Source organism: Lysinibacillus fusiformis (assembly GCF_016925635.1).
GTDB lineage: Bacteria > Bacillota > Bacilli > Bacillales_A > Planococcaceae > Lysinibacillus > Lysinibacillus fusiformis_F.
On sequence record NZ_CP070490.1, the window covers coordinates 4,324,401 to 4,439,743 of the forward strand.

Sequence of the window (115,343 nt, forward strand, 5' to 3'; positions counted from 1 at the left end):
ACGAATTATTGATAAAGAAGGGCCTCTTCTTAATCCAGCTGATCGCGATCACTGCCTTCAGTATATTACAGCTATCGGACTTATCTTTGGTGATATTATTGCAGATCACTATGAAGATGATGTGGCAGCAGATCCTCGTATCGATGAGTTAAGAAATAAAATGGTGGTTGTGGAAAACGCTCAATATACAATCGATTACCTAGATCCTGAAAAACGTTCGATTGCCAATGCTGTTCAAGTTTATTACAACGACGGCACATCATCTGAGCTTATTGAGTGTGAATATCCTTTAGGACACCGTTTCCGTCGTGAGGAAGCATTCCCTCAAATCATTGATAAATTCCAGCAAAACATCAGTACCCATTATTCACAAAAACAATTACGTAAAATTAATGAGATTTGTGCTAAACAAGAGCTTCTTGAAAATAGTGCCGTCCATGAATTTGTTAATTTATTTGTTTAACTTTCTAGGCGATTCTGGACGTACTTATGGCGAGGCATCATTGATTATTAGGGGGTTTTTATAGATGGCGTGGATTGTAAATGAAGCGATAACACAAAAACAACTGGCTGAGCAATTTCAAGCGCTCATTAATCGTTCAACGATTTTGCAAATACCAGGCGCTCATGATGCAATGGCAGGTTTAATGGCTAAAAAAGTTGGCTTTGAGGCATTGTATCTTTCTGGAGCTGCCTACACGGCCAGCAGAGGCTTACCTGATTTAGGAATGATTTATTCCAATGAAGTGGCGCAGCGAGCGAACGATATTATTCGTGCTACGAATTTACCAATGCTCGTGGATATCGATACTGGCTTCGGCGGTGTACTAAACGTTGCCCGTACAGCGCGTGAAATGGTAGAGGCAGGGGTTGCTGCTGTACAGCTAGAAGATCAAAATCTACCAAAAAAATGTGGTCACTTGAATGGAAAAACGCTTGTTTCCCAGGAGGAAATGATACAAAAAATAAAGATGATTAAGCAAATAGCCCCTACTTTAGTGATTGTTGCCCGCACAGATGCGAGGTCTGTAGAGGGCTTAGAACAGGCGATCTTAAGAGCTAAAGCCTATGTAGCAGCTGGGGCAGATGCTATTTTTCCGGAGGCGTTACAAACAGAAAAAGAGTTTAAACAATTTGCCCGTGAGCTGGATGCTCCCTTATTAGCTAATATGACTGAATTTGGACAAACGCCTTATTATACCGCTAAGGAGTTTGAAAAAATGGGCTATTCGATGGTGATTTATCCCGTTACATCCATGAGAGTTGCAGCCAAAGCCTATGAGCAAGTGTTTACCTTAATAAAAAACACAGGAACTCAGAAAGATGCTATTGAGGATATGCAAACGAGAAGTGAATTATATGAAACCATTTCCTATTACAAATTTGAAGATTTAGATAGTGAGTTGGCGAAAACCATCTTACCGAAAGAGGAAATAAAGTAGGAGAAAAGTTGTTTTTCTCCTTTTCTTTCAAGGAGGGCTAGTATGGATAAACTAGAGGACAAAATGACCATCTTTACACCAGAGGACTTTCAAGATGAGGAAGAGCTCATCGCAAAAACCGCAGAGCTCTTCATTAAACAGGATGTCTCACCTAATACTACAGCTATTGAAAAGCATCAATATGAAGTTACTCGTCAGTTATTTCAAAAAGCAGGTGACCTTGGTTTACTAGCCATTGAGATACCCGAAGACTATGGGGGGCTGGCACTCAATAAAAAAATTTCAGGGCTCGTTGCAGAAAAAATGGGCTATGGCGGCTCATTTAGTGTCTCTTACAATATTCATGCAGGAGTCGGCACATTGCCCTATGTCTATTTTGGAGATGCGTCACAAAAGCACAGATACTTACCAAAGTTGGCCTCAGGTGAATGGATTGGAGCCTACGCACTGACTGAGCCAGACGCAGGTTCAGATGCATTACATCCCAAAACAAATGCGATTTTAAATGGAGATGGCTCTGCATGGATCTTAAACGGTGAAAAGCAATGGATTACCAATGCGCAGCTAGCAGATATCTTTGTTGTTTTTGCCAAAACAAGTGAAGGCATGACTGCTTTCATTGTAGAGCGTACCTTTACAGGGGTATCTGTGGGACAGGAAGAAGAGAAGATGGGTATTAAGGGATCTTCGACGGCTACCCTTATATTAGAGGATGTTAGCGTACCGAGGGATAATGTACTTGGCGAGGTTGGAAAAGGTCATAAAGTGGCGATGAATATATTGAATATGGCACGTCTAAAGCTAGCTTTCTCCAACATCGGCACTGCCAAACAGGCTCTACAATTAGCTGTGAATTACGGGAAGGAACGGAAGCAATTTCACAAGCCAATTGTTGATTTTACTATGATACAGGAAAAGCTTGCGGACATGTCCATTTCGATATATGGGGCAGAAAGTGCTGCCTATCGGACAGCTGGAGAAATGGATGATGCGATTGAGTTAGCTAGTAAAGAGTCGATGGTTCATAAAATAGCCGATTTCGCTTTGGAATGCGCCCTTAATAAAGTCAATTGCTCAGAAGCCCTTGGCAAAATTGTAGATGAAGCTGTACAAATACATGGTGGCTATGGCTATATGCAAGATTATGAGGTAGAACGATTGTATCGTGATGCGAGGATTAGCCGTATTTTTGAAGGGACAAACGAAATCAATCGTTTAACCATTGCGAAAATGTTATATAAAGAATATACACTCGCACCTTCTACGTATAATGCGCCTGAAGCCTATAAGACAGCTGAAATAAATCAGCAATACATCCAGCTTTCCAACTATTTAAGGCAAATAGCTCTTACTGTCATTACAGGCGCACAGATCCATTTGGACCAAGAGCAGGAATACATGCGTCTGTTGGCTGATATAGCGAAGGATCTTTATGTTATGGAAGCTTCTTTACTGAGAACTGAAAAAAACGTAAATGAAAAAACGAAGCACTTGATGACTGATATTATCTGTCAGGAGGGCTACCGTAAAATAGAAAAAAGTACAATTGATATTATTTGTGCTGCTGAAACAAATGAACAAAAGCGAAAAATATGGCTAGATGCTATTCAACAACTAAACATCCCGCTTCATCAAAATCTCTTTATGAAAAAGCGAGAGATTGCTAGAAGTATTATTAACAATCCAAAATCGATAAGTTAATTGTTATTAAATAGGAGGGAAACGATAATGGTCGATACTTTTGCCAATGTAAGCAAGGAAGGTGCCATCACGATCATTCATTTAGATCATCCACCAGCAAATACTTTATCATCCGCATCGATTGAAAATCTTCGACTCATTCTCAAAGAGTTAGCTGTGGACGAACAAACGAATGCTATCATTATGACAGGCTCTGGACGATTTTTTGCCGCTGGTGCAGATATTAAGGAATTTGTTTCTGCCTTTGGGCAACAAGAAAAAGCATTGCAGATGGCTGAGAGAGGTCAAGCGCTATGTGATGAAATTGAAGCCATGAAAAAGCCTGTTATTGCTGCTATTAATGGTCCAGCTCTTGGAGGAGGATTAGAGTTAGCATTAGGCTGTCATTTCAGAATTGCATCAAGTAATGCCATTGTTGGTTTACCAGAATTAAAGCTTGGCTTATTGCCGACATTCGGGGGAACTCAACGATTGAGCAGAATCACGGGGCAAGCAAAGGCACTACAATTGATTTTAACAAGTAAACAACTAAGTGCCGACGAAGCACTACAATTAGGCATTATTCAACTGGTGACAGAACAAGAGGAGCTTCTGCCAACTGCAAAAGCGATTGCGCAGTCCTTTGTTGAGGGTAAAAGTATGACAAGTGTGTCCCGTACAATTGAATGTGTCATACAGGGCGGCAAAGATCATCTCCAAAATGGGCTAGAACTTGAACGAACACGTTTTGCAGAGTTGTTTTTAACAGAGGATGCTAAAGAAGGGGTTCAGGCATTTATTGAAAAAAGACAGCCAGACTTTAAACATTCTTAAAGGAGGGAATCGATATGACGAACGAAGTACTATTTTCTGTCAGTGATGGCGGCGCAGCAACCATTACACTAAATCGTCCTAAAGCCTTAAATTCACTTTCTACTGAAATGCTAAAGCCCATCGGAGAGAAACTGAAGGAATGGCAAGCAAATGACCAAATTCAGCTAATCATCCTAAAAGGAGCTGGTGAGAAGGGATTTTGCGCAGGTGGTGACATTAAAACACTTTATAAAGCTCGCTCCAGTCAGGAAGCTTTCAAAAATGCTGAAATCTTTTTTGAAGAAGAATATCAAGTAGATATGGCGATCTACCACTACCCTAAACCCATTATTGCCTGCCTTGATGGCATTGTCATGGGAGGTGGGGTCGGGTTAACCTATGGGGCAAGCCACCGAATCGTTACTGAACGAACGAAATGGGCTATGCCAGAAATGAATATTGGCTTCTTTCCGGATGTTGGAGCTGGTTATTTCTTAAATCAAGCACCAGGCTATGTAGGATACTACTTAGCCTTAACCGCATCGGTCATCCAAGCTGCGGATGTTCTCTTTACCAATGGCGCAGATTGCTACATGACAAGCGATCAGTTAGACACTTTCCTAGCGCGCATTGAACAATTAGACTGGCATACATTGGAGACCAGCACAGCTCTAGGCCAATTAATGGAGGACTATTCAAGTACACCTTTAACAAACAGTGACCTTGCCAACCTCCAACATAAGATCGATCAGCATTTCTCAAAAAATACCGTGGAAGAGATAGTTGAATCCTTAGACAATGACGCAAGTAAATTTGCGCAAGAAACAAAGCAGTTCCTTCTATCTAAATCTCCATCATCGTTAAAGATTACGTTAAAGCAACTGATAGATGCTCGAGATAAGACATTAGAGGAATGCTTTGCGACAGATTTAATCTTGGCTAAAAACTTTTTAAGACATGAGGATTTCTTTGAAGGTGTACGCTCTGTCGTCATTGATAAAGACCGAAATCCACAGTATATCTATCAAACATTCAATGAATTTACAGATAAAGACCTAGAAAATTTCTTTCAAGATCGTAATGCGACAGTAAAAAAGTAAAAACAAGTGGATTTTCTATTGATAAACGTTGAAACCATCTACTATTTAAAAGGTAGATGGTTTCTTGTTTGTAGTGATATGCGAAGTAAGTTAGCAAAGAGATTGATATGTTATACTATAAAAAACGGAATAACAGGATAAAGGTACAAATTCATAATGAGTTTGTTTAAAAGGGAAGTTCGGTGAAAATCCGGCGCTGTCCCGCAACTGTAATTAGGAGTACATTTTCAAAGCCACTGTTCTGTCATGTAATGGGAAGGGAAAATGTGTGATGATCATAAGCCAGGAGACCTGCCTTTGTCTAGTACAGCCAAAAAACCTACGAGGATAGGGGGTGTTGAGTGTGACGAATTACCTTCATCATACTCATAGTGCGACAACCAAGAAAAGGGTCTCTATTCAGTATAGACGACTTATTTTATATTGGTTGAAGAACTATGTAGTATTTAAGTCATAGCTAGCATCTTACCTAAGGGGAAAGATGTTTTTTTTATGAACGAATAGGAGTGAACAAAATGACATCTCATTCAATTTTATTTTATGAAAATCAGTTAAAGCAGCAAATAATGAACAACCTTTCTAGTGAGCACATGATTTCCCTACAAGTTTATATCAAAATATTAATACAAGAAAATCCTGATGATTACAAAAATATTAATTATGCCTATTTAAATATAAAACGTGAGTTAGTCGGGGCAATAGAATGCTGATAGATGAAAAAATTTTAGAGGATAGCATTGATATTGATCAAGATACTCTATTTAATAATTTGGATCATTTTGAGATTGAGAGATGCTTTGTATTAGAATATTTAGAAATGCTGTTAAAGTGGAATAAACAAACAAACGCTATTTCTGAAGAGAAACTTCAAAAGCTTTGGATGAAACTGATAAGAAAATATAAATTTTCTCTTGATGAATGGGAAAGAAATGCTGGAAATACGAATATTCACTCGTATCTTGTGAAAGAACAAGGGCATGGTCTACAAAAATTAATTCGTTTTTACAGGGACCGTCATGGAGTGAAATGGTTAGAAAATGCCTTTGATTATGGCATGACATTGCTAATGAAAGGTGGGGAAATGCCAGCATTAGAAATGTTTTTCCTCACAAATTTAATATGTTACAAGTGGCAACTAGACTACTTAGAGGATAAAGAAGTGCAATATTACTTTTCTCATTCAGTAAATGGGAAAGTGAAAGAGGTCTATGATCGTTTTAGGGCTTACGATAGAGAACAGAATCTATTAACTGCAACTAAATTATATAAGCTTTTATCCAAATATAATCCTCAATTTCATACAAATTCTGCTGCAACGCCGGAATTTTATAAGGAATTGGCCCTGTTTATTGTAAAGCACTAATAGATGTTCGTAGTGTCAAACAGTCTATTTTTCTTCAGAATATAGACTGTTTCCATAGCTATTCAAGATTATTTTAGGCATTCTATAAATGAATAGTTTTACTGTAGATAGAATTTAATAGAAAATCTCGTACATCGTTTAAAATATCTATTTTGTTTAGGTATAAGTAATTAGTGATAATCTATTTCGAACTACATAATCAAAAATACTGAATAATCCAAAAATAAAGAAGTTTAGAATCTAGATTTACTTTTCATTTGAAGGATGGTAAACTTAAAACTATTGAACAACAACAATATATTGTGTTCGTTTTACTAAGGTACTACTATATGTAGTTTAAAAGGGAAGTTCGGTACAATTCCGACGCTGTCCCCGCAACTGTTAAGCTGACGATGATAGCATCCACTGTGCATGCGCATGGGAAGGAAATCAGAGAATGAAGCAAAGCCAGGAGACCTGCCTTTATAAAACAAATTAATCATTTCTTCGGGGATTAAGAGATGGGAACGTCGGTATTTTTAGTATGTTAACGTTTCCATTTTAGCTATCTCTCTTAAAGAGATAGCCTTTTTATTTTATGAAAAGAGGGATTTCTATGAAACTTTATACGAAAACAATTTGTCCAAAATGCCTGTGGGTAAAATCTGAATTACAACGTGCAGGACTTGAAGCAGAAATTGTTAACATTGATCACGATGAACAAGCTAAGCAAACCATTATAGATGCAGGTTTTTTAAGTGTGCCTGTTTTAGAAATGAATGAAACCTTTATAGGAGATGTTCAGGAAATTGTTTCTCAAATTGAGTTGATTACCCTATGATCGTTTATGCAAGTCGTACAGGCAATGTCCGAAATGTTGTATCCAAATTAAAGGCAGAAGCTATCGAGCTCTCTGAAGAATTGCGACTGAATAAGCCGTATCTTTTAATTACCTACACAGATGGTTTAGGTGACATTCCAGCGAAGGTGCAACGCTTTTTAGAAAAAAACAGAGATTTTTGTAAAGGAGTAGTTGCCAGTGGCAATAGTAACTTTGGCCATCATGTATTTGGCGCTGCTGGTGAGAAAATTGCTACTACCTATCATGTACCCTTAGTAAGGAAATTAGATTTACGAGGCAATCAAACAGATTATGAAGCAATACAAACGTTTTATGAAACGAGGGTAATGAGATGAAAACCTATTTAAAGCTTAATAATGACGTACTGAATCGTTATAGTACAACTGGATTACTTGAGTTAGAAAAAGATCGTGAAGCTACGCGCCGCTACTTTTTAGAGTATGTCAACGTACGTTTGCGTTATTTTATAGATATTGAGGAAAAAATCCGCTATTTAGTTGATGAGGGCTACTATGAGAAAGCATTTATCGACATGTACGAAATGGAATTTATTAAGAAGTTGTATAAAAAAGCCTATGATTATAATTTCCGTTTCCCATCCTTTATGAGCGCCAGCAAGTTTTATGATAGCTATGCTATGAAAAGTCGTGACGGCGAAGAGATTTTAGAAAAATATGAGGATCGTATTGTTATTATTGCTTTGTATTTAGCTCAAGGCAACACAGCTTTAGCAGAACGTTCTGTCGAAGCGATGATGGAAGCCTATCAACCTGCCACACCAACTGCATTGAATAGTGGCAAGAAAGCACGTGGTGAATTAGTAAGCTGCTTTAAATTATCAATGGATGACTCCATGAATAGTATTGCCGAAAACATTGGCTATTGTTTAGAGCTATCACGCCTTGGTGGTGGGGTTGGGGTCAACTTAACAGATTTACGCCCTTTAGGGGATCCAATTAAAGAGATACTGAATCGTGCAAGTGGTGTCATCCCAGTTGCGAAACTGTTAGAAAATTCTTTCAGTTATTCGAATCAGCTAGGGCAACGAAATGGCTCTGGTGTTGTTTATTTAAATATTTTTCATGCAGATATAGAAAATTTTATTTCATCCAAAAAACCGAATGCCGATGATAAAATTCGCCTCGCAACCCTTTCAACAGGAATTATTATACCTAGTATTTTCTTCGAACTGATGAAACGCGATAAAGATATTGTTTTGTTTAGCCCATATGATATATATAAAGAATATGGCAAACGTATGTCTGAGATCTCCATCTCAGAAATGTATTACGAGCTACTTGATAACCCTAAAATTCGTAAAATCAAACGTTTGAATGCACGTAAGCTTTACACAGAGGTGAAAAAAGCACAATTTGAATCGGGCTATCCGTTTGAAATCTTTGATGATAATGTCAATAAGGTACATCCTTTAAAAAACATTGGTCGCGTAAAAATGTCCAATCTATGTACCGAAATTCTGCAAGTGCAAGAGACAAGTATCATTACGGACCAAGATCAACCAAATGACTATGGACTCGATGTATCGTGTAACTTAGGGTCTATTGATATCCATGCAGCAAGTAAAGTCAATGATTTCGGCGCATTAGTCGATACAGCCATGCACTTATTAACGAATGTATCGCAAATGACACATATCAAGAATGTACCGTCAGTTGCAAAAGCCAATCAATTAATGCATTCTGTAGGGCTTGGCTGTATGAACCTTCATGGGCATCTCGTGACGGAGGGCATCTTGTACGGCTCAAAAGATTCGATTGATTTCATGGATCACTTTATGGAAGCGATGAACTATTACTCACTGAAATCTTCGATGGAAATGGCGAAAGAAAAAGCTGCAACCTTCTACCGATTTGAGGACAGTGATTATGCATCAGGTAGCTATTTTGACCAATATATAACTAAGACTGAAGAAGAGCTATCACCTGTTGTGTTGAAAGCACTTGGCAATATTCCAATCATTACGAACAAGATGTGGGAAACGTTAAAGCAGGATGTAATGCAATACGGTCTATTCCATTCCTATCGTTTGGCTATTGCTCCAACTGGCAGTATCTCATATATTCGTAGCTGTACGGCTTCAATCGCACCATGTACAGAGCGCGTAGAGGTTCGTGATTATGCTGATAGTAGAACGATTTATCCAATGCCTCATTTAACAAATGACAACAGCCATTTATATGTGGAGGCATATGATGTAAATCCGTATGATTTAATTGATTTATATGCAGCTTCTCAAAAACACGTTGACCAAGGTATTTCCATGACGCTTTATGTGACGGACAATTGGACAACCGAACAATTGGCTAAAGTATACATTTATGCATGGGTAAAGGGCATTAAATCCGTTTACTATGTTCGTCAACGATTACAAAGCTTAGAGGAGTGTGTAGCATGTCAAATATAATCTATGAGGCCGTCAATTGGAATAAAGCAACAAGTGAGCTTGCCCAAATATTTTGGGATCAGCAATGGAAGCAAATTTGGTTTCCTGAAGAAATTGCGGTCAGTAAAGATATTAAGCAATGGAAAAGCTTTGAACATCAAGACACATATAAAAAAGTATTTGCAGGATTAACCTTACTAGATACTGTACAAACAAATATAGGAATGAATCGTGTTGCCGCTTATACAGACGATTTACAGGAGAAGGCTGTCCTAACTGTTTTTGATGCATTTGAGGCCATCCATGCCAAATCTTACTCTTATATTTTCACAACGCTTTGTACAAATGAAGAAATAGACGAGCTATTTGAGTGGGTCAAGAAAAATGAATTCCTACAGTATAAGGCAAATAAAATTGCAGATATTTATAATAGTATTGAAGAAGGCAATCCAGAGAGTTTATGGAAAGCAATGTTCTCATCCGTCATGCTCGAATCCTTCCTTTTCTATTCTGGCTTTTTCTATCCATTGTACTTAGGAGGACAAGGCTTCCTACGAAACAGTGCTGAAATTATTTCACTTATTTTGCGTGACGAATCTATCCATGGTGTAGCAGTTGGATTTTTTGCTCAAAATCTATTCAAGCAATTTTCAAAGGAAAAGCAAGAAGAGCTACATTTATGGGGCTATGAGTTATTATTAGATTTATATCAAAATGAAATGAAATATACCGATGATATTTATGCGGAAACAGGATTATCGCCTGAAGTGAGAGCGTATGTACGTTATAATGCTAATAAAGCACTAATGAATGTCGGCTTTGAAGCCATGTTCCCAGAAGAGGAAGTCAATCCGATTGTGATGAATGGTATTCGTAATGAAGGCTCCACATATGATTTCTTTTCACAAAAGGGTGCTACCTATGCCAAGGCAAAAGTTGCGCCGATCACAGATGACACATTCAATTTTAATCGTTAAGGATGAAGCACAATGAATCTAGAAGTAAAAATCAAAAAAATTCACAATGATGCCATGCTACCAATGCAAGCCAACCCTGGTGATGCGGGCATGGATCTCTATTCCATCGAAGCCATAGAGATCCCAGCAGGCGTAGCCAAACTCGTTAAAACAGGTATTCAGATTGAATTACCTAAGGGAACGGAAGCACAAATTCGACCTAGAAGTGGACTAGCATTAAAGCATAGTGTAACTGTACTCAATAGCCCAGGCACAATAGATGAAGGCTATAGAGGCGAAATCGGCGTTATTTTAATCAACCATGGTCAAGAACCATTTATCGTAGAAAAATCCATGCGTATTGCCCAAATGGTTATTCAATTTGTTCCATCCATTCAATTAGTGGAAGTAGACGAATTATCTCAAACGGTCCGTGGGGCATCTGGATTTGGAGCAAGTGGTACGAAATAGCTTGGCTATATACAAATAGAAACCTCATAAAGTTTACTTAAAAATCCTGCGAAGATGCAGGATTTTTTTGTTGTCATTTATAATAGCAGAAGGAAATGATAGGGTTCTTATGGAAGAAATGCACCATACTTTTATAAAAAACAAAGGGAATAAGGTCGAACAGCCGGCAAACTTCACATGGTCTGTCCACAGCACCGTGATTGGAGGTTATTATAAAATGGGCCAATATGATTTCCTCAATCAAGAAGGCAGCAGCATAGCTCATTTTGATCTCTATTCATTGGTGCAATCCTCAGACAAACCTTTGACTGGAAAGCCAGACGTTTTGATTTATGATGCAACGGTTGATCAATGGTATGTGTTTAACAAAACAGCTAGTGATGCCATTTTTTCGTAAATGGGAACTGCTGCGAGAAATGGCTTTGTGACAGTTATTAGTAATACCGTTCCATGATTTTGTAAATCCATTAAAAACGCTTTAATGAATGAATAGAAGAGCACATATATTAGTACGAATGATATGTGCTCTTCTTTATTTTGTTATTTAAGGAGAAGAGTTTATTCTATTAAGATAGTGAGGATAAAAAATGAATAGGAAGATTGAAAAATACTATTTAACAGAAGATGAGCTGGAGGTATTTGAAACCTCTTTTCAGTATGGGAATTTAAAGAATGCTAATTATGTTTTTGTTGGGATGGAGGAAGGATTAGGGCGTTTTGGTTATCAAGAAAACCTAGAGGGCAGACTAAATTTTTTAACGAAGCACAATCATTATGTGCATTACATCGATGCTGAACAGGATTATAGAAACGGATGGTATGTAACAGATATTGAAGATTCACCTGCGCTCCTGACAGCCATCAATAGTAGTTTAGAAAATAGAGGAATCCCTATAAGCTGGGAAGTTGATAGAAAAATTTACCCAACCATGAGAATGCAAATTCGTTTAGCTAAGCTACTGGAAACAAATATGGACTTCTCTACTCTGGATTTATTTCAAAGTAATACAGACTATTCTTCGTATCCCTTACATACTAAAGACGGAGCAACCGCAATGTTTGATTGGTACCCTCTACCAAAAAGAAGTAAAAATGATTTTCCCTATATAGTTTCTGGAAAGTTTGACGATTTGAAATCCTATTATCATTATTATGATACTCAAGACACAACTCGAATAAATATTATTAAAAATATGTATGATACGTTGCCATTAAATATTAGTTTCGTTTATGTAGGCATACAAAGGGGAAAATTTAAATTACAAAAGCATTTTGAAGATGTGTTAGGGTTCCAGTTTGCTCCTTATAATACAGGCTTAGTGCCTGCTAGCTTTTCTACACGAATGGACCCTAGCCAGAAGCCTAAGCCTTTTAGTATAGGTCAAAGAATACGAGATGATGGTCACAGACAATTAGCCGTCATGACACCTTTTTGGGGAATGGGTCAATTTGGATTCGACGATATAAATGCAATGGCAGCTTGGGTTTATGAGAAACAAAGCCAATTCAATCTTGCTTAAACAGTTGAATTTGTAAGTTATGGAGAAGAAGAGATTACATTAAAATTGGATTCGGTCTGTCTATAGAGACCTAAATGCAGGAAGAAAGATAGTAGTAAGCTTAAAAACAAGTTAACCTTTGTTAAAGGCTAACTTGTTTTATTTTGAGAAGGGCTAATCATTTTTATTTAGAAAAGTACTAGGCATTACGACAAGAACTACTGTACCGCGAGCACAAAGCGTATCCTGAGCGTAAACTTCGGTTTCAACCTTCCATTTTTTCGGATGAATTTCTTCAACAGTCCCAATTGCTTTTAATGGAACATGTTGTGGTGTTGGCTTGAGGAAATCTACATTAAGGTTAGCCGTTACAAATCGAGGTGGCTCCGCTCCATCACCAATTTCATGTCCATTTTTACGATGCAATGCAAGCGCAGCTGACCCTGTTCCATGGCAATCAATTAATGAAGCAATTAAACCACCGTAAATAAATCCTGGAATACCCATATATTTTGATTCAGGTGTATAGATGGTGATCGTCTTTTCTCCTTGCCAACCCGTGCGCAGATGATGACCATCATCATTCAGTCGGCCACACCCATAACACCAAGCGATGTCATCTGGATAAATATCTTGTATTGCTCTTTCTACGCTTAATTCTTCCATTTTGCTCTCCCCAATACTCTAGTATTATCTGTTTCTAAACGAGCGTTAATCATTTAAGTATAATTAATTATTTCCATTCCATCAACAAAAATCTAAATATTCTATCTATTTTAAATTATTTAAACTAGAAGCATAACTATGAAGAAAACTCGGTTTGGCACTCCCATAAAGTTGGACAAATTTTATTAGTGACAGGTGGGGAGGGCTGGTATCAAGAAGAAGGGAAGTCGGCACAGCTTTTAAAAACGGGAGATGTCGTGAATATTCCACCGAATGTAAAACGCTGGCATGGTGCGACAAAAGAAAGCTGGTTTGTTCATTTAGCCATGACACTTGGTGAAACAGAATGGCTAGAACCAGCATTGGATGAATGGTATACTAAACTATAAAAAGAAAAACGTAACGGATTACTACTTAATTCGTTACGTTTTTCTTTTACCGCGCTGAAGTAGTAATAGAAGGAGACAAAAGGTATGTCATTAGGAAATATAATCGATTGTATTTGTAAGGAAGCAACAAATAGAGACAGTAAAAAATTAGAGCAATTACTAGAACAACTGTATGATGATGAGAGTCCCAAAATACTTGATATTTTCCCTTATCAGATAAAAAGTAATGAAAAATATAGTCAAGTAGAAATATTCTTCGATAAATTAGAGATGATCGATTTCCAACAAAAAACGCAGAATTATCATGCATATCAAAAAAGCCTAGAAAAATTTGAGAGATTTTTTGAATTAATCTGGTTAAGATCATCTGAATTTTATGCATTTTATTATTTACCAGAACCTTTATATAAGGATCAATTGTATTATAAAATCTACGAGAATGAGTGGAATCAAATTATACCTAAAGATCTTACAGAAGGAATTTTATTTAACATTGATGAGTACTCTATGTTAATTTCGCTCATTAAATTAGCTGTTTCGGACCATCTCTATATACATTTCATTATACCTGAGGAGAATATTGTCTTTAGTGGGAACGGATTAGCCTTTTTGATCTATAGCCAACATAATCTTGATTTATTGGAAAAGATAGCTAATACTGAAGGGCTCTATATCCGTTGATCCCATCCGATACGCCAAGAAACAATTAATTTGTAGCTAGTTGACGGTATTTTGCCGTTGACTAGCTTGAAATTTTTGTATTTGTATCGTCTGAATGACTTTACTAATTTTTTTGAAATGGATAAAAGTGTTGTAATTCAGAACATAAAATCATAATATAAGAATATAGTTATATAGTGATTAATTTACCTTTTATCTAGGTGATTTTATTATAAACAAAATATAAGAAAATAATTATATAAGGAGTGGAGATAAATGGAAAACACACTAATTGAAAAACAATTAAAAGCAGCAGCTGATTTAAATCGCATTAAATTGCTTGCATGTATGAAAAATGGGGAGGTATGTGTATGTGATTTTGTGGATGTGCTAGGCATATCACAACCAGCAGTTAGTCAACATCTACGAAAATTAAAGGAGGCTGGCATTATTACGGAACGAAAAGTAGGGACTTGGAAACATTACCGTTTAGTAGAGGAGCAAACGCCATTAATGAAGGGCATTTTAGCACAAATTCAACCTTTAAACGAGTGTAGCTGTGGTACAGATTGTTGCGATATAAGGGGAACTGATCATGAGTAATGATTCTTTAACCAAGCAGCTTTCTTTTCTAGATCGTTACCTCACCCTTTGGATATTTGTTGCGATGGGAATAGGCGTTTTATTAAGTATCACACTACCCAATATTGGTGAAGCATTAGAATCCATGTCTGTTGGTACAACTTCTATACCAATTGCAATCGGATTAATTGTCATGATGTATCCACCATTAGCGAAAGTAAAGTATGAGGAAATGTGGCGCGTGTTTAAGGATTGGAAAGTGCTTTTGCTATCCCTTTTTCAAAACTGGTTACTCGGTCCGTTCTTAATGTTCTTTTTAGCCATCATCTTCCTGCACGATTATCCAGAATATATGGTTGGACTTATTATGATTGGTTTAGCTCGCTGTATTGCAATGGTCATTGTATGGAATGATTTAGCACGTGGAGACCGTGAATATGTAGCTGGTTTAGTTGCGTTTAACTCCATCTTTCAAATCGTAACGTATTCAATTTTTGCTTACTTTTTCTTAAATATATTACCTGGATGGTTTGGTTTAGAGAATTTCGAAGTATCTATTTCCATGTGGGAAAATTACAAAGAGCGTACTAATTTACTTAGGCATACCATTTGCTGCAGGGTTCCTCACACGTTGGATAGGGATTAAAGCCAAAGGGAAACAGTGGTATGAGGAAAAGTTCTTGCCGAAGATTTCACCACTGACTTTAATTGCACTGTTATTTACGATTGTGATGATGTTTGCCTTAAAAGGTAAGCAAATAGTTGAACTACCACTCGATGTAGCCCGAGTAGCTATTCCTTTATTTATTTACTTTGTAGTGATGTTTGCTGTTTCATTCTTCTCTTCACGTAAAGCAGGTGCATCTTATCCTGTCACAGCAGCTCTTTCTTTTACAGCTGCAAGTAACAACTTTGAGCTAGCCATTGCGGTGGCAGTTGGTGTGTTTGGTCTGCATAGTGGCGTGGCATTTGCCGCTGTTATTGGTCCACTTGTAGAAGTACCTGTTCTTATAGGACTTGTATGGGTTGCGTTACGTTGGCAGAAAAAATACTTTAATTCTATTAAATAGGGAGCAATATTATGACAAATACACTTTATTTTTTGTGTACAGGGAACTCATGCCGTAGTCAGATGGCTGAAGGCTGGGCTAAAAAATTACTACCTATTGATTGGATAGTTAAAAGTGCAGGAATAGAAGCACATGGCGTCAATCCGAATGCCATTCAAGCAATGGTAGAGTTAGGGATCGATATTTCGAACCACACATCAGATTTAATTGATGTTGAGCTATTAAACAACGCAACACTCGTTGTCACGCTATGCGGTGATGCAGCTGATAAATGCCCAACGACACCACCTCACGTTCGTCATGAACATTGGGGTGTTGTTAAAAATTAGCGCTTATTACGTAGCCTAAGGCTCTTAAAAAAAAACAATCTGTACGAAAAACAGATTGTTGTTTTTTAGGAAGAAGATTTAATAGAAATCATTTATTTTGTTCTTGATAATTTAAATTCATCGGTAGCTAGGATAGTGTAAAACATATTCTACTGTTTACATTTGCTATTGTCGCAGTGACTGTATTGTCTATCCATAAATAGTATTCATCATCATTGAGTTTAATCTTATACTGCGGAGCAATTTCGTTATCGACTTCACCAAATTCTCTAGCTTTTTTAAATGGTTTCTCTATAATTTTCATATCCTTCACATCAGAGATTTGTTGTAAGGTATCGGGTTGTACGTCATCGAAATTCATTAATTCTTGAATCTCAATAACCTTTGATGCTTCTTTCTGATCGTTACAAGCAACTACCCCTAAAGAACAAATCATTAACAACTAAATTGTTTTTATCTTCACCCCTTTTTATTTAATCAAGCATATTCCCTTATGAACACTTCTTCAAACAGCAAAACCAACCTGTTAAAAGCCATTAATTTATTGGAATATAAAAAGAAGTAATAATTCAATTAAAATAATAGCTAGAGTACCTAAACCAACAAAAAGCATCTTTTTTTGAATTTCATTTTCATGTGACCTTATTTTACAAACCGAACAGCTTAAGGCTACGCGTGATGGATTGACCATAGTCATCAAAGAAGAACTTACATTTTGAGCACACGCTACTAGGATAGGTGACATACCTATATGAAGGGCTGTTTCTGTTTGTAATCTAATAAACATTGTATTGGAAGCCGTGTTACTTCCAGTTAAAAAGCCACCAATTGCACCGACTAATGGAGAAATAAATACATAAAATTGCCCAAAGGATTGTGCAGCTAGTAAAGATAGTAACTGAATCATTTTTGCCTCAGACATGATTTCTGAAACAACTACATACAAAAAGGTTGTCAGTATAACCGGATAACATTTTTTAAAAGTTGAAATACTACTTTCTCTTATTTCGAATGCTTGTAGTCGATAAAAGAAGATCGTGAAAATACAAACGATAAATAGAAAAAAACCAGGCGAATATAAAATTGATAATTCGAAATTATATTTTTCAATAGTTAATGTCCATGTATTAGATAAATACTCTTTAAGAGGTATGACAATTCTTGATATAAATAATAGTACTATTAAAAGCAGATACGGCATTATATTTTTAATGCTATTCGATTCTTTTTCTAATTTAGACGTGCTAGACGTTTTTTTATTTTGCTGTTTAATCATTAAAAATAGAACGGAAATGACTGCTAAAGATCCAAACAATCCAGCAAGCTCCACACTAACAAATCGATTACATAACCAAACTGAAGCCCCTAACAGAAAACCCACAAATAGGATTGTGAATAGTCTTTTTTTCAAAGCACTTAGCCCTACACCTATGTAAACCACTACTAATGCATAATAAATATAAATGGGAATACACATCAAGGCACTTCCCATTCCCATCTTTTCAAGCTCTACATTACCTAAGGTTGCGCCAATTATTGTTCCCATGGCAAGCGTTCCCCAGGGAATAATACATAAACTAACTAACGCAATAAGGGAAGACTGAATAGGACTAAACCCTAAAGCAATTAGTAAAGGAGCTATGACAATGACTGCTAAACCAAAGCCACTAACAGATTCAATTAAAGGCGATAATCCCAATGCTAAAATGAGAATTTGATAAATTTTATCATTAGTCGCTTTTGTAATAGAAGAAGCTATGCCTTTGATTGCACCTGCTTTATCCATTAAATGAAATAAAAAAATACCGAAAAATAAAATATAAGCAATAATTGACGTAGTAAGAAAGCTTTTTATAATAGGTTCGGTTAAATTCATTATGTTACTATTAAAAATAGGGGATAGAGCAATTGCTGCCGTTAACATACAGGCAACGATTCCAGTGAAGATGGAAGATTTTTTTAAAACGAAAATCATAAACATAATACTGATTAAAGGTAGCAAAGCAAGTAACACTTTCAACAATTAAATCACTCCTACTGAATAACAAATTTTACACTATAGTGTAAATAATTATTCTATAGTGTATTATTTTACGTTAAAATCCTTAAAAGGGAAGTGTTTTTTGAATTTTTTTATAATTCCTAATAGAAGAATGGAGAAATACAAATGGAATTTGGAAAACAAGTAAATTTAATAAGAAAAGAAAAAGGCCTGAGTTTGCAGGAGCTTTCTGCGTTGAGTAACGTAAGTACGTCCATGCTATCTCAAATAGAACGTGGTGAAAAAAACCCAACTATTTCAGTAGCTTGTCAGATTGCAGAAGCTTTAAATACTACTTTATCAGCCCTATTAGATCAGCAAGAGAAGAGAGAAACCATTGTTATAAGAAAAGAAAATAGACCTGTGTACCATGATGAAAACTCTGGTTTTCAAAGACATTTATTGTCACCTTCTTTTCCGTCAAGAGGAATTGAATTTGTGAAAAACGTGATGCCACCTCTTTCAGAATCAGGCATTTTTCCGGCACATCAATCAGGCGTGAAAGAGTACATATATGTAGAAAAAGGGACTTTAAAGGTTGAACTAGGCAAAGGTCTTTATAACGAAGAATTATATGAGGGGGATTCTTTCTTTTTTGAAGCCGATACAGAACATCGATTTATTAATGTTTTAAATGAGGAATGCCATTATTTTTTAGTTATTGATTCAAGCCAAAGTAAGAAGTAAGAGAACTATTCGTTGCTGTTTTTCAACATCCAATCATTGTTTCTAAATGACTGGATTTTTGTATTTAGATAAAAATAGCCCAAAATCATGTCTATTCATCTGAGAGCTTTCCCCTTGACTGGAATTTATAGTATGCTGATTAAAAGAGAGGAGAGGGATTTTATGGTTAAACAATTAATGATTGGGGACACAACACAAGAATGGGCTTCTACGCGTCGCATGCTGGAACGCTTGCCTGACGAGCATATGACATGGAGACCACATGAGAAATCGATGACACTCGGAGGTCTGGCCACACACCTAATCAATCTGCTCAACTGGCAAATTGCGATTTTACAATACCAGGAGTTTGATCTTTCGACTGTGCCGTTGCGACGGGAGCCATTAGAAAAATGCGCTGATATTCTGGGAGAGTTTGAAGCAAATGTCGGCAAGTTGGAAAAGATACTTGCCGAATGTGATGAAAAAATGCTAGGCGAAGAATGGACGCTACGTCATGGTGACCATATCATTCGCCGTGAGCCCCGAGCAATTGCGTTCCGCACCTTCGGATTAAGCCACATGATCCATCATCGAGCGCAGCTTGGGGTATACTTGCGACTTCTCGATATCCCAGTTCCAGGCATCTACGGGCCCTCTGCAGACGAGGAAGCCTAGTAACCTACATCCACGAATCGATAGAAACAAGGGTGAAAACAATTGTTTATCATTTGGAAATAAAGTATTGATATGTGAGGTGTTCGATTGAATAAGATAATGACGAAGACAGAACGATTAATTATTCGATTAATGGAGGTGGAAGATTATTCTTCTTGGCTTACGGAATATGAAAACCGTTTACCTTCTCAGCATAAATACGATGAGGGTAAATTAGATATGAGCATCTGTACGAAAGAATGGTTTTGTGATTTAGTTACGAAACATCATCAGATGGCTGAGGATGACAAGGTATATGTATTTGGCGTATTCAGAAAAACAGATAATACACACATTGGTTTCGTGGACTTTTCAACAATTATGAGGGAAGAATTTCAATGGGCTAGGTTCGGGTATACAATTCATAACCATTTTTGGAGAAAAGGTTATGGTAAAGAGGCTGTAAAAGCAGCGATTGATCTAGCATTTGAAAAATTAAATTATCATCGAATAGAAGCTCATATAAACCTCGACAATACGGCATCTATAAAATTGGCAGAAAGTGTTGGAATGCTTTATGAATGTACGAGGAAAGCATTCATATACGAGGACGACAAGTGGACTGACCAATTAGTTTATTTTATAAACGCAGAAGACAAGCCATTCTAATGAATTAAAAAAGCGTCAAAAATTTTTCCCATTTAAAAGGGAGGAGCTGTATGTACGAAATGGAGAACTCTTTAGAAGTGCAAAAGAAAGAGGATATAAAAATTTCAATTGTCATACCAGCCCATAATGAAGAAAAATACATTGAAAAATGCTTAGAGTCTATTTTAAAGGCTTCCAAATCCTTTGAAAATCAAGTGGAGATTATTGTTGTTTTAAATCGATGTACAGACAGAACGGAGGAAATTGCAAAATCGTATAATTGTATCCTTTTAAAGAATAGCGATAAGAACCTTTCTAAGATTAGGAACGCTGGTGTTGACATAGCAAGAGGGGAAATCATCGTTACAATCGATGCAGATACGCAGATGAACGAGCATGTGCTGTCAAAGGCAAAGGAGAACTTAATCACAGGAAAATATATTGGCGGTGGCGTTACAGGGAAGTTTGAAAGAATGTCCTTAGGAATTTTTGTTTCAGCTTTATTATTGATTGGGCCACTCTTCTTTAAATATGGCGCAATTTCTGTGGGAATCTTTTGGTGCTACAAAAAGGATTTTCAAGCGATTAAGGGATTTAATGAAAATATGCTGATGGCAGAAGATGCCGATTTCGCTAGACGACTAAAAGATTTTGGAAAAAAGAACGGGAAAAAATACGGAACAATTCAAAATGGAATGATCACTTCAAGCAGAAAATTTGATAAGCATGGCGACTGGGTTTTACTTAAACGCCCTAAAATGATCCTAGCTTATCTTAAAGGTACAGATCAGAAATATGCGGATGAAGCCTATTATGAAAATCAAGATAGATAAAAAGAAACTGTGACGTTATTCGAACAAGGATTAACGTTTTTTTATTACGATGCAATCACACTAGCTAGATTAAAGAAAAGAATTGAATAATTTTTTATAATAAATTATTCTTTATTCATCAATATTGATCAATCATTTTAGCGAAAGGAATGGATTGATATAGTTGATGTCAATGTGTCAATCCCAAACAGTCAGAATGATGAATAGCTTTGAAGATTTAATAAAAAAAGAGTATTCCAATATAGCAGGCATTGCTATTAGAAAAGATAATCATCTAATTTACGAAAAATATTTTGATGGGTACACCCAAGATGATGCTTTGCATATAGCATCTGTCACTAAAAGTATCATAGCCATTCTTATTGGTATGGCAATCGATAAAGGATATATGAAAAATATAGAACAGCATGTATTAGATTTTTTTCCGAATTACACAGTGAAGCGTGGCGAAAAAACCATTCAAAATATCACTATAGCCAATTTATTGTCAATGACTGCACCTTATAAATACAAATCAGAGCCATATACGAAAGTATATACAAGTGATGACTGGGTAAAAGCTGCATTGGATTTGTTAGGGGGCAAAGGTAGTATTGGGGAATTTAACTATTCTACCGTTGGCACACATATTTTATCAGGTGTTCTTACAAATGCCACTGGTCAATCTGTTCTTGATTTCGCTACAGAGAGTCTGTTTAAACCTCTTGCAATCAAAGCTCCCACTAATACAACTATACAAAATAAAGAAGACTATTTCGCTTTTCTGAAGGATAAATATGTCACTGGCTGGATAGTAGATCCTAAGGAAGTAAATACCGCTGGTTGGGGACTTACGTTAACGACCCGGGATATGGCCAAAATAGGTCAGCTCTATTTAAATGGGGGTGTATGGAACGGTCGCCAAATTCTTTCTTCTCAATGGATAGAGAACAGCACAAAAGTACAAAGTCGATCAGGAGAGCTGTCCTATGGTTATTTGTGGTGGATACTTGATGATTGCTATGCAGCTTTGGGAGATGGTGGAAATGTAACTTTCATAAATCCTCAAAAGAAGATGGTCATTTCGATTGCTTCGCGCTTTATGCCACGTGCCAAGAATCGTGTTGAATTGATTAGAAAACATATGATGCCATTGTTTGAATAATAGCTAGGGATAATAAAAACTCCATTTTGATCAGCATCAATCAAAATGGAGTTTTTATATTGAATGAAGGGTATTAATGAATCAATTTTGCAAATCATCTTTAATGGGCATAAAAGCATCTCCTTTATTGACTACAAAAATAACACAAGTGAAAAATTACAAGCCATCCAAAACAGTTTTGGGGTTCTGTTCAACTTTGTTCAAAATGAGATTAATTTTTAGCAGTATAACCAATTAAGGTATAGCTTTTTTGATCAATTTTTTATTAAACTAACAATAATACTTGCAACACCCATTTTAGTACTGTATAGTACTAATTATGACAAAAGTAAAATTAATGAATCAAAAACGTGTGATTGAAGTAGCTGCAACATTATTTTTAGAAAAAGGGTTTGCTTATACAAGTATGGATGAATTAGTTCGTGTAAGCAAAGTTTCAAAGTCTAATGTGTATTATCACTTCTCTAATAAGGAAGAATTGTTGGAAGGGGTCGTTGATTATTGGATTGAAATGTATCAATCTGCAATAGAGGACTTACTATCTCAAAACCAATTATTAGTTGAAGATCGTATCCAATTGTTTTTAAAGCAAATATCACAAGGAGTTCAGACCAGAGAATATAAGGGGAGCTGTCCATTTATTACGCTTTATATTCAAAGTCCTACAAATGCCACAAAAGTAAAAGAAAAAATAGGTCTTTTTTTTAAAGGCTTACAAACGAAAGTTTCTCTATTCCTTAAACAAGGGGTAGAGAATGGTGAATTTAGAAAGACAATAAATATTGACGAGGTTGCATCTCTTTTTATTACAAATCTTGAAGGAGCGCTATTTATTTCAGAAACACTGGAGGATGCAACTGTAATCATGAAAACAGCAGATCATTTGTTTAACTTGCTTCGATAAAAGAAGCATTTTTTTTACATCAAATTAGTACTACATAGTACTACTAGGAGGATTTTTATGAGAACAGTATTTTTAACGGGTGGAACAGGTTTTATTGGAAAGCAATTAGTGAATGAATTAGTCAAAGAGGATGTGAACATTCTTCTTTTAGTGAGGTCGAAAAGTAAAGCAACACACATTTTTCAGGAAAGAGGCATCTTAAAAGAGGAAAATATGCACTTTATTGAAGGTGATTTAACGAAAATAGACTTAGGTCTAAGTGCTGAAGATAAGGAGTTGGTATTGAAAACGGATGTGATGATTCACGCAGGAGGCTCCATGGATATTCAAGCGACAAACAAAGAGGCAACTTCTGTATTTTTGAATGGCGCCAAACATATTAGTGAATTCGCTAAAAGTATTCATCAATTGAAGGGCTTGCAGCAATTTATTCATGTTGTAGGTTATATGAGTCCATTTGATGATAATAATAGCAAGGTTGCGATAGATGTATTTAAAGAAGGAAACAAATTTTTAAAAATAAAAAATCCATATGAGAAAACAAAATTTTTAGCTGATCTTTATATCCGTCAACAGGCATCAGCAGTAGGTTATCCGCTGTCTGTCATTAATCCGCCAACTGTGGTTGGGAGTAGTAAAACAGGGAGTACAGAGCAGATAGCAGGATTAGGTTTGCTTGTGACAAGTATGCGAAGAGGGCTCATGCCAGTGATTCCTGGAGGTAAGGGATATAGGTTGCCACTGATTTCAAACGATGAGTTTGCGAAGTTTATTGTGCAGGTTTTCAAATTGGAGCAGCCGGCTATTCAAACATATACACTTGTTGATGACAAAGAGAACGATCCGAACATTGCTGAATTACTAAGTGTTATGTCGGAAAGTATGAATATGAGGGCACCAAAAATCTCTGTTCCAATGCCGCTTATGAAAACAATAATGAAAAGTGGAGTAAGTAAAATAACAAACATTCCTTCTGATGGACTGAATTTTATCACAAAACGAACATTTTCAAATGGTTCGGTGAAAAACATGAGGGGGGGAGATTGGTTTAAGAAGAGGAGTGTCATGAACTTTTTCCCTGCCGTAGTAGCTGATCTGGATTATCGATTGATGTATCAAAATGGAAAGCATCATCATTTATTTGAGCGAACATTATGCGATAACAATACCCTTTACCAATTACAAGGAGAGGGGAAACCGTTTATATTATTACATGGTTTATTGAGTGATGGAGAGGATTTATTTCCTTTAGGAAAAGAGCTTCATGAAAAAACAGGCCGTCCTGTATGGATCATGGATCTTCCTGGTTTGGGACGTTCTCCTTTTAAACGAGAGAAAAATCTTTTAAATATCTATTTGAATGTAGTAAAAAAGTTATTGGAGAAAGCTACTAACGGTGCCCATCTAATTGGTCATTCATTTGGTGCGTATATTCTTTTGGAAGCATTAGTACAAAAGTACATAGATAAGAAGTATACAATTACTTTACTTCAGCCACCTGTTGCCAAAAAAAATGCCAAATCAATAAATGTTCCTCAATTTATAAACAAATGGACATTGAAATTCGCAACTACTAATTTGATAGAGCGTTATTTATTAAGTAATGGTTTATTTGAAAATATGGAGAGCATCCCTGAACATTATATTCAAAAAATAAGTAAAAGTTTTACTTCTCCTAGAATTTTAAACACTACCGTTCAGCTTAACAGTTTACTATCGAAAAACGTTCAAGGTGATTTCAATGAAGTAACAAAGTATAATCTTCACATTATTTGGGGGGATTCTGATAGAGGCTACTCTGCTCCTAAGCATCTGGGTAAGGTTGATCTTGTTCCATATGGTCATCATTTTCCTCTTAACCATCCGAGTGAAACGGCTAATTTGGTCATAAAAAAAAGTAATGAATTTGCAAAAGAAGCTGAGATCTTGCTTCGGTAAAACTACTATTTAGTGTCCTTTCTACAGGTAGCAGTGAAAATTACTGATATATTACAGCCGAAAAAGTATACACCTAACCAGTTGTCGAAATTTATTTGACGACTGGTTATTTAGTATTGTTCTTCAGAAGAAATTATAATGAACTTCCATGTTGTTTATTATAAGTAGTTGAAGTTATAGGTAAACTCAAATGTAATCAAAATTATGCTGTTAATTAAATTTTTCAAGTAAGTTGAAAGAGTTGGTGTTACTGCGTTGGAAATTTATATCAAAGATATGCTTAAAATCTTACCTAGATCCAAAGTTTTTCATCTAGTTCAAGAGCTGTTACTAGAAGATGAATTGCTTTACATTGAGAGAACGCTTGAAAAGCGCTTTGGTAGACCTCAAGTGAAAATAAAATATGCACAAACGACGAAATGAATATGAAATTGAAGGGAATTTTAGGAACTGCATAAATTTTTATGCAGTTTTTTCTTTACTTTCAAATAATTATTTTGTAAGATAAAGCCAACTTCAAAAGTGGCCAGACCACTTTTGAATTCATTCAGTAAGAGACGCCATCATCTGAAGGTGGTGGATTTTGTTTCTTTATAGTAGGTATCCAAACACCTATTGAATGAAGATAAAGCCTTTGGATGCATTGTTTATCTGCGCGAAAGGAAAGCGACAGCGATCATTATGCCAAGGCGAATAGATTGACCAAGGAGTTGATCGTATGGATAAAAAAACCGAACAAAAGAAAGTGTTTTTAGATATCTTCCAACAATTACGACAACTTATTAAAATAGAAAAAATACAGGCTGGTGAAAAGTTACCCTCCGAAAGAGTCCTTTCAGAACGTCTAGGTGTCGGGCGATCCTCTGAGAGAGGCATTGCGAAGTTTAGAATTGTTAGGTCTTATTGACAAGAGACATGGAGGAGGTACATTCCTAGCTTCAACACAAAAGCATCAGCTCGTAGAAATGGTTGTTTATATTAGAAGATGAAAAATCAAAAAAGGATGTCGAATTAACGCGACAAATTCATGAAAAGGAAGCCATTCGCATTATAAGTTGTACAGATACTATGCGAGCACTACCAGTGTAGGACAGTGTTTTTGTAAAGCTAGAGATAGAAAGTACGATTAATTGTCGGGATGTTTTACGAGAAATAATCATTACGTCAGGAAATCGTCTTTCACTAAAGGTCTGGTTTCAGTTAGCAGTTTATGACGGTGATAGTTTAAATCGAAACTCAACAAAAGTAGCAAAAATTAATTATTCAAACGATGTTGAAATCGATGCAACTTGGCTATGAAAAAGAAGTATTAAAAGCTTACGAACAGTGGATGAATGCTGAACAATTCATTTAGACAACATAGGGGGAGTCAAACATGGCAATACGTAACCTATTTAGTAAAAAGAAAGAGGACGGACAGGAAAAGGGATTTCCAGAAGGACTTATGACAAAATGTCCAGAGTGCCGTCACATTCAGTTAACAAAGGAATTAGAAAAAAATCATAAAGTGTGTACAAATTGCGACCATCATTTCAAAATGACTGCACAGGAGCGCGTAGCTTATTTCTTAGATGAAGGTTCATTTGTTTCAATGGACGATCATTTACAAACAAGTAATCCACTCAATTTCCCTGATTATGTAGAAAAAATTTCAGTGGCTAAACAACAAACAGGATTAAGCGAAGCTGTACTGACTGGGGTAGGTACTCTTGATGGAGAAGAAATTGTTGTAGCCATTATGGATTCTCATTTCCGTATGGGCTCAATGGGCTCCGTTGTAGGAGAAAAAATCACACGTGCCGTTGAAAAAGCTATTGAATTACGTGTACCAGTTATTATCTTTACTGCTAGTGGTGGAGCGCGCATGCAAGAAGGTATTCTATCATTAATGCAAATGGTAAAAACGAGTGTGGCATTAAAACGTCATAGTGAAGAAGGACTATTATTTATTTCGATCATGACGCACCCTACATACGGTGGCGTTTCAGCAAGCTTTGCTTCTGTTGGAGATATTAATATTGCAGAACCGCAAGCATTGATTGGCTTTGCTGGTCGCCGTGTAATCGAAGAAACATTAAGAGAAAAATTACCAAATGATTTCCAAAAGTCAGAGTTTTTACTAGCGCATGGTCAGCTTGATGCAATTTTCCATCGGAAAGATTTACGAAACCAAGTAGCAATGCTTGTAAAAATGCATACAAAAGGCGGTGTGCAACATGTCTAAAAATTTAGCTTTTGAAGAACCAGTAGTACAATTACGAGAAAAAATTGATGAATTAAAAACGATTGCTACAAAGGCAGATGTTGACATGACAGGCGAAATCGAAAAGCTTGAAACACGTCTAACACAGCTAGAACAATCTATTTATGCCAATATGAAGCCCTGGGATCGTGTACAGATTGCTAGACATCCAGAACGACCAACAACTATACAATATATAGAAGCGATGTGTGAAAACTTTATTGAGTTACATGGAGATCGTACATTTGGTGATGATGCAGCTATTCTTGGAGGAATTGCTCTCTTTGAAGGTCAGCCCGTAACAATTGTTGGACATCAGCGCGGAAAATCAACTAAAGAAAATATTCGACGAAATTTTGGTATGCCACACCCTGAAGGATATCGTAAAGCATTACGCTTAATGAAGCAGGCTGAGAAATTTAAGCGCCCAATTATTTGTTTTATTGATACAAAAGGAGCCTATCCAGGTAAGGCAGCCGAGGAACGCGGCCAAAGTGAAGCCATTGCTAGAACTCTCTCTGAAATGGCGATTCTAACAGTACCAGTTATTAGTATTGTTATTGGGGAAGGCGGAAGTGGCGGTGCAATTGCATTAGGCGTAGCTAATCGAGTCTTTATGTTAGAGAACTCAACGTATTCGGTTATCTCGCCTGAAGGGGCTGCATCGATCTTATGGCGAGATGGTAGCCTAGGGAAGCAAGCTGCAGAAGCAATGCGTATAACAGCACCTGACTTAAAAGAGCTCGACGTTATTGATGGAATCATCCCTGAAATAACTGGTGGAGCACACCGCAATGTTGCGAAGCAAGCATTTAATATAAAAAAGTGTATAAGCGTCACACTAAAAGCATTGAATTCTTTAAATGGCGAACAATTAATTGACGATCGCTATGAGAAATTTAGAAAGATGGGACAATATACAGAAGCTTAAATTTATTTTTAGGTTTTTGGACATGTAAATTTGTTCGTAAAGAGATAAAAAATCAACGTTTGCAACAAACTTTTAATCAAACTTTATTCCAAACCAACATGAGCTAATATCGATTCTATTTAGAAAATCGTGAATTAAAGACTAAAATATACAAAAGTTAATTATAATAATTCGATATTAAAATAATCGTTTTTTATCAATCATGTTTTCATGGGTTATTTTTATTTTTATAGTTAAAACATTTGAGTGTCTATGTAAATCCATTTCGTCTCACTATTATTAGTATACTTTTCAATGAAACACAACTTCCTATAATTTATATTATGTAAACTAAAATTATTTGGCGAGGAGGAGGGCTTAGATACGTCAACTACCCATAATATCTGTACTTTTCGACTTGTCATTCTGAAGTTCCTTATAATTATCATGTGAACGATAACTCTCCTTTTTTACGATAATGGGATGATTTTGTACGGATAATAATTATTGTTTAATATGATATCTGGAGGTTTTATACTTGCAACTACATGCTGCCATTGATGAATTTGTTTTGTATATCGAGATTGAAAAAAATTACTCAGTTAATACGGTTACGAGTTATGAATACGATTTACAGCTCTTCTTAAGCTTTTTAAAGGATCATGGCTGTTCAACCAGTTTAAATGAGATTACCAAGACCCAAGTACGTCGCTTTATCCAATATTTATGATAATCACTAGAACAAAAATCTCGTTCGGTCAAACGTAAAATTTCATCCTTAAAATCGTTTACCCAATATTGCTTAAACAATACCTTTCTAAGATTTTACGCGAGGGATTGAATCGCCAAAGACCGCTGAAAAACTTCCTGTCTATTTGACCTTAACAGATTTAAGCAGCTATTTGACTATTTAGAGCGCGCCCAATCACACTTTTCGATGCAGAAATGAGCTAATTGTTTAAGTTATTAAAAACTGGTCTAAGTCGTTCTGAACTTGTTTCATTGACATGGCAACAAGTTTATTTGATCGATGAAACGGTTCGAATTGATAAAAAAAGAAAAAAAGAGGGGATATTAACCCTCCATCCACACTTAATCTCCCTTCTGGCACCCTATAAAGCGTCTAAAGTCAGCGCTCCCACCTACCCGCTTCACGCTGCATCATTGCGGCACATTTGCGACACTGATGTGGACAAAATTAAGAAAACGTTGACTTACGAACACTTCAAGAACTTCTTGGTCATGAAAGTATTACATCAACTCAAGTCTATACCCATGTTGAGTTTGAACAGAAAAAGAAAGCCATCGATTCTTTTCGTATTTTTTTATTGCTCTACATTTAGATAGAAAGAAATTAACCGTAATTATTTTAAATACATATGAAGTTGTTAATAGGTAACCAAAAATTTTATTAATTCATCATACATTCTTTCCGAATCATGCCCGAGCCAAATTAAATGACCCCAATTTTGAAGAATACAAAGTTTCGAATTTGTGATGTTATGTTGTGCATGATATGCATGTTCAACAGGTGCAGCACTATCATTTATACTATGTAAAATTAATGTAGGACACTTAATTGAGCGTAAATCAGCTACAGAAATTGTTCCAGTTTGTGATAAGTCAATCATAAAACCATATCCAGAGCGTTGTCTATTGTTCATTTTACGAAACATCTCAATATCAACATCAGTAATTTGAGCGACTACTTCAATATAAGGCAGTTTACTAAAAGAAGGGACCATTTGTTTAAACATAAATTCGGAAAATCGGTTACTTAAGTGACTAATTATTCTCCAAGTATATTTTTCTATAGTAGGACGAAATAAAATTTTGGCTGCTTTATATTCCATATCTTTAGATGCAAGCCATTGTTTCGTTACGGCCGATTGTAGAGTAAGACTTCTTACACGTTCTGGATAATTAGAAGCAAAAAAGATTCCACTTGGTCCTCCAGCAGAAATGGCAATTACATGTACCTTTTCGATATTCAAATGATTGAGTATAGTTAAATAAGCATGGCAGGCTGTTTGAAGATCTTTCCCGAGAAGTGGATCTGTATTACCATATCCAGCTCTAGAAGGAGTTATTATTGAATAACCTTGTTGCAATAATTCAGCGTAGCCAAACTCTTCTTTACAATTAGAATGGCCACCATGAAACACAAGTATTGGTGTACCTTTTCCGATAATTGAATATTCCATTTTTCTTCCAATATCGTCAATGAAATGATCGATAACTCTTTCCTGATAAAGCTCCGTTTCCCCCATTGAAGTCTGCACAACTTACACCCCTTTTTTTTAAAAAAACTTAGAATATTGATACATATATAGGATCTAATATCGTTTTATTCTTTTATTAACTTCTTGTACATTTAGTTCTACAAAAAAATGTGTAACCCTGCCTTTTTAGATGAGAAAAGAATTGCACGATCATTATATTGGATCTTTAATGAAAACGAGCGCTATTTCTTCTTACAGTATCACACTCAATTGTTGAATATCACATGGGAGTTTTTTCAACATTATAAACGGTTCAGTCCTTAAAACTTCTTTTTCATTTTCTGAGACAATCATAATACGGACTTCTTTTGCATTTGAAATGATTCTTAATATACGAATAAGAAATGTCCAGACTTGTATCTGAACAAGAATCTACAGACCCTTCGTTCATGATATTGGTTCAAACTCTACAACAGTTGTTGGGCTCTCCATAGATTTTTATCAGCTATGATTTTGTCAATTAGTTCGATACCATCTTGTTTCTTCATTTCCATGTTTACATCCCTCCAAACTCTTATATGCTGCTTTGCTTCCAGCTTATCCCTCTATAAGTAGCCATCTATTCGGTCTATATCCCGATGTTTTCTGTGCTTCGGCGGGATGTCTCCACCTCCTCCTTGTTTCTTTCAAGATTTGAGTTTGTTCTGTCCTTCACCATAGTTGACTTGGCTCATCTGACTATCACTAGTCAAATTGTTAATTAAAATAACCCTCAAGAGACCTCCCCGGGTAAGCACAGCCACTTTCCTCTCATATAACCCCAAATTTACTGTATGGGATTCGAACAGTATTAGACTTCGCTTTGTTATGCAAGCTTATCCATCCTAAGCCAGCCTTCTATCTGATTTCTGTTCAACAGTTTGAGAGTTTGCGTCCGATTACCTCCAGATTCCACGTCGCCATGGACACCCCTGTCTTTTGCTAACAGGTCCTACTGCCAAGCCTGTATGGACTTTTACCATCGAGTTGTTGTACATGCCGGGCACACATAAAAAGCGTTAATCCATTTGGATCAACGCTTCATTTATTCATCTTGTTTAAAAATTAATCTCTTTGCTTAACTAATACGAAACAATAAGCTATAAAAACAGTGGTCAATAGTAACGCAAGTAATGTCCATCCATTAAAGAAGATATTATTTGAATATGTGTTAAGTAATGGAATTTGAGTTATTTTAGTAACTGAATCATTATTTTCAAAGACTAATAATCTAAATTCTCTTGCTTCTTTAAAAGTAAAGAAATATATAATACTCGAAAGAAGGAATGAAAATATAATTATTATTTTATATTGCATTGTCTTGAAAGTTCTTTTAGCAAAAGAATATGCCATTTTAAATGTACCAATAATCGAAACTATCAAGAACGGGATTAAAAATACTAAAGGAAAGAGTCCTGGATTACCATTACTAATATTATTCTCTGAACTACCTATCAAAACTGGTTCAGTTAAAAAATTAATCAAGTAAAAGGCGATAGAAGTTACAATAATGTTTAAAGAATAAAAAAACAGTGATAATTTATTCACTTTTCCCCCTCACAATCTTTAAATTATCTACTCATGTAAACTGTATTGATTTTATCAGATATACTTGTCCAACTTACATAATTAGTAGATGTATTATATTGTCCACCGTTTGGATCTTTATAACCTACCTAATTTCCGCCTTCAGTATCATAACCATGTATTAGTCTCCAATGGTAGTTTTCTCCACTAAGTAATAACCATACTGCTCCAACAGGATTATTATCGTTTATCGCTGTTTGGATACCTCCAAATGTTGGTGCACCACTAGAATTATAGTTCCATCCTGTCATGTCATGATTTAAGTGAAGTTTTAGACCATTTGCAAAAGAAATATCTAAAGTATTTTCTGAAAATGTGGAAACCTCATTCGTTTGAATTTGATCTTGCTTTGCTTGTATTGAAGTCCAAATTTATATCTTTGAAGTTCTCTAGCACCCTCGAAATCCTTAGCTTTTTGAGTTTTCTTATAATATAACATTAGATAGATATTTCAAATAATTTCAACTATTACCATCTTACCATTACCATCTTTATTATGCCCCCATAGTCGTTGAAAAGGTTTTTCTGAAATTAAATTCCACAATTCTTGGAATGTAAGTTCCCCCTTGTTATTAATTATAAAAACAAGATAAATAAATCATTAAATTCATCCATCCTTTTTAAAATTGATGATTTTTGGAAGATAAACTTTAAAAATGAAAAAAGATGATATTGATAAAAAATTCTAGATGAACTCCATAATAACAGCCGTTTATAAATGAGCGAGCTTGAAAGAAGGGTACATCTGTCCTACCCATCAGTAACGGAACGTGTAAGACAAGTTGATTAGAAGAAATTAGGTTTACCAATCCAATGCATAATTGAAGCCACTGTAAAAAATGGTGAATATAAATCTTATTAAAATTATATCGAGAAACTTCCTAGTATAGAATTTCGTGAGCATAGCAGGGAGCGCGTACTATATGTTTAATCTTCTTTCCATTAAAACTGTATCATGCCATTTCCCATGTAACTGAGCAATTTTTTCTCTTGTACCAACAATTCTAAAGCCCATCTTTTTATGTAATTGGATACTTGATGAATTGATCGCAAAGATGGATGATTGGAGTGTCCAAAACCCCTCCTTTTCACTCGTTTCTATTAGTAATTTAAAAAGCCTTGAAGCAATACCCTTGCCTTTATAATCACTTGATAGATAAACACTAACTTCTCCCACTCCAGAATAAACAGCGCGTGTAGAGACAGGGGAAATACTAATCCAACCAACTACTCTATTGTGTTCTTCTGCAACAAAGCGCAAGGCCGCATGATGTCTTTCATCCCATACCTGTTCACTAGGCACAATTGTTTCAAAGGTTGCCATTCCTGTTTCGATTCCCTCTTTATAAATATTTAATACCTCTTGTAAATCCTTATTTTCCATTTTACGAATAATTAGTGTGTCCATCCCATTTCCCCCTTAGTATTTTAAAAAGGACTGCTAGCTTGCGCTAACAGTCAAATTTTTAACAACATGTATTTGATTGATTGACAAGATTAATACTACATACGCCTGTTTCTGGTAATTCTAATTCCACACGTTTCGACGCTTCTTCATCTCCTGATAAATAAGCTGTTATGGAACGAACCTGTTCATAGACTGTTGCCATTAAAAATGTGGGTGCACGTCCATAACTTTTAGCTCCGACAATATAGAAGTCCTTTTCAGGTTGACGTAGTATTTCTTCACCATGCGCCCTTACTGTGCCACAACTATGAACATTTGGATCAATTAGTGGCGCTAATGCATGCACACTTTCAGTTGCTGAGTCAATCGAAAGGCGTAATTCGCTGTTAATTGATAGGTCTGGTCTATTTCCCGCATTGACAATAAGCTCTTCAAATCCTGTTAATACTTTTTGTTCTCCGTTTATAGTACCAACAATATGGATGTTCTCTTCTTTCTTCACCTGTGAGATATAGAAAGGAGTTATTACTTCAACCTTACCTGTATCTACTAATTCGTGAATGCGAACACCGAGTGCGCCACGTGCTGCTAATGCATCTTTTTCTTCTCCACCATAGGCTTCTTCTACAGTTCCTTTACGCATAATCCATACTAGCTTTGTTGAAGGGTTTTCTCTCTGTAATTCAGCCAAAGCTAATAAGGTATTGATCGCTGAATGGCCACCACCAATAACTGCAATTTTCTTATTAGCATATCTTTTAGTATTCGTATTAATTTCTGGGATACCATACTCAATGTGATCTGCTAATGCTTTTTCATTTTGGAGCCATACACCTGTAGAATTTGCTGGGTTTGGATTTCCCCATGTTCCTGTTGCATCAATAACTGCTTTTGCCTCAATAATATCGATGTCATCCTCTTTTTCAACATAAATATTAAAGGACTGATTGAATCGATTTTTTGATTTCATTTTATCATTTAATTGTCGTGAAATACCTACTACTTTTGAGTTCAATCGGATACTTGGTTTTATTTGTTTTAATTCTGCCAAGGGTTTTAAATAAAGATCAATTAACTCATGCCCGGTAGGTATTGTTTCTAAGTTAGGTTCTACCCAATCAGACCCCTCTAATAATGATTTAGCAGCTTTATTGATGTTATATTGCCATGGTGAAAATAATGTAACATGCCCCCAGGTACGAATATTGTGTGCTATTTCATGCCCAGCCTCAAGTAAAATAAATGCTTGCTTTTGTTCCACTAAATGAGCAGCTGTAGCTAATCCAATGGGACCTGCACCAATTATGACAATCGGTAAATTCTTATTGGGGTTATTAACACTCTCCTGTACTTCAATATCCTTAGTAGTACAACAAGATCCATTTTGGTTGATTACTTTTAGTGTTTTCATCATTAAATTCTCCTCTTTTTTATATAAGCATTCACTTATATAAAATGTATTTTTTACGCCTAGCAGTTAGCTAGACGTTGAACTTTGTAATTTACACATTTCAATTTCAATTTCTTTTATAGCCCTTTTCAAATTGCAACCAAGTAGAAGTGCCGTAATGATCTCTATCTCCTTTAAAAAAGAAATCAAATGCAAACTTATTAGCCTGATTCAATGTGTATTCTCTACTTTTCATAATTAACATTAAATAAGCGATAAAATAATTTTTAGTTAATACGCTAGCATGGTTTACTGTCATGATTGTATCCTCCATTCAACGGATTGAAGTATTTCTAATAGAAGTATTACAGCTCCTCAGCTACAAATTGTTCAATGCGTTTACCAATTGCATCACGAACATTTTGAAATACAGCCCACTTTTCTTCATCCGTACCTGTCGCCTTCGCAGGATCTTCAAATCCCCAATGCTCCCGACGAACGTGAGAAGGTGTCATTGGGCATTTATCAGCTGCATCCCCACATAACGTGACAACTAACGTTGCACTGTTTAATGTCTCAGTATCAATTACATCTGATGTATGATTCGAAATATCGATGCCTACCTCTGCCATCGCTTTTATAGCATTCGGGTTTACACCATGTGCTTCAATACCCGCACTTTTAACTGTCCAATTAGTAGGTAGTAATTTCTTTGCCCATCCTTCAGCCATCTGACTTCGACATGAGTTTCCTGTACATAAGAAATAAAGTGTATTTGTCATAGTAATTGCTCCTTATAATTTAATGGTTTTAAAGTATTTTTTCTGCCAACGTAGGGCAACCCATACAAGTCCGATGAGAACAGGTACTTCTACAAGTGGACCAATAACAGCAGCGAATGCCACGCCACTGTGAAGGCCAAACACGCCAACTGCTACCGCAATCGCCAGCTCAAAATTGTTACTTGCAGCTGTAAAAGAAAGGGCTGCTGTGACAGGATAAGATGCACCTACTTTACGGGAAGAGAAGAATGACACAGCAAACATAATGACAAAGTAAATAAATAATGGGATTGCAATTCGTACCACATCAAGTGGCAGTTCTACTAATTGCTCACCCTTTAAGGCAAACATCATCACTATCGTAAATAACAGGGCAATTAAAGTAAGTGGTGAAATTTTTGGCAAGAATTTTTCCTCATACCACTGTTTCCCTTTTGCTTTAATGCCTATCCATCGTGTGAGGAACCCTGCAGCAAATGGTATCCCTAAGTAAATTAGAACGCTCTTTGTAATCTCCCACATAGAAATAGATACATTGAAATTCTCTAAACCAAACCAACCAGGTAATACATTTAAGAAAAAGTAAGCAAAAATTGAATACGTCACGATTTGAAAGATGGAGTTAAACGCAACTAAACCAGCTACATATTCACGGTCTCCACGCGCTAAATCATTCCATACAATGACCATTGCAATACATCGAGCTAAACCAATCATAATGAGTCCTGCCATATATTCAGGGTAATCATGCAGGAAGATGATGGCTAAAAAGAACATTAAGAACGGTCCGAGTAACCAGTTTTGAAAAAGCGATAGTAAAAGCACTTTCCAATCCTTAAAGACCCGCCACATTTCCTCATATTTTACTTTCGCTAATGGTGGATACATCATGACAATTAACCCGATTGCAATTGGTATGGACGTTGTGCCAATAGACATGGACTCTAAAGCTTCACCAACATTAGGCATGGTGATACTTAATACAACACCTATTCCCATCGCAACGAATATCCAAAGGGTAAGGTAACGATCTAGAAAAGAAAGCTGCTGGGTTAAAGAATTATTATTCATTATCAGTTCCCCCTACATGGCAACAATCTGTATCACAGTTGCACCCGTTTAAAGGCTGAATTTGTTCTAAAATGCCCTTCATCAGTGGCGTTTGATCCTCTACTAAACGGTAATGTTTCCAAGTCCCTACTTTTCGTTCCGTAATAATGCCTGCCTCCTTTAATTTTCGCAGATGTTGACTAACGGCTGGTTGTGAAATTCCTAACACATCCACAAAATCACATACACATACCTCCCCATTTTTCATACATGCAAGTAATTTAATGCGATTTAAATCAGCTGCTGCTTTTAGTTGTTTTTCAATTAGTGTGTTTTCCATTTAGCTGCACTCCTTATATAATCATTTGCTTATATATTAATTTAAATAAAGTCACCTCGTTAAGCAAAGGTGAATTAATCCGTATATAACTATATTCTTATATTATGATTTAATGTTTTGAATTGCAACAGAAATTTGCCCAATTTGAAAATTTCTTTTTTCAACTCCCTTAAAAACATACTTAAGAATTTTAACAACTTCAAAAACTCCATTTTGAAAAAAGTATTCAAAATGGAGTTACTCCTTTTAAATAAATATGAGATTTTTAAAAAGGTTTGATCAATTTCCAGCTATGTTGTTTAACAAACGCGCCTAATTGTTGAATAAGGATACTTAAATGCTGGAATTGTCAAATTCGATAAGTTTACGAAGAACCTCCCTATTTATTTTATCCCATGAAAAATAAAAGATTTTGTTTCTGCAGTTGCTTGTTTAAACTCCCAATCTCCATAAGCTTGAATTTGTGAAAAGCCTGCCTTTTGTAAAGATTCATAGATTTCTTCCTGTGTTCGGAATTTTAATTGCATTTTTTCACGAATAACTACTTCTTCTGTACGTGTATTTTTCACCGTTTCATAAAACGTAAAAACATCTTCTACAAACCCCTCGTATTCAGTCCAAATTTCAAGTGGCTCCCCGCTCACCTGATTCACTGCAACATCAGGTGTTAAATCCTTTTTCCAATGTTCCCATGCTTTTGCTAATGGATTGCGTGTATCAAAAATAAAGTGTCCTCCAGATTTTAAAGCTCGATATGCATCTGAAATGACGTTCTTCCAACTTTCCTCTGTAAGAAATACTTGCGCAACATTTGCTGTCATTATGACAGCATCAAACATATTGGTTTTTAAGTTTGAGCTATCACCAACAATCCAAGCCACTTCCCCTTGATACTCTTTATTTTTTGCATATTCGATTGCCTCTTCATTCGGGTCAATAGCTATAATATGATAACCAGCTTTAGCAAAGTGGTTGGTCAATCTTCCTGTTCCGCAACCCAAATCAGCTATTTTTTTTACATTTAATTTCTTTAACATTTTTACAAAGAATTCATCGTCTTTGCCCCATTTATTAACTTGGTCATATACTAATGGAATCATTTACTTACCTACTTTCTTCATCTACTCATTATTTCTCTTAAACTACTTATTAAAGAAATGCGCCCTATTATTGAATAAGCTATTGCATGATGTATTCATAATATTCATTAGTTTGTTATAGCACGTAATTACGCTACATCTTTATAAGGCAAGACAATAAAGGATATCTAAAATCGCTTTTACCCGTTATTTAGGGCAATTACTTCTTTACCACCCATATATGGTCTTAAAACTTCAGGAATTACTACACTTCCATCAGCTTGTTGATAGTTTTCTAGGATAGCGGCAACTGTACGACCAATGGCAAGACCTGAACCGTTTAATGTATGAACATATTCTGGTTTTGCATTTGGCTCACGACGGAAGCGGATATTTGCTCGTCGTGCTTGGAAATCTTCAAAGTTAGAACAAGAAGAAATTTCACGGTACATGTTTTGTGCAGGAATCCAAACTTCTAAATCATATTTCTTCGCTGCAGTAAAACCTAAATCAGCTGTACACATTTTTAGCTTACGATAAGGTAAGCCTAGTAATTGTAATACCTTTTCCGCATGATTTGTTAATAGCTCTAATTGTTCGTATGATTCCTCTGGTTTTACAAAGCGAACTAATTCTACTTTGTTGAACTGGTGTTGACGGATTAAACCACGTGTATCACGACCTGCAGATCCCGCTTCTGAACGGAAGCATGCACTATACGCTGCAAAGCCTTGCGGTAAAGCCTCAGCCGGTAAAATCTCATCACGATAGAAGTTCGTTACTGGTACTTCTGCAGTTGGAATCATGAAATAATCTGTTTCCTCTAATTTGAATACATCTTCCTCAAACTTCGGAAGCTGTCCTGTACCTGTTAGGCTATCACGATTAACAATGACAGGTGGTAGCATTTCCTCGTAACCATGCTCTTCTGCATGTAAATCCATCATAAATGTCATCAGTGCTCGTTCTAAGCGAGCTCCAAGACCACGGTAGAATAAGAACGGCTACCTGTTACTTTTGCTCCTCGTTCAAAGTCAACAATCTTCAAATCTGTAGCAAGATCCCAGTGTGCTTTAATGTCAAAATCAAATGTTGGAATTTCGCCCCAGGTATATTCTTCTATATTGTCGTCCTCTGTTGTGCCTACTGGTACAGATTCGTGTGGAATATTTGGCAAGCGCATCATCATATCTTTAAAGTGCTCTTCCACATTATTTAGTTGAACATCTATCTCTTTAATTTCATCACCAACCTGACGCATACGAGCAATAATTTCATCTACATTCTCCTTGTTGCGCTTCATAATTGAAATCTGTTCAGATACTTTATTGCGCTCTGCCTTTAATTCTTCTGTTTTAGCAATTAACTCACGACGCTTTGCATCTAAATCTTCAAAATCATCTAAGTTTCCTAAATCTTCATTACGTGTTAATAGAATTTCTTTAATTTCCGTGAAATTATCACGTATGCGTTTAATATCTAACATAGTCATACCTCCAGTAAATTTAATGATGGGAATCGTTGCATCCTTTAAGTCTTGGTGTAATTGCGTTGTAAGCTAAACTCAAATAGCTCCATTTTGAATAAAAATATACACAAAAAAGCCCCCACCCCTAAAAAGGGACGAGAGCTACCCGCGTTACCACCCTAATTGATTAAGGCATATGCCTAATCCACTTATTTTATAACGGCATTTCAGCCGGCAACAGCCTACTTACATTACTTCGACTGTGCAACTCCAGGACGGATTCACAAGTGCTTTTATCAGCTTCCACCGACCGCTGACTCTCTAAAAAAAACGTGCTTGCTACTACTTCCCATCATCGTGTTCAGTTATTTAAATTTTAACCATACTGTACTATATAAAAACAAATTTTTCAAGTCATTCCATAGGATACAAATTATTCTAGAAATTTTATTACCTTAACAAGATACTCCGCAATCTGGCCCTAAAATGAGAGCGAGCGCTGATCCTTATTACAGAATCGCGCCCGATTGCTGAAGATTGTTCTAACTAAGGCACACTATAGTTTAAGTGAAATTGTTCACAAAATGTAATCAGTGTTTTAATATCTCGGATAACGCCTGTTCCTCACCATCTAACATCGAAGTAACGATTGTCATAAAATCTTCAGCTCCAATTTCAAAATGACCTCTACGAAATGGATATCCCCAATTGCGATTTCCACGCGTAAAAGTGAGCTGGTTTAACAACAATGCAATCTTAACTTCTCGACAAGGAATATAACGCATATCTCTGCGAAATGGCACAAACGACTCCGACACATGATGTTTGTAAGCACCGTTATCCGTAACCTGACCAATAGCAGTAAATGCTTGAACTGGCTTCCCTTTGGACATGTCTGTCCGAGGGGAATAGTATATCAGCCAATCACCTGGAGACATTTTACGCAAAGGTGCTGCCTTACCGTGACACAATTGTGCAAAACCACCTTCTATGGCTAAATTCACATGAGAAGCGGATACAACGCCAATCCAATATCTGCTTTTCTGACTTGTTTTATTCGACATGATGCATCCCCCCTACTCTTCAAATGCTAAACACGTTTTCAACCGATCCAATTGTAAAAAATGATGTCTGTAATGCATTTCAATCAACATAAACCATTCCTGCGCGTTTAAAGCACCGAACGCCGGATGAAGTATCTTGTTACTTACAGGCGCTTGAAGTAGAACTGATTCCGTATTCCTCATCTGTTCCACTACACTGTTAAGTCCTTCTACCAAATGCTCCATGCTCTCTGGTGGTTGCGGAGTATACATCGGAGAAGCAGGGACCTTATTACGAACAGCTGGAAATTGTTCTAGTTTAAAAACAATCTTACCCTGCTCAGTTTTTTCCTTCGTTGGGTTCAATGTCGATTCGCTACCAGCTAAACATTGCTCGACATTATGTTGATGCATGAAAGCTGATTGAATTAAATGTACATACATCTGTCCAATGGACCAATCTTCTTCGTTCAGCTTTCTATGTAATTTATCCATATTGAGTTTTGTCAGTTCTTCCAAATATCTTTCTACTGTAAGTTCAAATGACTTCAATACTTCCTTTGTACTTTTCATCCTTTAAGCAGCTCCTCTTCATTTTGGTATAGTCACAGTATAAAAGAACACTACTGACAGGTGTATGTCAGTAGTGTTCTAAAATTTTTTTCGCTACTTCCCGAATCTTGAAGCGTAAAGACTTCGGCTCAATCACCTCGATATCTCCGCCCCAGCCGAGTAAATGATGTAATAGTTCCTCTGGATACCGAACACGAAATTGAAAGATTACATCCTCATTCCGCTCCTCAATGGATGCAATATAAAAATTAACTGCCTCAATGATTTTGTCGGCAATTTCGGGGTTTGCCCTCATTATTATTCTTTCATCTCGATTGTCAGGTGGTCGATAGCTACTAAGGTCAAAATCATTTGGTAGAAGAAATTGATCTTCCAACACAGAAAGTTCGGACATCCGGGACAAGCGGAAATGTCGCATTTCTTGTCTCATATCACAATATGCTAGTAAAACCCAATTTTCATGGACAAGTGTTAATCCATATGGAGAGACCACACGTTTATGCTTCCGATTCCCATCTGTTCCTGGCATTTTTTTAATATACATAAAACTGATTTTGCACTGTTTCAAAATTGCATCGCGAACTTGATTAAGATACGTTTTTACCCGCTCTTCAGTTGACTGCTCGCCTATATGAAGCAGTCGCATTGTTTCCCGAACAAGCCTTGACTCGTTACGAACTGACTCCGACAAAGTAGCCTCGATTTTGCGTTTAGCGGACTTTGCATTAATACCATAATCTGTATCCAACCTTTGCTCGATAAAATCAGCTCCCATGAGCAGGGAGACGGCCTCTTCGGCTGTGAACCTAACCGGGGGTAGAAAATATCCTTCCATTAAGGAATATCCCTGACCAGGGGCGCCTAAAATGGGAACCCCAGCCTCACTTAGAGTTTGAATATCCCTATATATGGTACGCACACTTGTCTCAAATTGAGAAGCTAAATCTTCTGCTCTCAATGTTTTACTTCGCTGTAATTCAAGCGTGATTGCAAGCTGCCTCTCAGTTTTGTTCATTTTTTTCCTCCACCATTTCTACATTCTATTACGGTACTTGCCCAATAGTTGAGTAACAGCAAACAATGTAATTGGGCTATATCCCTGGATTCGTTTGTATGATATCAAGTTTGCTTAGAGTCATGGTACAACAATTGATAATAGTTGCTTCAATTAAGAATTTTTAAACACCATTCAACTAGATTTTCCTGTTAAAACAGGTATTCACCCATGTTTTCACGAAGTCTTAATCTAATAATTCTTCAGCAAATTTAATCATCCTTAGTCTCAAATTGCACATATTTCTTATAATATCATAAAAATTTTTGTACTAGACTGCCCCATTTGTTGAACAAAAAAATCCTGCATATCGACACAGGATGTTTAAACAAACTTGATTATAAATGATCAATTTTTTTATAAAACTACAAAGGCTACCTGTGAATTTTTCATACTCAAGTTAAACCTTTCCAAAGTATTTCCATTTTACATGCTTCATTAAACCTTGCTATTTCACTATTAACGCTGGGCAATGAACATGTTTCATCACTTTGTGGCTGACACTTCCTAACACCATCTCTTGTAAAGTATTTAAGCCTCTGCTACCAATGATAACAAGATCAACTTGCTTTTCATTTGCGTACGTCACAATTATATGACCAGGTGTACCATGTAAAATCATTAATTTGAAGTTACTACCAGCAACTCTTAAAACTTCTTCTACTGGTGCTACCTTTCGTTTACGTTCTAATAATAAACTTTCACTAGATACAGCATGTAACACTTCTGTTTTCGCCTTTTCAAAATCTGCCACATACACCATTTCAATCAGTGAATTCTCAGAAGCAATTTTGACTGCCTCTTTTGCGGCACGCATTGAATTCTCAGAACCATCAACAGCCAATAAAATATGTTTATACATATATATCCCCCTTAATGTGATACACTTACATTTAATAATTGGTTATATAATTTTTCACTCGCTGGGTTCATGCCAATGACTTTCACTGTTTTCCCCTGCTCTTCTAACTTCGTGACGACTTTTACGACTGCACCAACTGCTGATTCATCCCATAAATGGCTACTTGTTAAGTCGATTGTAACGATATCAGCCTTAACTGCTTCAAGTGTTTGGACAAATTTTTGTGTAGACGCAAAGAATAAAGGACCTTCTACAATAAATGTACCGTTATCTTGATGTATTCGTACCTTTGAAATCGTTGCAACAAAGAATAAAGAACTTAAAATTACTCCTAATACAACTCCAATCGCCAAGTTATCTGTATAGACAACTACAGCTACGGTTGCAAGCATAACGAATGCCTCACTTTTAGGTGCTTTGACAATATATTTAAACGATCCCCAATCAAATGTACCAATACTTACCATGATCATAATTCCTACAAGTACTGGCATTGGAATATCAACCACGATGTTGCCAAGTACCAGGATTAAGAACATTAGGAACATCCCAGCCACAAGTGTTGATAGGCGTCCTCGACCACCTGATTTTACGTTAATCATCGATTGTCCGATCATTGCACATCCCGCCATACCACCAAAGAAACCGTTAACGATGTTTGCAATTCCTTGTCCACGTGCCTCAATATTTTTATTGGATTTTGTATCCGTCATATCATCAACAATTTGTGCGGTCATTAGTGATTCCATTAACCCAACAAGCGCTAATGCTAGTGCGTAAGGGAAAATAATTACTAACGTTTCAAAATTAAATGGTACGTCTGGAATGAAAAAATGCGGTAAGCTCTGTGAAATTGCACCTAGATCTCCTATCGTTTTTAGTTCAAAATTAAAAATGAATGTTACAGCCGTTAACATAATAATCGCAATTAACGGTGCAGGTATTGCTTTAATGAATCGAGGTAAAATGTATACGATACATAATGTGACCACGATGAATATATACGTTACATACCCTTCTCGAAAAAAGTGTGGTACTTGAGCCATGAAAATTAAGATTGCTAGTGCATTAACAAAGCCAATCATGACCGAATTTGGTATAAAACGCATGAGCTTAGCAATTCCAAATACACCAAATAAAACTTGAATAATTCCTGTTAAAATGGTTGCTGCTAATAAATATTGTAACCCATGGTCTGCCACCAAATCTGCAATCACGAGTGCCATTGCTCCTGTTGCGGCAGAAATCATTCCCGGTCTTCCCCCAACAAATGCTATAATAACAGCAATAGAAAAGGACGCATAAAGTCCGACCATTGGATCGACACCAGCAATGATAGAAAAGGCAATTGCTTCAGGTATAAGCGCTAAGGCGACGACCATCCCTGATAAGATGTCACCACGCACATTACCAAACCATTGTTGCTTTAAACTTTGCATGATATTCTCCTTCTTTACTAAAATATAATCTTTGAATATCATAGCATTCTTTTCCCAAAAAGGAACCTTTACGGAACTGAAATGGAGTGAAATTATATGATTTACGGTTATCAACGACCCTTATATAATGATGAGGATATGCAAATTCAAACTGTTGCTTTAAAGAATTGTGACCATCTATTTACTGAAAATCATGGTCGTGCGAAAAAGCGATTAGCGCTTGAAGAATTACTCATGACAATAGAAAAAGACGATACCATTCAGGTACTTCGTTTCTTTAGCATCGCGGATACAACTAGGCATTTAGAAGACCTACTAAAAATTTGTAAAAGAGATCAGGTAACTATTCACTTTATGGAGGAAAATATTACGTCCACACAAATTCTTGAAATGCCACTTGAGCAAGTTTTACAATTCTTTTTAACATTTCAAAGTGATATCGTAAAGCAATCAACTACTTTAGGAATGGCTGAAGCAAAAGCAAAAGGAAAATCAATTGGGCGACCTAAGAAATCAGATGAAAATATAAAAAAGGCAATTGAGATGTATCAGTCTGGAAACACATTATTGGATATTAAGAATGAAACAGGTATTAGTAAATCAACGCTTTATCGTTATCTAGAGTCAATAGAATAAAACAACAGTAAATTGAAATCTTTATAACCTATCAATTAAATTAAAAACAAGCCTGCTTATGCGTTAGTTTGAGCAGGCTTGTTTTCTGAGTGAATTCGTTTTTATTTCCCGAAAAGTCATAAAAAGATGGTATTCAATACTATGCTTCGTTAATTCAATAAAATGAGCTGCCTTTGCAACTCCTTGTTCTTAGCACCTTAGCTTAAATAATTTCTTTCATCAACTTTGTTCAGTGTTAATCTGATTTAATAACCTTTTGTTCAATTCCCATAACGCCGTTTTATTGCTACCCCATTTCAAAAGTATTACTGCCTCTTCAAAACATAACCATTTATAGTTAAGGTGCTCTTTGGATAAAGATATATCTTTTGTAGGAATTTTTTTTGTGATGTAGTTAAAAATCATATATCTATCCATAGCAACTGGATTTACATATTCATAGAGACCTTTAAAAATAAGGTTACTTACTTCTAAACCCGTTTCTTCTTTTACTTCTCTAATTGCATTTTCCAAAATACTTTCAGGAAATTCAACTTTTCCACCAGGTGGAATAAACCCTTTGAAATGATCATGTTGTCTATCAAGTAGTAAAACCTTATCTTCTTTAGGTTTCGGTCTCTCTCAAAACTTTCATTTGGGAACGTTATTGAGGTTTGTATTAGATACGTTATAAATCCTTGTGGCACTACACTAAAGCACCCGTTTAACAAAAATAGAATATATAATCTTTTTTTGGTATATTTGGTTCTTGCTAGCACAACTAGACAGTTTAAATTTCTTCGTCATTGAGATTAATGCTGCGAAATATCTACAGAAATGTAAGTATTGCTAGAAATAGGCATATGGATTTTCTTTACATTCCACAATTTCTGAAATTCCTTAATTGGAACTTTTCGATTATATTTTTTATTGTCATCATCACAATTCACCAAATGCCCTAACGATTCTGAAAGATAAATATACTCTTTGTCGTAGCCTACAACGGGGACAAAATGCAAATTATTAAGCCCCTTCTGTACTTTAATAAAAACAATTACAGGAGTTCCTTTACTAACTTCGTACTTTAATGAATGTATATCACCTTTATAATAGCTTGTTTTAAAGCCTTTTTCTCTTAATATTTTACGAATTCCCTTTGGATATACATTACCTGCTCTTGTTTTACAAGGAAAATGTGTATATAACGATTCTCCCTCAGCTTCTATACCGAAATGACGTAGTAGATACGCTGTTGAAAACGCTGCACATTCTGTATTTTTTTGTAAATCAATTCGATTATTTTGTTGAATAAGATAATTAGGTGGATAATCTCTTTTGCGTAAAACAGGTATAGGTAATGTCATTAAATATGCATTAATACTAATTGTTATAACCAGCCAAAAAATAACTGTTCTAATTATAAACATATTGCCTCCCACATTGTTTTCATTTGTATTAAAATTACATTTTATAACTGAATTTACCATATTATTGATTAAAGTATATCATTCCCAAAGCGTCGTTTGGTAGACATTTTATAAAAGTTTGTTATTCCACATTCTGGCCCGTTTATTGAACAAAAAAAACCTGCATATCAACACAGGATTTTTAATCAAACTTTATTATCAATGATCAAATTTTTTATAAAACTACAATTACATCTTTTATTGGACTATTTTTTACAGGTAGATGAAATTATTAATTGCTTATAACCTTTAACGCATTATGAAGAAGGCATACAACAAAAGCTTGATTTAGCCATAGCTTTGTTTAAAAGTTCAATTGAACGTAAAACAGTTTCTTTTTCGAACTCATTCAAATGCGAAAAAACTTCATTTAAATAATTGTTTATCATTTCATCAATTGTAGTAGCGAGAAATGTCCCTTCCACCGTTAATGACAAAATGTACACTCTTTTATCTGATGGTAGAGGATTTTTTTTGACAAGATTCATCTTAATAAGAGATTGAATCTGTCTACTAAATGTAGTAATATCCATTCCTATTGCCTCTGCTATTTGTTGCATAGATGGGTTATTTTGTTTGTCTATCTCATATAGAATATGGCTCTGTATTGGTGTGATGTCAATTGATCCTACAGAACAACATGTTTTATTTAGTAAAGCAAACTTTTGAGTTAATACTTGAAAAAGTTCACGTTTATTTTCCATTTAATCATCTCCTATAAAGACATATATATATTATTTACTTGCAAAATGCAACTAAAATATATTTAACTTTTTTTGAAGATGTTTTCCTTACTTCAAAAGTTACTTTTCAAGTGATGAAGTAACTTTTTCACCACATACTCGGCATCTTCTCCCACTCCTCTTAAAGTTGCAGATGCAAATGATCGTTGTCCTTCTAGTCCCACAAAATACAATCCAGGGATACTGCTAATACCTGCCTTTTGTAAAGGCATTCCTTCCCCATCCAATACACCGAGTAATTTCATATAGGGTAAATATGGTCTGAATCCTGTGGCATAGATAATGGTATCTACAGGTTCCCTTTCTCCATCCGGCCAAATAACTCCATCTTCATAGAAAGAAGTAAACATTAAACGTTGTTCTGGATTCCCCTTACTAATTCTATCTTTATATCCACCTGTATCATTCACAGCATTTGATCTGGGTGCCGTTTTTCCAAAGCGCCAGAAAGGAAAGGTATCAAAACCAATTATTTTCAACCAATAATGTATATCCAGTCCAAGTAAACGTTGTTTTACAAATTTTATTGGTTGTCGTACTGAAAGAGTGGTTTTGCTCACCTCAGACAATTCAACAGCAATCTGCACAGCCGAATTTCCTCCGCCAATTACAATTACCCTTGTGTTATGAAATGGCAGTGTATTTTGATACTCTGAAGAGTGAAGAGTTTTCCCTTGAAAAACTTCTCTTCCTTTAATTTTAGGAATAAAAGGGTTATTAAATGAGCCTGTAGCGTTTATGATTGTTCTAGCTTGAAATATATCCCCTGTGACTGTTCGAATAATAAAACCTAGTTTGTTTTTCTCTATCAAATCTACTCTCTGATTAATTAAAACAGGTAATTGAAACTTATTTTTATACTCCTGCAAATATTGAATAACTTCATCTCTTTTCGGATAGCGATTCTGAGTTCCAGGAAACTTCATACCAGGCAAAGAGGAAACACTTGCTGGAGAAAACAATTTAAGACTGTCATAATATCTTGGCCAAGATCCCCCAATCTGATTACTTGCCTCCAATATTAAAAAACGTAGACCTTTTTTCTGTAAATGAAAACCTGATGCTAGCCCTGCCTGCCCTCCCCCTATTACGATAGTTTCTAGTATATCTTTCATTTTTATTCCTCCCTTTTTTATTTGTATTATGCAAGTATTAATGTAAAATAAATATGTTCAAGATACTCATTTTGTCTTAACATTTCCCTTCAATTAAAACGCTATGTAAAATATTTATAACGTAATTACTTGCAAAATGCAACTAAAATAATAAAAAAAATACCTCTCTAACTGAGTAGATTATGGAAGTCTCAAATATAATTAATTTCCTGAGTATTTCTCTTTTTTTCATACGTATTAAATACTTCATTCGCAATATTTATTATTAACCGAACTTCAGCTTCATTTCTATCCTCTACTAGATTTTGTAATATCATAATCAAATCTTTTTTTCAAAATACTTATTATTAAAATTCAGAGTATCAAAATTAACAATACACTGACAATAAGCTCTTCAAATCCTGTTAATACTTTTTGTTCTCCGTTTATAGTACCAACAATATGGATGTTCTCTTCTTTCTTTACCTGTGAGATATAGAAAGGTGTTATTACTTCAACTTTACCTGAATATATTAAACCGTGAAACATCGAGTGTGCCATGTGCTGCCAAAGCATCTTTTTCTTCGCTGCCATAGGCTTCTTCTACAGACTTTTTATGCATAATCCACACTAGCTTTGTTGCAGAATTCTCTACTTGTAATTCCGGAAGTGCTAACAAGGTATTAATAGCCGAATGGTCACCACCAATAATTGCAATTTTCTTTAGTATTCATATTTATGTCTGGGATACCCTACTCAATGTGATCTGCTAATACTTTTTCATTTTGTAGCCATACCCCGGGTTATTTCCCTATGTACCGCAGCATTCATAACGCTTCACACTTCAATAATTAGGAAAGCTTAGTAAAAGATGTTTACAAACAACGTAAAGTTAGTTATACTTACTAAGTAATCAAAAAAATTCTTAAGGAGGTCGAATAAAATGATCGTTATCGTTAAATTGGTGTCATTGGTAGCTACAACTTCAGTAAAAATGAAAATCACACATTCGACCACATCGGAATGGACCGCTTAAGATTTTTTTGTAAATAAGCATACCCATACCGCAGGGAGAAGTGTCCCCCTGCGGTATTTTTGTGCCTTTTTCACCGTAGGGGAGTCTCTCTACGGTTTTTTTATGGCCATTTAAGGAGGTGATAATAAATGATATTAAACATTTTTGCGCTCACGATAACTATTACAAAACGTGAGATTTCTCTTGAGAAAGCTCTTCATGATGAATATGTGAAAAAAATCTTTGAAGAGAACCGAAAAAAAATAGACGATTATCTTCGTATTCGTCAATATTAATCTTGTTAATTAAAAAACATGAAAGGTGGGAATTGAAATGATTTATATGATCAAAAGACGTTATGCAGTTTTATGGCTGGAGAAAGACACAACCACCAGATGAAGTAATATAAAGTGATAATATAGCTAATGTTATAATCTCAGTTGAGCTAACCCGTTCTAATCTAGGACGGGTAGCTTCAGGAGGTATTTTGCACTTTTTTAAGTGATATGTTACACAAACAACTTGATGTAGTTTAAGAAAATGCGGAATTACAATGTTAAGAAAAATAATTCTAATGATAAAAATCGTAATTCCTCGATACTAAAATGGAATTTGGCAATTTTTATTTTAATTCCATTGTTCCGCCTAGTTAGCTATCCATGTAGTGCAAAAACAGTACCCGAATATTGAAGATCGTTATTCATTTAAAACAAACTAAAAAGTCACTTTCCTTGCAGAGAGGAAAGTAACTTTTAGTCTTTTTCAATGGCCTGATTGTGGGACTACTCTATTGTTACTCAATAATTATCAATTAGATATGTATATTGGACATGTCTAGATTAAATACTATTATTTATACGAATAACCTTTTGAGCGATCAATTATGAGGAGCATCCGATAACCAGTAAGTTGTGACCAATTTACTTATATTATGTAAACTAAAATTATTTGGCGAGGAGTCGGGCTTGATTGCGTCTACTACCCATGCCATTGCAATAAACCCGCCTTCTTTGCATGAGGATTTTAAAGCTTCATAATATTTTAGACAAGTACTTTTATTTAATTAATTTGTAACGAAGATTTACAGAACTTTTATAGTATAGCCGTAAATTATCTCTTATATAGTGATCATTCCTATTTCAATTTAATTTCATTTTAACCCCTGTGGAAACCTAAATACATTAAACGGATCATACTTTTGGTTTACTCGTTTTAACCTCTGTGCATTGCCTCCAAAGTATTCCTTATCATAATTTTCAAGCTCATTTATAGGAAAATTCACATAAGAACCTTTTGTCATATTTTTAATCATTTCAAAACGCTCACGAACCCACTCCTGATTATCTCTTGCATACTTATCCTCTATCCATACAGACTGGACACCCATTATATATTTAGCATCTCTATAGTAAAAAGCCGTTTCTTCTTTATCAATGTTTTTGATTTCTCCTCCTAGTGCATAAAAAGAAATAGCAGCATATACAGAACCATCCGGAGGACTTTGGACACTAGTTCCAATATTTTTAAGCTCTTCTACTGTATAGTTTCTTTGTACAAACCTACCAGTGGATTTAAATTTTTCGAAAGGTGGATAGGTTGCCTCTACCTTTTTCACTGCTTCTAGAAAGGAAGATTCTTCTAAGTTCAATCGAAACCCTTTAATTTCTGCAAAAGGTTGTAAAATCTTTTTTGCTAATTTGGCTGGACCATAAAAGAAACCAGTTCCGAAAATTCCTAACCCTTCATTTTCAGCGTTATAAAAGCTTGTAACTAAAGTCATTCGTTTATCCAATTTAGGCAACCAATTTTGCCAAATATTCATGACATCTATTTGCTTAGCCATTGTTGTATTTACATAATAGAATCTAATGAATGTGACAGAACGTTGTGTTGGTTTTGGTAACTGAAAAGTCATGCTAATAACCACTCCAAAGTTACCTCCACCTGCACCTCGACAAGCCCAGAAAAGATCAGCGTTACAATTTTTATTTGCCTTAATAATCCTTCCCTCGTAATCTACTAATTCTAGTTCTAGTAAACTATCACACCCCAACCCATAAAGTCGACTGGAGAATCCCCATCCACCCCCGAGTGTAAAGCCAGATACTCCGACAGTGGGGCAAGTTCCACCAGGAAAAACATATCCATTGGAGCCAACAAAATCATACACATCTGTGTTTTTTGCTCCAGCTTCCACCTCTAATATGTGTGTTTTCTTATCTAGTTTCAGCGTATTCAATCTACTAATATCAATTACAAGCACGAAATCACCATTAGAATAGCCTTCATAATGATGTCCTCCAGACCTAATGCGGATACCCACACAATGTTTACGTGCCCAATGTATGGCATTCACAACATCTTGTCTTCTTTCACAATAGACAATGATCAATGGAAACTTTTGATTGGCACGATTCCATTCTTGTCTTGCTTCATTGTAGTTAGGATCTTTTACGGTTACTACTTCACCAGTTAGCCCTTTTAAGAACAATGAATCTTGCTCCATTTCAGTCACCTCTATCAACACAATAATAATTTTTCTACTAGTTTATTCTTTTGGTTGAAAGTGGTTTAGGTTTTAGGCTGATATAATTGACTACTGTAGCTAAATATAATGAGTTAGTTTAGAGTTAAAAAGCATGCAAAACCATCGGAAGTTTATTGAAAAAGCACGCTAAGCTAAATACCTGAATGATTGTCAAACAATTAATCCTAACTCATAAGTGATTTATACAAAATTAAAGAGCATCATTCTTATTTGTAAATGATGCTCCTTTAAAAAACGTTCCTACTTATCTTGTAGTTAAACGGTGAAAATATCTGTTACAGCAAAAAACATTTCGGTTACCAGCTCGCACCATCCATCACTATTTTTGGAGCTAATACTTAGTATCTTTAATCATTGCTTTGAATTTTCTCAATTTATTTTGGGCACGCCGATACATCATATAATCACTTAGGTTTGCTAAACATATAATGCCAAGCACAATCAATAAGACCGAGATGAATTCTCCCTTTTTCACCATTTCGCTATTTGTGATAATAATTAAAGACATCATAATCACTGTAGTCACAATTAATGCAATCAAATTGTTTATGAAGAAGTAGGTTCGGGCATTTGCCATGCTAATTGGTAATATTGCTGTTAGCCATTCTGTCACTAAGCCAATAAAGAACCCTACACATCCACTGGCTAATATCGCTAAAACTCTATACGAAAATTTTATGTTCGTATTATCAGAAAACTGTAGTATAATTCCAATGAAGAGACCAAGAATAATTGACTTTATGATATTTTCTAAATGAATTTTCTCCATAATTGATCTCCTATATTTTTAACGTACTTCTAAGCTTTTTTGAGAACATTTTCGATACTTCCAGTTCAGTGTGATTTTCCATTCTCAATACATATCTGGAGTTAAACCAGGGGATAATTTCTTTCACATGCAGCAAATTAACGAGTTGTGATTTATTAATTCGTATAAATCCTTTTATACCCCACACGTTTTCATAATATTGTAAGGTTTCTTTTATACTGTACCGATTAAACTCAGTAAATGCCGTAATACCATTGGGACCTGCTTCTAGATAAAAAACATCTATAGGTTCTATTACTTCAAATTTATTATCTCTAAAACCTACAATAGTATTTATAAAATGCAGGTCTTCTCGAATGCCCGTAGTTAATAGTTTTATCACATTCATGTAATCAATGCCATCAAATACGACACTCAACTTTCCGTCTGGTATGTCATATCCTTTTTCTACGAGTACTAAACTACTATCTGGCTTGATTTCAATTTGGTACTTGGATAGTTCTTTTTTTAATTTTTCATAAACTTTATTTGAACACAATAATTGAACCATCGTATGTCTCCTAATAACAACTTAAGACGTATTTAATCTATATTCATTCTATCGTAAATCATTCTTATTTTAACTAATTCTTCTAAGCCTTTTTCTCCATAATCAAGTGATCCAAAATTAGCTATAAAATAAGTATCCTTTTCTTTATCATATAACATATAAGTTCCTGTAGCTCCTACACCGCCATAAACATCTGTCATTGAGCTTAATTTTAACAGTAAAGATAACTCGCTAAAATCAAAATACATCATACCCATTCCATAATAAATACCCTTTGTATAGATGTTTGAAAAGTCAGTCATTTGACTATAAACATCATCAGAAAGAATGGTTCCATTTTCTAATGCCATCATGAATGTTAAGAGGTCATTCATAGTGGTAACCACACCGCCTCCTGCCCAGTCTATGGATAAAGCGTTTTTGTTGCTAAAGTCAATTTCATTCATATAAATTCCAATGATATCAGTAGGCTTATCATTATAGAACATGAAGTAACTCTCAGTCATGCCCAATGGCTGAAATATCCTATCTTCTAAGATTGCTGAGTAAGGTTTTTCCTCGATAGCTTCTAGAATAAATCCAAGTAAGATATATCCTGTATCTGAATAATAAAATTGTTGTCCTGGCTTCCCCACTGGAATCTGGTTTTCTCTAGTAAATGCAATCAATTCTTCTGGTGTAAATAAAAGATCTGGATTGGATGAAATGATTTCCAGCATAGGCTTCCCGCTTTTTACTGGACCTTCAAAATAATCGCCAATTCCTGATGTATGACTAAGTAAATGTTTCAATGTTACCTGATCACTATAATCCGTGCCATCTACGACAAATAATCCCTTAAGAATATCATCATCTAGCCAAGAACTGATTTTATCGTTTAAGTTGATTTTACCCTCGTCAGCTAATATGCCAAACACTGTAGCACATATGGTTTTTCCAATACTGGCTGAATGATAAGGACTATCGATTTGCACAGGTAGTTCCGAATATTGATTTTTAGTTCCTACTGCAAACTGTTCGAAATAACCTGTCTTGTTGGAGTAAATTGTTAATAATGCACTAGACAATGTTTCATCTTTTTCAACTATTTTTGTTAAACGTGTTTTAATTTCTTCAGAAACTGCCGCTTTTGATATTGGCCTATTTATAATGACAAATACGCAAAATACAATTCCGACAACAATGATTATGCCAAACAATGATCTTTTTACATTTATCATATTGCCCATCCCTCGCTTCATTTACTTTTCATACTTCAATTTAATCGATGGTTTATGATTTAGAAATGTATTTTGTCTAAGTTGGCAAAAATAAAGGGTAAGAAGTTTTTTTTCGTCTATCAATGTGTAGAAAACTCCGCTTATAACCTTTACATAAGCATCTACCCTCTCTTAGAACAAAACTACAAAATTGAGTTAGAACACGCCTATTTACTTTAGATGAAACGTTTTTTCAATTTATGTCTATTTTTACTGGTATACAATATTCAGGACAATCTCACTTTTACAAAATCTAAAAAGGGATTAGCGACTATATAATAGTTAATATTTAGTTTATCTAAAAGTACTATTTCCCTTAAAATAATATATTTCTTTTATTTAAACATAAATTCTCCTCAAAAATATCATCTATATTTCACATTTCAAATGTATAGTATTCATGTAAGTGAAATTATCTATTTTTAGGAGGCTTTATGAAGAACTTATACAATCGATTTTGGCGATGGCATTTTTTTGCTGGATTATTTATTACTCCCCTCTTGCTTACTTTAACAATCAGTGGAATAGGCTACTTATTCTACACAGATGTAGAGAACAAGCTCTATTCTGATGCTTTCTTTGGTGATAGTAAAGAAACAACAAGCATTACTATTGATGAAGGAATTGAGCAAGCAAAGGCAAAATTTAGTGACTATACTGTTAGTAAAGTAATTGTTTTAAACGAACCTTATAATACGCGCTTAACACTGACCAACAGTGAAGGCGAACAAAAGTATGTCTTTTTAGATGATAATTATCAGGTAGTCGATAGTCAGGATGCAAATTACACATTTTCAAATATTATGCGAAATCTCCATAGCTCTCTATTTATAGGTGGGACATTCGTAAACTACTTAGTAGAACTAGCTGCATGCTGGGCTATCTTCTTATTACTCTCAGGTTTATACATGACATTTAGAAAGAAAATATGGAAGAAAGCGCAAACAGAAACATCTCGTATTCGGTCACGTAGATGGCACAGTATCCTCGGTGTGATTATTACCATACCTATGATTGCAATTATTTTCACAGGATTGCCATGGTCAGCATTTATGGGGAATTTTATTTATACAGCAGCACAACAAAATCCGTCCATTGGGATTCCAGAATTGCAACAAAATCCACCAACATCTGATATTAATGAAATTCCATGGGCTACTCGCAAAAATGAAACGCCAACTTCTACTACCCAAGATCATTCAGGTCATGGAGGAGCTCATGGTGTTGTTGATTATTCAAATGAATATGCGATGTCAGTCGGCGATTTGATGAAGCATGTGGAAAGTGAAAATATTTCTAAACCATACTCTATTATTTTACCTAGTTCGGAAGAAGGCGTTTTTACTGTTGCTAAGGGGTCAAACACAGGTATAACAGGACTGGATGTAAATCCAAATGAAGAAATAACTAATTATTTTGACCAATACACTGGCTCACTTATCTCATCAGTCGGATACGATGAATATGGTATTTTAGGAAAATGGTTTACATGGGGTATCCCACTTCATGAAGGGCATCTATTTGGTTGGCCAAATAAAATAATCAATCTATTGATTTGTCTTGCGTTTTTATATTTAATTTATCTTGGCTTTAAAACATGGTTATTACGTAGACAAAAAGGGATGATTTCTGCACCACCTATGCCAAAAGAAATATCTATTCCATTTTGTATTTTCATGATTTTGCTAGGCATTATTATGCCACTCTTCGGTATTTCTCTTATTTTAGTTGTCATAATCGAAATTTTTGTTTTGATTATTAAGAAGAATAAAACAGCTATTTGAAGAAGTAATTACTATTAAGAAACAGGTGCTAAAACACAATTAGCACCTGTTTCTATGGTATTATAGTTCACTAATAATATTGTCTATATATTGCTCATCTATAGGTCCATAAACTTCATGAACAATCTCTCCATTTGCGCTTAGAAATATTGTAGTTGGTATTGTAAAACCACCGAATCGCTTTCGGATATCCCCAGTTTCATCCAATAAAATAGGTAAATCCCATCCCTTTTTAGTAGCATATTTAGTTACCGTTTCTATACTTGCTTCGGTATCAGTTGCATTGACTGTGACAATCTGTACATCTTTTTTTGTGTCATAATAGTTTTGCAATCGTGGCATTTCCTCATTACAAGGTCCACACCAGGTTGCCCAAAATACAAGGACAACTGGTTTGCCTAAATAATTGTATAATGTTTTTTGGTTGCCTGAGACATTTGGCAATTCAAAGTTCCGCACTGCCCTATCTGAAAGTTTTATATCTGTTGATTTAACTGTGCTATCTATTATCTCTTTAGAAGTTTCTGCTTTATCTGAAGGTAAATAGTTAATAAAGACAATACCAATTAAAATTAAAATAACACATGCTGAAAGCCAATTCTTCATGACAAATCCTCCCCTAAATACAATTTCAACCATAGGGATTCTAAAGATTCTTCAGCATATTGTCTTTTTAAACTCGAAATATTACCAGAAGCAAGAATTTTACCTTTATGAATGAAAATTACTTCATCTGCAATTTCCTCCACTGTTGATAGTAAGTGAGTAGAGTACAAGATCAATTGACCTTTATCTCTTTCCTCCTTTAAAATTGATTTCACTCTGTTGATCCAATATGGATCTAGACCATTGGTAGGTTCATCTAAAATATACACATCACATTCGCCTAACAGGCTTTGGGCAAAGTTTAAACGTTGTCTCATTCCTTTTGAAAGCTCACTAACAAAACTATTTTTATGCTCGAATAGATCAACTAACTGTAAAATATTATCCTGACTCCTACTAGTAATCCCCTTTAGCTTACCTAAAAGCTCAATAATTTCTTTCACTTTGAGTGTAGTTGGAAAGTTTAAATCATCAGGCATATATCGTACTCTTCCTTTGGGAATGCCAGTTATAGTCCCTTTATCTAAGGGTAATTGTCCCATAATCAGTTTCATTAATGTACTTTTTCCAGCACCATTCTCCCCCACTAAAGCTACAATTTTCCCACTTGTAAGTTGATAGGTAACTGGACCAATTTGTTGTCCTTTACGATATGTAATCACAACCTCTTGTAGCTCTATCATCTATAGCTCTCCTTACGTTTCAACTTAAAATAAGCAAGACAAAGAGGAATCAACCACCATAATATGGTTATACCTATTATCAAGCCAATCCCTAGACTAGTTTCGTAAAACTGTGATAAATAATAAAACGACTTCCCTAAAATACCTGTTTGTTCTATTTGAATTAAATAGATATATCGGAGCCACTCAATAATATTAATATGGACATGTGTATAGATTATTTTTTCATAGACGTGTTTTGGAATAATGGTTCCAATTGCCATTACTACATAATTACTCAATAATGTAAAAACTGCCCATAGCCCTAGACTAAAACCTAATGCCTGTAATCGATGTATGGAAAAAGCGCCAATCATTACACTTATAGCACTAAAAACAACGATAATAACTGTTGTTAATACAATAAACTGACTATCTATATGAACGCCACCAAAGAAAGCTCCTACAATTAAAATAACTGCTTCTGTAGTTGCTAAAGCGAATAAAAAAATGGATACTAATGCGACATATTTTGCCCCTAAATAATGTGCGATACTAACGGGATATGATCGAATTAATTGATACCATCCTGATTCTATATCAGCAGCTATACTCATTGCCCCTATTGTCAAAATAAATAAAGGAAACAAAAAAAGTAATAAATTTAAGAGAGAGGCTTGAAAGCGATCGAAGCCACCTGCATCCGTGTTTAATTGTTGCAACATCAAAATAGCAACAAATAATACAATAAAAATACCAAGCAACATGTAAATCCACTTACTCCGGAAAAGCTGCTTTATTTCCGATTTAATCAATGTTCATGCACACCCCAATTAAATGACGTTACTAATTCTTCGTATCCAAGTGGCTTACCAGCACCATTTTCTTGCTCATAAATTGCTGCGTCCCCAATTGACGCAAAGGCAAGTACACCATAATTCATGGGTGTCCAATAATCCTCGTTATATAAATAAGCAGCCGTCTTCACATCTATCCATTCTTGCTTATCATTTGATTTGATATAAGCTGCGGCTACTTCTTGCTCTGGACTTTTTAAATATTCAATTAAACAACCTAAATCATCAAATACTAGATAATCATTATTTTTGAAAATTACTTGCCCTGCATAATCAGGATGCGTGATACCCATGTTACACACAATACAAATATCCGTCTCAGGATCAATATCCCGAGGTTCTATTGTCTTCTCCGAACAACCCATCAAAAAAAGTCCTATTACTACTAATAAAATGATCTTTTTCATTTCAATTTCCTCCAACTAAAAACTAGTACAATCAGTAAAGCAACGCCAATGCTAAAATGTTTTCCTGAAAAGGATAATTGCCAAGGCTGACCCTCACGAACAATGGGTTGCGCATCCATTAGAGCATTTGGTTCTGATATTTTGTTATCCATCTTTTCTAATAATCCTGTGGCTGTACTTCCAATAAAATATTGATAATATTCATTTTTTAATACCCATTTACCGAAAGTAGACGTTGCAATGTAAACACTATCGCCATAGCCATCCTCATCGAAGTCTTCCCCTTCGTAATCATCATAAACATTCGCTCTAAGTGTTATGCCTTGGGAACCACTTGAAGCAACGAGCACATTTCCATAAAGTTGATTGTTTGTAACAAGGACATCTTTTGGCTGAATATTTTTAAATACTAATAAATTACTAGCAAATATATTACTGGACATATCTACCGTATCTGCCTGCTGTAATTGAACTGCTATAGAATTTTCACGAATGATATTATGGACCACATTTACTTTTGAAGTTTGATAAAGTGTAATGCCAGAACTATTTAAAGCATTTTGATGTTTAATTGTGTTCTCTTCTATATCTACATTATTTGCCATCATGGACATTACCCCTGTTATATGATCGGAGTAGTTATTATGAAGCAATTTCATATCGCTACCATACATGATATGAGTCCCGTAACGTCCATACGTAATCGTGTTTTTTTCGATTGTAACTTGTCTGCTATTCTCTAAGTAAATCCCATCTTGTGTTTGTGTAATAGTACTATTTTTAATATGAATACCTTTAGAGTTATAAAGAGAAATACCATGGCTTTTTTCTGAATAATGACCAGATTTACCAATAACGTCTACTTCAGCAATTTCACTATTTTCTACACCATCGAAGTAAATAGGAAACCTTTTTGTTTGAAAAGAATTTTGGGTGATTTTTATGTTTTTAACTTTTTTTGCAACAATGCCTTGCTCTCCAAGAAATTGAATGCCACTAATCTCTACATCATCAGCTTTAATTTCTATTTTTCCAGTGAATTTAACACCTTTGTTTCCGTTTATTTTAATAGGTTCTTTTATTAATAAATTTTCTGAATATAGTCCTGGTTCTAGCTCTAAAATCTCACCCGATGAGAGACTATCAATCTGCTGTTGTACGCTCTGAGCATATGCAGGTGTTGAAAATCCAACTATGCAGAAAAAAAGGGCAAGTAAACTGCCCTTTTTCATATTAGTGACTATGTGTTTCTTCAGTTCCATGCTGGTCCTCACTATGTTGTTCATGGTCCCCTTTTTCTTGCATCATTTTTTCACGACGTTCTTTTGCTGCTTGTTTAATTACGTCTAATTCTTCAACTTTTGCGGTTGGATTTTCTGAAATATAAGCTTTTGCATCTTCTTCAAAGGCAAAGAATATATACCCCCAGTTCATAGGGGATTTCATATCCGTTTTAACAGCTGTAGCTTCCTCAACATCTATCCAATTTAATGTTATATAATCTCTCACAAATTTTTCATTCGTTTGATTTTGAACCAACTCCGCATTTAATAAACAGCCAATGTCGTCATAAAATGCAATCGATCCATCAGGTTTAACAGATTGCGCAGAAAAAACGCCTAGGTCATGGTCCTTTGTATATACTTTCATATTACACATTTCACAAACAGTATCCTCTGCTGGCTCTTGTAGACGATCATCTATTTCCCACTCAGCAGTGGATGCTAAATATGTAACTTCATTTTTGGGTTGTTCTGAATCAACCTCTTCTTGTTTTGGTTCCTGGACTGTTTCTTTGTTTGTGCCTGCTGTACTATCATCATTACATGCATATAGAGCTAGCATAAATGGAACAACGAGAAAAATTTTCTTCATTCCTTTACCTCCTGAGTAATTATTTTACTAGATATATATACCTTACTAAAAAATTGTGAAAAAACTTAGAAATATAAGTGACAATAATATTCTTTTTATAAAAGTAAAAATGGATAAAATGTACTAAGTGAAGATTATAGCTTATTACACAACTTTATTTGTTCTGAACTCTCTTGGATGAAAATGGACTTTGAATATTAAAATTAAACTCTTATTTTTCTACAATGACTTGTATGACACGGCGAGTATTTTTTTGAAGTGAAGCTTCATGTTGCGCTACCTCCCCAGTGAAGTAATGTTTTAGCTTATAGCGCCTAGCCCACCTTAATATATCCTCAGCATTATATAAATAAGCCATATCGTTTGGTCCTCCTGTATTGTATAAAAGCTGTGCATACTCATACACCTCAAACATAAAAACACCATTGAATTTTATAGAATTCATTATTTTATCTAATACCATTAATTGGAATTTATGTTTGAAATGACCAAAAACCATTATTGCACCATCATAATTTTCTTGAGGTAACTCATACTCTATTAATTCCACTCTCTTTGTTACGATTGATACGCCATTCATTCTTGCTAATAACTGTACTTTAGCTAGACCATATAAAGTCGAATCATAAACCGTTACTTGGTGTCCAAGTTTGGCTAGAAAAACCGCATTCGCTCCCTCATTTTCTGCATAAGCCGCAATCTTAGCTTGTTTAGGTAAATACTGGACCGATGAGGTGATAAATCGATTTGCTTCAGTTCCATATACATATAATGGTGGACTAGTTTGGTCACTCCGAACACTCATTTCCTTAACCCCCTATTTGTAAAAAGCTTCATCTCTTGACTATATTGTTCCTTTTAATACGACTATTATAAAAAAAATTTGAGAAATTCAAATGAACTTTAAGCAACAAAAAATAGAATTTCATTAGTATAACTTATAGGCTGCTATAAAAAACAGGGCTAATAAAGAAAGCAATGTGTAAAGAAATTCTTGTTACTTAAACTATTTTGACAAAATAATGAAATATAGTTCTTTTCAATTTCACATATTACTCATTCGATTTTCAAAACTATTTAGTATGATTGCATTGCATTTGATTAAAAAATGAAAGGAAGAGGGTATTATGAATTTTCCATCCGTGGATTATACATGGTTTGGTAATGGCACTGTGATTGCTCTTATTGCAATAATTCATGTGATAATTAGCCATGGCGTCGCGATAGGTACATCTGTTTTAGTTGTATCGACTGAATATCGAGCGATGAAAAAGAAGAATGATAAATTAGATCAAGTAGCAAAAACAATGTTGAAGTGGGTTTTAATCATTACTACAACTATTGGAGCAATGACCGGAGTAGGCATTTGGTTTTCAACCACAGTCATACAACCAGATTCAATTTCTTCTTTATTGCGTATTTTTTTCTGGGCATGGGTGGTTGAATGGGGAGCGTTTATCTCAGAAGTAATTATACTTATTTTTTACTATTATACTTGGGATAAATGGAAAGAAGGCGAACGTAAACGTAAACATATCATGCTGGGCGTAGCACTAAGTGTTGCTTCATGGGTAACAATGGTGATCATTACGGGTGTCTTAGCTGCAAAATTAACACCAGGGCGTTGGATTGAAACATTCTCATTTTGGAATGCATTCCTCAATCCAACCTACTTCCCTTCACTTGGATTCCGCATGTTTTTAGCAATTATGCTAGCAATATCCTTAGTATCATTTTTTATCCGTTGGCGTATTAAAGATAAAGCTTTACGTACAGAAGTTTTTCGTGTATTTGCTTTCTGGGGTGCTATCTCTTTACCTATGACTTTTATCACAGGGTTATGGTATTTATGGGCCATCCCAAATGAAGCTTATAATATGATTGTCTGGTCTACAGGGATGTCCGAGGTCATCTTCAAAAGTTTAAATATCTTAGGATTTAGTATACTTATTATTTTCTTAGTATGGCTTGTAAAAAGTCCAAAAACAGTCCCGTGGATTCTATCAATAGCAGTGATGTTCTCATCCATCGGTTTTATTGGGGAATTTGAAGTAGTAAGGGAAACTGTAAGAAAACCCTATATTATCTATAACTATATGTATGCGAATGGGATGTTAGCAAAAAATGAAGAAAAACTTCAAAAAGAAGGTTATTTGGCCAATGCGACGTGGGCAAAAGAAAAAGTAGTAAACGAAAATAATATGGTTGAAGCGGGTAGAGATGTATTCGTTGGTCAATGTATTACCTGTCATACAATAGATGGATGGAGAGATACAAGAGCCTTGTCTAGTAGAATGGAAGGTTGGGATAAGGAAGCCATTATGTCCTTTGTTCCGAATATGCATTTTGCACAAGTAGCAATGCCTCCATTTATGGGGACTGAAAAAGAAATTGAAGCTTTAGCTACTTATATTTTAACAGTACTTGAAGAGGAAGAAGAGGTGTCTATAAAATGAACTATTTAAGTTTTGCTTTAATTTCTTCAGATAATCCTTTACCAATACCTGCACCTATTGGATTACTTGAAATTCTTATCGTTGTAACATTCATTTTCCATATTATTTTTGTGAATTTTACAATCTCATTGACTGCAGGAGCTGTTGGATTAGAAATTACGAGTATGATCAAAAAAAATAGTTTATTTGATAAAATGGCGCAAATTTGTTCATTTCATGCTTCAATACATAAGAGTATTGCAGTCGTTCTAGGAGTTGGCCCATTACTGATTGTGAGTGTCTTGTATACACAATATTTTTATTCTTCAACTATACTAATAGGAAAGGCTTGGATGAGTTTATTAATCCAACTAATTACTGCATTTCTTCTGTTATACATTTACAAGTTTACTTGGGATAAATATCAAACCAAAAAATTACTTCATATTAGTATTGGTTTCTTGGCAATGTTGATTTTATTCTTTGTGCCTCTTATTTTTATTGTCAATGTAACTTCTATGTTATATCCTGATCGTTGGGGAGAAGCAAATGGTTTTTTTGAAAGCTTAGTTTACTATCCTCAAATCTGGCAACGTTACCTACATTTCATGCTAGCAAGTTTAGCAACAGGTGGATTTTATATGTTTGTCTATTTTACTTATCAGAAGCGAAAGCAGAATAGGTTAGAAGAACATGAACAATCATTAAAACTTCTTGGTGCAAAGATAGGCTTTTGGATTACAATTGTACAGTTGGTAGCTGGTTTCTTATTATTATTTTCATTTGATACGAATATTCGTATGCTTTATTTAGGCGAGGATTTATTGTTAACTTCTTTACTCATCATTTCTATTGTATTAACTGTTATACTTTGTATGTTACTATATGCAGCAGGCTATAAAGATTCTACTAGTTCTTTTCTAGCCTCTATAATTGTGTTCATTTGTGTAGTAGGTATAATGGGATGGATGCGACATGAATTAAGAGAAGCCTATTTATCCCCATATCTTGACGAACATCCACGAACAGAAGAAAGAATTGAATCTACCTCAGAATAAAATTAATTGTACCAATCATTTTTCTATATAACGTAATCCGCAATCCCGTTTTTCTATTAGGTTAAACGGGATTGCTATGTTATTAAAACAATATATCAATTCATTTGATTGAAAAGGTTTATCTTAAACTACGAGATAAAACTTCTGCTCATAGATAAAATCTAATGTAAATTGTAATGCACTCAAAATAGATTCACTATATAAATAACTCTGATCAATTTATCTTTTTATCATATTTTCCCCCTATTATAGGTTTACTTCAATTGTTGCTCTACTGTTATATTAAAAACTAAAAAGCCACACCTGTTTAGATGTGACTAGTAATACCATACTCAAGTATTAAGGTTACTTACGTACTTACATTTCACTTTATTTTACAATTTCTAATTGCTTAGCATTATAGATTAAAATATCCTGAACTGAATTTAAAGTTCCGTCTGGATAACTTCTTAATTCAACCAGTTTTGTTTTATCTGAAGCAGTTGCAAGGCCTTTCCCTTGTGGCATATGTGCGTTATCAACAATAAGATCTGGTTTTAGAGCTATAAGATCCTTTAGTTGAGCAGCCGTTAATTCCTCTGGACCATACTCCCCAACAACATCAAAACCAAACCATTTAACTAATGGAGTCATGTAAACTTGAGAAATCACTTTGACTTTGGATACATCTTGTTTTTTGGCCAATTGTTCTAGTTCTTCTACCACCTTATTAAACTCTTCTTCCCACTTGGCCTCCTCAGCTTGTGTACCCCAAATGTTCGCTAATTTTCTGGCTTCATTAAGGTAACCGTCAGGTGTATTATCTACTTCAATAACCGCTGTTAAATCCGAAGAAATATTTGAAGATTCAATCAATTTTTTCATAAATGGTTCATAACCAAGATAAATAATATAACTGTCAGTGATTTTTGACAAATCACTTGGGCGATAGTCATATTCTGGAGGATGACGTAATTCTAACGGTGCTATGTAAGTCACATTCTTGGCACCAGCTGCTTTTGCTATCATTGCGGTTAAACTCGTAGAAGCCACTACACCTTTTACTTCTGAAAGGCTTACGGGTTTATTGCTTTGCTGATCACTTGTTTCATGACCATTGTGACTATGTTCATTAGATTGTGTACCGTGTTCCTCTTCGGAATGACTTGTACTATGTTCATTAGATTGTGTGCCATGATTCTCTTCAGAATGACCTGTACTATGGTCATTCAATGTATTTTCACTTTCCTTTGCATTTCCACATCCTGACAATGAAATAACAGTAAACAGAGAAAAATACATTATAGCTTTATTCCACTTCATCTCATAACCCCTTTTAATTCTTATTATTTAACGTCGGAACAGCAATGTGATTAGTAGTAAACTTACACCCACAATCGCAATTGTTGCCCCTATAGGAAAATCTAACATTATTGAAAGAAATAGACCTCCACAGGTTGTAAGCATGCCAAAAATAGAAGTCAAAAGTAACAATTGTTTGAAATCTCTTGAAATTCTTAGTGCTGATAGAGCAGGCAACAATATTATGGCGTCAATCATCAGTGCTCCAACAATTTTCATCACTATGCCAATAGCCAATCCAGTCATAAAGAGCAATATATTTTTTATTAACTCTGTTGGCATACCTAGCCATTCTGCCTGAACTTCATCGTAAAACAGTAGCTGAAGTTCTCGATAAAAGAAAAAATAGCACCCTACGACCATTAATGATAATACTGTTAGTAATATTAAATCCCACTTGGTCATGGTAAGTACGCTACCCGAAAACAACCCAAATACATCCATAGCTGGTATACCAGCACTATAAAATATTAGGAATGCTATAGCTATAGCACCGGTCATAAAAAAAGCGCCAATTAACCCTGTGTCCATCTTTAATTTTCGAGAAAAAGGCCCTAGTAATAGAGATCCCAACACAATACCACCCATAGCCCCTGTAATAGGGGTAGTACCAAACATTAAACCGATAGCTCCCCCGAGTAATGCCATATGCATAAGAGCAAATCGAATTGTAGTCAAATTCAACATCACTATTACAATACCCAGTAATGAAATAAAAGTTCCAGACAATATACATGCATATAATGCCTTTTGAAAAACCGGAAGTTCAAAATACTGCCATACATTCATCTTTTTTACCTCAACTCTTCATACATGCATCCATTTTGAAGACGAACTACTCGAGCACCAAATTGCTCTATTGCATCTTGTTCATGTGTTATTAGAATCACTGACATATTGTATAGGGTTCTTAATTCATTAACACATTGCTCTAACATAATACGAGACTCTTTGTCTAAATAAGTAGTAGGCTCATCAAGTAATAAAATTTTAGGTTCTCGTACTAAAGCACGTGCTATGTTAAGTCTCTGACGTTGTCCCCCTGAAAGCAACCGACAATCCTTGTCTTTCAGTTCAAATAAGCCAACTCTTTCAAGTAGCAAATTAGCCTTTTCTCTATCTTGTAATGAGGGGCGTCTACCAAAACCAAATGAGGTTCCCCATCTTCCTAGTAATACAGCTTCCTCCGCAGAAACGGGGAACTTTCCTGTAACAAGGGTTTGTGGAACATAACCAATCTGCGCACGCACCCAACGCTTATCAAATGATGAACTAATATTTCGACCAAGCATTAAACACTCGCCTTTTTGCCTTGGCAATAGTTGTAAAATCGCTCGTAGAAAAGTGGTTTTCCCTACCCCATTCTCACCAACTACTGCTACTGCTTCACCCATTCGCACATTAAAATCTAAATTACGAAGGATTGGTTTCTTAGTATATCCTCCTGTTAACCCTACTATTTTAATGGCATTTTCATCTTTCCAACAATTAGAATCCTTTCTCATTCCTCCTCAGTCTCCTTAGAATTATCCGTAATTGAAAAAAATTATCTTGTTTAAATGATAGTTACTTATTTCCTCCTTAAAATGGTTTAAAAGACAACTCTTTCCCAAAGTTAGGATATCATATATATGTGAAATAAAAATGAGGTTAGTATGTGATTAAAGTGAAATATATACATAAGGAAAAATAATAATTAAAGTTATATAACTATATCTTATTTGTGAAATAAAATGAGATATAGTTATATAAAATAGAATCAATTTTACTGTATATAAAAAGCTGTCAATTTGAAGATGATTGTTCAAATTGACAGCTTACTTTTATTTTTGAAATGGATTTTTCCCATGGAATAATAATTGTTGTATTGTTTATATATTATGATAAATAGAATGTGTAATATCACCTGTATAGACGTAATCTCACTCACTATAAGCTTTAATGATTAAGTCCAAGCAACTTTTCATAAAGTGGTTGTTCTAAATATTTGAGGTTGACCTTGATTTTATGTAAAAGTTCCATTCCCTCTAACCAATAGACCTTCATGAAAACTCTTTGGTAATACAGGCATTAAATCATGTAACGGCTTAGCAAAGTCTGTTTATTAATAAACGTTTACTTCAGAACTAACTTCATTCTTTTAGATAGATGGCATCTAAATTTTTCTTGTTTATGTATTACAAAGTAAGCTGAAAATAATGACAAGTAGAATAGTTATGAACTATTGTATGACTAAACCTCCATAGTTCCAATCTATAGTTCATAGCGATTCTCATCCAAAGAACCTAATCTGAATAGGATATTAAAGTTCTATTTATTCTTTCAATCTTTGTATGTATTCTATATTTCATTAGCTATATTGAATACCAAACGAACTTCATTTCCACTTTTGTCTTTTATAAGGTTTTGTAAGATCATAATCAATTCTTTTTTTCAAAATATTTATTATCGAAATTTAGAGTATCAAATTTAAAGATGCTACTTGGTGTTTCTTCCAAACCTTCTGTAATCTTTTCTAAGGTCTGTACTATCTCTATTACTTTGTAATTTCTTATTGAACTAACCTGCCTCGTTAGCTTAAGTACACTGTTTCACAAACTCACATCAAAATTAACTTAAAATCCTATTTTTAATTTAGAAGTGTTATTCAATTAAATGGACATTTCATGAAGAAAGACGCTTTCCTTATTTCAGAAAAGCTTCCGATTGTTGAAGATCGTTAATGAACAAAAGCACCTAGTTAGTTCAATAAGAAAAAAAGAGCTGCATACACAATCAATGATTTTTAACTAATCATTAACATATATTTACCCCTAATTCATTCATAGATTTGTTATTTATAGTTTTCAAGATAGTTTCCTTTTTCAAAAATTTCTTTTGCACTGAGGGCAGTCCATTCCTCTGAGGTTACATTTGGGTGCAAATCAAGATAGGATTTTACCATTTTATAGCCCTCACTGTAACCATAACGATTAGGAAGGCCATTACCTCCCAGTATAATTTCGTAAGCCCGATTAAGATCATGCTTTTCGAGATCTACTACAATTTTTGACCAATAATATTTGTTGTATGTTGAATAAATTGGAACATAATAAATATCAGGATAAACTAACTTTTCAAACATAAACGCCTTTCCTTCAAATATTAGGCTATCCAAAACGGTAAAAGATGGAGCATTACGTAAGTACTTCTCTGTCCAAACACTATGATGATATTCGTGAGCCATGCTAGACCTTAAAACATCTTTTTTATAATATTTGTTGTAAAGTACTATTATTTTTCCTGCCCCCACAGTAGTCATTAGTGTATTTGTATTTGTGGCAGGAAAAACACATACAGTTGTTTCATTTCCAGATGGAAGAAGATCAGAAGATTTTAAAAGGGCTTCCTTAATAATTTTTTCAGTTTCTTCCCTATCAATTTTTTCACTTAATAGTTGATTTTCTGTTAAAAGGTCGGGAGCTACATTTAGAATTTCATCTGCCATATTAGGATATTCACCATTCTCAAAACAAGCACTATATACGGGTTTAATTACCTCTTCATTATAAATTTCCAATTGTGATTGTTTTGGATTAATTTCAACTTTATCTGCATAGTTTTGATAAAGTTTATAGGCATTGACTATTTTAAATTTTTGACCTGTTTGTGGGTGTTCGAATGATAAAACGATACTTTCAATATCTTGCTTTGCTTTCGATTCTTCAGCTTGTGTGCAGGAAATAATTATTAGAAGAAATATGACAACTGTTTTTTTGATAATTTTTCAAATAAAATCCCCCTATGTAAAAAAACAGACTATTCGCCCAATTATTTTACCATATTTTAGTATTAATTCTCGTATTACTTTGAATTTCTTATTGAACTAATCTGCCTCGTTACCTTAAGTACACTGTTTCACAAACTCACATCAAGATTAATATAAAATCCTATTTTAAGTTTAGAAGTGTTATTCAATTAAATGGCCCTTTCATGAAAAGGGACACTCTCCTATTCAAGGAAAGCGCCCGATTGTTGAACAAGAAGTTTAGTTTCTAAATAAAGCGATATTTCCGTGAAAATTGCGTGATAACCAAAATACTTGTTAACCCAACAACGAGATACCATATTGTAATAAAAGGAACTATGTACATAAATACACCAAATAAAATAGCTGTTAAAAAGCTAACTGTAATTGATTGTACATTCGTAATTTTATCTTGAATTAAATAATATAAAGTGAATGGTAGAGCTAAAGTAAATAACGGAATATAAATTGTTACAATAGATGATTTAATGAGGGATATTGAAAGCACGGCTATTATGAAACCTATTGACGTAGTAAGCGTTCTTCCCATAAATGCTTTACCAGTAAAATAGCCGTATAGCAGAATAAACATAAGCGTTAAACTGGAACAAATCCCCGTTATTAAAACAAATGGATGACCTATGACGAGAGCTGCTATTGAGATAAAAACTAAAGAAACGAATGGCAATAGCAATATTGAAGGATTTTGCACTTTTTCTACATTCATTACATTTGTAAAACTTACAAGAAGTAATAAAGTAAATGGAACCGTCAAATATCCTAATTCAAAGTTATTACCTAGACTAATATGATTAACCTTGAGGTTTCCAACCATTATGATTACAAGTGACGCACTGATTTGACCAAGCATCGCCCAAGTGCTTGATAATTTAAAAGCTTGAGTAAGCTTATCCGTAATTACAATTGAAACGACACCAATAAATAAAGCTAAATATACCAAATTCTCCCCTCCCAAAGTAATTCTTTAGAAATACTCAAAGTTAAATATTCCAATTCTAAATTATACAGTATATGTAAAAATAAATAAATACTAACTAAACCGCCCTGTTAGCTTAATTATATTGTTTTACAAACTCACATCAAGATTAACATAAAATCCTATTTTTAATTTAGGAGTGTTATTTAATTAAATGGCCCTTTCATGAAGAAAGACGCTTTCCTTATCACAGAAAAGCGCCCGATTGTGGAAGATCACTATTCAATTAAAGGCACTGTAATTGAAGTATAGTAACGATAAAAATTCAGTTTTAAAGCGTCGAATATACAGGTTAACACATCGTTTCAACAGCAATTCCTGGGTTTTGCCCTCTTTTCAAATTTTCATTTGGTAACGTTATTAGGTTTATTTATGTATACGTTATAAATCCTTGTTTAACTATTATCTCTACACTATGTTTCTAAAATTAGGACGAGGTTAAAAAAGAAGAAGTGGCTGGGACAAAAAGAAAAAATGCTAGACCAAGATATAATTTGGTCTAACATTTTTTGATTTAGGAAGGCATTTTTAACTTCTTGAAGTGAAAAAGCTAATATCCAATTTTATTGTTTTTCAATATAATCGAGTTCTGTCCCAACCTCTTTCTTAAACCGAAGGACTCTTTTGCTTAATAAGAAATGCCTTATTCAAATACAACCATTTCTCCGACATCTATAAACCCAAAGCGCTTATAGATATTTTTTCCATCATCAGATGCTTGTAAGACAACGGGTTTTTGTTTATCTTTTGTTTGAGTAAGAAGGTATTGAAACATTTCACTGCCATATCCTTTACCTCTAAATGTTTCTTTTGTCATTACATCATAAATACCATAACTTTCTTTGCTATCTATTAGTAAACCAGTAGATACAGTTATTTCACCGACGCGTCCAATAAACATTTGAATTTCTGAACCTAAATTTACTTCAGAAAACTTATTAAAATAATTTTCTAGCGCATCTTTTTCTGGTGTACCTTCAAATAGGCTTATAAAGACCTCTTTATATTCCTTAAGTTCTTCAAAATTCCCCACACGAGTAATCATAAGCTGATGGGAATTTCTTTGACCGGCATTAAGAGTATTTTCAAGTTTCATCATTACATTACGTTCTGCTTCTTTTAGATTGTATTCTTGCATCAAGTCTTGCCAACCAGCGTTCAAATACCGAGAGTCAATCCACGTACTAAAAGGATATTTTTTTAGAGACATATTTTCTATGCTACTTCTAATATTAAATGCATTTTTTATATGTGAAGCTTTCGGCAAAAGTATATTGAATGTATCCGTGGGTATTTCTGTATTCGCCAAAACGAAATCTTCTTCTTTGATAAGTTTTCCATTAACTGCACGAGTAAATATTCTTAATTTTTCTTCCAGGTTGTTTATAACTAATTGTTGATTTGCAATCATTTCTTTGCTCCTTCCAATTACTACAGCGCGCGCTTTTTTTATTATAGGGGCAATTCAATAATAATAATACATTGTTCACAATTTTTATATCCTCCCATAATTTTCAGAAAACTTAAAGCATACTTGTTTATGTACTCCATAATCTTGCTAATTGTTAAAAAACAACTCACATTGTTGATTATTTTAATTCTTCTTATTCCACTGAAACCCATTAGTTTAAGTACATTTGTTCAAAATATCTTTAGTATACAGCCTAATCGGTTATTCAAGAATATGGCCCTTTAACGGAAAAAGGCCCTTCCCTTATTCAAGGAAAGCGCCCGATTGTTGAATAACAGAGAAGTTTCAAAAAGCCGATATAGTTAAAGAAGCAATTATTAAACATTTAAAACAAGTATTGCAAATGCAAGGATTTTGGTCTCTTTCAAAACTTGCATTTGGGAATGTTACTAGTTTATTTATGTATACGTTATAAATCCTTGTTACACTAAAGCGCCCCTATCTACAGTATATCAAGAAATTCGAGGTTTACTTTTATCTCAAAATTAGGGATTTGTGGAAATTTTTATTAATATTTTTTCAAAGGTAAGAAGTATATTTACATTTTATGTATAATTGGTAATTTGTAACAAAATAAAGAAATAAAAAGGAGGTTTTTTATGTCGAAGGTGAAAAAATTCTTTTTACCAGTATTAATGATTTTTGCTACCTTTTTCTATAGTTTACCTCAAACTACAGTTTCCGCGCTAACTAACGACGCTCCGGGTATTGTTCAAGTTATCGGCTCTGCGGCTGAGGAAAAGATTGATGCAACGTTTCGTTTAGTCGAAGAAGGTAAAGGGACTGTAGCTCCTACGTCTGCTCTTAGATTGGAAGGTTCAATTGTGTACACTGTCGGTGGTGGAGTTACAGCTGTTTCAATTCCTTTGCATGGGGATTATAGCCTTTCTAGTAACATCACGGTGTTCTTCGATGAGGATGATAACGTATTACAGACAAATGAAATGTTTCTTACCAAGAATGTACTAGGAAACTTCCAGGTTTCGACGTATTTGAATGGAACGCTTGTTAAATCTCAGGATATTGGGATTGCTTATATGACGGATGAGGAATTGCTTGCAGAAGAGCCCTCTATGATTCAACCGAGGAGTGTAGGCGATGTGGCAACTTGTCTTGTAGTAGCCATGGATATTGGTGGTACGCTGGCTTATGCCATTGCGGTTGCGTGTGGCGGTTCGTGTGCAGCACCAACACCAGTAACTGCAGTGATATGTGCTGCATGTATTGGTGCATATGCAGTTCTTGGTGCTGGTACTATTGCTGGAGCAGTATCTTGTTTTAATTATCTATGAGGTGATTCAATGAACAAGGTTTTGGCGTTTTTGATCTTGGGAATGGGTTTTACTGGATCCGTTTTAATAATCTCAGTCGTGCTATTGTTCAAATCTCGAACCGGAATAGTGTTGCAGATTGCTGTCGCCTCATCATTTGTTTTAGCGGTGTTCACTGTCTGGGCTCTAGTAATACGAAAGCGCTTTGAGAACGAATTAAAGTGAAAAACGTTGTGTTAAAAAGGGGGATTTGCCCTCGGTTTTCGACAAAAGGCATCGAGTTTTACTTTTCTCGGTGCCTTTGTCTTTTTTTCTTTGATTATTCTGGCTCGGCATAAAGAACATTGCCTTCTCTTTCAAATTCCCTTACATAATACTTCGATTAATTTTAATATAAACCTTCCCAAAGCGTCATTAGATAACATTTCATAAAAGTCTTTTATTCCACAATATGGCCCTATTAATGAAAAAGGCACATTTCCTTTTCAAGAATTGCGCCCGATTATTTCATATGTCTTCGAAATAGCGGTAATGAAAATAAATAAATTTTATATAAAGGAAATATCCTCTTGAAAGTAGAATATTACCCTACAACTATAATCAACTATTCCGATGAGGAGGATTCATGTGCGTCCACGACCATTATTTATTGAAAATCCAGAGCATGATAGGTATGTTAGTCTTGTGCCAGATGGAAATATTGAAGAAATACTTATTAAGCAACGAGCTAAGACCCTTACCATCTTAGGCAGCGTATCAGAGGAGTTAGCAAGTAAGACGTACGCACCAGGGAAATGGACTTTAAAAGAAGTGATTGGGCATATGACCGACTCGGAACGTGTGATGTCATATCGAATGCTTGCCATTGCACGAAATGAAATTGTACCACTCCCAGCAATGGATCAGGATCAATACGTTTCTGCGGCAAACTTCAACAAATTATCATGGGAACAGTTACTAGCTGGTTTAGACACCGTACGCTCCAACACGTTAAGCCTGATTTCAACTATTGATGAAGCTGCTTGGGTTCGTAATGGGACTGTAATGAACAGCCCAGTTTCAGTAGGTACCATTGTATATGGCATTGTCGGACACGAGTTACGCCATATGAAAGTGATTAGCGATAAATACTTATAAATCTCTTTCTATTAATGAAAAAACCTAATTTTTCATTTAATACTGAGAAATTAGGATTTTTAATAGTGAACCTTACTTAGCGTTATAAATCCGCATTTTCCTGACGTTATCCCTATTTATAAATTATCATTTCTTATTCAATTATATGTCCCTATAATGATCGAGCGCTGATCCTTATTACAGAACCGCGCCCAATTGTTGAGTAGTCTATTTACTAAATTTGAAAGGGAGAACCCAAAACAGGCTCTCCCTTATTTTTATTTTACTTGTTTATATATTTGATAACAGCCATTTCCTTTCCAAATCGGTCACCATTATCAATAAATCCTAAACTGGCATATAAGTGATGTGCTTCCTGATTTTCCGGATGATAACCAACAACAATTCTTTCTGCATCTGGCAACTTACTCATCTCTGAAATCATTAGCTTTGTCGCAGCTTTCCCTATACCTTTACCTTGAAAATTCTCATCAATCATTATCCTAAATACCCAATATCCATCAAGTTCCTCTTTTTCAGTGTTAAACATAAGGAAACCCACTACTTTATCTTTATAGTAAATTGCAAAAGGTTTTAATGAAGGTTCAAACTTTGATTGGGCAATTGATCTGGCGTTTGACTCCAAATACTCCGTTTGTTTCGCGGATAATTTCAATTCACAGCATTCATACCAGTTCTCTTCGTTCAATTCTACGATTTTCACATTACTTGTAAGCATATATTTTCCCCTTTCAAATTTCGGGGAAACGCTAAGTAAACTTTGTTAGTTAGGCGTTATCCCCTTTAAATTCTTCAGTAAAAAAGTTTTTTTGTTTGTCATAATGAACGCCTCCCTTAATAAAATAATGTCTAAAAAACAGTATTATGGAAATATTTAGACATTTTAATTATACCATATTCTTTTCCACAATATGGCCCTTTCATGAAGAAGGACGCTTTCCTTATTCCAGAAAAGCGCCCGATTAGGAGTTAGTTTAAGAAGAAAGGCAAAACTAATAAAGAATAGTACATAATTATGATACGTTTCACCTTAGTGTAGTTAGTTGCCATTATATATATATCCTTACCATCGATTCTTCGCTATTTTCACCAAAACAACGTATAATAAGAGAAACAGAAGAAGAATTCATTTTTCCTCTAGTTAAAAAAAGAGGTGCAATTACTTGAAACAATTTGAAACAGCATTACCTGAGCAGTATGAAACATTAAAAAAACAGGCCAATTATACGTCTAGCTGGCGAGAACGTTTAGACGCAGTCGAAAAGTTATCAGCTTATCAACATGACAAAATCATAGATTTATTAAAAAATCGTATGCAGCATGATACTGTCAACAAGGTGCAATTAGCAGCCTATGAAGCACTTGTGGCGCTTGGCGAGGACGTAGAGAAGCCATCACCTGCACGTTTTGATATTATCAAAGGAACAGACAAAATTTTCCTACGTGTTAAAAAGAGCTTGCCAAAGGACCATACAGTGGCAGACTTTGCGGATAAACTAAAACGTATGCGTTTAGATGTTTTTGATGCGTATGAAGGCGACAAAGGTGAGCAATTTATGAACTGGTTAGAGGAACGTTGGGCAAAACTATAATCAGCAGTTTTGCGATTTATGAAGGAAAGTTATTCTCTCCGTTTGTGGAGGGAATGACTTTTTCTTATCTTACGCTACGGTTCATCGAAACGAATATTAAATTGTCTTACTTCTTTTCTTTGATCATCTATCTTTATTGTTTAATGATAAAACAAACACCTTATAAAACTAACTTTAGTTTAAGTGAAAATCTTCACAATTTCTTTGCTCCATAACGATTTTGTTTAAATGTGTTACTCAAGTAAATGGCTCTATAATGAGATCGAGCGCATCTAGCTGCTGTAGGAGTTGTTCTAATTGCTCATTTTTCTCACGTAATAATAGAATTTTTTCTGGATAACGACCGTCTGCTATATCAATATCTATTGATCTTGCTTGCTGCTTATATTTTCTTAAATAATCAAAACACTTATTGACAACAATCCCTCATATACCTTGCATAAAAATTTGTATAGATAATGTTCATACATAAAGCCACAAAACACTGATTTAACAGCGCTCATGGCTTTTTCAAGTGTTTCCAAAATTTGATTTGGGAACGTTATTTTGTATGTGTTTGTATAATATACTTAGTTAAAGGTCGTTAAATTATTTAATATAGTATTTAAAAAATCTTTTTCAAATTTATAATAAAATTTACCCTCAGTCTCACTTAATGTTATTGAATCCGTTTGCATTCCGTTGCTTAAAGAAACCAATTTTATTGACTGAATTTCTAGCTGATTTTCTAACAATGAATCAAGTGATGTATTCGTTTCCATTTGAGTAAACATTTCTTTTAATTGTACTGGTGGCATTTCAGCTTCCATTTTATTAATTATAGCTTGCAATAGATTTACGAGATTTTCTTCATTTAGATTTACACCTTCTGTGGCTGCCATCAATAATGCGATAACTTCTTCACCGCTAAAACTCTGTAATCCTTTTTCAAATTCAAATGCTACTTGTGTGATTGCTCTCACTCGAATATCTTCTGGCAAATCGTATTCTAATCCATTTACAGAATCAATGAGCGTTGAAATAGTTTCCACATCAATTACTGAATAATAATCAATTGGTAATGCTAATAATTTTGAAACAGTCGTTTTTACATTATAAGCGCCCCCATATTTATATGCAAACAATAATTTATCGTACAAAGTTGTCCCATCATTATTAGTCGATACTGGTGCATATGTCTCAGCAGGGAATGATACAACTTTCATCATCTTTTTATCTTTATTATAAGTAAGTAATAGATTTAGATAAATTCTATTATCCATCTCCTTTGATTTCACCGTAATTAATGTAGTTGAAACCCTCTCTTCTTCAACCACTTGGTTACTTGCAGTACGTATGTTAGATTCTTTAGTCAGATTTCCAGGGAGTAATGATGGCAAAAATAAAAATAAACATAGACCTATTATTAATATAGAAACTGTTACTGGTGCGAATTTTTGTAGGAAAATAGGTGACTTTTTTTGCATATGAGAATCCCTGTCTATTTTCTTGATTTGTTCTAATACTTTTTGACGATCTTCTTTCGTAAATTGTAGTTCTTGATTCAACTTATTAGAAAAGTGAGTTTTTGAACGTTTCTCATTCATTAACTTCTGCCTCCTTTATCATCGACTCTAATCGTTGTTTTGCTCTTCTTAATCGAGTTTTCACTGTATTTACCGAAACATCTAAAACATTGGCAATTTCATCAGTCGTCAATGAATCGTAGTAGTATAGATAAACCACTTCCCGATATACTTTTGGAAGAGAAAAAATCGTATCTTTAATTTCTTCATTATTGTATTTATCAAGTACTGTTTTTTCTGTTGAAGGTAATATTGACTTCGCCGTTTCATTAATAAAACTTTTTACGTGTACCATTTTGTAATTCCAACTTTTCAAATAGTCCTTACATTCGTTAATGGTAATACGATAAAGCCATGTTTTAATTTGTGCGTCAAATCGAAATGAATCAAGGCTTTTGTAACATTTGATAAACGTATTTTGAACCATGTCCTTCGCAATCTCTGCATCTTTCACATATGAAAACGCCAATCGTACCAACTCATTACCATAATCAATCATCAATTTTTCTAGTATGAAATCATTTTCTTCTCTATCCAATCTACTTCCCTCCTTCTCAACCTGCTCCCAAATTCTTCTATTAGACGATTATCAATTCAAGAAAGGTTCAATTTTAAAAAATAACTCCGAAATATCCGTTACCGACTTGTAACAATTGCGAGTGTAAGTGCTGAGAATAGGTGGGCGTTGGATTTGTTAATTATTTGATCAATCTTTCCATAAATTCTATTGATTGCTCCTTTTATAAATCATCAATGTCTGAATTATAGACGCGATTTCTTTCAAGGTGAATGACTCTTGTCTAACCATTTATTCTTCTCTCTTACTATTTCATAAGAATAGAGTAGCATTGTAATAATGTTGGATTTAATTAAGGATATCAGAGCAAATCTAAAGAGCATGTTTTGAAAAAGATTGTTCAAAACATGCTCTTATTTAATGTGGCAGATTAAATTCTTTATAAAAAAGTCTGATTATTATTAAAAAACCCTTGTTGCGCTATAGCACTTGTTAATTAAAATATGATTCTTCACAAATTCTTCGTTATTCGTAAGAAGTAACAGATTACCTTTTTTATAAATTAATTCAAAGTGTTCAGTAAAACACTAACCAAGTATATTTTTTGCTATTCCATCAAAAGAGGCTTTCATTTTTCTTTCAATTACTTTAATATCGATAAGGGCACCCCAAAAAAGATAGAGGTGCTAATATGTACGGTATTATTAATTATGAAATGTTTTTATTAACAGGGATATTATTAAATCTAATCCCAGGTGCTGATACCATGTATATTGTTGGTAGAAGTATTTCACAAGGTAAAAGAGCTGGTGTTTATTCTGTATTCGGTATTATTACTGGCTCCTTGGTTCATACGTTATTTGTTGCTTTTGGCTTATCGCTTATTCTAGCAAAATCGATTGTATTATTTAATACCATAAAGATTATTGGTGTTATTTATCTCGTTTATCTAGGAATTAAAATGATACTTGATAAATCAAACATAGGTTTTGAAGCGTCATCAAGTAAATTAACTTAAGAAAAATTTATATACAAGGTCTTTTAACAAGTCTAACGAATCCCAAAGTCTCGTTATTTTTTATTGCTTTTATTCCGCAGTTTATAGATATAAAAGCATCAGGTCCTGCTCCTTTTTTAATTTTAGGGCTTACATTTACAGCAACTGGACTCCTATGGTGTTTATTTGTTGCTTATTTCTCCTCGTACGTTACTAAAAAACTAAGAGGAAACCAAAAATTAGGTATGATTCTGAATAAAATAACAGGAATGATATTTATTTGTATGGGGTTAAAGCTACTTCAAACAAAAGCTCCACATTAAACTTGTAAAATAAAGCAATGCTCCCCCTAATGAACAGTCCTTTCAAATTTGAAGGGACTGTTTCTTAATTAATATCCGCTCGTTTACTGCCGACTTTATTTCTGACATTCATTCAATATAGTGATGAAATTTATAGTTTCCCTTTAGCATATATGTTTAAGTATCATTGAACGTACTATCTTTCCCATACTATTTCCTTTTAAAAACAGAAAATGGATATATAAAACTGATTCTATTAATCAATTCTTTGAACTTTTAACTAGAAAATCACTTATTAATATAAAGCATTATCTAACAAGAATATTAGATACGGATCATACATATATTGATTTTAGTATTTCATTAAAACAGAACTATTATTATCCTAATGATGGAATTATAATATAAGCAAAAATTTTCTTTAAAGATAGGATGATGACAATTATTGAAAAATCGGTTCTTGCTATGGTTATATTACGTGTATTGTCTGGAAGTATTGAAGTAAGTGCTGGATTGTTGATGCTAAAGTTGAATAATTTAGAAAAAGCATTCTATATTAATACAATGCTTGCATTGGTTGGTCCAACAGTTTTAATCGTAACGACAGCAATTGCCTTATTTGGACTAGCTGATAAAATTCCTGTGACGAGAATCATTTGCTTATTTACCGGTATCACACTTATTATTATTAGCTCACATATTAAGTAATATGGACATCTCATTTATTAGCCATCATTTTCCGTCATTTTTGAACAGTATTTTATTGTAGCGTGTCATAACGCTGCATTTTTTTTATGTATAAGTACCTCTACATGCACAAATTTATATTGAGTGTATTGCACGCACTAATTCGGTTGTGGCATTGGTTGATCGTTACATCCTCTCTCATTCAGTGTCATTAACTCAATAACCCTTTTAGCTTTACATAACTCTTCTAGCCCTTCTATTCTTGCTGCATCTGCTGACTTAGATTAGATTTTTGTCTAGACAATTGTTGCACTGAATATTTGATTCGTCTTAAGAAGAATCTAGATTAAACGATAAATTATGGGAAGCATCCGATGACTAGATTAGAAAATTGTGACCAAAGTATTTATATTATGTAACCCAAAATAATTTTAGGCTTGAATATGTCCGTTCCCTTGTATAAGGATCATCAGCATAATTGGATGGTCTTTTTATTCTTTGTTAGCCTTTTTCAACGTTCTTAATTGAAAATAAAGTAAAACAAAAATGACAAATATGTTTATTATTATTAGGGAAATATTATTTCTAAATAGCAAAATTGGTACTGATGCTATATTTAAAATTGGTTCTATATTGGGTACATCAATACCCATCATACCTAATATTACAGCACCTAAAATAATACCAGCACAGCATATTACTAATATAAATAACCATCTTACTATTTGTAATAGTATAATAAACGCTCTCATATAAACCTCTTTCTAACTACTGATGAAAACAATTTTAAGTTACTTTCCAAACTATTAATACAAGTAAAAAAAGCCAATTAAATTCTTTAACTACACAGCCCCGTTAGTTTAAAAAAGTGAAATTTTCCCACCACATTATGTATTCGCTAAAGGAATATTAACCTTTTGTTTTTAAAAAGTGATTTTATGTTTGGAAGTGGTAAAATTCTTAAATTCAATATAGGCGAAGTTATTGAAATTGTAGTAATAGCACATACTGAAAAATAAATAAAACGGCAGTGCTTCTGCCGCTTTATACTTAGAGTAAACCTAATAATGCACGATCTGGAACTAATTCAAAACTCTGCTTTACCATCATTTGTGTACGGTTCACCTTTTCTGAATCTAAATGAGACCCTTACTCATTAATCCTATTAAATCGATTTCAAGATCGTTAAGAGAATTCCTATCGTAAACCCGCATATAGCTCCATTCACTCGTATCCATTGTAGATCCTTACCAACGCTATTTTCCATCATATTGATAAGCGTTTCGTTATCCAATTTTTCTAGATTTTCTTTGACAAGAACTCCTATTTTTGAATGGTTCATATCAAGGTAGTATAGAATTTGCTTTTGAATCCAATTTTCAATACTTTCCATTTTTTCAGGTGTTTTTACTATGTTATTTACATAGTTTTGAATAAATGAAATCACATGCTTGTCAATAAATTCGTCATCTTCGGCTAGAAGCATCAACTTTTTCTGTAGTTGTTTTAAAATCTCAGTAATTTGATCTACTGGGCTCCAATTGTTTACGAATGTTTTCTTCCAATTATTTATCTCAGCCATCAATTCTTCCTTATCTTGCATGCCTACTACCTCTTCTCGAATTCGAGAAAGAATCAAATGCCTATATAGGTCATCTTCTCTTTGTAAAAGAATGATTCTTTTAAGCAAATAGGGTTGAAGCATATTCCCTAGCTTTTCCTCCGTTATTAGATTACGAAAAGAACTAATTGCCATCTTTAAAAAGCCATCTGCTTCGGTATTATCAAGTAATTGTTTGGCCATTATTCCTATTTTTCGCTTTGTCTCTTCTTTTGACATCCACTTTTCCATTTCAGTCAAGATATAGTTCAAAGCTTTTTCATCTAATTTTTTATTGAGTGCTTGCGTAATTATAGTTTCAAGAATTTTTTCTACTTTTAAAGTATGAAGATACTCCTTTAACTCCTTTTCAATAAACGGAGCCATTTTTTCTATATTTACAAAACTGATGAACTCATTAAGAATCAAACTAATTCTTCTCTTCAAAGTTACTGATGACAATTCATTCTCAGCAATTTGTATTAGTTTATCTGTAAAATTAATTTGATTTATTTTCTCTTTAATGCTTTCTTTAGTCAGCCAATCTTTTTCAAGCATCGTGATAAGAGCTGTAATCATTCGATCTCGGTTTTTTGGCAGCAATGCGGTATGAGGGATGGGAATACCCAGTGGATGGCGAAAAAGAGCTGTTACAGCAAACCAATCTGCCAATCCTCCAACAAGTCCTGCCTCAAATCCACCTTGCAATAATCGTCCCATAAAGGTTTCTTGAAAAGGAATCGTTATGAGAAAGCCTGCACCCATAACGCCTAAAGATATTTTCGCTAAATAATTTGATTTATTTCCTTTTTTTATCACTGTAATCAACCTCTTAAATTTTATTATACATATTCCTTATCGGACTAACTTGCTTCGTTAGTAAAATACAACATAGTCTGTATTGAATGCATCAAAATGGAACATCCATCAATCCGAATTTTAGATGCCAAATTCGTGTTTAATCAAGTAGAACCGATTTATTCCATCTCATCCATTATAACAGCAACATCAATTTACTCTTGGTCGTCTGCTGGTGTTAAGTCATCTTGACCATAAGAAAGCTAACCAATCCTTTAAGCCCACTATCTGATTATAATATACCACGGTTTTAATATTCCCAAATAAGCCGACTTTCTCCATCATTTGAAAAAGAAAAAGATAGGATCTCTATGGAATCCTATCTTGAAGTAAAGCACTATTTTCTTTCATAAACATGAAAATAGTAGTTATAAGGGTTTTTGTCATTCATTATCCCTTTTTCAACAGAAACTTCTTTCCAATTATCGAAATGAACTTCTGGGAAAACTAAATTCTCATAATTTGTTTTATTTTTCCCAAATCAATACAGCACGTTCTAAAATTGAATCCCAAGAATCCTTTCCAGCAACGATTTTTTCTACATCATAGTCCACATAATACACAGCATCAATTTTTTCACTTTCATCAAACTTCCAGATATAATCCTGTTCATTGAGATTCTTCTCGTTATTTGTTAGGCTTCTTGAAGGAGAATCAGCAATTGTTTCTGTATAAAAGATAAAACTCACATTCTTTTTCTCACCGTCAATTTCAAATGGACTAGGATGGGTCCCGTGAAAAGTAGCATAACTTTTACCGTAATAATGAGAAACCAATTGATTATCATTTTGCATTTCAATTTTAAATAGTTCTTTCGAATAAGGAATAACCCTTTCATAATAAAAAATAAGTAAATACGCTCCTAATAAAATGATAGCTGTAGCAAAAATGGAGGCAAATGAAATGATAACTTTTTTCTTACGCCATTTTTTATTAATCTTTTGAATAATAGGGGCTTTATTTTCTGCTGGAATATACAGGTTACGTTTCATTGTTTCATATTCCTTTTGGCATTTTTCACAATGCTGTAAATGCTGGTCTACCATTTCTTTTGTATCTTGACTAACTACTCCATCAATATAAAGAGGTAAAATATCTTGAATAATTGTGCATTTAATCTCTTTCATAATTCTTCTCCTCCATATACTCAGTAATTTGTTTCCTTGCTCTGTAATAGGTCACCCTTGCCCAGCCTGCACTTTTTCCAAAAAGAAGCCCTATTTTCTCAAACGGTAATTCTCCAAAAGTCCGTAGTGAAAAGACCTCCTTATATGGCTCTTTCATCGAGTGTAGAAACTGGTGAACTGCGAAGGCATCTTCTTCATTCATCAAATGATTTACAATTTGCACTCCTGATTCTTCTACTACATCCAAATCTATTTGTCGTTTATTTTTTTTGTAGTGAGAGAAATATGTATTTTTTGCAATTGTAAAAAGCCACGCTCTAATATCTTTAGAACCATCGAATTTTTCAATTGCCCTTAACGCCTTAAAAAATGCTTCTTGCGTAATTTCCTCGGCTATCCCCTCATCGTGACTTAATGATTTGATAAACAAATAAATTTCTTTAAAATATGCTTGATAGATTTCCTCAAAGTCCACCTCTTTTCACCCCTTTCACTTATATAACTCCTAGAATTTAATTTCGTTACAAAAATATTGGAATATTTTACACGATGAGCATTATATTTTTTGATTTTGCAATTGCCTTTGAATTTATCAATGCTTTTTAAAGCCTTAAACTGCTATCTTTTCAAACGAGCGAACATCCCGGAAGTATTGATTGTATATACGCTCAAACTCAGTCGCATTTCTACCTCCTTTCCTAATTAAGACTAAGTAAAGTGAGTTTCGTTACAAAAATTATGAAAATTGGCAGACATATAAAAGGTCTGCCTTTAGGTCGTTTCGTCCTAATTGAAGTAAACTGCACCGTAAGTTCTATAATTTAAGCACTTGTTACTTGAATAACTTATCTCACGCATAACTCCCTAGTAAAAGCAGAAAATATGGTGAGGTGATGACTATATGTTCAAAACAAAGATTGGCTATATGATTTGTTTTTCGATTATTTTAAGCTTACTTGATTACAGTAAGTCCATAAGTGCAAAATCTTTGGAGTTACCCTTTTATCAGTCGCACAGCGATAAAGGTGAACATAAACAAACTCAGGAATTGGAACAACGTTTAGATAGCCTCGAACCACCTGAACCTACCACTATTCTTGATTCACCATTTCCATTTGAAAAAGAAACAGAAATGAGTTTTCCTACCGATATCATCCCCATTTCAGAAGTGTTAAAAGAAGGAGTAAAAATTCCTTTCAAAGTAATAAAAAGCGAACCAAGCTATATTAGACCGATATATGAAGAACACTGGCATAGCACATATTGGGGTGGGAGATGGAGCTATATTCCTTCTCGAATACATTATTCTCTTCACCGTATATTCCCTTTTTATGCCATTGGAATTTCAGCTGAATTAAATTTCCAACAGAATGTGGGTATTACTTTTTCTACTACTGCAAATGAAACAGATTTAGACCTCTATATAGTTGTGTTTCAAACTACTATCACAGATGTTTATACAAAAGGAAATCAAGTTGTTGTGGTTGGAACACCTAAACGAACAGGAGTAGAGGTAATTTCCATTAAGACTGCAGATATACATCCAAGTAATAAAGAGAAACTTTTATTAGTTCAGTTAGCAACGAATGGCGCTGAACTTGATTATTCTTTCATTCGTTATCAACCACCCGATTTTTGGTTAAAACAAGATCAAAAATTAAATGAACGTGAAAAATCTCAATAAGTGTGAATTTTTCTACAACTAACCTGCTCCAAATGCATGATATAGGAGTAGGTAATTACTTTACTCCACAATATAGCCTTGAATGCAAATAGACGCATTCCTTATTAAAGAAATACGCCCGATTGCTGAATATAAATTTACTAATGGCCACGTTAATTGAATAAGATTTCAACAACTTTTTTGCTATTTTACCTAAACTTATCCTTCTTTATCGTAAGTGTTCCTTGTAAGATTGAGTTTTGGCATATAAGTACCTCCACCTGCTACCATTTCTTTCGTTTCAACATCATAAATTGCATATCTACCCCTAAATTCTTTTTCTGTGTCTTTAAAGGAATAAAAGAAATAAACTTGCCTCTCAGGGCTAATAACCTGATAGTCGTTAATATCTATACCAGGATAAGTACGAAGAATATTGCCATCAAAGGTTATATAATTGAATCCTTCTACTTCCTTAAACAATAATTTTTTTCTAATACTTACAGATGCATCAGGCATTTCTTTAAAAAGAACAGTTTCTAAATGTCTTTGCTGTTCCTTTGGCTTCTGCTTATATCTTTGATAAAGCTCCTGATGTACAGAATACTTTAGATCTCTAAGTGCCTGGTAAAATCCCTCTACAGTTTCATCAAATATTTTTTCCTTATTAGCTGGATATAAATATGCCATTTTATCTAAAGATGTAGTTTGTGAATAAGCAGGATTTCCAAATAACATGGACAGACTAAACGAAAATATAAACGTAGACAAGCTAATTAAGCACAGATTTTTCATTGTAGGTTACTCCTTTTAAATAGTAAGGTACCCTTAATGTTCTTTCACCATCCTGCTTAGTAAATATTAAAATGCATCTGCTCTGAAGATGAAAATTTCATTTTTCATACCCCTTTACAGCTAATCATTCCACATGCTGTAAGAGAAAACTAAACTAATGACTATTTGTTGTTCTTCCTCTATTCCCCTTATTCTTAAAAAGGGTATAGTTGCATATTCGGTCATTCAATGTAAGTCAGTAGACTCAACAAAATATGCGACTCGTTCGCTAGGAAATTATTTAGCACTATTATAAAAGCGTATTCGAAAAAAACTCGAATACGCTGCATTAATCTTCCACCGCTTCTAAATAGCCTTGCTGTAAACATGTATCCGTCATAAACTGCTTTATCCCCGTAGCAAATGACAATTTAATCGTGCTACTCGTAACGGCCAAAATTTCGCCATCTCCAAAAATCACATGCTTTACTTTTGAGCCAACGATTAACGCGGATTCGGTTGTAATCGTCCGCTCATTGCGGTATTGCGTTAGTGCTTTCTTTGTACTTTTTGACGCTTTCTTTGGCACTTCCTGTGGTGAGACGATTTGTTTTAACGCCTTCATGAACATCGATGGCACCACACTTGCTTTAAAGCGCTTGCTATATGAAATTAATTCCAAATGATGAATAGCACGTGTGATACCGACATAAAAGAGTCTTGTTTCTTCCTCGATTTCTGCTTCCTTCTCACTAGGTAAAATCCCATCAATTAAATCAATCAAATACACACGGTCAAATTCCAAGCCTTTTGAACTGTGTAATGTTGTTAGTGTAATGGCATTCCATTCATTTTTCGTATGAGACGTACGTGCTAAATTTTCAAGGTATTTCAAACGTCCCGCAAATTCGGTCATCGTTGACGTATGGCGAGCAATTAACCCAAGTACATCCACAATATCTTGTAAATTTTCATAATTAAAACCGAGGTCCTCACTCATTTTCTTTAAGGCACGCTCATAACCAAAGTCATAACGGATATGCTCTAGCATGGCTGTTGGCGTTGTTTTATCAAATTGAATGCTATCATACGTTTTGCGAATCCGCTTAATATATTCAGGCTGATAATCCTTTAACTCCACATGCTCTAACAATAGTGTGAATACACAGCCATCCTCCGGCACTTTCTGCAGCGCATTTAATTGGGATGGTGTAATATAAGCATTCATTTTTCTGTAAACTTTTTCAAATATCGAGATATTTTTTGTATTGTACGCTAGCCGCATGAAGTTCATAATATCCTCCACGACCCAATGCGTGAAAAAGCGAATTGAGGAATCCTTCATATAGAAAGGCAAACCCGCTCTGTCTAAGGCGTCCATAAGCGGAATGGCTGACGTATTATTTCGATATAAAACAGCCGTTGTGCCACGCTTAGACAAATTTTTTAACTGGTTCACTAAATATTTGGCCTGTAAGCTGTAATTCTCTAGGATTTTAAACGAGATTGGCTCTGCTGCAGGATTTTGTGTGAACATTTGTTTGTTATAACGCTTTTTATTTCGCTGAATAAATAAATTAGCTGACTCTACAATCGCTGCAGATGAACGATAGTTTTGTGTCATTAGTAAAACATGTGCCTCCGGATAAATCTTTTGGAAGTTCAACAAATAATCGGGCTCTGCACCGCGCCAGCTATAAATGGCCTGATCCTCATCGGCAACGACGCATAAATTTTGATGGACTGCGACGAGCTTCTCGATGATCGCATGTTGAACTGGCGACGTATCCTGACTTTCATCTGTTAAATAAAAATCATATCGACGTTGATATTGCGCCAACACCTCTCGATTTTTCGTAAAAATATCATTCGCCATTAACAACATATCGTCAAAATCAATCAATAAACGGTCACTACCTGTGCGTTTATATTCCTCATAACGCTGTAAAATCTCGACTTTTCTAGGCACCTTTACTTCGGCTATTGCCCATTCCTGTTCTGGCAGCATTTTATTTTTGACAAACGTTATGTACGTCAGTAGCTCGTCTAACTGATCTTCAGTAATTTTCGAGCCATTTAATTGTTCAAAAATCTCGCGAAGCACTCGTTTTTTTGACATAACACCAGGCTTGTCCGCTTCTTCCATAATCCCATACGAAATGCCCTGACGTTCAAGTGTCTGCCGCACAACTTGAAATGCTAAACTATGAATCGTTGAGAAATCAATCGGTGTCAAATGCGGAAAAAACTTTGCAAAACGTGCTTTCATATCATTTGCCGATGCCTTACTAAACGTGACAGCCTTTATGCGAGAAGGCTTCACACCAAGCGTCTCAATCATATAGCCAATACGCATAATAATCGTCGTTGTTTTTCCTGAACCAGGAGATGCCAAAAGTAACAGCGGACCACTCGTTTGCAATACCGCCTGCTTCTGCACATCATTTAGATAAACGCCAAGTGAACGCTCCTTTTCCTCAAAAAATGCTTTTTGCGCTCCATTCATATCAATTGCTCCGTTCTAAAAAATCTATATTCTATTATACCAGATGATGAGGACTCATCCGAGGAAAGCAAAGAAAGGATAATCATATGTATCAAGCAGCTTTATAATAAGGACACTTAAATGTCCTTTTACGTGTAACTACCAGTAAGTTTTCTATTTCCGCTGGGGATATATTGTACAGAATGGCGTACATTTTTTGTTATTTTTATGCTATACATGCCACATTTAATATTCGTTCCTTAGCAATATTACATCAAATACGTGTAAGGAATATCTTATGTGGATAAATATTGTGCAAATATACTTTAAATAATAAGTAGCACAATTTGTACGAATAACCCTCTTATGAACGATAAATTACTCCCTACTCCCCTAAAATCAAAATGTACGTACATGCATATAGGGTATCAGGGGATTAATTAGCTCTTAGTCGTGGACTTCTGTTTACATAGTGATACCTATATGATAATTTTAGGTTAATTATTAAAAAGGTGGTAAAAAAATGAAGAGAATTCATGTTTTAGGTATAGTTGTTTTAACAGCATTATTGAGTATAAGTGGTACGTTTTTGATTATGAAAAAGAACGATGACAACGAAACTTCTAAAAATGTCGAGAGCGAATTAGATAACGGTCAATCGATTTCAAAAGAAAATGATAAGAAAGAGTTTGTATCGACAGTGGATACGAATTTTGGTTGGGAAAATGCTACATATTCCAAGAAGATTGATGAATGGAAAAGTGGAGATGAACCCTTTGTTGAGAATCTCATGCAAGAAGTTATTCAGCAAATGTCACATCAAAAGGTGATTGCTGATGAAAAAGAGTCATCAATTATGATTACCCCTGAAAGAATTGAAACTTTACTCCAAATGGTACAGTCCAATAAAGATCATTTCGAACACAGAGATAAATATGTAGAGCTATTAAGTCATTGGCAGCAGAATGATTTTTCATCCGTAGACCAAGACCATAATGATATGTGGTATCTTCAAGGCACAAAACAAAGTGGACTAGCCAATGCTATTGCTACAAAAGAACAAGAAAGCGACTATATATTCCGCGTCTTTGGTATTCCAGTAGAAAAACAGAGTTAAATTTCTGTTTTTTTTAATACAGGAAACCCCTTTAGATAAAGCATATCTAAAGGGGCAAAATGGTACGACTTTCTTTTAAATCCTTCACAACATCTAAAGAAGTTCCATCAACTATTTAATCTTTACCGAGTACCTCTGCCAAAATTGGGATAGAAGAAGAGGGGCCTTTTCTTGATACTGCAAGTGAAGCAGCTTTTGAGGCAATGTTAAGGGCATATTTAACATTAGGTTTTTGAGAAATCATACTAAGGAAATAACCCAAGAAAGTATCACCTGCTGCCGTCGTGTCTTTCACCTTGACATTATAGATTTCTTGCTTGTGCTCTTGTACATTGTCTTTATATATGACCCCATTTTTACCTAAAGTCAGCACAATCTTTAAATTACTATAGATTGATAGTAAGTGATTGAGTATTTTATTAGGTGAGCATTCCCCACTAATTTCTTGTCCTTCAATTTCATTCAGTATCAGAAAATCAATTTTCGAAAAGTCTAAATCCTTAATATCCTCGCTTATCGGAGAAGGATTAAACGCAATGGTTAACCCCTTTTTATAAGCTGCATTGATTAGGTATTCCAAGCAGTTTGTTTCGTTTTGTAGAACTAGAAAATCATCCGCATGGAAGTCCTCTAATACTTGATCAATTTGTTCAACCGTTATTTCTTTATTCGCTCCACCATAGAGCAAAATACAATTTTCACCTGTAGGCGCTACTTGAATAAGGGCATGCCCTGTGATCAAACCGTCCTCCTCTATTCCCTCAACATTAACTCCCGCTAATGCTAATTGTTGTTTTAGAAAAAAACCATCTTTGCCAATTTTACCTGCATGAAACACTTGGGCACCAGATTTTGCAAGGGCTAGGGATTGGTTTAATCCTTTTCCACCTGGATATTCCTCATAACTGACCGAAGATAAAGTTTCTCCTTCTTTAACGAGGTGAGGAACTGTATAAACTTTATCAATATTTAATGATCCGAAATTTATAAATTTCATTTACACACCCCATCATGTTAACTTACCAATAATGCTAATAGACGTTTCTTGAATAACTGATTGTCAATAGACTTACAAACTGTTGCATTAGGCATGTGCCCTGCAAATCCATCCGAAATGGCAAGTTTACTACCGTCATTTATGATCACTTGACCATAGGCAGCAGCTTCTGTCGTACACACATAGCAGTAACATAACTTGTCTTCCAAAACGATTTCATCCCATAATACAACACCCATTGCTACGGCATCAGGTAAATCAACCATATGTTCATTACTTCTTTGTAAATTATATTCAAGCAAGGAACGGTTACATTGAACAGAGAACACAGCCTCCTCTTTACCGCTTGCTAGTAATACATCCATATCTTCCTTATTCAAAGCTGCCTCACCTAAACATACATCAAATCCAATGATGGTAGTCGATATACCAGAGTTGAGCATAATACTATATGCCTCTGCATCTACATACACATTAAATTCAGCAACAGGTGTAGTGTTACCAGGGCCAAAGCCAGAAGTACCCATTGTGTAAATATGCTTTACCTTTTTCATGGTCTCTGGTGCTTTTAAAAAAGCAAGGGCAATATTTGTAACAGGACCAATGGTTACAATTTCAATTTCATCAGGGTTATTTTCAATCATTTCAAGGATCGCATCTACCGCATGCATGGTTTCTGGCACAAGGGTAGGATTTATTAAATGACAATCGCCCATTCCGTCTTCACCATGAACATTAACAGCTGTAACTAAATCACGCATAAGTGGTTTGGCTGCCCCAACATAAAGTGGTGGCTTTTGACCATTAGCAACCTCGATAGTCATTAGAGCATTTTTTGTTGCTAATTCAACTGGGACATTGCCACAAACCGTTGTAATCGCCTCTACTTTAAGATTAGTTGATTTTAATGCCATAATTAATGCAACCGCATCATCACTTCCAGTATCTGTGTCAATAATTAATTTCCTCATAACAAGACCTCCAATTCTTATTTGCCCTGATTATATAATTCAATCTATAATGAAAACAGGTCAAATGACCAAAAGCAAAAAGAAGGTGAAAATTTGGATTTTCAAGATATTGTGAATGATGCACCGACGCACATTAAGAAAGAATTTATTTATAGAAGCCACAAGAAAGGAAGCCTCATTATTCACCCGCATGAACAAAATAATTATCTCTATATTCTAACTACAGGGATGGCTGAGGTGTATAGACAAAGCTATGAGGGGGCGATGCTTTCGCTATATATTTATGATTCATATAGTTGCTTTGGGGAAATAGAAATTTTTAATGAAAAAGTGAAAACACTCGGTGTTATTGCGAAACAAAATTGTGAAACGATCGCTATCCATAAAACAAAGGTTTATGAATGGATGAAAATCGATTTTAACTTTAATTTATATATAATGAAACAACTTGCTTCAAAATTAACTTCAAGTTCAGATACTACGGCAAAATTATCATTGCTAACAGTTAAAGATCGTATCTTATTAAGCATACATAATCATTATAAAATCGGTGATTTAGATAACCTTACAAAGCAAATTTTATCAAGTGAGGTCTGTGCACCTATTAGAAGCTTAAATCGCTCCATCGCTCAGTGCATAAATGAGGGCTTGATAAGTTATAAAAATAAAAAATTCGCTATAACTTCAATTGAAGAAATAGAAATGTACCTTGAAATTTTTAGATAAAGATAAAATTCAGGATGATAGTAGTTTTCAGATTAAAAATAGAAGGCTGCCATTCTGTACTATGGTGTCGCCTTCTTATCAAAGCGATAACGCTAGGGTTCGAAACCCTTCTGGCTAATGAAAAGTTCGTCTTCCATAAAATATTGCCGCATTCGTTTATAAACCATTTGATAGATGGACGGATGGTACCAATCTTCCATTTCCAGATTGCTATATAAGGCTTGTACACCCATCCTATGTGTTCGTTTACCACCGCTTCCGTCCCCCATAAAATAATCGTCAATACATACGCGGTTAACCAAGGGACGCAGTATTTCTGCAAAATGCTCGCTGCTTGGTAATACGGGTGCGATGGCAACCTGTGTAGGAATATCGAATTCAGCAAGCTGTTGAAGTGTTTTAAGCCTTGCTGGAATAGGAGGCGCATAGGGCGTAAAATACTTGCGAATATCCTCCCTATCCGTTTCTACTGTCATACTTACCCGCACTTTATCTTTGAATTGTCGCAGTAAATCCATATCTCGACTGACAAGCGGACTTCTTGTCTGTACAAATAGGAAGTCAGGGGGATCCTCTACCATAACTTCCAGTAAAGATCGCGTTACTTTTTCCTTATGCTCTATTAGTTGATACGGGTCTGTACTTGAGGACATAAAAATAGTTACAGGCCCTTTAGCTTTGGCACGATGGAGCTCCCTTTTTAATACATTCGCCGCACCATTTTTAACATCTACCCAACTTCCCCATTCCCCTTCTCGAAAAAGAGATACAGGCATTTGACGTACATAACAATAGGAGCATCCAAATGAACAGCCTGTATAAGGATTGAGTGAATGTGTATAGCCAGAAAGAAAGCCAGTCCCTTTATTCAAAATGGTTTTTGGGTTTTTATAAAAGATTTCACTTTTCATACGGAACCTCCATTCCATGTGTGGCAAGTATTACTTATTGCTAGATGAAGCTCTTTTTTCAAGGTCCAAGAGCAATTTCTTCATTTCTAATCCGCCCCGATAGCCAGTTAAAGAGCCATTCTTTCCTGTTACACGATGGCACGGTATAGTAAGTAAGACCGGATTAGCCCCAATAGCCGCTCCGACAGCACGAACAGCTGCTGGTTTATTTATAGCATAAGCAATGTCAGAATAGGATTTCGTCTGCCCATAAGGGATTTCACAAAGTGCTTGCCAGACGGCTAGCTGAAATGGCGTACCTACATACGCCAATGGTACAGTAAAGGTTTTCCTCTTCCCTTCTAGATACTGAATGATCTCAATAACATAGGGTTCAAGCTTTTCCTCATCTTCAACAAGCGGACTTCCTGGAAAGCGTTTCTTCGCCCATTCAAATAATTCCTCGAATGATTTGTTCTGGGAACCTACAAACACAAGCCCCTTGGAGGTAGAAGCTATAGAAAAATGCCAATCCTCAAACTTTAGTAAAGACCAATACAGTATTGGTTTATTCCTTGTTTCCATCATTCGTTTCCTCCATTTTTCTCATTTGACGAAATTGTGCTGGTGTCTGTCCCGTTTTCTTTTTAAATAAAGTAATAAAATAGGGCACGTTTGCCATACCCACACAGATGGCAATCTCTCCAATCGCTTTATTTGTCTGAATCAAATACTGTTTAGCCACGTGTACGCGAACTTGTTGTATATACGCAACTGGTGTCATGCCTTTAATCTTTTTAAAGGTTCGATGCATATGATAGGGACTTCCATGACAAATCGTTGCTAACGATTCTAGCGTTAATTTTTCAGCAAAATTTTGATCGATGTATGCTGTGATGACATCAACCCACTCACTATCAGGCAGATTTTCATTCGTTGGCTTGCAACGTTTACAAGGGCGAAAATTTGCGCGGAGTGCTTGTTCAGCGTTTGCAAAAATACATACATTTTCTTTTTTCGGCACGCGAGATTTACAGGATGGTTTACAAAATATCCCTGTTGATTTTACAGCATAGAAAAATTGATTGTTGTACGCTGAATCATTATTGAGAATTGCTTGCCACTTTTCATCTGTCATCATGTCTGCATCATTCGAAATTTTATTTTCATCATTAATACGATCCCGCATTTATCTCACCTCTCCTTACAATATACTCCCTAAAAATTCACAATGTACAATTCTGAATATGGAATAGCAAGATATTGAAATTTTTTTATTTAGAATCGTGAAAAATGATGCCAAGACCGTATCGTTCTCCCGCAGTAATCGTACTTACTCCATGACGAACCGTATTTTTGTAATATCCCTTTTTACCTTGAACAGGTCTATGGTTAGTAGGAAAGATGAGCGCACTGCCTTGATCTAATGTAATGACATGTCCCCTACTCTGAGCACGAGGAATTTGTTCCACTAACAGTGATTCACCACCACAAAAGTCTTGTTCGCGTCGATTTAATACAAATACTACTTGAAACGGGAAGAAGATATCCCCATATAAATCTTGATGCAAACAATTAAAGCCACCTGCTTCATACTTTAAGAGTAACGGTGTCGGTCTAGTTTGTTCATATTCTTCACAAGTGTTCAAAAAATCGTGAAGTTGAGCTGGAAACTGCTCTGTTTTCTTTAAATAACCCAACCATCGATTGGCTGTTTTGGCCAATTCTTGATAAAAGGACTCTCTTAAACTTTGGATGATTTCTGGCAATGGATAGGAAAAATATTTGTATTCCCCATCCCCAAAGCGATATCTCGACATATTGATGGTCGTTCTGTATGGCTCTTCGGTACAATACAACCCTATTAAGAATTCACATTCCTCTTTTGTTAAAATCGCTGGAAGCTTTGCAAATCCTTGCTCATCGAGTTCATGTTGAATAGAATCCCAATCTAAGCTCCCGACACGCGTTTTAATAGCTTGGATCATTTTTATTCCCTCCTTAGCTTTCTTAATAACTAACACTATAACCGCATCAATAGAAAAAAATAAGGAGTTTAGAATGGAATAGCAAGATAACAAAATGAGGAAAGATCTTTTTATGATAAAGTAAAATAACAAACTGTGTATGTTGTAAAGGAGAATGAAAAAGTGACATGGCATGAAGTAGATGATGTGATACGCATTACCCTACCTGCAAATTTTGATATGAATGCGAATCTAGGCTATTTAACGAGAGAAAATAATGAATGCATGTATGAAATAGAAAACGATATCATCACAAAAGTGATAGCCATTGGAGAAATTCAGTCATTAGTGCAGATAAGCGTAATCGATAATCAACAAATGATTGTTCAATTCCTAAATGATTCTAAACCTTTTGATCAGTGGAAGCGGGAAGCGATTGTAACATACATTCATGAATGGTTTGATCTTGATAACGATTTAACGCCATTTTATGAAATGGCAAATGCAGACCCAATACTTAAAATGCCTGCCGAAAAATTCTATGGATTGCGAGTTATCGGCATTCCCGATTTATTTGAAGCTTTATGCTGGGGCGTTTTAGGGCAACAAATTAACCTAGCCTTTGCCTATACCTTAAAGAGGCAATTTGTAGAAAGCTTTGGCGATTCTATCGAATGGAATGGTAAAAAGTATTGGATATTCCCATCATACGAACGAATTGCACAGTTAACCCCTACTGACCTAGCAGCTATTAAAATGACGGTTAAAAAAAGTGAATACATCATTGGCATTGCCAGATTAATGGCAAGTGGAGAATTATCAAAGGAACAATTAAAGAAAATGAATTTTAAAGAGGCGGAGAAAAGCTTAATCAAAATACGAGGAATCGGACCTTGGACAGCCAACTATGTGCTAATGCGTTGCCTTAGGCTTCAGACAGCTTTTCCAATTGATGATGTAGGTCTTATTAATTCAATAAAAACAGTACGTAATATGAACCGAAAGCCTACGAAAGATGAAATCTTAGAGCTATCGATTCCATGGAAAAACTGGGAATCCTACGCTACCTTCTTTTTATGGCGTGTTCTTTACTAAATAATGACAACTTTATAACCTTGATTTGAGAGCATGTTTTGAAAAAAATCAATTAAACATGCTCTTATGCAGCTACGTTCTTCGACAATAATGACGAACAATCGCAATGGACACAAAATTCATATTATAGCTGTAAATCTTTAATACAATCCATCGTTGTTTTTATAAACGCTTTGACAGCAGGAAGAGATTGTTTCTTTGACCTAGTAATGATGCTTATTTCACGGAAAGGTTCGGGTAAGAGAGGTTTTACAATGGAACCTTGTAAATTATAGGGTAAAGCTAGTTCTGGTATGATTGTAATGCCTAATCCTTCACGTACCATTGCAATGATCGTTTGATTTTCTTCCACATTAAACTGTATCTTTGGGGAAACTTTTTGTTCTTTTAAAAATTGTTTGACACTCACTTCACATCCTAGCTGGGGCATAATAAAAGCCTCCCCTTGAAGATCTTCCACTTTCACTTGTCCATTTTTTGCAAGATGATGATGATTAGGTACTATAAGGACTAATCGATCTCTTAATAAGGGTATAGCCTCCAAATGAGCCAGGGGGTGACTCAAAGATGTAAAACCGATATCCACTTTCCCCTCTTCCACCCAACGTGTAATTTGCTCATAGCTCCCCTCATAAAAGTTTATTTCAATTCCTTCAAACTCTCCTCTAAACCTTGATATGATCGTTGGCAACACTTTTGAGGCGAAACTAGAAAAGCTGCCAATATTTATTTTTCCGTTTTGTATACCTAAAATAGAAGCGGCCTCTTGTTTAATGCTTTCTGCTTCGGATAAAATATTTCTCATATTTTTGATGATACGTTCTCCACTATCTGTTAAGGAGATGCCATTTCTCCCTCTATTCAAAAGTGTAATACCGAGTTCTGACTCTAATGAAGCGATGTTATGGCTTATGCCCGATTGTGTCATAGCCAATATTTCTCCTGCTTTTGTGAAATTCCCAATATCGACTACTTTGACGAATATTTCTATTTGCAAAAGGTTCACCATATAACCTCCGTATAAGATTTAACTTTCCATTCGACTTCCTCATGTTGATGATTAAAAACATGAATTTTACTTATTAATTCTATCATAATACAATAATCTTAGAATGAAGGAGGAGATAGCAATGAATAAAAAAGTAGCATTTTTTTATGTAGATGCTTTCACAACAGAAACGTTTGGAGGAAATCCAGCTGGTGTTATACCGCATGCAGAAAATTTAACAGATGAGGAAATGCTAAAAATAGCCAATGAATTAAACCTGTCGGAAACAGCCTTTCTTTTACCATCAATAAATGAAAATGCAGATTATAAAATAAGATATTTTACACCTACAAAAGAAGTTGATTTTTGCGGTCACGCTACGTTAGGTACAGCATGGTTAATGGCTAATCAGTACAATTGGATTGATAAGGACGAAAAAATAACCTTTGAATCGAACATTGGACTAATTCCCGTAAAATGGATTACAGAAAACAACCACTTAACGAGCGTGTCTATGACGCAAGTACGCCCCCATGTAAAAAATATAGACATTCGCCCTGAAGTCGTTGCGGATCTTGTAGGAATCCATGAAACTGACATTGATGATCGGTATCCAATAAAAATAGCGAATACAGGTGTCCCACATCTTATGGTTCCAGTTAAAACCCGTCAAGCAATTGACCAAGCAGAACCTAAATTAAACGAGCTTAAAAAGATGAACAATCAATTCAACATATCAACCACTCACCTCTTTACCTTTGACACAAATGGGGAGTTTGATATATATACAAGAGATTTTTGTCCAAATATAGGGATTGATGAAGATCCAGTTACAGGGGCAGCAAACGGTGCATTAGGCGGTTATTTATATCTAGAGAATGTACTAGCTCCACAAGAAAAACATCAATTAGTAATTGGTCAAGGACATACGATCAATAGACCAGGGATTCTTTATGTGACGATTACACCTGATGGAGAGAACGCCGTTATTGAAGTAGCAGGAGCAGCAGTTATTTCAGTAGAGGGGAAAATACTCTTATAAAAATATTTTTCTGAATTTTCCGCATTAATAATCATCATAAAATAAAACTTCTCTAAATTCTTCACTTAAATTTAGAGAAGTCTTATTTATGCCAAAAGAAGATTGTAGTGGTTAGTTTAATGCATTTAAATGCGTTTTTAAGAATTGCATAAATGGTTGCTCGATTAGATCGGATTTTCGTGAGCAAATAAATAAACTTTGCTGAATAGCCGCCTGCTCAACATACACTTGAGCAAGTTTCCCGTTTGTTATACTTTCGGCCACACTATAGGACGGAGCTAAAGTCATGCCATACCCCGCTTCCACTACTTTGATGGATTCATGTAAGCCCTGCATTTGAAGTCCTAGATTAGGTAAAGGCGCATTAAACGTGTAAAAAATGGACTCCAATAAATCGAGTGTCGAGCTACCACGTTCCCGATAAATAAAGTCTTCGTTCGATAATTCATAAATGGAGACCGTTTGATTTGCGAGAGGATGTAAAGGATGGACTATAAACCAAAACGGGATATCCAATACCTTTTCAAACTGTAAATCTTTATGGCCTATTTTACTTTGAACGACGAAACCAAAATCTACTTCATAATTTAGAACTTGTTCTTCCACAGATTGAACATTGCCTAACGATACAAAAAATTCAATTTGAGGATGAGCAAGCTTGTACTTAGCTATGATAGGCGGAAGTATATAATTAATAGGGATGTAAGAGGACGCAATATGTATTTTATCTTCCTTTGCTAAAAATTTACCGAGCTTCTCATCGATTTGTGCTTCTAAATAAAATAAACGCATGCCTTGCTCGTATAAAAACTTCCCCTCTGGCGTTAATTGAATGCCACGTCCTTTGCCTTCAATCAATTTAGCCCCTATTTCATTCTCTAATTTTCGAATTTGAATGGTGACAGCAGGTTGACTAAGTAGCATACTATTCGCTGCTGCAGTAATGCCACCAAGCTTGGCTACATTCGTAAAGATCCTCAATGCATGTAAATTCATTCCATTCACACCTTTCTATCCATAAATTTAATTTATGAATAAGTAATAATTATATATTTGTTTTATGTATAGTTTATCAGTAATTTAAGTATAGAGGTGATTGAATGGAAATTTTACTACAGGAATGGTTATCAGTAAAAGGAATGATTTTGTTTACAATTGGTTTACTCGCAGCCATAATAGGTGTTTTGTTCGGTGCAGCAGGCTTTATTTTGATGCCTTCATTGTTACTCGTTGGCATTCCAATTCATACAACGGTCGCCGTTAATAAATTCGCGACAGATTTATCAGCCCTATCAAATGTTGTTTCGTTTGTCATAAAAGGGCGTTTATCTGTAAAAAAATATTTTTCTCTCATGATCATTTCTAGTTTAGGAGGTGTACTTGGTGCATTATTAGCAATCCTCTTATCGGAACAAATTATGAATGTAGTCGCTTGTATAAGCTTAATTTTCGTATTTATGATTGTCCTTTGCAGTAATAAATGGATTGTCAAAGATGTAAAAGAAACAGAGGAACAACCTTTGAATAAGCTCATTCCATTTGCTATTTCAATTTATGACGGAGGCTTTGGACCAGGCTCAGCTCTTATGAATATAACCTATTTCTTGAAAAAACAATACTCTTATTTAAAAGCAGTTGAATTAACAAGAATGATCTCTTTGTCAAGTTGTACAGGTGCATTTCTCTTTTATTACTTTACTGGTATTGTTAATTGGGGAATTGCTATCCCTGTTTCACTTGGCTCTATTGCTGGCTCTTTCTTAGGCTTAAAAATTATTCCGTACATCCAAACAAAATGGATTCAAATGATATTACCCATCATTTTTTTGTTTTTAATTGTTCAAGTTGTCACGGATTTAATAAAATAAATTTACATACATGCAGAAAACAAGTCCTACCCTTTATATCCGAAATTTAAGGATATAAAAGGCAGAGCTTGTTTTGAATCCGCAATTTACGTTAGAAATAGCTACTGTTAATAGAATAGACGAACAATTTTAGCAATAATACTTTGCATATTTTTTATTTATCTACCGCCACTCACATTTATAATTTCTCCAAGGATGTAATTTGAGGCATCGGAAGAAAGGAAGGCAATTACTTCCGCTATCTCTTTAGGCGCTGCAGCTCTTTTAATTGGTACAGAGGAAGCCATCCGTTCAAGTCGATTGTCGCCAGGAGCAAATTTATCGTGAAAGGGTGTTTCTACCATTCCAGGTGCTACCCCATTAACGATAATTCCATATTCAATTAATTCTCTGGACATGCCAATCGTCATTGTATTGATAGCTCCCTTAGCAGATGCATAATGAATACTTTCCCCTGCCCCACCAATACGTGCAGATGCAGAAGAGACATTAATAATTTTTCCGCATTTCTTCGGAATCATATGTATTAATACAGCTTGAGAGCATAAGAGCACACTGTTGACATTTAGTTTGAACGTTTCTTCCCATAGCTCTTCACTCATCTCCATAAAAGTACTTTGACGAATGCCGCCTCCAGCGTTATTCACTAAGACATCAATCGTGCCGAATGAAGAAATAGCTTGCTCAACCATTGCGTTCACGTCTTCTTTATTCACAATATTAGCTTGAATAGCAATGGCGTCTCCACCTTTTTCTTGAATTCGTTTGACAGCTTCATTGGCACCTTCCACATTTGTATGATAATTGATAATTACTTTAGCCCCTTGATTTGCTACTAGCTCAGCCGTAGCAAATCCAATCCCAGAGCTTGCACCTGTGATAAGAATAACCTTTCCTGACAAGTTATGCATAGCGTCCCACCTAACAAAATGATTTTAATAGTAATTCGTTCATAAACAACTCAATGCTCACGCACCACGATCGTTAGTCACACGATGCTACTACTAGTATATTTTTTAATGATCGTAACTAAAATCGCAAGAAGAAATACAATAAGACTATTAATGAGTAAATAGTAGGCAATGTTCAATCCATAGAATAACGCAAAGGGATCACGAATAAGAATTAGTGCTAATACACTTCCTAGTCCACCAAATACACCTGCCAGTAGTAAAATGATGAAAGCAGCATGATATAGATTTTTCTTTTTTTTGAAGAATAGAAACCCAATCACATTTGCAACAACGAGCAAAAAGCCTATAAGTATGAAGAAAAAACCTTCCATTTAACGCCCTCTTTTCAAAAAAGATTTCGTACTGGCTATCCCTTCCCCTTTGACTCATTATATACAATAAGCGTAACTACTGAATATTAAAGTGGTCCACCCTCAAAACCGATAGGCCAACCATTTTCTTTAAATTTTACTTTATACTGAAATTCAAAGTGACCCTCATAAATAAAAGCCAAACTAAAGCCTGAAAATATATAATTATCAAAGTTAGCCATATTTCCAAAGCTTATTGTGGATAAATAATAGTTCTTCATTTCTTGATTAGGAAAAAACCTATGTAAATACTCTAATGCGCATCTTATATGTAGATGGAGTTCATCGAAAATTCTTTCTGCTAATTCGATTATAACCGCTTCGGGATTTTCATTATTTCCTTGTATACTAATCTCCACATCCTCCCATTCTCCAATATTCATACTGTATAACCACTGTTCCTGAATAAGAAACTTTTCTTTATCATATACAGGGGGATTGACTAGGTTTACTTTTTTGATGTCATCTTGCGTTAACGGTTTAGCAAGAATGAGCTTATTATGCAAAATGTCCTTGATATTAGAGACTATATATTTTGATTTGTTTAATTCTAAAGAGTGCATTTTCCACCTCATAAAGTAAGTTTACCTTAAATTATACCATCATCGCTCTACAACTAACCTACACCATAAGTTCAAAAAAAGAGCTACCTATGTAACTAATTCCAGAATATACAACCGCTTCAAATCTAAACATATCGTTACCCCCTGTTATAACTAAATAATCATTAACCATTTAAGTGCCTATTTAACCTATTATCTATCAAGTTGTTCAGAAAAGATGCCCCCAATTATTGTATTCAAAATAGCAAAACAGCTGTTCAAAAAGGTTCGTCTTTTTGAACAGCTGCATTTTATTGCAATGGAATGTTTACTTCAATATTTTCCCCAATCGGATTCGTGTAATAGTTCAAATATAGTTTAGCTTTTCCATTATATTCTTCAAATTGTGATGTCTCCACTACATACTGCTCATCTCGAGAAATCGTCACACCTTTGAATTCTAACGGCGTACCATCTTCTTTTATGGCATCAGAGAGCATTAATAATTTGCCTTCATTATTTTTATTCATCTTAACTGCTACACTTTGCTGCACTATTGAAATGTCCCCCTTAAAATAAGTAGGCTTTGTGAGTATTTCTTTTGTGCCAAAATCAACTTCGATAAAATCCTCACCCTTTGGCACAGCTTGAACTGCGCCAATCATAACCGTCAATGACGCTGGATCATCGAAATAGTTACTTTGCAAATAGAGCGTAAATTTGCCATCTCGAATATCTCCACCTGTTGAAATGTCATTTCTAATACTATCTCTGCGCTCACCGCTTTCTGTCATGACGGCAACATCATCCAGCGCTAATAGTTGCATTGTATTATCTTTGGCTACCTCAATATCGAGTGCCACTTTTAATGGCGAACGGCGAATTTGTGTAATCGTAAATCTCTGCCCATTGACATCGATCGTACGATTCGCAGTAAAAATTTTCTCCTTTGCGATCTCGTTTTTCAGTGAAAACGGTAAAGATATTTTAATGTTACCTTTCTCTTCATCATGAAAGTGAAAAACTGCTTTAAAATCCTTGGAAGTATAGGCGATAGGCTTTAAAAAATTATATTTCACTGATGAAGAGATGTATGTTTGATTGCTTGCATTCATCGTAAACGTACAGCCGCATTCAATCTCCTCATCTCCTTGAAACAATTGAACTTGCTCTAAGTTTAATTTTGAAATATCAAATGAGGCATCAGCGTCATAGAACAATACAAATCCCGAATTATCGGCAACCACGCCCTGCAATGTAAGGGCTAGACCTTTTCTAGATTGCGTCACATTGATTTCTTCATAGTATTCATGATCTACAATATCTTTTATTCCTTTATCTATTGCAATCGCTGTTACAATTGCTTGAAAGCCAGGTATTTTGGCAACTTGGCTAGCAATCGTTGGCGAGACGCGAATTGAAAAGAGAAGGCTTAGGCAAAACATGGAGATGAATGTAGCCGAAACAATGCGCTTCTTTCTTCTTTTTTCTCGTTGAACTTTCTGAAACATGTCCATGCGAACTTGTTGCAATTTCTCCTTTGGAACGTCAATCAATGGTTTACTCATAGCCAGTCCTCCTTTTCTCTAGCAAAGCTTCTAAGCTTCTTTAAAATGTGATGAAGCTTCGACTTTACAGTTCCCTCAGGAATTTGATTGAGCTCAGCAATTTCTTTATTTTTAAGTTGTTGGAAATATTTCATATAGACGAGTTGCTGCTCTGACAAAGATAAATGTTCCAATAATCTCTCCATATCTGAATAGATGACCCATTCAGATAGGTGATGTTCCTCAATCTGAACAGTCGGTGTACGTTTTCGTAAATGGTCTTTACAGCAATTGATTAAGACGCGCACAAGCCATGTTCTGGCATATTCGTGCTGTTGAACGGTATGCATTTTTTTGAGTGCCTTGTAAACAAGCTCCTGCATCACGTCCATCGTGTCTTGCTCATTTTTCATATATGTAAAGGCCATGCGATATAAAATATCCTCATCCATTTCAATAAGTGAAAGTATCGCTTCTTGATCTCCACGTATAGCACGCTGCTCTAATTCAAATTTCATCTTTTTTCGCCTCCTTCCCTCATTAGACTACGTATTGTTTCATTTCGTTCAAAATTTTTGAATTTTTTTAGGAAACTATCATTTCAACACATCTCCCGTTAATAATAAGAAGCGATTGCTCTACTTGAACAATCGCCTTTTCCTCTTACCTGTATGTATTGACTAAATTAAACACCATAATGAATCATCCATTTATTTTGTTTTATTGCCTCAGCTATTTTTTTGATTAATCCTTCAAGTTCTGCTGATTGGTATTCGGCATTGCCTTCACTGACCATATTTAAAAATTGAATATAAGAGCTCGGTGGTATCAAGGTTATTCCCCAATAGGCGAGGCTTTTAAACGGTCGATTAGTGTTATGTGAGAATGTTTCGAGTCCTTAGAAAGCAGTTCATCAAAAAGGTCACCATCTACATCAATGCCATTATATATTTCAGGTGCATAAGCAGCATACTCCTTGCCTTTTTCTATACAAGGAATGATTCCGGCATAGTATCACAAACCCCATTTCTAAAATTAGATTATGTTTCTTGCAAGAGGATTTTTGCAAGACGAACAATGCCTTCCTCAATTGCTTGCTCATCCATTTTAGCAAAGCCCAGTACCCATCCTTTTCGATTATTTTCTAAGCAATACTTGCTAAGTGGATAAACACGTATCCCATTTTCGAGTGCGAGGTTCGTCATCGCTTCTTCATCAAACGACTCTTCCGCTTCAAGAAGCATATGCAAACCCGTTTCAATGCCACTTAGCTTGAAACGTTCGGCTAGTCCTGTTGCCATAATCGCCTTCGTCATCGCTTCATGTCTACGTCGATAGACATTTCTTGCTCTCCTCATATGACGCATAAAATGACCATGCTCAATAAAATGAGCAAGCGTTAATTGCTCCATAATGGGAAGATGTCGATAGGTTAATTGTTGTACTTGTGCAAGTTGGCGAATGGCATCTTTTGGACCAATCACGGCAGAAATTCGTATGCCAGGAGCAACCATTTTGGAAAAACTCATCATATACAATGTGTTTTGAGGTTGTTGGCTAAACAAGGTAGGAAGCGGACCACCACGATACCTAAATTCACCATCATAATCATCTTCTACAATCCAAAATTGATCCTTTGCAGACTTTTGCAGCAATTGTTGTCTGCGTGGCTCAGACATAATGACACCAACCGCACATTGGTGAGAAGGCGTAACAAAAATGAGCTTGGTTTGTGGATCAATATGCTCTACTTGTACGCCATACTCATCCACGGGTACAGCAACAACATTCATACGCCGATATTTCATGGTCATCCAGGCAGCAGGAAAGCCCGGATCTTCAACAGAAACTGTTTCTCCTTCCTTTAAAAGGGCTTGGGCAATGAGATCGATGCTATGCTGTGCACCAGAGGTTAAGATGATTTGGTCAATATCTACATGAACACCTCTTTCAAATGTCAGGTAACGTTGAATCTGTTCACGTAGCGGTGTAAAACCATAAGCGTTGCCATAACCCCAATTGGTCAAATCGGTTTCTGCTGAAGCCTGTAAAAAAGATTGTCGCCAAATTTTTCGAAATTGCTCGTCCAAATACGGCTCATGGGGGCAAAAATCGATTTCTACGTTTTGATTTGCTTTACCTCTAAACCAGCTGTTTAATTCATCAACTGCTACGTTTAATAAAGGTAATGCTGGCGTGGATGGTCCTTGAGGAACCACCTTTTCTTGCGAGTCGGTTTTATATCCCCATTCACTTACCCTTGTTCCGCCACGCCAATTTGTCACGGTATACCCTCGACTAAATAATTCCTCATAAACAATTTGAATGGTTGAGCGTGAAACACCTACTAATAAGGCGAGCTCTCGGGATGGAGGAAGTAACTCGCCTGGTGGCCATTTTCCTGTTGTAATATGATGAATTGCTTGGTCAAGCAACTGCTGCCATATGGGATTTTTATCGTCTCGGTTAACTTGTAACATTCAATTCACTTCCAGTTAGAATAGATATTGTTAAAATTAATAGTTTCGTACAGTCAAACTTATTATACTATCAATTCGATAATTAAATGGAAATAGGATGTTTTTAGTACACTTTGCATCATTTAAATACATGATACTATCCTTTTAAAGGCTACATCGGCAGCATAAATCGTTCTATCAATATCATGTATGGAATGAGCAGTCGAGATAAATATGCTTTCATATTGAGAAGGAGGTAAAAGTATACCCTGTTTAAGCATCTCTCTATAAAAACGACGAAACATCTCGGCATCTATTTTTTGAGCATCATCAAAATTTTGTACGGGATGATCGATGAATGCGTAGCCAATCATTGTCCCAGCTTTCGTTGTTTTAAGTGGAATATGATTGTTATGAGCTACTTTTGATAAGCCTTGAATAAGCCGCTCTGCTAACGCTTCGATATACGTATAACTGTTATGATTTAATTTATTGATTGTGGTATACCCTGCTACCATAGCCATTGGATTACCCGATAAGGTTCCAGCCTGATAAATACTACCTTCAGGTGCAATGTGATTCATGATTTCTTTTTTTCCACCATATGCCCCAACAGGCATCCCTCCACCAATGATCTTTCCTAAACATGTTAAGTCTGGTTTTATGTTATAAAGCCCTTGAGCAGAGTGGTAATCTATACGAAAACCAGTCATGACCTCATCGAGTATAAATAGGCCACCATACTTTGTAGTGAAGGACCGTATTGCTTGAAGAAATTCAGGGTTAGCTGGTATTCCCGCCATATTGCCTGCAAACGGTTCTACGATGACTGCTGCAATTTGTGAGCCATATTTATCAAATATCGTTTTCAGGACTTCGATATTATTATAAGGAATGGAGATTGTATGCTTAGTGATCTCTAAAGGCACACCCAGACTATCAGGAAGGCTGAATGTGGCAATACCTGAGCCTGCCTTTACTAATAGATGATCACTGTGCCCATGATAGTTTCCATCAAATTTCACAATGATGTCTTTGCCTGTAAAGCCTCTAGCTAGTCTAATGGCGCTCATTGTCGCTTCTGTACCCGAATTAACCATTCGAATCTTCTCTATGGAAGGTATGCGAGTACATACTAATGTTGCTAGCTTATTTTCTTGTAAAGTTGGCAATCCAAAACTTGTCCCTTTATTGATGGCTTCAAGAAGTGCTTCTGAAACCTCCTTATCTGCATGTCCATGAATTAATGGCCCCCAAGATAGAACATAATCTATATAGCGATTGCCATCAATATCATATACCTTTGAGCCTGTCCCGTGACTCATAAAAATTGGCTCCATCCCAACTGATTGAAATGCTCTCACTGGGCTATTTACCCCACCAGGCATAAGCTTTTTTGCTATTTCGAAGGCTTCTATTGATTTCGTCGTATCGATGTTAAAAACCACCTTTCGTAGTGATATTATCTTTTCTAATTTGTTGTCCCTCATTTATGCTATGCTGTTTTCTGAGCAATGGAACATTCATTAATAAATGTGCGCCCAAACCAGCTACAAGTCCCCAAAATGCACCGCCAACTCCAAGTAAAGTAACATTTGCGGCTGTTGCCAAAAAAGTAATGAGTGCTGTTTCGCGTCCAACAGGATTTGTTAAAGCATTGGCAAGGCTACTACCAATTGTGCCTAGCAACGCTAATCCCGCTAATGTTGCAATGAACGTAGCTGGGAGAATTAAAAACAATGCAGCCAATGTTACCCCAAAAATTCCGACAATTATATAAAAAATGCCACAGACAATACCTGCAATATAACGTTTTCCTGAATCCTCATGAGCGTCCTTCCCCGTACACATGGCTGCTGTAATGGCTGCTATGTTAAAAGCATGTGATCCAAAGGGTGCTGTCAGGAGTGATCCCAATCCTGTTACAATCAAAATCGGATTGGCACTCGTTTTAAATCCATCATTTCGCAACACTAACATGCCTGGCATGTACTGTCCTGTTAAGGTAATAATAAAAAGCGGCAAAGCGACACCCAATAATGCATGTAGAGAAAACGTTGGCGCAACAAAAACAGGAGATGCGAAGGCCAACTCGATATGGCTGAAGTCTACCCGCCCCATACTTATCAAATAAATCAAGCCAATGACTAGCATACCGACAATTGCATAGCGAGATGTAAACCGTCTTAATACGATATACGTAGTAAACAGGACGATGACAAGTAAAGGTTCCACTTTCGCACCACCAAAGGCTGAAATACCAAACTGTAATAAAATACCTGCCAGCAGACCTGAGGCAATGCCTGGCGGAATGAGCTGGACAAAACGTTCAAACATGCCTGATAAACCTAACAACACAAATGCTGCTGCAGAAATAATATAAGCACCAATGGCTTCAGCATAGGGAGTAACCGCCAAAGCCGAAACAAGAAACGCCACGCCCGGTGTTGACCAAGCTGTAATAATGGGTTCACGGTATCGGTAACTGAGCCAGATACCCGTCACCCCCACACCAATGGAAATCGACCATATCCATGATGCGGTCATTTCTGGACTTAGACCAGCAACCTTGGCAGCCTGAAACACCAGAATAAAAGTGCCCCCATAGTTAACTAAAACTGATATAAATGCAGCTATGGTGGGCGAAAGTAAATCACGCACATTCAGTGAAACGGATGTTGGGTTCATACACTTTCCTACCTTTCTACTAATTATTTAAATCGCATCTTCATTCTAGAAATATTCATCACGTATTAATGTCTGTTCTCTTCATTTGTGGCTGTTGTCATTAGCTCTTTTTATGTAACGTGAAGATTCCAGTGATACTCCAAATTTGCTTAATTCCCAGAAGCGCTTTACCGAATGAAAAAAGTGTTAAGCACTTCCACTTGCCACTATCCGATAAAGTCTGAACTAAACCCTCCTTACTAATTGTCAGTTATAAATGAACGGTCTTAGCATAACGTAATACGGATTGATAAAAAACATCCAAAAATGCGAATTTTAGCAGTCCATAAAAATTAGGTACACAAAAAAAACCACTATCCCTATATGACTAGGGCTAGTGGTGCTTAAAGTGATTTCATTTACCAAGCTCTGAAAACCAGTACTATGTATGCGGGATTTTTTCAATATGGAACATTTCCCCTAATGCAATTGGATTTTCTTTCGCGGTAATATGCTGAGGATCAATACGATACACTTGAACAGGCCCTCCGAAAACGGCTGATCGGTATTTGTCCACGTGTTGCTGGGATAAGGGACGATGATAGTAACCAGGTACATATTTATTTATCATTTCTTGCAACATATGTGTCGCTTCATCCAGATCGATGATAGGTTGAGCCTTGCCAAAAACCATGACACTCATATAAGCCGTGTCCGTCTTTGCAGGTACTGGATTCGTAATCGTTCCATATTCATCACATACCGTAAAGCAGACTTCTGGATTCTCTCCCATCACTTGATTTCGTCTCCCACCAGTGGCTCCATGGAAATAAAGCACTCCATTTGTCCACACAAAATTAAGTGGGACAACATACGGCAAATGACCATCAACCAAACCCAGATGCCCAATGCGAGCTTGCTGCAAAAAAGTTTCTATTTTGTTCTTGTCCAACACTTCTCTTACTTTGTAACGTACCTTATCCATTGTTATCACTCCTACTTGTAGTATGATGTGATTTTATCAACCTTTGGATTGAATAAAAACGTCCAAAACTATCGCAATTAAGCAATCCATTTTCAGTGGAGAGGTTAAATTAAATAATAGCTATGATGAATTATTAGCAGGTTTAGTTCAAAGTTTTATAAAAAGAACTGAGCGGGAAATATCGCTCAGTTCCATTGCCTCATTTTTTATATTTAGTTCCAGAAATATTCTTTAACGTCATAGGATTCGATTTGAACGAAAACTAAATGGTTATTAGTTAAGTTAGTGATTTTAATGGTGTCTCGGCTTGAAAGTGGGAGCTGAAAAACAGGATATGTTACATCCTTCATTAAGAAAAAATTGAAGCCATTCACGTATTCATTTTCTTCAATAAATTTACCTAATTGCGTATTAAACGTAAATTTGTCTACTCTAATTAAATTAAAAAATTGATTCTTTTCAATGACCTCTAAGTAGTGAAGCTTTCTTCTACTTGGGAAAACCGACGTTTGTAAAATGAGCTGATAATCGTTATTTAGATATTCACTAATTATTTCGAGCGGTATTTCACATTGATATTCCTTGATTCTGTTAGGGGGGTTACTTGAAATGAAAGGCAAATTTTCAAAAGCATACTCTTTCACATATTTTTCTCCTTTCCACTAACCTCAATAACTTCTTAATGGCGTCTTTTAAATCTTCTATCATACTTCCTTCTTTCTACAAAGTCATTATGTCAATATGAATCCTGTAGGTTACCATTTGAAATCTTCCTTACTATTTCCAAATAACTAAAACCGTATTGTCTATCTGATTTTCGCAGCCTACAAGATTATAATCCGTTCTTTCAGTAGCTTCGACCATCTCAATTGAAGTGCAAGTAGTATCCTCAACACTTCCTACACCAAATTTATCTCTTCGTTTGTCTTTTGTTGATTTTATAACTACACCATCATAGTCAAGATCATGAAGAATTGGATCACCTTCTACTGTATACCTAACTACTCGTATACGATCCTTCTGTCCTTTTTCAACATGATTCAGAAAATCCTTCAATCTCTCTTTATTTTCTATTTCTCCATGCCTATCTAAAATATCTTCAGTTGTAGGGATATAATCTGGAATATTATGTTGTTCCGTTTTTTTAATAGCTGTGCTTCCAGTGTTTTGACAACCAGCTATGAAGAACGAAAATAATAAAATAGATACTATGTTGATCTTTCTCATTGGTTTACATCACCCCCTTTTGCAAGTAGTCGTTTCCTTGCTTAAGGGGGTTACAATTTAGTCAACTTACCTGCACGTTTACAACGAATTAAGACTCATTAAAAACTGACTGAAGAAACAATTGTCTTATTCTTTTCAATTGTATTGGTATTAGAAAATCTGGTAAGGAGTTAACAATATGGAAAGGACTATTAGAATAAACCTCTAACACAAGACCAGATTGCGTTAGACTAAATACAATCGTGTCAACATCGAAAGTTATATTTACAGGAATAAGGTCAAATATTCCTCTTTGACGTAGACGATTATCCACTGTAAAGCCGTCTTTTCTAATAGACCAAAAAACTAAATCTTCCATACTACTTATTAAATTTATGAATGGAAAGATAATTGAAAACGACTCGTTATTTAAAATGTCAAGAATAGCAACCTTCGCACCATCATATTCGCCAATATATTTATAGGTTAAATGATTTTGATTACAAGTTAATTCAAAATCACGCTTAAAACTATCAGTAATTTGTAGGCAAAAACAGATTGGAAAAGCTTCGATTTTTTCCATCCAACTTTGAATTGATTCCATGTGTATATTGTCCATGCCTGGAAAATGAATAGCTAAAATAGAATTAGGGCTTCCTATCATTTTAAATCTAAGACAGGTGGTTATAAGCTTATTGGCTGACTAACTTTGCTATATTCGCAAGTGGTGATCCATCGCTCATCATGATATCGGCTACGTCTGTCCTGTTAACCAACCGAAAAGGGCATGTTTGAAAAAATGATTAACATATTAAACCTTTACGAAAATACAACATAAAAAAGCCTATTTAATTTTTACGATGATCTTCCCCTTTGCCCTACCAGACTCCGCATAGTCCATCGCCTTTTGAGCATCTTCAAATGAAAAAGTTCGATCAATGATTGGTTTGATTTTACCAGTCTCAATCAAATCTGCGATAATTCGTAATTGCTCACCACTTGGCTTCATGAATAAGAAGGAATATTGAGCATGATGTTTCTTTTCAAGTGCAGTCAATTTATGACTTGCTGCTGAAAATAACAATGTTTTGAAAAATCCTGAACCGTATTCTTTGGCGAAACGAGCATTCGGCCTGCCTGATACGGAGACAATTTTCCCACCATCCTTAATGATTTCGAAAGATTTTTCGAGTGTCTGACCACCAAGCGTATCAAAGACAGCATCATAATTTTTCAGTATAGCTTCAAAGTTTTCTTTCTTATAATTAATCACTTTATCTGCACCTAGAGATGTGACTAAATTTGCACCAGCTTCGCTAGCCGTTGTTGCCACTGTAGCACTCATTGCCTTTGCTAGTTGAATAGCAAAGGTTCCTACACCACCAGAGCCAGCATGAATTAAAATCTTTTGTCCTTTCTGTAATTGCATGATGTCATGTAAGGCTTGGTATGAAGTTAAACCAACCAATGGGATCGATGCGGCTTCCTCAAAGCTTAAATTTTTAGGTTTTAAGGCTATGTCATCTTCATGAATGGAGATATATTCCGCAAAAGTACCAATTTTACTCTTCCGTGGACGCGCATAAATTTCATCCCCTACTTTAAAACGGGTTACTTTTTTGCCAACTTTCACTACGACTCCTGAAAAATCATTTCCTAGGATAAGAGGCATTTTATATTGGATTAACAGCTTCACTTTCCCATCACGGATTTTAAAATCAATCGGATTAATACTTGCTGCATGGATTTCAGCGAGTACCTCATATTCATTTATTTCAGGTGTCGGCATTTCTGCCAAGCGCATTGGGGCTTTGCCATATTGATTGATAACCATTGCTTTCATTGTTTATTCCTCCAGATAATATATCGTATTTTCAATAAAATTCCGTTAACAGCGTCTCAATATCCAAAACAAGATTTTTTAACGAACCTAGTTTTGTCCGTATATCTATATAGTAAAAGTTTTTTGTACCTTCTTTACGCATTAAAATAACACCAGCATCTCGCAAAATCTTAAGATGATGTGACACAGCAGGACGAGAAAGATGCGTTTGTTTCGTGATTTCTCCCACACGCAGCCCTGTTTGACAATCTGTTCCCATTAAAACCATTAAAATGGCTTGTCTGGTTTCATCACCAATGGCTAATAGTACCTTTTGAGAATTTATAAAATCGCCCTTAATCAAGTTAAGCTGGTCCTGTTTATTCATTTAATTAAATACCTCCGCTTACTAATTAGTTGAATAGTTTAAGTTAATGAACCATTACTGCATACAGCAATATAATATTGCTGTATTCCCTGCAATATTGGGAAAGTAAATCGAGACGAATCATTTTTAGAAGGCGTACACCCTATTTTCCCCATTTTCAATAAAAAAACACAGAAGTCACATGGACCTCTGTGTTATTTGCTCTCCTTAATAAGAGCCTTCATATCTCCAACGATTGTTTCAACTGGTACGTTTGTCGCGCCATCATAGTCTTTTACAACTGTGCCGTCTGCGTTTACTAAATAATAGCTCGACATATGTATGACTTGGTCTGAGTTAGGATCGTTTTTAACTAAAGAATTAAATGATTTACGTGCAAATTGTTCAATGAATTTTTGTTGATAGCCCGTTAATAGCTGCCACTTGCTTTCATCTACAACATTATACGTATTTAAGTAATTTGTTAAAACATCAGGCTTATCCACCTCTGGATCCACGCTAAATGCCACAATTTGATAATCCTCAAGGCCTTCATCCTGCAGTGCTTGTTGAACTTCTGTCATATTAAATGTCATCGGTGGACAGATTGTCGTACAATTTGTAAAAATAAACATGGCTAACCAAGGCTTACCTTTAAGATCATCTAGGCTCACTTGTTCATTTTTTTGGTTCGTTACCGTGAAATCTTGAACCTCTAGATTTAATGTTGGTTCAAATTTGTAACTACCACAAGCAGCTAGAATGCTACTAATTGCTAGAACTAAAACTAGCAATATCCTTTTCTTTTTCATTCGTGTTGCCCACTTCCCTTCATTTCATCATCTTATTTTATTCATTATAGAAGCTAAACACAAGATAATGGACTTACACCCAGATAGCTATTTGTATAACATGTGAACATTAACTGATTCTGGAATTTCACCACACTAAATCTTCCAAATGACACATCCTTTTCAAAAATTTTTTCGTAGCTTTTTTTTATTATTTTCGTTATTTCCCAAAACCTCAGATAATTGTTATATAACAAATTATTTCTGCTGATTGAGCTTCCTTGGAATTTAATAGCAGAATAATAAAATACAGAAAATTCTCTTTTATGTTTGTATTTTCTCCTACATTCATTTTTATTAACAACAAACTATTTTAACAATATTATTTCCTCAGAAAACCGCACGCTCTTTCAAACAAATTTATTCTAATAAATCCTTATTATTTCTATGTTATTTCCTCAAAAAGAAAGTGACTAAAAATTATAAAAACTCAAAATTTAGTATTGCATTATAGGAATCTCCCCCATAAAATAAGTGAATATAACGACGAACGAAAAAGAAATATGTCGTTTAAAACAGAAATATATAACTTTAGGGGGAATAATAATGGCGAATGTTTCAAGTAAAAAACAGGCCCAATCAATTGATTATCATGCAATTGAAGCAATGGAATCGTTTAATAGCTTTGTAAAAAAGAAAAATACCTTTCTGTTCTCGATTACAGCAGTGTTTTTATTTCTTTATATCTTGCTTCCGATTCTTGCGTTCCAACCTGTACTACAACAAAAAATCTTCGGAAATATTACGGGTGTATGGGTTTATTCAGCAGGATTATTTATCATGACGATTGTGCTCTGTACAGTATATGTAAAAAAAGCTGCTTCATTCGATAAAGCTGCAGCTGCTGTGCTAGCAGAGTATCAGGCGAAAGGTGGAAAATAAATGAACATCGTATCCATAGGTTTCTTTTTAGCTATTGTTGGCTTAACACTTGTTGTTACCTATATTGCAGCAAAGCGCACATCCTCTGCGGCTGATTTTTACACAGCTGGTGGTGGATTAAAGGGGTGGCAAAACGGCTTTGCGATTGCTGGTGACTATTTATCGGCAGCAGCCTTTCTTGGTGTGTCTGGTGCGATTGCCTTAACTGGTTTTGACGGTTTCTTCTTCTCTGTAGGCTATGTAGTAGCAAATTTAGTGCTTCTTTATGTCATTGCTGAGCCAATGCGTAACTTAGGTCGCTACACGTTAGCAGATATGTTAACGGCTCGTTTCAATGAAAAACGAATTCGTGGCGTGGCGGCATCAGGTACGATTATCATCGTTATCCTTTATATGATTGCACAGCTCGTTGGTGCTGGTGCATTGATTAAACTATTATTTGGCATTGAGTATTGGGTTGCCGTATTAATAGTCGGTGTTATGATGACAACTTATGTACTATTTGGTGGCATGACAGCGACTTCCTGGGTGC

General features: G+C 35.2%; 116 protein-coding genes, 9 pseudogenes, 2 riboswitches and 1 other annotated feature (2 of these 128 cut by a window edge). Of the genes and pseudogenes, 51 read left to right on the forward strand and 74 right to left on the reverse strand.

The features are described from left to right. The 14 genes from prpD to JTI58_RS21300 form a co-directional block, all read left to right on the forward strand. Nucleotides 1-463: the final stretch of a 2-methylcitrate dehydratase gene (prpD, locus tag JTI58_RS21235; protein ID WP_205443565.1), read on the forward strand. Its footprint begins 971 nt before the window's first position; 463 of the gene's 1,434 nt are visible here — the last part of the coding sequence; its start codon lies off the left edge, out of view; its stop codon occupies nucleotides 461-463. Nucleotides 464-527: 64 nt separating this feature from the next. Continuing rightward, on the forward strand, nucleotides 528-1,442 hold the full coding sequence (gene prpB, locus JTI58_RS21240) for a methylisocitrate lyase (RefSeq protein ID WP_205443566.1): 915 nt from the start codon (nucleotides 528-530) through the stop codon (nucleotides 1,440-1,442). A gap of 42 nt (nucleotides 1,443-1,484) precedes the next feature. Then, nucleotides 1,485-3,143, forward strand: coding sequence for an acyl-CoA dehydrogenase FadE (locus JTI58_RS21245; RefSeq protein ID WP_205443567.1), 1,659 nt, complete (start codon nucleotides 1,485-1,487; stop codon nucleotides 3,141-3,143). Nucleotides 3,144-3,170: 27 nt separating this feature from the next. Beyond that, nucleotides 3,171-3,956, forward strand: a complete 786-nt coding sequence (locus JTI58_RS21250; RefSeq protein ID WP_205443568.1) for an enoyl-CoA hydratase-related protein — start codon at nucleotides 3,171-3,173, stop codon at nucleotides 3,954-3,956. Between the two features lie 14 nt (nucleotides 3,957-3,970). Then, the gene (locus JTI58_RS21255) at nucleotides 3,971-5,035 is read left to right on the forward strand and encodes an enoyl-CoA hydratase/isomerase family protein (RefSeq protein ID WP_205443569.1); all 1,065 of its coding nucleotides are present in this window, start codon (nucleotides 3,971-3,973) and stop codon (nucleotides 5,033-5,035) included. A 124-nt stretch (nucleotides 5,036-5,159) separates the two neighbouring features. Continuing rightward, nucleotides 5,160-5,348, forward strand: a riboswitch (cobalamin riboswitch). Nucleotides 5,349-5,550: 202 nt separating this feature from the next. Beyond that, the gene (locus JTI58_RS21260; RefSeq protein WP_205443570.1) at nucleotides 5,551-5,745 is read left to right on the forward strand and encodes a hypothetical protein; all 195 of its coding nucleotides are present in this window, start codon (nucleotides 5,551-5,553) and stop codon (nucleotides 5,743-5,745) included. Beyond that, a complete protein-coding gene (locus JTI58_RS21265; protein ID WP_205443571.1) occupies nucleotides 5,739-6,398 on the forward strand; it encodes a hypothetical protein in 660 nt (219 codons plus the stop codon). Before JTI58_RS21260 ends, JTI58_RS21265 begins: the two co-directional genes overlap by 7 nt. A gap of 300 nt (nucleotides 6,399-6,698) precedes the next feature. Then, nucleotides 6,699-6,876: riboswitch (cobalamin riboswitch) on the forward strand. 117 nt (nucleotides 6,877-6,993) lie between these two features. After that, nucleotides 6,994-7,218: a glutaredoxin family protein gene (locus JTI58_RS21270; protein WP_205443572.1), complete on the forward strand. Its 225-nt coding sequence runs from the start codon at nucleotides 6,994-6,996 to the stop codon at nucleotides 7,216-7,218. Continuing rightward, nucleotides 7,215-7,574 (forward strand): class Ib ribonucleoside-diphosphate reductase assembly flavoprotein NrdI, encoded by a 360-nt coding sequence (gene nrdI / locus JTI58_RS21275; protein WP_205443573.1) that lies wholly within the window; start codon nucleotides 7,215-7,217, stop codon nucleotides 7,572-7,574. Before JTI58_RS21270 ends, nrdI begins: the two co-directional genes overlap by 4 nt. Then, on the forward strand, nucleotides 7,571-9,664 hold the full coding sequence (gene nrdE, locus JTI58_RS21280) for a class 1b ribonucleoside-diphosphate reductase subunit alpha (protein ID WP_205443574.1): 2,094 nt from the start codon (nucleotides 7,571-7,573) through the stop codon (nucleotides 9,662-9,664). Before nrdI ends, nrdE begins: the two co-directional genes overlap by 4 nt. Next, the gene (nrdF, locus tag JTI58_RS21285) at nucleotides 9,652-10,620 is read left to right on the forward strand and encodes a class 1b ribonucleoside-diphosphate reductase subunit beta (protein WP_004229921.1); all 969 of its coding nucleotides are present in this window, start codon (nucleotides 9,652-9,654) and stop codon (nucleotides 10,618-10,620) included. The genes nrdE and nrdF overlap by 13 nt, the downstream gene beginning before the upstream one ends. A gap of 12 nt (nucleotides 10,621-10,632) precedes the next feature. After that, nucleotides 10,633-11,070: a dUTP diphosphatase gene (gene dut / locus JTI58_RS21290; protein WP_205443575.1), complete on the forward strand. Its 438-nt coding sequence runs from the start codon at nucleotides 10,633-10,635 to the stop codon at nucleotides 11,068-11,070. Nucleotides 11,071-11,140: 70 nt separating this feature from the next. Beyond that, entirely contained in the window at nucleotides 11,141-11,467 is a 327-nt protein-coding gene (locus JTI58_RS21295) for a hypothetical protein (protein ID WP_243456182.1), read from the forward strand. Between the two features lie 190 nt (nucleotides 11,468-11,657). Beyond that, on the forward strand, nucleotides 11,658-12,590 hold the full coding sequence (locus tag JTI58_RS21300) for a hypothetical protein (RefSeq protein WP_205443576.1): 933 nt from the start codon (nucleotides 11,658-11,660) through the stop codon (nucleotides 12,588-12,590). 153 nt (nucleotides 12,591-12,743) lie between these two features. Here the strand turns inward: JTI58_RS21300 and JTI58_RS21305 are convergent, their stop codons facing one another. Next, on the reverse strand, nucleotides 12,744-13,235 hold the full coding sequence (locus JTI58_RS21305) for a PaaI family thioesterase (RefSeq protein WP_205443577.1): 492 nt from the start codon (nucleotides 13,233-13,235) through the stop codon (nucleotides 12,744-12,746). A 155-nt stretch (nucleotides 13,236-13,390) separates the two neighbouring features. On the opposite strand from JTI58_RS21305, the pseudogene JTI58_RS21310 reads away from it, so the two are divergent. The 5 genes and pseudogenes from JTI58_RS21310 to JTI58_RS21330 all read left to right on the forward strand — a co-directional run. Beyond that, nucleotides 13,391-13,624 (forward strand): annotated as a pseudogene (locus tag JTI58_RS21310) (cupin domain-containing protein); the annotation flags it as partial. A gap of 84 nt (nucleotides 13,625-13,708) precedes the next feature. Further along, complete coding sequence (locus tag JTI58_RS21315) at nucleotides 13,709-14,305, forward strand: hypothetical protein (RefSeq protein WP_205443578.1); 597 nt, start codon at nucleotides 13,709-13,711, stop codon at nucleotides 14,303-14,305. 255 nt (nucleotides 14,306-14,560) lie between these two features. Next, nucleotides 14,561-14,887: an ArsR/SmtB family transcription factor gene (locus JTI58_RS21320; protein ID WP_205443579.1), complete on the forward strand. Its 327-nt coding sequence runs from the start codon at nucleotides 14,561-14,563 to the stop codon at nucleotides 14,885-14,887. Beyond that, nucleotides 14,880-15,936 (forward strand): annotated as a pseudogene (arsB, locus tag JTI58_RS21325) (ACR3 family arsenite efflux transporter). The gene JTI58_RS21320 and the pseudogene arsB (JTI58_RS21325) overlap by 8 nt, the downstream one beginning before the upstream one ends. A gap of 11 nt (nucleotides 15,937-15,947) precedes the next feature. Next, nucleotides 15,948-16,250 (forward strand): annotated as a pseudogene (locus tag JTI58_RS21330) (arsenate reductase); the annotation flags it as partial. 142 nt (nucleotides 16,251-16,392) lie between these two features. Here JTI58_RS21330 and JTI58_RS21335 read toward each other — a convergent pair. Together JTI58_RS21335 and JTI58_RS21340 are read right to left on the reverse strand one after the other, a co-directional pair. Further along, nucleotides 16,393-16,707, reverse strand: a complete 315-nt coding sequence (locus JTI58_RS21335; RefSeq protein WP_243456184.1) for a hypothetical protein — start codon at nucleotides 16,705-16,707, stop codon at nucleotides 16,393-16,395. A 99-nt stretch (nucleotides 16,708-16,806) separates the two neighbouring features. Next, nucleotides 16,807-18,279, reverse strand: coding sequence for an L-lactate permease (locus tag JTI58_RS21340; protein ID WP_243456434.1), 1,473 nt, complete (start codon nucleotides 18,277-18,279; stop codon nucleotides 16,807-16,809). 153 nt (nucleotides 18,280-18,432) lie between these two features. On the opposite strand from JTI58_RS21340, the gene JTI58_RS21345 reads away from it, so the two are divergent. From JTI58_RS21345 to JTI58_RS25260, 12 genes and pseudogenes are all read left to right on the forward strand, one after another. Next, a complete protein-coding gene (locus JTI58_RS21345) occupies nucleotides 18,433-18,993 on the forward strand; it encodes a helix-turn-helix domain-containing protein (protein ID WP_205443582.1) in 561 nt (186 codons plus the stop codon). Nucleotides 18,994-19,155: 162 nt separating this feature from the next. Further along, nucleotides 19,156-19,650, forward strand: a complete 495-nt coding sequence (locus tag JTI58_RS21350; RefSeq protein WP_205443583.1) for a DinB family protein — start codon at nucleotides 19,156-19,158, stop codon at nucleotides 19,648-19,650. Between the two features lie 87 nt (nucleotides 19,651-19,737). Beyond that, nucleotides 19,738-20,298, forward strand: coding sequence for a GNAT family N-acetyltransferase (locus JTI58_RS21355; protein ID WP_205443584.1), 561 nt, complete (start codon nucleotides 19,738-19,740; stop codon nucleotides 20,296-20,298). Nucleotides 20,299-20,348: 50 nt separating this feature from the next. Further along, nucleotides 20,349-21,110 carry a glycosyltransferase gene (locus tag JTI58_RS21360; protein ID WP_205443585.1) on the forward strand — a complete coding sequence of 254 codons (762 nt, stop codon included), beginning with the start codon at nucleotides 20,349-20,351 and terminating at the stop codon, nucleotides 21,108-21,110. A 166-nt stretch (nucleotides 21,111-21,276) separates the two neighbouring features. Further along, on the forward strand, nucleotides 21,277-22,254 hold the full coding sequence (locus JTI58_RS21365) for a serine hydrolase domain-containing protein (RefSeq protein WP_243456435.1): 978 nt from the start codon (nucleotides 21,277-21,279) through the stop codon (nucleotides 22,252-22,254). 337 nt (nucleotides 22,255-22,591) lie between these two features. Beyond that, on the forward strand, nucleotides 22,592-23,158 hold the full coding sequence (locus JTI58_RS21370; protein WP_131520400.1) for a TetR/AcrR family transcriptional regulator: 567 nt from the start codon (nucleotides 22,592-22,594) through the stop codon (nucleotides 23,156-23,158). 57 nt (nucleotides 23,159-23,215) lie between these two features. Continuing rightward, on the forward strand, nucleotides 23,216-25,096 hold the full coding sequence (locus JTI58_RS21375; protein ID WP_205443586.1) for an alpha/beta fold hydrolase: 1,881 nt from the start codon (nucleotides 23,216-23,218) through the stop codon (nucleotides 25,094-25,096). A 718-nt stretch (nucleotides 25,097-25,814) separates the two neighbouring features. Beyond that, on the forward strand, nucleotides 25,815-26,003 hold the full coding sequence (locus JTI58_RS24930) for a GntR family transcriptional regulator (RefSeq protein WP_243456186.1): 189 nt from the start codon (nucleotides 25,815-25,817) through the stop codon (nucleotides 26,001-26,003). A gap of 468 nt (nucleotides 26,004-26,471) precedes the next feature. Beyond that, entirely contained in the window at nucleotides 26,472-27,320 is an 849-nt protein-coding gene (gene accD, locus JTI58_RS21385; RefSeq protein ID WP_205443587.1) for an acetyl-CoA carboxylase, carboxyltransferase subunit beta, read from the forward strand. After that, the gene (locus tag JTI58_RS21390) at nucleotides 27,313-28,269 is read left to right on the forward strand and encodes an acetyl-CoA carboxylase carboxyltransferase subunit alpha (RefSeq protein ID WP_205443588.1); all 957 of its coding nucleotides are present in this window, start codon (nucleotides 27,313-27,315) and stop codon (nucleotides 28,267-28,269) included. Before accD ends, JTI58_RS21390 begins: the two co-directional genes overlap by 8 nt. A gap of 517 nt (nucleotides 28,270-28,786) precedes the next feature. Further along, nucleotides 28,787-28,978, forward strand: a complete 192-nt coding sequence (locus JTI58_RS21395; protein WP_004230351.1) for a site-specific integrase — start codon at nucleotides 28,787-28,789, stop codon at nucleotides 28,976-28,978. A gap of 514 nt (nucleotides 28,979-29,492) precedes the next feature. Then, nucleotides 29,493-29,591: pseudogene (locus tag JTI58_RS25260) on the forward strand (hypothetical protein); the annotation flags it as partial. A 45-nt stretch (nucleotides 29,592-29,636) separates the two neighbouring features. Here the strand turns inward: JTI58_RS25260 and JTI58_RS21405 are convergent. Together JTI58_RS21405 and JTI58_RS21410 are read right to left on the reverse strand one after the other, a co-directional pair. Beyond that, nucleotides 29,637-30,518, reverse strand: coding sequence for an alpha/beta fold hydrolase (locus tag JTI58_RS21405; protein WP_039884867.1), 882 nt, complete (start codon nucleotides 30,516-30,518; stop codon nucleotides 29,637-29,639). Nucleotides 30,519-31,574: 1,056 nt separating this feature from the next. Further along, the gene (locus JTI58_RS21410; protein ID WP_004230355.1) at nucleotides 31,575-32,057 is read right to left on the reverse strand and encodes a hypothetical protein; all 483 of its coding nucleotides are present in this window, start codon (nucleotides 32,055-32,057) and stop codon (nucleotides 31,575-31,577) included. A 695-nt stretch (nucleotides 32,058-32,752) separates the two neighbouring features. Here JTI58_RS21410 and JTI58_RS24935 point away from each other — a divergent pair. Further along, nucleotides 32,753-33,031, forward strand: a pseudogene (locus JTI58_RS24935) (AsnC family transcriptional regulator); the annotation flags it as partial. On the opposite strand, the gene JTI58_RS21415 reads toward JTI58_RS24935, so the two are convergent. The 13 genes and pseudogenes from JTI58_RS21415 to JTI58_RS21475 form a co-directional block, all read right to left on the reverse strand. Further along, nucleotides 33,016-33,504 (reverse strand): GNAT family N-acetyltransferase, encoded by a 489-nt coding sequence (locus JTI58_RS21415; RefSeq protein WP_205443589.1) that lies wholly within the window; start codon nucleotides 33,502-33,504, stop codon nucleotides 33,016-33,018. The pseudogene JTI58_RS24935 and the gene JTI58_RS21415 sit on opposite strands and share 16 nt — an antisense overlap. A gap of 58 nt (nucleotides 33,505-33,562) precedes the next feature. Then, complete coding sequence (locus tag JTI58_RS21420; RefSeq protein ID WP_205447506.1) at nucleotides 33,563-34,915, reverse strand: NAD(P)-binding domain-containing protein; 1,353 nt, start codon at nucleotides 34,913-34,915, stop codon at nucleotides 33,563-33,565. A 106-nt stretch (nucleotides 34,916-35,021) separates the two neighbouring features. Beyond that, the gene (locus JTI58_RS21425; protein WP_205443590.1) at nucleotides 35,022-35,213 is read right to left on the reverse strand and encodes a hypothetical protein; all 192 of its coding nucleotides are present in this window, start codon (nucleotides 35,211-35,213) and stop codon (nucleotides 35,022-35,024) included. A 46-nt stretch (nucleotides 35,214-35,259) separates the two neighbouring features. Next, on the reverse strand, nucleotides 35,260-35,676 hold the full coding sequence (arsC, locus tag JTI58_RS21430) for an arsenate reductase (thioredoxin) (RefSeq protein WP_205443591.1): 417 nt from the start codon (nucleotides 35,674-35,676) through the stop codon (nucleotides 35,260-35,262). A 12-nt stretch (nucleotides 35,677-35,688) separates the two neighbouring features. Further along, the gene (gene arsB / locus JTI58_RS21435; protein WP_205443592.1) at nucleotides 35,689-36,747 is read right to left on the reverse strand and encodes an ACR3 family arsenite efflux transporter; all 1,059 of its coding nucleotides are present in this window, start codon (nucleotides 36,745-36,747) and stop codon (nucleotides 35,689-35,691) included. Continuing rightward, the gene (locus tag JTI58_RS21440) at nucleotides 36,740-37,066 is read right to left on the reverse strand and encodes an ArsR/SmtB family transcription factor (RefSeq protein ID WP_205443593.1); all 327 of its coding nucleotides are present in this window, start codon (nucleotides 37,064-37,066) and stop codon (nucleotides 36,740-36,742) included. Before JTI58_RS21440 ends, arsB (JTI58_RS21435) begins: the two co-directional genes overlap by 8 nt. Before the next feature lie 383 nt (nucleotides 37,067-37,449). Beyond that, entirely contained in the window at nucleotides 37,450-38,166 is a 717-nt protein-coding gene (locus JTI58_RS21445) for a class I SAM-dependent methyltransferase (protein ID WP_004230369.1), read from the reverse strand. A gap of 179 nt (nucleotides 38,167-38,345) precedes the next feature. Next, nucleotides 38,346-39,631 (reverse strand): annotated as a pseudogene (serS, locus tag JTI58_RS21450) (serine--tRNA ligase). Nucleotides 39,632-39,761: 130 nt separating this feature from the next. Further along, nucleotides 39,762-39,978, reverse strand: a binding site (T-box leader). Nucleotides 39,979-40,203: 225 nt separating this feature from the next. Beyond that, complete coding sequence (locus JTI58_RS21455) at nucleotides 40,204-40,677, reverse strand: EVE domain-containing protein (RefSeq protein ID WP_205443594.1); 474 nt, start codon at nucleotides 40,675-40,677, stop codon at nucleotides 40,204-40,206. Nucleotides 40,678-40,689: 12 nt separating this feature from the next. Continuing rightward, on the reverse strand, nucleotides 40,690-41,229 hold the full coding sequence (locus JTI58_RS21460; RefSeq protein WP_205443595.1) for a DinB family protein: 540 nt from the start codon (nucleotides 41,227-41,229) through the stop codon (nucleotides 40,690-40,692). 67 nt (nucleotides 41,230-41,296) lie between these two features. Then, nucleotides 41,297-42,244 (reverse strand): helix-turn-helix transcriptional regulator, encoded by a 948-nt coding sequence (locus tag JTI58_RS21465; RefSeq protein WP_205443597.1) that lies wholly within the window; start codon nucleotides 42,242-42,244, stop codon nucleotides 41,297-41,299. A gap of 487 nt (nucleotides 42,245-42,731) precedes the next feature. Continuing rightward, nucleotides 42,732-43,145: a universal stress protein gene (locus JTI58_RS21470; RefSeq protein ID WP_205443598.1), complete on the reverse strand. Its 414-nt coding sequence runs from the start codon at nucleotides 43,143-43,145 to the stop codon at nucleotides 42,732-42,734. Nucleotides 43,146-43,156: 11 nt separating this feature from the next. Further along, nucleotides 43,157-44,587, reverse strand: a complete 1,431-nt coding sequence (locus JTI58_RS21475) for a SulP family inorganic anion transporter (protein ID WP_205447507.1) — start codon at nucleotides 44,585-44,587, stop codon at nucleotides 43,157-43,159. Nucleotides 44,588-44,680: 93 nt separating this feature from the next. Between JTI58_RS21475 and JTI58_RS21480 the strand changes: the two genes are divergently transcribed. Next, nucleotides 44,681-45,220, forward strand: a complete 540-nt coding sequence (locus JTI58_RS21480) for a recombinase family protein (protein WP_205443600.1) — start codon at nucleotides 44,681-44,683, stop codon at nucleotides 45,218-45,220. 219 nt (nucleotides 45,221-45,439) lie between these two features. On the opposite strand, the pseudogene JTI58_RS21485 reads toward JTI58_RS21480, so the two are convergent. The 5 genes and pseudogenes from JTI58_RS21485 to JTI58_RS24940 form a co-directional block, all read right to left on the reverse strand. Continuing rightward, nucleotides 45,440-45,811 (reverse strand): annotated as a pseudogene (locus JTI58_RS21485) (NUDIX domain-containing protein); the annotation flags it as partial. 200 nt (nucleotides 45,812-46,011) lie between these two features. After that, nucleotides 46,012-46,626, reverse strand: a complete 615-nt coding sequence (locus JTI58_RS21490; protein ID WP_205443601.1) for a cysteine peptidase family C39 domain-containing protein — start codon at nucleotides 46,624-46,626, stop codon at nucleotides 46,012-46,014. Nucleotides 46,627-46,922: 296 nt separating this feature from the next. After that, the gene (locus JTI58_RS21495; RefSeq protein WP_205443603.1) at nucleotides 46,923-47,369 is read right to left on the reverse strand and encodes a MarR family winged helix-turn-helix transcriptional regulator; all 447 of its coding nucleotides are present in this window, start codon (nucleotides 47,367-47,369) and stop codon (nucleotides 46,923-46,925) included. Nucleotides 47,370-47,461: 92 nt separating this feature from the next. Further along, entirely contained in the window at nucleotides 47,462-48,523 is a 1,062-nt protein-coding gene (locus tag JTI58_RS21500; protein ID WP_205443604.1) for a flavin-containing monooxygenase, read from the reverse strand. A gap of 354 nt (nucleotides 48,524-48,877) precedes the next feature. After that, complete coding sequence (locus JTI58_RS24940) at nucleotides 48,878-49,096, reverse strand: hypothetical protein (RefSeq protein ID WP_243456188.1); 219 nt, start codon at nucleotides 49,094-49,096, stop codon at nucleotides 48,878-48,880. Between the two features lie 570 nt (nucleotides 49,097-49,666). Between JTI58_RS24940 and JTI58_RS21510 the strand changes: the two genes are divergently transcribed. Then, nucleotides 49,667-49,813: a YrzI family small protein gene (locus JTI58_RS21510; RefSeq protein WP_205443605.1), complete on the forward strand. Its 147-nt coding sequence runs from the start codon at nucleotides 49,667-49,669 to the stop codon at nucleotides 49,811-49,813. Nucleotides 49,814-50,667: 854 nt separating this feature from the next. Here JTI58_RS21510 and JTI58_RS21515 read toward each other — a convergent pair. The 4 genes from JTI58_RS21515 to JTI58_RS21530 all read right to left on the reverse strand — a co-directional run bounded on the left by JTI58_RS21515 (nucleotide 50,668) and on the right by JTI58_RS21530 (nucleotide 54,604). Next, complete coding sequence (locus JTI58_RS21515; RefSeq protein WP_205443607.1) at nucleotides 50,668-52,023, reverse strand: FAD-binding oxidoreductase; 1,356 nt, start codon at nucleotides 52,021-52,023, stop codon at nucleotides 50,668-50,670. Nucleotides 52,024-52,396: 373 nt separating this feature from the next. Next, nucleotides 52,397-52,834: a hypothetical protein gene (locus JTI58_RS21520; RefSeq protein ID WP_205443608.1), complete on the reverse strand. Its 438-nt coding sequence runs from the start codon at nucleotides 52,832-52,834 to the stop codon at nucleotides 52,397-52,399. A 10-nt stretch (nucleotides 52,835-52,844) separates the two neighbouring features. Continuing rightward, a complete protein-coding gene (locus JTI58_RS21525) occupies nucleotides 52,845-53,384 on the reverse strand; it encodes a LytTR family DNA-binding domain-containing protein (RefSeq protein ID WP_205443609.1) in 540 nt (179 codons plus the stop codon). 32 nt (nucleotides 53,385-53,416) lie between these two features. Continuing rightward, a complete protein-coding gene (locus tag JTI58_RS21530) occupies nucleotides 53,417-54,604 on the reverse strand; it encodes a serine hydrolase domain-containing protein (protein ID WP_205443610.1) in 1,188 nt (395 codons plus the stop codon). Nucleotides 54,605-55,077: 473 nt separating this feature from the next. On the opposite strand from JTI58_RS21530, the gene JTI58_RS21535 reads away from it, so the two are divergent. Next, entirely contained in the window at nucleotides 55,078-56,427 is a 1,350-nt protein-coding gene (locus tag JTI58_RS21535) for a PepSY-associated TM helix domain-containing protein (RefSeq protein WP_205443612.1), read from the forward strand. A 60-nt stretch (nucleotides 56,428-56,487) separates the two neighbouring features. On the opposite strand, the gene JTI58_RS21540 is transcribed toward JTI58_RS21535, so the two are convergent. From JTI58_RS21540 to JTI58_RS21570, 7 genes are all read right to left on the reverse strand, one after another. Further along, on the reverse strand, nucleotides 56,488-57,033 hold the full coding sequence (locus JTI58_RS21540) for a TlpA family protein disulfide reductase (RefSeq protein ID WP_205443613.1): 546 nt from the start codon (nucleotides 57,031-57,033) through the stop codon (nucleotides 56,488-56,490). Continuing rightward, nucleotides 57,030-57,716 carry an ABC transporter ATP-binding protein gene (locus JTI58_RS21545; RefSeq protein ID WP_205443615.1) on the reverse strand — a complete coding sequence of 229 codons (687 nt, stop codon included), beginning with the start codon at nucleotides 57,714-57,716 and terminating at the stop codon, nucleotides 57,030-57,032. The genes JTI58_RS21540 and JTI58_RS21545 overlap by 4 nt, the downstream gene beginning before the upstream one ends. Then, nucleotides 57,713-58,462 carry an ABC transporter permease gene (locus JTI58_RS21550; RefSeq protein ID WP_243456190.1) on the reverse strand — a complete coding sequence of 250 codons (750 nt, stop codon included), beginning with the start codon at nucleotides 58,460-58,462 and terminating at the stop codon, nucleotides 57,713-57,715. Before JTI58_RS21550 ends, JTI58_RS21545 begins: the two co-directional genes overlap by 4 nt. A gap of 44 nt (nucleotides 58,463-58,506) precedes the next feature. After that, the gene (locus JTI58_RS21555; RefSeq protein ID WP_004230382.1) at nucleotides 58,507-58,959 is read right to left on the reverse strand and encodes a nitrous oxide reductase accessory protein NosL; all 453 of its coding nucleotides are present in this window, start codon (nucleotides 58,957-58,959) and stop codon (nucleotides 58,507-58,509) included. Continuing rightward, on the reverse strand, nucleotides 58,956-60,221 hold the full coding sequence (locus tag JTI58_RS21560) for a right-handed parallel beta-helix repeat-containing protein (RefSeq protein ID WP_205443616.1): 1,266 nt from the start codon (nucleotides 60,219-60,221) through the stop codon (nucleotides 58,956-58,958). Before JTI58_RS21560 ends, JTI58_RS21555 begins: the two co-directional genes overlap by 4 nt. Next, nucleotides 60,193-60,834, reverse strand: coding sequence for a nitrous oxide reductase accessory protein NosL (locus JTI58_RS21565; protein WP_205443618.1), 642 nt, complete (start codon nucleotides 60,832-60,834; stop codon nucleotides 60,193-60,195). Before JTI58_RS21565 ends, JTI58_RS21560 begins: the two co-directional genes overlap by 29 nt. Nucleotides 60,835-61,045: 211 nt before the next feature. Continuing rightward, entirely contained in the window at nucleotides 61,046-61,639 is a 594-nt protein-coding gene (locus JTI58_RS21570) for a class I SAM-dependent methyltransferase (RefSeq protein ID WP_205443619.1), read from the reverse strand. 322 nt (nucleotides 61,640-61,961) lie between these two features. Here JTI58_RS21570 and JTI58_RS21575 point away from each other — a divergent pair, with 322 nt between their 5' ends. Both JTI58_RS21575 and JTI58_RS21580 read left to right on the forward strand, forming a co-directional pair. Then, the gene (locus tag JTI58_RS21575; RefSeq protein ID WP_205443621.1) at nucleotides 61,962-63,290 is read left to right on the forward strand and encodes a c-type cytochrome; all 1,329 of its coding nucleotides are present in this window, start codon (nucleotides 61,962-61,964) and stop codon (nucleotides 63,288-63,290) included. Continuing rightward, nucleotides 63,287-64,327 carry a cytochrome ubiquinol oxidase subunit I gene (locus JTI58_RS21580; protein ID WP_205443622.1) on the forward strand — a complete coding sequence of 347 codons (1,041 nt, stop codon included), beginning with the start codon at nucleotides 63,287-63,289 and terminating at the stop codon, nucleotides 64,325-64,327. The genes JTI58_RS21575 and JTI58_RS21580 overlap by 4 nt, the downstream gene beginning before the upstream one ends. Before the next feature lie 369 nt (nucleotides 64,328-64,696). On the opposite strand, the gene JTI58_RS21585 is transcribed toward JTI58_RS21580, so the two are convergent. The 6 genes from JTI58_RS21585 to JTI58_RS21610 form a co-directional block, all read right to left on the reverse strand. Further along, the gene (locus tag JTI58_RS21585) at nucleotides 64,697-65,629 is read right to left on the reverse strand and encodes a metal ABC transporter substrate-binding protein (protein ID WP_205443624.1); all 933 of its coding nucleotides are present in this window, start codon (nucleotides 65,627-65,629) and stop codon (nucleotides 64,697-64,699) included. A 27-nt stretch (nucleotides 65,630-65,656) separates the two neighbouring features. Beyond that, on the reverse strand, nucleotides 65,657-66,457 hold the full coding sequence (locus JTI58_RS21590) for a metal ABC transporter permease (protein ID WP_205443625.1): 801 nt from the start codon (nucleotides 66,455-66,457) through the stop codon (nucleotides 65,657-65,659). 5 nt (nucleotides 66,458-66,462) lie between these two features. Next, nucleotides 66,463-67,173 carry a metal ABC transporter ATP-binding protein gene (locus tag JTI58_RS21595; RefSeq protein ID WP_205443627.1) on the reverse strand — a complete coding sequence of 237 codons (711 nt, stop codon included), beginning with the start codon at nucleotides 67,171-67,173 and terminating at the stop codon, nucleotides 66,463-66,465. A gap of 1,328 nt (nucleotides 67,174-68,501) precedes the next feature. Continuing rightward, nucleotides 68,502-69,155 carry a DUF2268 domain-containing putative Zn-dependent protease gene (locus tag JTI58_RS21600; RefSeq protein WP_347709100.1) on the reverse strand — a complete coding sequence of 218 codons (654 nt, stop codon included), beginning with the start codon at nucleotides 69,153-69,155 and terminating at the stop codon, nucleotides 68,502-68,504. Between the two features lie 547 nt (nucleotides 69,156-69,702). Further along, nucleotides 69,703-70,416, reverse strand: coding sequence for an MraY family glycosyltransferase (locus JTI58_RS21605; protein ID WP_205443628.1), 714 nt, complete (start codon nucleotides 70,414-70,416; stop codon nucleotides 69,703-69,705). 679 nt (nucleotides 70,417-71,095) lie between these two features. Then, on the reverse strand, nucleotides 71,096-71,863 hold the full coding sequence (locus JTI58_RS21610) for a GNAT family N-acetyltransferase (protein ID WP_205443630.1): 768 nt from the start codon (nucleotides 71,861-71,863) through the stop codon (nucleotides 71,096-71,098). Nucleotides 71,864-72,522: 659 nt separating this feature from the next. On the opposite strand from JTI58_RS21610, the gene JTI58_RS21615 reads away from it, so the two are divergent. Together JTI58_RS21615 and JTI58_RS21620 are read left to right on the forward strand one after the other, a co-directional pair. Beyond that, entirely contained in the window at nucleotides 72,523-73,215 is a 693-nt protein-coding gene (locus tag JTI58_RS21615; protein WP_205443631.1) for a hypothetical protein, read from the forward strand. Between the two features lie 606 nt (nucleotides 73,216-73,821). After that, nucleotides 73,822-74,331, forward strand: a complete 510-nt coding sequence (locus tag JTI58_RS21620; protein WP_205443633.1) for a DinB family protein — start codon at nucleotides 73,822-73,824, stop codon at nucleotides 74,329-74,331. 262 nt (nucleotides 74,332-74,593) lie between these two features. Here JTI58_RS21620 and JTI58_RS21625 read toward each other — a convergent pair whose 3' ends face one another. Then, nucleotides 74,594-75,049 (reverse strand): GNAT family N-acetyltransferase, encoded by a 456-nt coding sequence (locus tag JTI58_RS21625; protein ID WP_205443634.1) that lies wholly within the window; start codon nucleotides 75,047-75,049, stop codon nucleotides 74,594-74,596. Nucleotides 75,050-75,494: 445 nt separating this feature from the next. Here JTI58_RS21625 and JTI58_RS21630 point away from each other — a divergent pair, with 445 nt between their 5' ends. Beyond that, entirely contained in the window at nucleotides 75,495-75,923 is a 429-nt protein-coding gene (locus tag JTI58_RS21630) for a HEAT repeat domain-containing protein (RefSeq protein ID WP_205443636.1), read from the forward strand. A gap of 569 nt (nucleotides 75,924-76,492) precedes the next feature. Here JTI58_RS21630 and JTI58_RS21635 read toward each other — a convergent pair. Together JTI58_RS21635 and JTI58_RS21640 are read right to left on the reverse strand one after the other, a co-directional pair. After that, nucleotides 76,493-77,509: an LCP family protein gene (locus tag JTI58_RS21635; RefSeq protein ID WP_205443637.1), complete on the reverse strand. Its 1,017-nt coding sequence runs from the start codon at nucleotides 77,507-77,509 to the stop codon at nucleotides 76,493-76,495. Beyond that, complete coding sequence (locus JTI58_RS21640; RefSeq protein ID WP_205443638.1) at nucleotides 77,502-78,026, reverse strand: sigma-70 family RNA polymerase sigma factor; 525 nt, start codon at nucleotides 78,024-78,026, stop codon at nucleotides 77,502-77,504. Before JTI58_RS21640 ends, JTI58_RS21635 begins: the two co-directional genes overlap by 8 nt. 670 nt (nucleotides 78,027-78,696) lie before the next feature. Between JTI58_RS21640 and JTI58_RS21645 the strand changes: the two are divergent. After that, a pseudogene (locus tag JTI58_RS21645) lies at nucleotides 78,697-79,325 on the forward strand (LysE family translocator). A 411-nt stretch (nucleotides 79,326-79,736) separates the two neighbouring features. Further along, entirely contained in the window at nucleotides 79,737-80,012 is a 276-nt protein-coding gene (locus JTI58_RS21650; RefSeq protein WP_009371666.1) for a YqhV family protein, read from the forward strand. A 470-nt stretch (nucleotides 80,013-80,482) separates the two neighbouring features. Here JTI58_RS21650 and JTI58_RS21655 read toward each other — a convergent pair whose 3' ends face one another. Both JTI58_RS21655 and JTI58_RS21660 read right to left on the reverse strand, forming a co-directional pair. Continuing rightward, nucleotides 80,483-80,743, reverse strand: coding sequence for a hypothetical protein (locus JTI58_RS21655; protein WP_205443640.1), 261 nt, complete (start codon nucleotides 80,741-80,743; stop codon nucleotides 80,483-80,485). A 413-nt stretch (nucleotides 80,744-81,156) separates the two neighbouring features. Further along, nucleotides 81,157-82,410, reverse strand: coding sequence for a DUF445 domain-containing protein (locus JTI58_RS21660; protein ID WP_243456194.1), 1,254 nt, complete (start codon nucleotides 82,408-82,410; stop codon nucleotides 81,157-81,159). A 96-nt stretch (nucleotides 82,411-82,506) separates the two neighbouring features. Between JTI58_RS21660 and JTI58_RS25100 the strand changes: the two genes are divergently transcribed. Beyond that, a complete protein-coding gene (locus JTI58_RS25100; RefSeq protein ID WP_279381288.1) occupies nucleotides 82,507-82,641 on the forward strand; it encodes a hypothetical protein in 135 nt (44 codons plus the stop codon). Nucleotides 82,642-82,786: 145 nt separating this feature from the next. On the opposite strand, the pseudogene JTI58_RS25265 reads toward JTI58_RS25100, so the two are convergent. From JTI58_RS25265 to JTI58_RS21670, 3 genes and pseudogenes are all read right to left on the reverse strand, one after another. Continuing rightward, nucleotides 82,787-82,894 (reverse strand): annotated as a pseudogene (locus JTI58_RS25265) (dihydrofolate reductase); the annotation flags it as partial. Between the two features lie 22 nt (nucleotides 82,895-82,916). Beyond that, nucleotides 82,917-83,576, reverse strand: coding sequence for a zf-HC2 domain-containing protein (locus JTI58_RS21665; RefSeq protein WP_205443641.1), 660 nt, complete (start codon nucleotides 83,574-83,576; stop codon nucleotides 82,917-82,919). Continuing rightward, nucleotides 83,563-84,051: an RNA polymerase sigma factor gene (locus JTI58_RS21670; RefSeq protein ID WP_205443643.1), complete on the reverse strand. Its 489-nt coding sequence runs from the start codon at nucleotides 84,049-84,051 to the stop codon at nucleotides 83,563-83,565. The genes JTI58_RS21665 and JTI58_RS21670 overlap by 14 nt, the downstream gene beginning before the upstream one ends. 426 nt (nucleotides 84,052-84,477) lie before the next feature. Between JTI58_RS21670 and JTI58_RS21675 the strand changes: the two genes are divergently transcribed. Beyond that, nucleotides 84,478-85,260 (forward strand): hypothetical protein, encoded by a 783-nt coding sequence (locus JTI58_RS21675; RefSeq protein WP_243456196.1) that lies wholly within the window; start codon nucleotides 84,478-84,480, stop codon nucleotides 85,258-85,260. 198 nt (nucleotides 85,261-85,458) lie between these two features. On the opposite strand, the gene JTI58_RS21680 is transcribed toward JTI58_RS21675, so the two are convergent. Together JTI58_RS21680 and JTI58_RS21685 are read right to left on the reverse strand one after the other, a co-directional pair. Continuing rightward, nucleotides 85,459-86,034 carry a hypothetical protein gene (locus JTI58_RS21680; RefSeq protein WP_205443644.1) on the reverse strand — a complete coding sequence of 192 codons (576 nt, stop codon included), beginning with the start codon at nucleotides 86,032-86,034 and terminating at the stop codon, nucleotides 85,459-85,461. Nucleotides 86,035-86,362: 328 nt separating this feature from the next. Next, complete coding sequence (locus JTI58_RS21685) at nucleotides 86,363-88,519, reverse strand: ATP-dependent helicase (protein WP_205443646.1); 2,157 nt, start codon at nucleotides 88,517-88,519, stop codon at nucleotides 86,363-86,365. Nucleotides 88,520-89,021: 502 nt separating this feature from the next. On the opposite strand from JTI58_RS21685, the gene JTI58_RS21690 reads away from it, so the two are divergent. Then, a complete protein-coding gene (locus JTI58_RS21690; protein ID WP_205443647.1) occupies nucleotides 89,022-89,615 on the forward strand; it encodes a DUF6241 domain-containing protein in 594 nt (197 codons plus the stop codon). Nucleotides 89,616-89,730: 115 nt separating this feature from the next. Here JTI58_RS21690 and JTI58_RS21695 read toward each other — a convergent pair whose 3' ends face one another. Both JTI58_RS21695 and JTI58_RS21700 read right to left on the reverse strand, forming a co-directional pair. After that, the gene (locus JTI58_RS21695) at nucleotides 89,731-90,612 is read right to left on the reverse strand and encodes a ribokinase (protein ID WP_205443649.1); all 882 of its coding nucleotides are present in this window, start codon (nucleotides 90,610-90,612) and stop codon (nucleotides 89,731-89,733) included. Nucleotides 90,613-90,629: 17 nt separating this feature from the next. After that, complete coding sequence (locus JTI58_RS21700) at nucleotides 90,630-91,583, reverse strand: nucleoside hydrolase (protein ID WP_205443650.1); 954 nt, start codon at nucleotides 91,581-91,583, stop codon at nucleotides 90,630-90,632. A gap of 93 nt (nucleotides 91,584-91,676) precedes the next feature. Between JTI58_RS21700 and JTI58_RS21705 the strand changes: the two genes are divergently transcribed. Then, nucleotides 91,677-92,309 (forward strand): Crp/Fnr family transcriptional regulator, encoded by a 633-nt coding sequence (locus JTI58_RS21705; protein ID WP_205443652.1) that lies wholly within the window; start codon nucleotides 91,677-91,679, stop codon nucleotides 92,307-92,309. Between the two features lie 92 nt (nucleotides 92,310-92,401). Here the strand turns inward: JTI58_RS21705 and JTI58_RS21710 are convergent, their stop codons facing one another. The 4 genes from JTI58_RS21710 to JTI58_RS21725 all read right to left on the reverse strand — a co-directional run bounded on the left by JTI58_RS21710 (nucleotide 92,402) and on the right by JTI58_RS21725 (nucleotide 95,187). Then, nucleotides 92,402-93,220 (reverse strand): SPL family radical SAM protein, encoded by an 819-nt coding sequence (locus tag JTI58_RS21710; RefSeq protein WP_205443653.1) that lies wholly within the window; start codon nucleotides 93,218-93,220, stop codon nucleotides 92,402-92,404. 30 nt (nucleotides 93,221-93,250) lie between these two features. Then, complete coding sequence (adaB, locus tag JTI58_RS21715; protein ID WP_205447517.1) at nucleotides 93,251-93,784, reverse strand: methylated-DNA--[protein]-cysteine S-methyltransferase; 534 nt, start codon at nucleotides 93,782-93,784, stop codon at nucleotides 93,251-93,253. Beyond that, the gene (locus JTI58_RS21720) at nucleotides 93,768-94,388 is read right to left on the reverse strand and encodes a bifunctional transcriptional activator/DNA repair enzyme AdaA (protein ID WP_205443655.1); all 621 of its coding nucleotides are present in this window, start codon (nucleotides 94,386-94,388) and stop codon (nucleotides 93,768-93,770) included. Before JTI58_RS21720 ends, adaB begins: the two co-directional genes overlap by 17 nt. A gap of 85 nt (nucleotides 94,389-94,473) precedes the next feature. Then, the gene (locus JTI58_RS21725) at nucleotides 94,474-95,187 is read right to left on the reverse strand and encodes a 2OG-Fe(II) oxygenase (protein ID WP_205443657.1); all 714 of its coding nucleotides are present in this window, start codon (nucleotides 95,185-95,187) and stop codon (nucleotides 94,474-94,476) included. Between the two features lie 162 nt (nucleotides 95,188-95,349). On the opposite strand from JTI58_RS21725, the gene JTI58_RS21730 reads away from it, so the two are divergent. Next, nucleotides 95,350-96,261: a DNA glycosylase gene (locus tag JTI58_RS21730; RefSeq protein ID WP_205443658.1), complete on the forward strand. Its 912-nt coding sequence runs from the start codon at nucleotides 95,350-95,352 to the stop codon at nucleotides 96,259-96,261. Between the two features lie 124 nt (nucleotides 96,262-96,385). On the opposite strand, the gene JTI58_RS21735 is transcribed toward JTI58_RS21730, so the two are convergent. After that, nucleotides 96,386-97,270 carry a LysR family transcriptional regulator gene (locus JTI58_RS21735; protein ID WP_243456198.1) on the reverse strand — a complete coding sequence of 295 codons (885 nt, stop codon included), beginning with the start codon at nucleotides 97,268-97,270 and terminating at the stop codon, nucleotides 96,386-96,388. Between the two features lie 121 nt (nucleotides 97,271-97,391). Between JTI58_RS21735 and JTI58_RS21740 the strand changes: the two genes are divergently transcribed. Beyond that, nucleotides 97,392-98,291, forward strand: coding sequence for a PhzF family phenazine biosynthesis protein (locus JTI58_RS21740; RefSeq protein ID WP_205443660.1), 900 nt, complete (start codon nucleotides 97,392-97,394; stop codon nucleotides 98,289-98,291). A gap of 111 nt (nucleotides 98,292-98,402) precedes the next feature. Here JTI58_RS21740 and JTI58_RS21745 read toward each other — a convergent pair whose 3' ends face one another. Beyond that, entirely contained in the window at nucleotides 98,403-99,287 is an 885-nt protein-coding gene (locus tag JTI58_RS21745) for a LysR family transcriptional regulator (protein WP_205443662.1), read from the reverse strand. A 104-nt stretch (nucleotides 99,288-99,391) separates the two neighbouring features. On the opposite strand from JTI58_RS21745, the gene JTI58_RS21750 reads away from it, so the two are divergent. After that, on the forward strand, nucleotides 99,392-100,159 hold the full coding sequence (locus JTI58_RS21750) for a sulfite exporter TauE/SafE family protein (RefSeq protein ID WP_205443663.1): 768 nt from the start codon (nucleotides 99,392-99,394) through the stop codon (nucleotides 100,157-100,159). A gap of 158 nt (nucleotides 100,160-100,317) precedes the next feature. Here the strand turns inward: JTI58_RS21750 and JTI58_RS21755 are convergent, their stop codons facing one another. From JTI58_RS21755 to JTI58_RS21830, 16 genes are all read right to left on the reverse strand, one after another. After that, entirely contained in the window at nucleotides 100,318-101,070 is a 753-nt protein-coding gene (locus JTI58_RS21755) for an SDR family NAD(P)-dependent oxidoreductase (RefSeq protein WP_205443664.1), read from the reverse strand. A 77-nt stretch (nucleotides 101,071-101,147) separates the two neighbouring features. Continuing rightward, entirely contained in the window at nucleotides 101,148-101,444 is a 297-nt protein-coding gene (locus JTI58_RS21760; RefSeq protein ID WP_205443665.1) for a 3-isopropylmalate dehydrogenase, read from the reverse strand. Between the two features lie 86 nt (nucleotides 101,445-101,530). Next, a complete protein-coding gene (locus JTI58_RS21765) occupies nucleotides 101,531-102,046 on the reverse strand; it encodes a hypothetical protein (protein ID WP_205443666.1) in 516 nt (171 codons plus the stop codon). 290 nt (nucleotides 102,047-102,336) lie between these two features. Beyond that, nucleotides 102,337-103,593, reverse strand: coding sequence for a DUF4179 domain-containing protein (locus JTI58_RS21770; protein ID WP_205443667.1), 1,257 nt, complete (start codon nucleotides 103,591-103,593; stop codon nucleotides 102,337-102,339). Beyond that, nucleotides 103,590-104,090: a sigma-70 family RNA polymerase sigma factor gene (locus JTI58_RS21775; RefSeq protein WP_205443668.1), complete on the reverse strand. Its 501-nt coding sequence runs from the start codon at nucleotides 104,088-104,090 to the stop codon at nucleotides 103,590-103,592. Before JTI58_RS21775 ends, JTI58_RS21770 begins: the two co-directional genes overlap by 4 nt. Nucleotides 104,091-104,257: 167 nt before the next feature. Continuing rightward, nucleotides 104,258-104,404, reverse strand: a complete 147-nt coding sequence (locus JTI58_RS24955) for a hypothetical protein (RefSeq protein ID WP_243456200.1) — start codon at nucleotides 104,402-104,404, stop codon at nucleotides 104,258-104,260. Between the two features lie 208 nt (nucleotides 104,405-104,612). Continuing rightward, nucleotides 104,613-106,052 (reverse strand): MocR-like pyridoxine biosynthesis transcription factor PdxR, encoded by a 1,440-nt coding sequence (locus JTI58_RS21785; RefSeq protein WP_205443669.1) that lies wholly within the window; start codon nucleotides 106,050-106,052, stop codon nucleotides 104,613-104,615. Nucleotides 106,053-106,174: 122 nt separating this feature from the next. Continuing rightward, nucleotides 106,175-107,467 (reverse strand): glutamate-1-semialdehyde 2,1-aminomutase, encoded by a 1,293-nt coding sequence (gene hemL, locus JTI58_RS21790; protein WP_205447520.1) that lies wholly within the window; start codon nucleotides 107,465-107,467, stop codon nucleotides 106,175-106,177. A gap of 1 nt (nucleotide 107,468) precedes the next feature. After that, entirely contained in the window at nucleotides 107,469-108,719 is a 1,251-nt protein-coding gene (locus JTI58_RS21795) for a benzoate/H(+) symporter BenE family transporter (protein WP_205443670.1), read from the reverse strand. Nucleotides 108,720-109,140: 421 nt separating this feature from the next. Beyond that, nucleotides 109,141-109,683, reverse strand: coding sequence for a pyridoxamine 5'-phosphate oxidase family protein (locus JTI58_RS21800; protein WP_205443672.1), 543 nt, complete (start codon nucleotides 109,681-109,683; stop codon nucleotides 109,141-109,143). A gap of 212 nt (nucleotides 109,684-109,895) precedes the next feature. After that, the gene (locus tag JTI58_RS21805; protein ID WP_205443674.1) at nucleotides 109,896-110,327 is read right to left on the reverse strand and encodes a hypothetical protein; all 432 of its coding nucleotides are present in this window, start codon (nucleotides 110,325-110,327) and stop codon (nucleotides 109,896-109,898) included. 133 nt (nucleotides 110,328-110,460) lie between these two features. Beyond that, nucleotides 110,461-110,910 carry a DUF4362 domain-containing protein gene (locus JTI58_RS21810; protein ID WP_205443675.1) on the reverse strand — a complete coding sequence of 150 codons (450 nt, stop codon included), beginning with the start codon at nucleotides 110,908-110,910 and terminating at the stop codon, nucleotides 110,461-110,463. Between the two features lie 88 nt (nucleotides 110,911-110,998). Then, nucleotides 110,999-111,493 (reverse strand): hypothetical protein, encoded by a 495-nt coding sequence (locus tag JTI58_RS21815; RefSeq protein WP_205443677.1) that lies wholly within the window; start codon nucleotides 111,491-111,493, stop codon nucleotides 110,999-111,001. A gap of 240 nt (nucleotides 111,494-111,733) precedes the next feature. Beyond that, entirely contained in the window at nucleotides 111,734-112,732 is a 999-nt protein-coding gene (locus tag JTI58_RS21820) for an NADP-dependent oxidoreductase (protein WP_205443678.1), read from the reverse strand. A gap of 31 nt (nucleotides 112,733-112,763) precedes the next feature. Next, the gene (locus JTI58_RS21825) at nucleotides 112,764-113,099 is read right to left on the reverse strand and encodes an ArsR/SmtB family transcription factor (RefSeq protein WP_205443680.1); all 336 of its coding nucleotides are present in this window, start codon (nucleotides 113,097-113,099) and stop codon (nucleotides 112,764-112,766) included. 194 nt (nucleotides 113,100-113,293) lie between these two features. Next, a complete protein-coding gene (locus JTI58_RS21830) occupies nucleotides 113,294-113,890 on the reverse strand; it encodes an SCO family protein (protein WP_205443681.1) in 597 nt (198 codons plus the stop codon). A 585-nt stretch (nucleotides 113,891-114,475) separates the two neighbouring features. On the opposite strand from JTI58_RS21830, the gene JTI58_RS21835 reads away from it, so the two are divergent. Then, nucleotides 114,476-114,811 (forward strand): DUF485 domain-containing protein, encoded by a 336-nt coding sequence (locus JTI58_RS21835; protein ID WP_205443682.1) that lies wholly within the window; start codon nucleotides 114,476-114,478, stop codon nucleotides 114,809-114,811. Next, nucleotides 114,812-115,343, forward strand: the 5' end (the start) of a protein-coding gene (locus tag JTI58_RS21840; protein ID WP_205443683.1) for a solute symporter family protein. Its footprint extends 1,022 nt past the window's final position; only the first 532 of its 1,554 coding nucleotides appear in the window; it begins with the start codon at nucleotides 114,812-114,814; the stop codon falls past the right edge of the window.

Coding starts and splice junctions, on each gene's coding strand:
- nrdF (WP_004229921.1), top strand. CDS start 9,652: ATGTCAAATATAATCTATGAGGCCGTCAATTGGAATAAAGCAACAAGT.
- JTI58_RS21815 (WP_205443677.1), bottom strand. CDS start 111,493: ATGGAATCAATTCAAAGTTGGATGGAAAAAATCGAAGCTTTTCCAATC.
- JTI58_RS21490 (WP_205443601.1), bottom strand. CDS start 46,626: ATGTTTATAATTAGAACAGTTATTTTTTGGCTGGTTATAACAATTAGT.
- JTI58_RS21760 (WP_205443665.1), bottom strand. CDS start 101,444: ATGGAAGGTTTTTTCTTCATACTTATAGGCTTTTTGCTCGTTGTTGCA.
- JTI58_RS21595 (WP_205443627.1), bottom strand. CDS start 67,173: ATGAGAAAGGATTCTAATTGTTGGAAAGATGAAAATGCCATTAAAATA.
- JTI58_RS21440 (WP_205443593.1), bottom strand. CDS start 37,066: ATGGAAAACACACTAATTGAAAAACAACTAAAAGCAGCAGCTGATTTA.
- JTI58_RS21415 (WP_205443589.1), bottom strand. CDS start 33,504: ATGGACACACTAATTATTCGTAAAATGGAAAATAAGGATTTACAAGAG.
- JTI58_RS21500 (WP_205443604.1), bottom strand. CDS start 48,523: ATGAAAGATATACTAGAAACTATCGTAATAGGGGGAGGGCAGGCAGGG.
- JTI58_RS21770 (WP_205443667.1), bottom strand. CDS start 103,593: ATGAGTAAACCATTGATTGACGTTCCAAAGGAGAAATTGCAACAAGTT.
- nrdE (WP_205443574.1), top strand. CDS start 7,571: ATGAAAACCTATTTAAAGCTTAATAATGACGTACTGAATCGTTATAGT.
- JTI58_RS21300 (WP_205443576.1), top strand. CDS start 11,658: ATGAATAGGAAGATTGAAAAATACTATTTAACAGAAGATGAGCTGGAG.
- nrdI (WP_205443573.1), top strand. CDS start 7,215: ATGATCGTTTATGCAAGTCGTACAGGCAATGTCCGAAATGTTGTATCC.
- JTI58_RS21455 (WP_205443594.1), bottom strand. CDS start 40,677: ATGTCGAATAAAACAAGTCAGAAAAGCAGATATTGGATTGGCGTTGTA.
- JTI58_RS21375 (WP_205443586.1), top strand. CDS start 23,216: ATGAGAACAGTATTTTTAACGGGTGGAACAGGTTTTATTGGAAAGCAA.
- JTI58_RS21390 (WP_205443588.1), top strand. CDS start 27,313: ATGTCTAAAAATTTAGCTTTTGAAGAACCAGTAGTACAATTACGAGAA.
- JTI58_RS21635 (WP_205443637.1), bottom strand. CDS start 77,509: ATGAATGAGAAACGTTCAAAAACTCACTTTTCTAATAAGTTGAATCAA.
- JTI58_RS21360 (WP_205443585.1), top strand. CDS start 20,349: ATGTACGAAATGGAGAACTCTTTAGAAGTGCAAAAGAAAGAGGATATA.
- JTI58_RS21650 (WP_009371666.1), top strand. CDS start 79,737: ATGATGACAATTATTGAAAAATCGGTTCTTGCTATGGTTATATTACGT.
- JTI58_RS21615 (WP_205443631.1), top strand. CDS start 72,523: ATGTCGAAGGTGAAAAAATTCTTTTTACCAGTATTAATGATTTTTGCT.
- JTI58_RS21675 (WP_243456196.1), top strand. CDS start 84,478: ATGTTCAAAACAAAGATTGGCTATATGATTTGTTTTTCGATTATTTTA.
- JTI58_RS21625 (WP_205443634.1), bottom strand. CDS start 75,049: ATGCTTACAAGTAATGTGAAAATCGTAGAATTGAACGAAGAGAACTGG.
- JTI58_RS24940 (WP_243456188.1), bottom strand. CDS start 49,096: ATGGCAGCGAAGAAAAAGATGCTTTGGCAGCACATGGCACACTCGATG.
- JTI58_RS21530 (WP_205443610.1), bottom strand. CDS start 54,604: ATGATAAATGTAAAAAGATCATTGTTTGGCATAATCATTGTTGTCGGA.
- JTI58_RS21550 (WP_243456190.1), bottom strand. CDS start 58,462: ATGTTGCTTGGTATTTTTATTGTATTATTTGTTGCTATTTTGATGTTG.
- JTI58_RS21460 (WP_205443595.1), bottom strand. CDS start 41,229: ATGAAAAGTACAAAGGAAGTATTGAAGTCATTTGAACTTACAGTAGAA.
- JTI58_RS21685 (WP_205443646.1), bottom strand. CDS start 88,519: ATGAATGGAGCGCAAAAAGCATTTTTTGAGGAAAAGGAGCGTTCACTT.
- JTI58_RS21830 (WP_205443681.1), bottom strand. CDS start 113,890: ATGAAAAAGAAAAGGATATTGCTAGTTTTAGTTCTAGCAATTAGTAGC.
- JTI58_RS21720 (WP_205443655.1), bottom strand. CDS start 94,388: ATGCGGGATCGTATTAATGATGAAAATAAAATTTCGAATGATGCAGAC.
- JTI58_RS21765 (WP_205443666.1), bottom strand. CDS start 102,046: ATGCACTCTTTAGAATTAAACAAATCAAAATATATAGTCTCTAATATC.
- JTI58_RS21365 (WP_243456435.1), top strand. CDS start 21,277: ATGTCAATGTGTCAATCCCAAACAGTCAGAATGATGAATAGCTTTGAA.
- JTI58_RS21775 (WP_205443668.1), bottom strand. CDS start 104,090: ATGAAATTTGAATTAGAGCAGCGTGCTATACGTGGAGATCAAGAAGCG.
- JTI58_RS21270 (WP_205443572.1), top strand. CDS start 6,994: ATGAAACTTTATACGAAAACAATTTGTCCAAAATGCCTGTGGGTAAAA.
- prpB (WP_205443566.1), top strand. CDS start 528: ATGGCGTGGATTGTAAATGAAGCGATAACACAAAAACAACTGGCTGAG.
- JTI58_RS21565 (WP_205443618.1), bottom strand. CDS start 60,834: ATGAAGAAAATTTTTCTCGTTGTTCCATTTATGCTAGCTCTATATGCA.
- JTI58_RS21820 (WP_205443678.1), bottom strand. CDS start 112,732: ATGAAAGCAATGGTTATCAATCAATATGGCAAAGCCCCAATGCGCTTG.
- JTI58_RS21610 (WP_205443630.1), bottom strand. CDS start 71,863: ATGATTGCAAATCAACAATTAGTTATAAACAACCTGGAAGAAAAATTA.
- JTI58_RS21265 (WP_205443571.1), top strand. CDS start 5,739: ATGCTGATAGATGAAAAAATTTTAGAGGATAGCATTGATATTGATCAA.
- JTI58_RS21535 (WP_205443612.1), top strand. CDS start 55,078: ATGAAGAACTTATACAATCGATTTTGGCGATGGCATTTTTTTGCTGGA.
- JTI58_RS21740 (WP_205443660.1), top strand. CDS start 97,392: ATGAATAAAAAAGTAGCATTTTTTTATGTAGATGCTTTCACAACAGAA.
- JTI58_RS21245 (WP_205443567.1), top strand. CDS start 1,485: ATGGATAAACTAGAGGACAAAATGACCATCTTTACACCAGAGGACTTT.
- accD (WP_205443587.1), top strand. CDS start 26,472: ATGGCAATACGTAACCTATTTAGTAAAAAGAAAGAGGACGGACAGGAA.
- JTI58_RS21320 (WP_205443579.1), top strand. CDS start 14,561: ATGGAAAACACACTAATTGAAAAACAATTAAAAGCAGCAGCTGATTTA.
- arsC (WP_205443591.1), bottom strand. CDS start 35,676: ATGACAAATACACTTTATTTCTTATGTACAGGAAACTCATGTCGAAGT.
- JTI58_RS21755 (WP_205443664.1), bottom strand. CDS start 101,070: ATGCATAACTTGTCAGGAAAGGTTATTCTTATCACAGGTGCAAGCTCT.
- JTI58_RS21420 (WP_205447506.1), bottom strand. CDS start 34,915: ATGAAAACACTAAAAGTAATCAACCAAAATGGATCTTGTTGTACTACT.
- JTI58_RS21465 (WP_205443597.1), bottom strand. CDS start 42,244: ATGAACAAAACTGAGAGGCAGCTTGCAATCACGCTTGAATTACAGCGA.
- JTI58_RS21525 (WP_205443609.1), bottom strand. CDS start 53,384: ATGGTTCAATTATTGTGTTCAAATAAAGTTTATGAAAAATTAAAAAAA.
- JTI58_RS21255 (WP_205443569.1), top strand. CDS start 3,971: ATGACGAACGAAGTACTATTTTCTGTCAGTGATGGCGGCGCAGCAACC.
- JTI58_RS21425 (WP_205443590.1), bottom strand. CDS start 35,213: ATGACAGTAAACCATGCTAGCGTATTAACTAAAAATTATTTTATCGCT.
- JTI58_RS21540 (WP_205443613.1), bottom strand. CDS start 57,033: ATGAAGAATTGGCTTTCAGCATGTGTTATTTTAATTTTAATTGGTATT.
- JTI58_RS21785 (WP_205443669.1), bottom strand. CDS start 106,052: ATGTTACAAGTTAACCGAGACGATAAAAATCCCATATGGCAGCAGTTG.
- JTI58_RS21250 (WP_205443568.1), top strand. CDS start 3,171: ATGGTCGATACTTTTGCCAATGTAAGCAAGGAAGGTGCCATCACGATC.
- JTI58_RS21590 (WP_205443625.1), bottom strand. CDS start 66,457: ATGAATGTATGGCAGTATTTTGAACTTCCGGTTTTTCAAAAGGCATTA.
- JTI58_RS21560 (WP_205443616.1), bottom strand. CDS start 60,221: ATGGAACTGAAGAAACACATAGTCACTAATATGAAAAAGGGCAGTTTA.
- arsB (WP_205443592.1), bottom strand. CDS start 36,747: ATGAATAATAATTCTTTAACCCAGCAGCTTTCTTTTCTAGATCGTTAC.
- JTI58_RS21370 (WP_131520400.1), top strand. CDS start 22,592: ATGAATCAAAAACGTGTGATTGAAGTAGCTGCAACATTATTTTTAGAA.
- JTI58_RS21695 (WP_205443649.1), bottom strand. CDS start 90,612: ATGAAATTTATAAATTTCGGATCATTAAATATTGATAAAGTTTATACA.
- JTI58_RS21345 (WP_205443582.1), top strand. CDS start 18,433: ATGGAATTTGGAAAACAAGTAAATTTAATAAGAAAAGAAAAAGGCCTG.
- JTI58_RS21745 (WP_205443662.1), bottom strand. CDS start 99,287: ATGAATTTACATGCATTGAGGATCTTTACGAATGTAGCCAAGCTTGGT.
- JTI58_RS21315 (WP_205443578.1), top strand. CDS start 13,709: ATGTCATTAGGAAATATAATCGATTGTATTTGTAAGGAAGCAACAAAT.
- JTI58_RS21545 (WP_205443615.1), bottom strand. CDS start 57,716: ATGATAGAGCTACAAGAGGTTGTGATTACATATCGTAAAGGACAACAA.
- JTI58_RS21305 (WP_205443577.1), bottom strand. CDS start 13,235: ATGGAAGAATTAAGCGTAGAAAGAGCAATACAAGATATTTATCCAGAT.
- JTI58_RS21825 (WP_205443680.1), bottom strand. CDS start 113,099: ATGAATAAACAGGACCAGCTTAACTTGATTAAGGGCGATTTTATAAAT.
- JTI58_RS21725 (WP_205443657.1), bottom strand. CDS start 95,187: ATGATCCAAGCTATTAAAACGCGTGTCGGGAGCTTAGATTGGGATTCT.
- JTI58_RS21655 (WP_205443640.1), bottom strand. CDS start 80,743: ATGAGAGCGTTTATTATACTATTACAAATAGTAAGATGGTTATTTATA.
- adaB (WP_205447517.1), bottom strand. CDS start 93,784: ATGGAAACAAGGAATAAACCAATACTGTATTGGTCTTTACTAAAGTTT.
- JTI58_RS21810 (WP_205443675.1), bottom strand. CDS start 110,910: ATGAGAAAGATCAACATAGTATCTATTTTATTATTTTCGTTCTTCATA.
- JTI58_RS21580 (WP_205443622.1), top strand. CDS start 63,287: ATGAACTATTTAAGTTTTGCTTTAATTTCTTCAGATAATCCTTTACCA.
- JTI58_RS21750 (WP_205443663.1), top strand. CDS start 99,392: ATGGAAATTTTACTACAGGAATGGTTATCAGTAAAAGGAATGATTTTG.
- JTI58_RS21520 (WP_205443608.1), bottom strand. CDS start 52,834: ATGGAGAAAATTCATTTAGAAAATATCATAAAGTCAATTATTCTTGGT.
- JTI58_RS21515 (WP_205443607.1), bottom strand. CDS start 52,023: ATGGAGCAAGATTCATTGTTCTTAAAAGGGCTAACTGGTGAAGTAGTA.
- JTI58_RS21445 (WP_004230369.1), bottom strand. CDS start 38,166: ATGATTCCATTAGTATATGACCAAGTTAATAAATGGGGCAAAGACGAT.
- JTI58_RS21600 (WP_347709100.1), bottom strand. CDS start 69,155: ATGGCAGATGAAATTCTAAATGTAGCTCCCGACCTTTTAACAGAAAAT.
- JTI58_RS21470 (WP_205443598.1), bottom strand. CDS start 43,145: ATGTATAAACATATTTTATTGGCTGTTGATGGTTCTGAGAATTCAATG.
- JTI58_RS21665 (WP_205443641.1), bottom strand. CDS start 83,576: ATGAAAGAGATTAAATGCACAATTATTCAAGATATTTTACCTCTTTAT.
- JTI58_RS24930 (WP_243456186.1), top strand. CDS start 25,815: ATGGATAAAAAAACCGAACAAAAGAAAGTGTTTTTAGATATCTTCCAA.
- JTI58_RS21260 (WP_205443570.1), top strand. CDS start 5,551: ATGACATCTCATTCAATTTTATTTTATGAAAATCAGTTAAAGCAGCAA.
- JTI58_RS25100 (WP_279381288.1), top strand. CDS start 82,507: ATGGAACATCCATCAATCCGAATTTTAGATGCCAAATTCGTGTTTAAT.
- JTI58_RS21835 (WP_205443682.1), top strand. CDS start 114,476: ATGGCGAATGTTTCAAGTAAAAAACAGGCCCAATCAATTGATTATCAT.
- JTI58_RS21710 (WP_205443653.1), bottom strand. CDS start 93,220: ATGAAAAGTGAAATCTTTTATAAAAACCCAAAAACCATTTTGAATAAA.
- JTI58_RS21510 (WP_205443605.1), top strand. CDS start 49,667: ATGATATTAAACATTTTTGCGCTCACGATAACTATTACAAAACGTGAG.
- JTI58_RS21555 (WP_004230382.1), bottom strand. CDS start 58,959: ATGAAAAAGATCATTTTATTAGTAGTAATAGGACTTTTTTTGATGGGT.
- JTI58_RS21495 (WP_205443603.1), bottom strand. CDS start 47,369: ATGGAAAATAAACGTGAACTTTTTCAAGTATTAACTCAAAAGTTTGCT.
- JTI58_RS21570 (WP_205443619.1), bottom strand. CDS start 61,639: ATGAGTGTTCGGAGTGACCAAACTAGTCCACCATTATATGTATATGGA.
- JTI58_RS21795 (WP_205443670.1), bottom strand. CDS start 108,719: ATGAACCCAACATCCGTTTCACTGAATGTGCGTGATTTACTTTCGCCC.
- JTI58_RS21405 (WP_039884867.1), bottom strand. CDS start 30,518: ATGGGGGAAACGGAGCTTTATCAGGAAAGAGTTATCGATCATTTCATT.
- JTI58_RS21680 (WP_205443644.1), bottom strand. CDS start 86,034: ATGAAAAATCTGTGCTTAATTAGCTTGTCTACGTTTATATTTTCGTTT.
- JTI58_RS21800 (WP_205443672.1), bottom strand. CDS start 109,683: ATGGATAAGGTACGTTACAAAGTAAGAGAAGTGTTGGACAAGAACAAA.
- JTI58_RS21350 (WP_205443583.1), top strand. CDS start 19,156: ATGGTTAAACAATTAATGATTGGGGACACAACACAAGAATGGGCTTCT.
- dut (WP_205443575.1), top strand. CDS start 10,633: ATGAATCTAGAAGTAAAAATCAAAAAAATTCACAATGATGCCATGCTA.
- JTI58_RS21700 (WP_205443650.1), bottom strand. CDS start 91,583: ATGAGGAAATTAATTATTGACACAGATACTGGAAGTGATGATGCGGTT.
- JTI58_RS21735 (WP_243456198.1), bottom strand. CDS start 97,270: ATGGTGAACCTTTTGCAAATAGAAATATTCGTCAAAGTAGTCGATATT.
- JTI58_RS21575 (WP_205443621.1), top strand. CDS start 61,962: ATGAATTTTCCATCCGTGGATTATACATGGTTTGGTAATGGCACTGTG.
- JTI58_RS21585 (WP_205443624.1), bottom strand. CDS start 65,629: ATGAAGTGGAATAAAGCTATAATGTATTTTTCTCTGTTTACTGTTATT.
- JTI58_RS21690 (WP_205443647.1), top strand. CDS start 89,022: ATGAAGAGAATTCATGTTTTAGGTATAGTTGTTTTAACAGCATTATTG.
- JTI58_RS21480 (WP_205443600.1), top strand. CDS start 44,681: ATGATTTACGGTTATCAACGACCCTTATATAATGATGAGGATATGCAA.